Origin of the sequence: Longimycelium tulufanense (assembly GCF_014645795.1) — a bacterium.
GTDB classification, from domain to species: domain Bacteria; phylum Actinomycetota; class Actinomycetes; order Mycobacteriales; family Pseudonocardiaceae; genus Longimycelium; species Longimycelium tulufanense.
Genome location: NZ_BMMK01000007.1, coordinates 1 through 115,343, shown reverse-complemented (window position 1 = coordinate 115,343; position 115,343 = coordinate 1). Strand labels below are relative to the sequence as shown.

At 68.7% G+C, this 115,343-nt stretch carries 89 protein-coding genes and 2 pseudogenes (1 of these 91 running past the window's edge); 60 read left to right on the top strand and 31 right to left on the bottom strand.

The genetic code is table 11. The features are described 5' to 3' along the window. From IEY55_RS09900 to IEY55_RS09865, 8 genes are all read left to right on the top strand, one after another. Window positions 1-520, top strand: partial view of a TetR/AcrR family transcriptional regulator gene (locus IEY55_RS09900; RefSeq protein ID WP_189056303.1) — the 3' portion only. Its footprint begins 50 nt before the window's first position; only the last 520 of its 570 coding nucleotides appear in the window; its start codon lies beyond the left edge, outside the window; it ends in the stop codon at window positions 518-520. A 135-nt stretch (window positions 521-655) separates the two neighbouring features. Then, on the top strand, window positions 656-1,933 hold the full coding sequence (locus tag IEY55_RS09895) for an NADH:flavin oxidoreductase/NADH oxidase family protein (RefSeq protein WP_189056301.1): 1,278 nt from the start codon (window positions 656-658) through the stop codon (window positions 1,931-1,933). 85 nt (window positions 1,934-2,018) lie between these two features. Beyond that, complete coding sequence (locus tag IEY55_RS09890; RefSeq protein WP_189056299.1) at window positions 2,019-2,552, top strand: MFS transporter; 534 nt, start codon at window positions 2,019-2,021, stop codon at window positions 2,550-2,552. Between the two features lie 10 nt (window positions 2,553-2,562). Then, the gene (locus tag IEY55_RS09885; protein WP_189056297.1) at window positions 2,563-3,720 is read left to right on the top strand and encodes a M24 family metallopeptidase; all 1,158 of its coding nucleotides are present in this window, start codon (window positions 2,563-2,565) and stop codon (window positions 3,718-3,720) included. 26 nt (window positions 3,721-3,746) lie between these two features. After that, entirely contained in the window at window positions 3,747-4,196 is a 450-nt protein-coding gene (locus tag IEY55_RS09880) for an Lrp/AsnC family transcriptional regulator (RefSeq protein ID WP_189056295.1), read from the top strand. 219 nt (window positions 4,197-4,415) lie between these two features. Beyond that, window positions 4,416-4,823 (top strand): PPOX class F420-dependent oxidoreductase, encoded by a 408-nt coding sequence (locus IEY55_RS09875; RefSeq protein ID WP_189056293.1) that lies wholly within the window; start codon window positions 4,416-4,418, stop codon window positions 4,821-4,823. A 791-nt stretch (window positions 4,824-5,614) separates the two neighbouring features. Beyond that, on the top strand, window positions 5,615-6,691 hold the full coding sequence (locus IEY55_RS09870; protein ID WP_189056291.1) for a GDSL-type esterase/lipase family protein: 1,077 nt from the start codon (window positions 5,615-5,617) through the stop codon (window positions 6,689-6,691). Window positions 6,692-7,205: 514 nt separating this feature from the next. Further along, on the top strand, window positions 7,206-7,745 hold the full coding sequence (locus IEY55_RS09865; protein WP_189056289.1) for a CAP domain-containing protein: 540 nt from the start codon (window positions 7,206-7,208) through the stop codon (window positions 7,743-7,745). Between the two features lie 285 nt (window positions 7,746-8,030). On the opposite strand, the gene IEY55_RS09860 is transcribed toward IEY55_RS09865, so the two are convergent. Continuing rightward, window positions 8,031-8,312: a hypothetical protein gene (locus IEY55_RS09860; RefSeq protein WP_189056287.1), complete on the bottom strand. Its 282-nt coding sequence runs from the start codon at window positions 8,310-8,312 to the stop codon at window positions 8,031-8,033. 1,153 nt (window positions 8,313-9,465) lie between these two features. On the opposite strand from IEY55_RS09860, the gene IEY55_RS09855 reads away from it, so the two are divergent. Continuing rightward, window positions 9,466-10,767 carry an EamA family transporter gene (locus IEY55_RS09855; protein ID WP_189056286.1) on the top strand — a complete coding sequence of 434 codons (1,302 nt, stop codon included), beginning with the start codon at window positions 9,466-9,468 and terminating at the stop codon, window positions 10,765-10,767. Window positions 10,768-10,851: 84 nt separating this feature from the next. Here IEY55_RS09855 and IEY55_RS09850 read toward each other — a convergent pair whose 3' ends face one another. Together IEY55_RS09850 and IEY55_RS09845 are read right to left on the bottom strand one after the other, a co-directional pair. After that, window positions 10,852-12,306 (bottom strand): amidase, encoded by a 1,455-nt coding sequence (locus tag IEY55_RS09850; protein ID WP_229686224.1) that lies wholly within the window; start codon window positions 12,304-12,306, stop codon window positions 10,852-10,854. Next, a complete protein-coding gene (locus IEY55_RS09845) occupies window positions 12,303-13,307 on the bottom strand; it encodes a D-2-hydroxyacid dehydrogenase (RefSeq protein ID WP_189056284.1) in 1,005 nt (334 codons plus the stop codon). Before IEY55_RS09845 ends, IEY55_RS09850 begins: the two co-directional genes overlap by 4 nt. Window positions 13,308-13,556: 249 nt before the next feature. On the opposite strand from IEY55_RS09845, the gene IEY55_RS09840 reads away from it, so the two are divergent. The 4 genes from IEY55_RS09840 to IEY55_RS09825 are packed head-to-tail and all read left to right on the top strand — an operon-like array spanning window position 13,557 to window position 16,355. Next, entirely contained in the window at window positions 13,557-14,051 is a 495-nt protein-coding gene (locus tag IEY55_RS09840) for a DUF3830 family protein (protein ID WP_189056282.1), read from the top strand. A gap of 17 nt (window positions 14,052-14,068) precedes the next feature. After that, window positions 14,069-14,833 (top strand): maleate cis-trans isomerase family protein, encoded by a 765-nt coding sequence (locus IEY55_RS09835; protein ID WP_189056280.1) that lies wholly within the window; start codon window positions 14,069-14,071, stop codon window positions 14,831-14,833. Window positions 14,834-14,889: 56 nt separating this feature from the next. After that, window positions 14,890-15,657 (top strand): maleate cis-trans isomerase family protein, encoded by a 768-nt coding sequence (locus IEY55_RS09830; protein ID WP_189056278.1) that lies wholly within the window; start codon window positions 14,890-14,892, stop codon window positions 15,655-15,657. 2 nt (window positions 15,658-15,659) lie between these two features. Further along, a complete protein-coding gene (locus tag IEY55_RS09825; protein WP_189056277.1) occupies window positions 15,660-16,355 on the top strand; it encodes a GntR family transcriptional regulator in 696 nt (231 codons plus the stop codon). A 36-nt stretch (window positions 16,356-16,391) separates the two neighbouring features. On the opposite strand, the gene IEY55_RS09820 is transcribed toward IEY55_RS09825, so the two are convergent. Then, window positions 16,392-17,858: an NAD-dependent succinate-semialdehyde dehydrogenase gene (locus IEY55_RS09820; RefSeq protein ID WP_229686223.1), complete on the bottom strand. Its 1,467-nt coding sequence runs from the start codon at window positions 17,856-17,858 to the stop codon at window positions 16,392-16,394. An 81-nt stretch (window positions 17,859-17,939) separates the two neighbouring features. On the opposite strand from IEY55_RS09820, the gene IEY55_RS09815 reads away from it, so the two are divergent. Beyond that, complete coding sequence (locus tag IEY55_RS09815; protein ID WP_189056273.1) at window positions 17,940-19,196, top strand: aspartate aminotransferase family protein; 1,257 nt, start codon at window positions 17,940-17,942, stop codon at window positions 19,194-19,196. A 1,877-nt stretch (window positions 19,197-21,073) separates the two neighbouring features. Here IEY55_RS09815 and IEY55_RS09805 read toward each other — a convergent pair. Next, complete coding sequence (locus tag IEY55_RS09805; RefSeq protein WP_189056271.1) at window positions 21,074-21,763, bottom strand: TetR/AcrR family transcriptional regulator; 690 nt, start codon at window positions 21,761-21,763, stop codon at window positions 21,074-21,076. 142 nt (window positions 21,764-21,905) lie between these two features. Here IEY55_RS09805 and IEY55_RS09800 point away from each other — a divergent pair, with 142 nt between their 5' ends. The 20 genes and pseudogenes from IEY55_RS09800 (at window position 21,906) to IEY55_RS09710 (ending at window position 49,782) form a co-directional block, all read left to right on the top strand. Then, complete coding sequence (locus IEY55_RS09800) at window positions 21,906-23,381, top strand: MFS transporter (RefSeq protein WP_189056269.1); 1,476 nt, start codon at window positions 21,906-21,908, stop codon at window positions 23,379-23,381. 387 nt (window positions 23,382-23,768) lie between these two features. Beyond that, complete coding sequence (locus IEY55_RS09795; protein ID WP_229686222.1) at window positions 23,769-24,833, top strand: 3-deoxy-7-phosphoheptulonate synthase; 1,065 nt, start codon at window positions 23,769-23,771, stop codon at window positions 24,831-24,833. Between the two features lie 427 nt (window positions 24,834-25,260). After that, window positions 25,261-26,451: an isochorismate synthase gene (locus IEY55_RS09790; protein ID WP_189056435.1), complete on the top strand. Its 1,191-nt coding sequence runs from the start codon at window positions 25,261-25,263 to the stop codon at window positions 26,449-26,451. Window positions 26,452-26,481: 30 nt separating this feature from the next. After that, window positions 26,482-28,128, top strand: a complete 1,647-nt coding sequence (locus IEY55_RS09785) for a (2,3-dihydroxybenzoyl)adenylate synthase (protein WP_189056265.1) — start codon at window positions 26,482-26,484, stop codon at window positions 28,126-28,128. Window positions 28,129-28,139: 11 nt separating this feature from the next. Further along, entirely contained in the window at window positions 28,140-28,379 is a 240-nt protein-coding gene (locus IEY55_RS09780; protein ID WP_189056263.1) for a phosphopantetheine-binding protein, read from the top strand. 57 nt (window positions 28,380-28,436) lie between these two features. After that, complete coding sequence (locus IEY55_RS09775; protein ID WP_189056261.1) at window positions 28,437-28,646, top strand: MbtH family protein; 210 nt, start codon at window positions 28,437-28,439, stop codon at window positions 28,644-28,646. Continuing rightward, entirely contained in the window at window positions 28,643-30,001 is a 1,359-nt protein-coding gene (locus tag IEY55_RS09770) for a lysine N(6)-hydroxylase/L-ornithine N(5)-oxygenase family protein (protein ID WP_189056259.1), read from the top strand. The genes IEY55_RS09775 and IEY55_RS09770 overlap by 4 nt, the downstream gene beginning before the upstream one ends. A gap of 41 nt (window positions 30,002-30,042) precedes the next feature. Continuing rightward, window positions 30,043-30,813, top strand: a complete 771-nt coding sequence (locus tag IEY55_RS09765) for a thioesterase II family protein (protein ID WP_189056257.1) — start codon at window positions 30,043-30,045, stop codon at window positions 30,811-30,813. A 99-nt stretch (window positions 30,814-30,912) separates the two neighbouring features. Further along, window positions 30,913-32,958 (top strand): AMP-binding protein, encoded by a 2,046-nt coding sequence (locus tag IEY55_RS09760; RefSeq protein ID WP_189056256.1) that lies wholly within the window; start codon window positions 30,913-30,915, stop codon window positions 32,956-32,958. After that, entirely contained in the window at window positions 32,898-33,461 is a 564-nt protein-coding gene (locus IEY55_RS09755) for a phosphopantetheine-binding protein (RefSeq protein ID WP_189056254.1), read from the top strand. Before IEY55_RS09760 ends, IEY55_RS09755 begins: the two co-directional genes overlap by 61 nt. A 46-nt stretch (window positions 33,462-33,507) precedes the next feature. Continuing rightward, complete coding sequence (locus IEY55_RS09750; RefSeq protein ID WP_189056252.1) at window positions 33,508-38,166, top strand: non-ribosomal peptide synthetase; 4,659 nt, start codon at window positions 33,508-33,510, stop codon at window positions 38,164-38,166. Beyond that, a complete protein-coding gene (locus IEY55_RS09745) occupies window positions 38,163-39,554 on the top strand; it encodes an aldehyde dehydrogenase family protein (RefSeq protein WP_189056250.1) in 1,392 nt (463 codons plus the stop codon). Before IEY55_RS09750 ends, IEY55_RS09745 begins: the two co-directional genes overlap by 4 nt. 75 nt (window positions 39,555-39,629) lie before the next feature. After that, window positions 39,630-43,007, top strand: a complete 3,378-nt coding sequence (locus tag IEY55_RS09740) for a non-ribosomal peptide synthetase (RefSeq protein WP_189056249.1) — start codon at window positions 39,630-39,632, stop codon at window positions 43,005-43,007. A gap of 20 nt (window positions 43,008-43,027) precedes the next feature. Beyond that, window positions 43,028-44,368 carry an aspartate aminotransferase family protein gene (locus tag IEY55_RS09735; RefSeq protein WP_189056247.1) on the top strand — a complete coding sequence of 447 codons (1,341 nt, stop codon included), beginning with the start codon at window positions 43,028-43,030 and terminating at the stop codon, window positions 44,366-44,368. Between the two features lie 36 nt (window positions 44,369-44,404). Next, window positions 44,405-44,494: pseudogene (locus IEY55_RS32765) on the top strand (FAD-dependent monooxygenase); the annotation flags it as partial. A gap of 95 nt (window positions 44,495-44,589) precedes the next feature. Next, entirely contained in the window at window positions 44,590-45,870 is a 1,281-nt protein-coding gene (locus IEY55_RS09730; protein WP_308424743.1) for a phytoene desaturase family protein, read from the top strand. Window positions 45,871-46,036: 166 nt separating this feature from the next. Beyond that, a complete protein-coding gene (locus IEY55_RS09725; protein ID WP_189056245.1) occupies window positions 46,037-46,894 on the top strand; it encodes a siderophore-interacting protein in 858 nt (285 codons plus the stop codon). Window positions 46,895-46,913: 19 nt separating this feature from the next. Then, complete coding sequence (locus IEY55_RS09720; protein ID WP_189056243.1) at window positions 46,914-47,909, top strand: FecCD family ABC transporter permease; 996 nt, start codon at window positions 46,914-46,916, stop codon at window positions 47,907-47,909. Window positions 47,910-47,938: 29 nt separating this feature from the next. Then, a complete protein-coding gene (locus tag IEY55_RS09715; protein ID WP_229686221.1) occupies window positions 47,939-48,958 on the top strand; it encodes a FecCD family ABC transporter permease in 1,020 nt (339 codons plus the stop codon). Then, the gene (locus IEY55_RS09710) at window positions 48,955-49,782 is read left to right on the top strand and encodes an ABC transporter ATP-binding protein (RefSeq protein ID WP_229686220.1); all 828 of its coding nucleotides are present in this window, start codon (window positions 48,955-48,957) and stop codon (window positions 49,780-49,782) included. Before IEY55_RS09715 ends, IEY55_RS09710 begins: the two co-directional genes overlap by 4 nt. Here the strand turns inward: IEY55_RS09710 and IEY55_RS09705 are convergent. Both IEY55_RS09705 and IEY55_RS09700 read right to left on the bottom strand, forming a co-directional pair. After that, window positions 49,744-50,766, bottom strand: a complete 1,023-nt coding sequence (locus IEY55_RS09705; protein WP_189056237.1) for an HTTM domain-containing protein — start codon at window positions 50,764-50,766, stop codon at window positions 49,744-49,746. The two genes, IEY55_RS09710 and IEY55_RS09705, sit on opposite strands and share 39 nt — an antisense overlap. After that, window positions 50,763-51,485 (bottom strand): DUF5819 family protein, encoded by a 723-nt coding sequence (locus IEY55_RS09700; protein WP_189056235.1) that lies wholly within the window; start codon window positions 51,483-51,485, stop codon window positions 50,763-50,765. The genes IEY55_RS09705 and IEY55_RS09700 overlap by 4 nt, the downstream gene beginning before the upstream one ends. A gap of 259 nt (window positions 51,486-51,744) precedes the next feature. Between IEY55_RS09700 and IEY55_RS09695 the strand changes: the two genes are divergently transcribed. From IEY55_RS09695 to IEY55_RS09680, 4 genes are all read left to right on the top strand, one after another. Beyond that, complete coding sequence (locus tag IEY55_RS09695; protein ID WP_189056233.1) at window positions 51,745-52,716, top strand: iron-siderophore ABC transporter substrate-binding protein; 972 nt, start codon at window positions 51,745-51,747, stop codon at window positions 52,714-52,716. Window positions 52,717-52,736: 20 nt separating this feature from the next. Beyond that, window positions 52,737-53,021: a YciI family protein gene (locus tag IEY55_RS09690; RefSeq protein ID WP_189056231.1), complete on the top strand. Its 285-nt coding sequence runs from the start codon at window positions 52,737-52,739 to the stop codon at window positions 53,019-53,021. A gap of 208 nt (window positions 53,022-53,229) precedes the next feature. Then, complete coding sequence (locus IEY55_RS09685; protein ID WP_189056230.1) at window positions 53,230-54,006, top strand: 2,3-dihydro-2,3-dihydroxybenzoate dehydrogenase; 777 nt, start codon at window positions 53,230-53,232, stop codon at window positions 54,004-54,006. A 25-nt stretch (window positions 54,007-54,031) separates the two neighbouring features. After that, on the top strand, window positions 54,032-54,688 hold the full coding sequence (locus IEY55_RS09680) for an isochorismatase family protein (protein ID WP_189056228.1): 657 nt from the start codon (window positions 54,032-54,034) through the stop codon (window positions 54,686-54,688). Window positions 54,689-54,847: 159 nt separating this feature from the next. On the opposite strand, the gene IEY55_RS09675 is transcribed toward IEY55_RS09680, so the two are convergent. Beyond that, window positions 54,848-56,299: a M1 family metallopeptidase gene (locus tag IEY55_RS09675; RefSeq protein WP_189056227.1), complete on the bottom strand. Its 1,452-nt coding sequence runs from the start codon at window positions 56,297-56,299 to the stop codon at window positions 54,848-54,850. 529 nt (window positions 56,300-56,828) lie between these two features. On the opposite strand from IEY55_RS09675, the gene IEY55_RS09670 reads away from it, so the two are divergent. The 6 genes from IEY55_RS09670 (at window position 56,829) to IEY55_RS09645 (ending at window position 68,590) form a co-directional block, all read left to right on the top strand. Beyond that, window positions 56,829-59,651 carry a helix-turn-helix transcriptional regulator gene (locus IEY55_RS09670; protein ID WP_189056225.1) on the top strand — a complete coding sequence of 941 codons (2,823 nt, stop codon included), beginning with the start codon at window positions 56,829-56,831 and terminating at the stop codon, window positions 59,649-59,651. A gap of 741 nt (window positions 59,652-60,392) precedes the next feature. Continuing rightward, window positions 60,393-60,620 (top strand): hypothetical protein, encoded by a 228-nt coding sequence (locus IEY55_RS09665; RefSeq protein ID WP_189056223.1) that lies wholly within the window; start codon window positions 60,393-60,395, stop codon window positions 60,618-60,620. Next, on the top strand, window positions 60,599-63,013 hold the full coding sequence (locus IEY55_RS09660; protein ID WP_189056221.1) for a lantibiotic dehydratase: 2,415 nt from the start codon (window positions 60,599-60,601) through the stop codon (window positions 63,011-63,013). The genes IEY55_RS09665 and IEY55_RS09660 overlap by 22 nt, the downstream gene beginning before the upstream one ends. A 189-nt stretch (window positions 63,014-63,202) precedes the next feature. Further along, a complete protein-coding gene (locus tag IEY55_RS09655) occupies window positions 63,203-64,507 on the top strand; it encodes a GNAT family N-acetyltransferase (RefSeq protein WP_229686219.1) in 1,305 nt (434 codons plus the stop codon). 80 nt (window positions 64,508-64,587) lie between these two features. Continuing rightward, a complete protein-coding gene (locus tag IEY55_RS09650; RefSeq protein ID WP_189056217.1) occupies window positions 64,588-66,663 on the top strand; it encodes a hypothetical protein in 2,076 nt (691 codons plus the stop codon). Next, window positions 66,656-68,590, top strand: a complete 1,935-nt coding sequence (locus IEY55_RS09645; protein WP_189056215.1) for a TOMM precursor leader peptide-binding protein — start codon at window positions 66,656-66,658, stop codon at window positions 68,588-68,590. The genes IEY55_RS09650 and IEY55_RS09645 overlap by 8 nt, the downstream gene beginning before the upstream one ends. A 167-nt stretch (window positions 68,591-68,757) precedes the next feature. On the opposite strand, the gene IEY55_RS09640 is transcribed toward IEY55_RS09645, so the two are convergent. Next, window positions 68,758-69,138, bottom strand: a complete 381-nt coding sequence (locus tag IEY55_RS09640) for a peptidase inhibitor family I36 protein (protein ID WP_229686238.1) — start codon at window positions 69,136-69,138, stop codon at window positions 68,758-68,760. Window positions 69,139-69,712: 574 nt separating this feature from the next. Here IEY55_RS09640 and IEY55_RS09635 point away from each other — a divergent pair. From IEY55_RS09635 to IEY55_RS09620, 4 genes are read left to right on the top strand one after another with little or no spacing between them, the layout of a single operon-like run. Beyond that, window positions 69,713-70,852: a PLP-dependent cysteine synthase family protein gene (locus IEY55_RS09635; protein WP_189056211.1), complete on the top strand. Its 1,140-nt coding sequence runs from the start codon at window positions 69,713-69,715 to the stop codon at window positions 70,850-70,852. Beyond that, window positions 70,849-72,168, top strand: coding sequence for an MFS transporter (locus tag IEY55_RS09630; RefSeq protein ID WP_189056210.1), 1,320 nt, complete (start codon window positions 70,849-70,851; stop codon window positions 72,166-72,168). Before IEY55_RS09635 ends, IEY55_RS09630 begins: the two co-directional genes overlap by 4 nt. Before the next feature lie 26 nt (window positions 72,169-72,194). Then, complete coding sequence (locus IEY55_RS09625; RefSeq protein WP_189056208.1) at window positions 72,195-72,563, top strand: BlaI/MecI/CopY family transcriptional regulator; 369 nt, start codon at window positions 72,195-72,197, stop codon at window positions 72,561-72,563. Further along, window positions 72,560-73,522: a M56 family metallopeptidase gene (locus tag IEY55_RS09620; protein ID WP_189056206.1), complete on the top strand. Its 963-nt coding sequence runs from the start codon at window positions 72,560-72,562 to the stop codon at window positions 73,520-73,522. The genes IEY55_RS09625 and IEY55_RS09620 overlap by 4 nt, the downstream gene beginning before the upstream one ends. Before the next feature lie 4 nt (window positions 73,523-73,526). On the opposite strand, the gene IEY55_RS09615 is transcribed toward IEY55_RS09620, so the two are convergent. The 7 genes from IEY55_RS09615 to ntaA form a co-directional block, all read right to left on the bottom strand. Continuing rightward, the gene (locus IEY55_RS09615) at window positions 73,527-74,393 is read right to left on the bottom strand and encodes a thiopeptide-type bacteriocin biosynthesis protein (protein WP_189056204.1); all 867 of its coding nucleotides are present in this window, start codon (window positions 74,391-74,393) and stop codon (window positions 73,527-73,529) included. A 1-nt stretch (window position 74,394) separates the two neighbouring features. Next, complete coding sequence (locus IEY55_RS09610) at window positions 74,395-76,923, bottom strand: lantibiotic dehydratase (RefSeq protein ID WP_189056202.1); 2,529 nt, start codon at window positions 76,921-76,923, stop codon at window positions 74,395-74,397. Further along, window positions 76,917-78,491: a SagB/ThcOx family dehydrogenase gene (locus tag IEY55_RS09605; protein WP_189056200.1), complete on the bottom strand. Its 1,575-nt coding sequence runs from the start codon at window positions 78,489-78,491 to the stop codon at window positions 76,917-76,919. Before IEY55_RS09605 ends, IEY55_RS09610 begins: the two co-directional genes overlap by 7 nt. Continuing rightward, complete coding sequence (locus IEY55_RS09600; RefSeq protein ID WP_189056198.1) at window positions 78,488-79,069, bottom strand: dienelactone hydrolase family protein; 582 nt, start codon at window positions 79,067-79,069, stop codon at window positions 78,488-78,490. The genes IEY55_RS09605 and IEY55_RS09600 overlap by 4 nt, the downstream gene beginning before the upstream one ends. Before the next feature lie 91 nt (window positions 79,070-79,160). Further along, a complete protein-coding gene (locus tag IEY55_RS09595; protein ID WP_189056196.1) occupies window positions 79,161-80,309 on the bottom strand; it encodes a protein-L-isoaspartate O-methyltransferase family protein in 1,149 nt (382 codons plus the stop codon). 52 nt (window positions 80,310-80,361) lie between these two features. Next, window positions 80,362-81,639, bottom strand: a complete 1,278-nt coding sequence (locus IEY55_RS09590) for a lanthionine synthetase LanC family protein (protein ID WP_189056194.1) — start codon at window positions 81,637-81,639, stop codon at window positions 80,362-80,364. A gap of 182 nt (window positions 81,640-81,821) precedes the next feature. Then, window positions 81,822-81,980: a nocathioamide family RiPP precursor gene (gene ntaA / locus IEY55_RS09585; RefSeq protein ID WP_189056192.1), complete on the bottom strand. Its 159-nt coding sequence runs from the start codon at window positions 81,978-81,980 to the stop codon at window positions 81,822-81,824. 745 nt (window positions 81,981-82,725) lie between these two features. Between ntaA and IEY55_RS09580 the strand changes: the two genes are divergently transcribed. The 3 genes from IEY55_RS09580 to IEY55_RS09570 all read left to right on the top strand — a co-directional run bounded on the left by IEY55_RS09580 (window position 82,726) and on the right by IEY55_RS09570 (window position 86,572). After that, window positions 82,726-84,132 (top strand): TfuA-like protein, encoded by a 1,407-nt coding sequence (locus IEY55_RS09580; protein WP_189056190.1) that lies wholly within the window; start codon window positions 82,726-82,728, stop codon window positions 84,130-84,132. Next, window positions 84,125-85,318: a YcaO-like family protein gene (locus IEY55_RS09575; protein WP_189056188.1), complete on the top strand. Its 1,194-nt coding sequence runs from the start codon at window positions 84,125-84,127 to the stop codon at window positions 85,316-85,318. The genes IEY55_RS09580 and IEY55_RS09575 overlap by 8 nt, the downstream gene beginning before the upstream one ends. A gap of 69 nt (window positions 85,319-85,387) precedes the next feature. After that, window positions 85,388-86,572, top strand: coding sequence for a cytochrome P450 (locus tag IEY55_RS09570; RefSeq protein ID WP_189056186.1), 1,185 nt, complete (start codon window positions 85,388-85,390; stop codon window positions 86,570-86,572). Between the two features lie 185 nt (window positions 86,573-86,757). Here IEY55_RS09570 and IEY55_RS09565 read toward each other — a convergent pair whose 3' ends face one another. The 12 genes from IEY55_RS09565 to IEY55_RS09510 form a co-directional block, all read right to left on the bottom strand. Continuing rightward, entirely contained in the window at window positions 86,758-87,336 is a 579-nt protein-coding gene (locus IEY55_RS09565; protein ID WP_189056185.1) for a GrpB family protein, read from the bottom strand. Window positions 87,337-87,385: 49 nt separating this feature from the next. After that, window positions 87,386-88,408 carry a GNAT family N-acetyltransferase gene (locus IEY55_RS09560; protein ID WP_189056183.1) on the bottom strand — a complete coding sequence of 341 codons (1,023 nt, stop codon included), beginning with the start codon at window positions 88,406-88,408 and terminating at the stop codon, window positions 87,386-87,388. Window positions 88,409-88,488: 80 nt separating this feature from the next. Then, window positions 88,489-89,109, bottom strand: a complete 621-nt coding sequence (locus tag IEY55_RS09555; RefSeq protein WP_189056181.1) for a 2OG-Fe(II) oxygenase — start codon at window positions 89,107-89,109, stop codon at window positions 88,489-88,491. 40 nt (window positions 89,110-89,149) lie between these two features. Then, a complete protein-coding gene (locus IEY55_RS09550; protein ID WP_189056179.1) occupies window positions 89,150-89,896 on the bottom strand; it encodes an SDR family oxidoreductase in 747 nt (248 codons plus the stop codon). A gap of 271 nt (window positions 89,897-90,167) precedes the next feature. Further along, window positions 90,168-91,487, bottom strand: a complete 1,320-nt coding sequence (locus IEY55_RS09545) for an ATP-grasp domain-containing protein (RefSeq protein WP_189056177.1) — start codon at window positions 91,485-91,487, stop codon at window positions 90,168-90,170. A gap of 323 nt (window positions 91,488-91,810) precedes the next feature. After that, window positions 91,811-93,097: an MFS transporter gene (locus tag IEY55_RS09540; protein ID WP_189056175.1), complete on the bottom strand. Its 1,287-nt coding sequence runs from the start codon at window positions 93,095-93,097 to the stop codon at window positions 91,811-91,813. Between the two features lie 93 nt (window positions 93,098-93,190). After that, window positions 93,191-94,657: an aminobutyraldehyde dehydrogenase gene (locus IEY55_RS09535; RefSeq protein ID WP_444543289.1), complete on the bottom strand. Its 1,467-nt coding sequence runs from the start codon at window positions 94,655-94,657 to the stop codon at window positions 93,191-93,193. A gap of 158 nt (window positions 94,658-94,815) precedes the next feature. After that, window positions 94,816-95,430, bottom strand: a complete 615-nt coding sequence (locus IEY55_RS09530; protein WP_229686217.1) for a 2OG-Fe(II) oxygenase — start codon at window positions 95,428-95,430, stop codon at window positions 94,816-94,818. 17 nt (window positions 95,431-95,447) lie between these two features. Then, complete coding sequence (locus IEY55_RS09525; RefSeq protein ID WP_189056173.1) at window positions 95,448-96,230, bottom strand: tyrosine-protein phosphatase; 783 nt, start codon at window positions 96,228-96,230, stop codon at window positions 95,448-95,450. Between the two features lie 79 nt (window positions 96,231-96,309). Further along, a complete protein-coding gene (locus tag IEY55_RS09520; protein ID WP_189056171.1) occupies window positions 96,310-96,975 on the bottom strand; it encodes a P-loop NTPase family protein in 666 nt (221 codons plus the stop codon). Further along, window positions 96,965-98,080 (bottom strand): aminotransferase class I/II-fold pyridoxal phosphate-dependent enzyme, encoded by a 1,116-nt coding sequence (locus IEY55_RS09515; RefSeq protein WP_189056169.1) that lies wholly within the window; start codon window positions 98,078-98,080, stop codon window positions 96,965-96,967. The genes IEY55_RS09520 and IEY55_RS09515 overlap by 11 nt, the downstream gene beginning before the upstream one ends. Before the next feature lie 13 nt (window positions 98,081-98,093). Then, complete coding sequence (locus tag IEY55_RS09510) at window positions 98,094-99,419, bottom strand: B12-binding domain-containing radical SAM protein (protein ID WP_189056167.1); 1,326 nt, start codon at window positions 99,417-99,419, stop codon at window positions 98,094-98,096. A 573-nt stretch (window positions 99,420-99,992) separates the two neighbouring features. Here IEY55_RS09510 and IEY55_RS09505 point away from each other — a divergent pair. From IEY55_RS09505 to IEY55_RS09485, 5 genes are all read left to right on the top strand, one after another. Next, the gene (locus IEY55_RS09505) at window positions 99,993-101,204 is read left to right on the top strand and encodes a cysteine desulfurase-like protein (RefSeq protein WP_189056166.1); all 1,212 of its coding nucleotides are present in this window, start codon (window positions 99,993-99,995) and stop codon (window positions 101,202-101,204) included. 80 nt (window positions 101,205-101,284) lie between these two features. Beyond that, window positions 101,285-102,334: a guanitoxin biosynthesis L-enduracididine beta-hydroxylase GntD gene (gene gntD / locus IEY55_RS09500; protein WP_189056164.1), complete on the top strand. Its 1,050-nt coding sequence runs from the start codon at window positions 101,285-101,287 to the stop codon at window positions 102,332-102,334. 38 nt (window positions 102,335-102,372) lie between these two features. After that, window positions 102,373-103,449 carry a tRNA pseudouridine(13) synthase TruD gene (gene truD, locus IEY55_RS09495; RefSeq protein ID WP_189056161.1) on the top strand — a complete coding sequence of 359 codons (1,077 nt, stop codon included), beginning with the start codon at window positions 102,373-102,375 and terminating at the stop codon, window positions 103,447-103,449. Next, window positions 103,446-104,843, top strand: a complete 1,398-nt coding sequence (locus IEY55_RS09490) for a carboxyvinyltransferase (RefSeq protein WP_189056160.1) — start codon at window positions 103,446-103,448, stop codon at window positions 104,841-104,843. The genes truD and IEY55_RS09490 overlap by 4 nt, the downstream gene beginning before the upstream one ends. Window positions 104,844-104,901: 58 nt before the next feature. Next, entirely contained in the window at window positions 104,902-105,573 is a 672-nt protein-coding gene (locus IEY55_RS09485) for a 2OG-Fe(II) oxygenase (RefSeq protein WP_189056158.1), read from the top strand. A 126-nt stretch (window positions 105,574-105,699) separates the two neighbouring features. Here the strand turns inward: IEY55_RS09485 and IEY55_RS09480 are convergent, their stop codons facing one another. Continuing rightward, a complete protein-coding gene (locus tag IEY55_RS09480) occupies window positions 105,700-106,488 on the bottom strand; it encodes an IclR family transcriptional regulator (RefSeq protein ID WP_189056156.1) in 789 nt (262 codons plus the stop codon). 616 nt (window positions 106,489-107,104) lie between these two features. Between IEY55_RS09480 and IEY55_RS09475 the strand changes: the two genes are divergently transcribed. The 3 genes from IEY55_RS09475 to IEY55_RS09465 all read left to right on the top strand — a co-directional run bounded on the left by IEY55_RS09475 (window position 107,105) and on the right by IEY55_RS09465 (window position 108,697). After that, window positions 107,105-107,377, top strand: a complete 273-nt coding sequence (locus tag IEY55_RS09475) for a hypothetical protein (RefSeq protein WP_189056154.1) — start codon at window positions 107,105-107,107, stop codon at window positions 107,375-107,377. A gap of 64 nt (window positions 107,378-107,441) precedes the next feature. After that, window positions 107,442-107,858, top strand: a complete 417-nt coding sequence (locus IEY55_RS09470) for a helix-turn-helix domain-containing protein (RefSeq protein ID WP_189056152.1) — start codon at window positions 107,442-107,444, stop codon at window positions 107,856-107,858. After that, window positions 107,855-108,697 carry an alpha/beta fold hydrolase gene (locus tag IEY55_RS09465; RefSeq protein WP_189056150.1) on the top strand — a complete coding sequence of 281 codons (843 nt, stop codon included), beginning with the start codon at window positions 107,855-107,857 and terminating at the stop codon, window positions 108,695-108,697. Before IEY55_RS09470 ends, IEY55_RS09465 begins: the two co-directional genes overlap by 4 nt. A gap of 273 nt (window positions 108,698-108,970) precedes the next feature. Here the strand turns inward: IEY55_RS09465 and car are convergent, their stop codons facing one another. Both car and IEY55_RS09455 read right to left on the bottom strand, forming a co-directional pair. After that, window positions 108,971-112,525 carry a carboxylic acid reductase gene (car, locus tag IEY55_RS32760; protein ID WP_189056148.1) on the bottom strand — a complete coding sequence of 1,185 codons (3,555 nt, stop codon included), beginning with the start codon at window positions 112,523-112,525 and terminating at the stop codon, window positions 108,971-108,973. Window positions 112,526-113,373: 848 nt separating this feature from the next. Then, window positions 113,374-113,808: pseudogene (locus IEY55_RS09455) on the bottom strand (methyltransferase domain-containing protein); the annotation flags it as partial. A gap of 303 nt (window positions 113,809-114,111) precedes the next feature. Between IEY55_RS09455 and IEY55_RS09450 the strand changes: the two are divergent. Continuing rightward, window positions 114,112-114,990: an alpha/beta hydrolase family protein gene (locus tag IEY55_RS09450; protein WP_229686216.1), complete on the top strand. Its 879-nt coding sequence runs from the start codon at window positions 114,112-114,114 to the stop codon at window positions 114,988-114,990. The last annotated feature ends 353 nt before the right edge of the window (window positions 114,991-115,343 follow it).

Below are 115,343 nucleotides of genomic sequence, written 5' to 3'. Positions count from 1 at the left end.
CCAGATCCACGGGTTGTCGGCGACGGCGTTCGCCGACGTGATCCGGGACAGTGAGACGCCGCGTGGCTCGATCTATCACTACTTCCCGGACGGCAAGGCACAGTTGGCCGAGGACGCGACCCGGCACGCGGGCGAGTGGATGACGGCCGCCATTCGGGCTTGCACGGATTCCGATGATCCGCTCGAGGCGCTTCGCGGGATGATCGAGCTGTGGCGCTCCATGCTGGGGCGGAGTGACTGCGCCGCAGGGTGCCCGATCGTGGCGGCCGGGGTCGCCGGGGTGGAGTATCCCAAGGCCCGGCAGGCGGCGTCCGATGCCTTCGATGCCTGGCGGGAGCTGCTCACCGACTATCTGGTGGCGCAGGACGTGGTGCCGCGCCGGGCGCGGTCGCTGGCGACCTTCGTGGTCGCCGCGATCGAGGGTGCGATCACGATGTGCCAGACGCAGCGCAGCATGAATCCCCTCGACGAGGTGGAGTCGGAACTCACCCTGCTGCTGCGGCAGACCCTCGGCGTCTGAACCCGGTGGCTCCTGCGCCGGCCGCTGAATGGAAGGCCCGGCGCCGAACGGCTCCCGACCCCATTGACTGTTACTCGTGGTCGCAGGTAGCGTCGCCAGCCTCAGGTTATGCAACTCGACATAACGGGGGCCGCGATGGCATCACCCGAGGGTCAGGAGTGCCCAGTAGCCGCACTGAGTGACCCGTTGCCGCTCCGCTGCGGGCAGGTTCTGCCCAACCGGTTGATGAAGTCGGCGCTGAGCGAGGCGCTCGCCGACGGCCATGGCCCGGGCGTGCGGCTGGAGCGTCTCTACCGGCGCTGGGGCACCGGCGGGTACGGGCTCGTGATCACCGGCAATGTTATGGTTGATCGCGACTATCTCGGCGAACCGGGCAACGTCGTCATCGAGGACGACCGCGACCTCGACGGGCTGGCCCGCTGGGCCAAGGCCGCCCAGGACGGCGGGAGCCCGATCTGGGTGCAGCTGAACCACCCGGGCCGGCAGGCCAACCCGCTGGTGACCCGGCGCCGCCCCGTCGCGCCTTCAGCGATCGCGCCAAGGATCCCCGGCATGGTCACGCCCCGGGCGCTGACCGAAGCCGAGATCGAAGACATCATCGACCGCTTCGCCACAGCCGCGACCATTGCCGAGGCCGCCGGGTTCAACGGGGTCCAGATCCACGGCGCCCATGGCTACCTGGTGTCCCAGTTCCTCTCACCGCTGGCCAACCAGCGCACCGACCGCTGGGGAGGAGACCCCGAGCGGCGTCGGCGGTTCATGCTGGAGATCGTGCGTCGCATCCGCACCCGCGTCACGCCCAGCTTCGCCGTCGGCATCAAACTCAACTCCGCGGACTTCCAACGCGGCGGATTCACCGAGGCCGAGTCCCGGTCCGTGCTCGAGAACCTCTCGGGCGAGGGCGTCGACCTGATCGAGATCAGCGGCGGCAGTTACGAGTCCCCGGCGATGATGGGCCGCGGCCGAATCCGGGCGGCCAGCACCCGCGCTCGTGAAGCCTATTTCCTCGAGTACGCGCAGACGGTCCGGGAGACCGCGACCGACGTTCCCCTTGCGGTCACCGGGGGTTTCCGGTCCCGCGCGGCGATGGCGGAGGCGATCGGCTCGGGAGCCTGCGATGTGGTCGGGCTCGGTCGGCCGACGTGCCTCACTACCGACGCGGCGGCGGGCGTTCTCGCCGAGCGCAACGACCGCCTGCCCGCGGGGACCATCTCGTTCAGCAGGCGGGGACCGCTGTCGAGGATCGGCAATTTTCGGGTGCTCGACGGGGCGTTGGACCTGCAGTGGCACACCGACCAGCTGCAGCGCCTCGGCGACGGCGCGGATCCCGACCCGGCGCGGCCGTGGTGGAAAACCCTGGTCACCATGTTGCGTCGCAACGGCATCGACGCCTTCCGCCGCAAGCGAAGCTGACATCGCGACGCAGGACCGCATCGATCACCCTCCCCCGAAGCCCGCGGCCAGACACGCTGGAGCGAGGCTGGCCATCCTCATTCCCTTGTATGGCAGGGAGGTCCTCGGCGGGAGTGGCTGCGTTGGCCTGCTTTTCGGCGGGGGCGGCGCCGGGGCGGTGCTCGGCAGCATCGGCTACGGCTGTCTCGGCCACCGGATGTCCCGGTGGGCCGTCTACACCGTCTGCTTCTTCATTTTCTTCATTGGGGGCGCACCACGCACCGCGGTATTCCTCCTGGGCCCGGGGCTGTGGTGGCTCGCGCTCGCGATGTTCGTGGCCGGGATGTTCGGCGGAACGCTGAACCCGCTGTCGGGTGTCGTCGTGTTGGATCGGGTGCCCGAGGAGTTCCGCAGTCGTGTGATGGGCATGCTGAACGCGGGTGCGCTGTCGGCCACGCCGCTGGGTGCACTCGGGGCGGACGTGGCGGTTGCGACGTGGGGCCTGCCTGGCGGGTTTGTGTCCGCCGGTGTGGTGTATCTGCTGGTCACGCTGTGCCCACTGGTGTTCCCTGACTGGCGGACGCTGGACACCACGGTCGTGCGCCCCCGGGCGAACGTGCCCGTCACCTCCGCACATTAGGCTCAGGTCCATGTCGACCACGACCACTCCCGCACTGGACCCCTCGGTGCTGCGGGCCCGCCTGGAGCGGGCCGGCACCGCCGCCGCCAAGGCCGACCTGGACGCGTTGCTCGTCTCGCCCGGTTCGGACCTGCGGTACCTGCTCGGGGTCGGCGGTGAGTCGTTCGAGCGGCTGTCCTGCCTGGTCCTGCCGGCCGCCGGGAGCACGGCCGCACCCGCCCTGCTGCTGCCCAAGCTGGAGGAGCCCGGCTATGCGGGCGTGCCCACCGGCGAGCTGGGCGTCGAGGTCGTGACCTGGGTGGACGGGGAGGACCCGTACCAGCTCGTGGCCGAGCTGCTGCGCGGCGCGGCCGGCCGGCCGGCTCGGTTGGCCGTGGCCGACGTGATGCCGGCCCTGCACGCGCTGCGGCTGCGCGACACACTGCCCGACACCCACCAGGTCCTGGCCGGGCCGGTGCTGCGCGACCTGCGGATGCGCAAGGACACCGCCGAGATCGAGGCGTTGCGGCGGGCCGGTGCGGCGATCGACCGGGTGCACGCCCGGGTGGGCGAGTGGTTGCGTCCGGGTCGCACCGAGGCCGAGGTGGGCGCCGACATCGCGGCCGCGATCGTGGCCGAGGGGCACACGTCGGCAGAGTTCGTGATCGTGGGTTCCGGCCCCAACGGGGCCAGCCCGCACCACGACCTGTCCGACCGGGTCGTCCAGGCCGGGGACGTGGTGGTCGTGGACATCGGCGGCCCGGTACCCGAGGGCTACAACTCCGACTGCACCCGCACCTACGTGGTGGGGGAGCCGGGGCATCCGGACGTGGCCGAGACCTACGCGGTGCTGCAGCGGGCCCAGGCGGCGGCCGTGGCCGCGGTGCGGCCGGGGGCCACCGCGGAGTCGATCGACGTGGCGGCCCGTTCGGTCATCGCCGAGGCCGGGTTCGGCGAGTTCTTCGTGCACCGCACCGGGCACGGCATCGGCCTGGACGTGCACGAGGAGCCCTACATCGTGGGCGGTAACGACCTGGTGCTGGAGGCCGGGATGGCGTTCAGCGTGGAGCCGGGGATCTACCTGCCGGGCCGGTGGGGCGCCCGGATCGAGGACATCGTGGTGGTCACCGAGGACGGTGCGGAGACGGTGAACAACCGCCCACGCGAGCTGGTGTCGGTGCCGGCCTGACCGGTCGGGGCGTGAAGGAGGACCCGGTGGCTCAGTTGGAACCGATCGACAGGGCCATCCTGCGGGAGCTGGCTTCGGAGGGCCGGTGCAGCTACACCGACCTGGCCGAACGGGTCGGGCTGAGCGTGTCCGCCGTGCACCAGCGGGTGCGCCGGCTGGAGCAGCGTGGCGTGGTGAAGGGCTATGCGGCGAAGCTGGACGGCGAGCTGGTCGGGTTGGGGTTGACGGCGTTCATCTCGCTGACGCCGATCGACCCGGCCGCGCCTGACGACTACCCGCAGCGGTTGGAACACCTGCCGCAGATCGAGGCGTGTTACTCGGTGGCCGGCGACGAGTCCTACATCCTGCGGGTGCGGGTGGCCTCGCCGTTGGCGTTGGAGGAGCTGCTGCGGCAGATCCGGGAGTCGGCCAACGTCTCCACCCGCACGACGGTGGTGCTGTCCACTCCCTACGAGGATCGACCACCGGCGGTCTAGTTCGGATTCAGGGGGTGCTCGGCCATGGGTGATGCCCGAGCACCGTACTTTCCGATGTGGACAGTCGCGTGCGGGGGCTCGGGGATTGCGCTGTGGTGGCCAGTGTGCTGGCCCTAACACCGGTTCTCGTTCGTGTTGTTCGTATCGTTGACGTGCGGTGAGGGCACTGGGGCTCCCTATCATGGCCCCAGAGTCGCCGCGAGCGGTTGGGGATGTGCGATGACCGAGCAGCAGGTTCCGCCGGTGTTGCAGCGTTTCGTGACCGAGAAGGTCGTGCTTCTGCGGACGCGCAAGCGGGACGGGAGCTGGGTCGACACTCCGATGAACATCGTGGTGCGGGGTGACCGGGCCTTCTTCCGCACGCCGGCGAAGGCGTCGAAGAACAAGCGGCTGCGCAACTTCCCCGAGGTACGGTTCCAGCCCTGTACCTGGACGGGAAAACCCACCGGTGGGGCGTCGGTGCAGGCCACCGCCCGGCTGCTGTCGGGGGAGGAGTCAGCCGCGGCGGGTGAGCTGATCAGGCGCAAGTATCCGCTCCTGCACGGGGTCATCGTGCCGCTGACGCATAAGCTCATGCGCACGCAGACTCTGCATTACGAGCTGACCGACGTACGCGAACTCCACTGAGCTCCCGTAACGGGATTCCCGGGCGTCGTTGACAGCACCCCGGAACCGGCGAGTGCTCGGGCTGTTCAGACCGGCTGCAATGGTTGATGCGGCTCCGGTGGCAGCTCGACGCGGATGCTTCGTCCAGTCTCTGTTCTCGCCAATCCTGCCTGGCCGGGAGAACCTTGGCCGCTGGGACGCTCTCCGTCGGGAACGTCCCCGGACCAGTGGAGTTGCCGCGGGGTAGGGGAGCGGCGTCGGGACGGAGGCGGCGACACCGCGACCGCAGCAGCCAACGCCGCGGTCTTTACTGTTTCCAGAATTATTTCAGTGTTGACTAAATTAATTCCCCTTTACCACACCAAACCGCCGAACCTCAGCCAGCGCGCCTCCAGCACACCAGCAACGACAGGAACACCGCGACGCAGACGGGTTCCACCGCTGGAGACGGGCTCCGCCTTCGGCTCGGTAGACGGTTGTGGATGGTTACCGCATCGCACGGTGGGACCACGAGCTGCGCGACATCGACCTGGAGCCGGATGAAACCGCGGCCGAACAGGCTGTGACCGCGGGCGTTGGGTGAGGCCCTGTTTGGGGTTGTGGAGCGTCGAGTAACTACCCTGAGTGACGTCTCGGTGATGACATGTGGTCGCCGGCTCAGCCTGGTTGAGGGCGTCGACCGGCCCGTGCCAGGGCGCGCGGGCTCCGGCACGGTGGTCGGGGTGGGTTCGGACCGGGTCGGGCGGGTGGTCCGGTTGACTTCGCCCCGCCGGCCGACGCTGTGTCCCCCGAATCCACCTACACTGACCTTGATGCGGCCCCTGCGACACCGGCTGCTCGTCCTCCTGCTGCTGCCGGTTTTCTTCCTTCTCATCCTCGTCAGCGACCGGCAGGTGCCGACACCGCCGGCGCCGCCCGAGGACAAGCCGCATGCCCTGGTCTCCCTCGGCGACAGCACCATCTCCGGTGAGGCGGCCGGTGACTACGAGCCCGGCACGAACGGGGAGAACGGCAACTGGTGCCACCGCTCACCCAACTCCCTCATCCACCGCACGGCGCTCCCGGGTATCGACGCCACCGTCAACCTCGCCTGCTCCGGGGCCAACAGCGCCGATGTCGCGCTCGGCGAGGCCACCCAGTACACCGAGACCAGCCAGGCCGCCCGCCTGACTACGGTGGCCCGCGAGTACCGCATCCAAGGCATCGTCGTCGGAATCGGCGCCAACGACGACCCGCGGTTCGGCGACGTCGTCTCCCGCTGCCTGCGCCCCTCCGAGCGTCGTGGCGGTGACTGCCACCCGGAGCTGGAGTCCGAGTGGCTGGACCGGATCGACCGCATGGTGCCGAAAGTCGTCCGTGCCCTCACCGATATCCGCCACGTGATGCGTGCGGCCGGCTACCCCGATGACAGCTATGCGCTGGTGCTGCTGTCCTACGCCGCGCCGGTCGGGCCGCGGATCCCTGTCGAGCTGCAGAACCTCAACGGTTGTCCGTTCCGCAAGGACGACCTGCACTGGGTGGAGAGCAACGCGGTCATCCAGTTGGCCGCGGGCCTTCGGCGTGCGGCCGATCAGTCCGGGGTCCGCTTCCTCGACCTGTCCCGTGCCGGTCGTGGCCATGAGGCGTGCGCCGGTGGCTCCGACCTGAGCAAGGAATGGTTCTCCCGGCTGATCGTGGACTGGCACGCGCTGACCGATGACCAGCGGTCCAACCACGCCACCCAGGAGTCCTTCCACCCCAACGCCCGCGGGCACAGCCAGTTCGGCCGCTGCCTCGGCGAGTTCCTCGCCACCGATGACCGGGCCGCCGCTTGTCTGCCCGGCCGGGACGGTTACCTGCACCCGGCCGTCGGGCAGGCCGTTCACGGTGACGTGCGCGCGGTCCGCTGACCGGGATGCGGTGCGGTCATCTCGCGCAAGAGTCCGTACGTTTCGTGGTACATCACGTCACACCCCTGGGCAATGGGTGATGGCCCGGCGCCGCCACCTGCGGTGACCGGGCCATCACCCATTCAAGGGCCGAGCTTTGCCTCGATATCCCAGCGTGACCGGTTCATTGCTGTGTGTTCGCGGGTCAACGGCATTCGTCGGGTGATAGATGCTGTAGTCGCAGCAGTTCCGAGATAATAGAAACAAACAATACTAGACGCCCCTGTTTCGTATCCTTCTGATGGCCGTCGAATCTCCTCGCGTCGTCTGCCGCCCGAAGGTTGCGTGACCTGGTCTTCATGTGCGGGGACGTTCGAAAATCGGTACCACCATGATTCGTGCAGATGATTACGGTGAGATAAAGGCCATACGAACGAAGGGTTGATCGAGTGCGCAGGGAAGATCACGATGACCGGCGTTTGAGTTCCGACTGACCCCGATCCCACGGAATGTGGTGGCGAGGAGGAATACGGCCATGAGGAAAATCGCCGGCGCGAGCGCGGTGGTCGGCTGCGTGGGTGCCCTGCTGTTGGCGGTGACGGTGCCCGCGCTGGCCGGGCCGTCGCCCGCCGCACCCGGCGCGGGCGCCGTGGCCTCGGCGCGGCCCCTGGCGGACCCGGCGGCCGTCGAGCGCAAGGTCATTGACCTGACGAACCAGCAGCGGAAGCGGAACGGCTGCAAGGCGCTGCGGGCCAACGCGGCGTTGGGCCGGGCGGCCCGCAAACACAGCACGGACATGGCGGCCAAGAACTACTTCTCGCACACCAGTAGGAACGGCCGCACGTTCACCCAGCGGATTCGGGCGGAGGGATACCGGTACCAGCGTGCTGCCGAGAACATCGCGGCCGGGTATGGCACGCCGGAGAAGGTCGTGGCCGGGTGGATGAAGAGCTCCGGCCACCGGGCGAACATCCTGAACTGCGCGTTGACCGAGGTGGGTGTCGGGTTCGCGGAAAACCCCCGCGGTAGCTTCCGGGTCTACTGGACGCAGAACTTCGGTACCCCGGCCCGATAAGCGGTCGATGAGGGCTCGGCGGGTTGTTGCCGATGTCGCCGAGCGGTGGTTTCTGATCGAGCCCGGCGGTGAGCTGGCATCGGGCCCGGCTTCCGGCCGGCCGCCGTCATGAGGACACGCGCGGAGGGTGCCGCGCGGGCGATGCCCGCCGGACCATCGGCTTGTCGCCGGCCTGGGCCGGCCGGTGGGCACGGTGCCCAGCCCGGTTCTCCGCCCCGACGCCGTCAGGGGCGGGGAACCCGGCCGCCGGGCGTGGGCGAGGTGCCCGGCGACGACGTGGCGGGCCTATCGCCCCAGCGCACGGCGCAGGTGCTCGGGGTAGTCGTCGTAGGTGGCCACGAAGTCGCGGAGGTCAACCAGCTCCGGGAAGGCGATGAGGGGTTGTTGCTCGGAGAGGAACCGGGCGCTGTACTCGACCACCTGCTGCTCGTCGGCGTCGGCGATGCCCAGCTCCTGCAGCACGTCCGGGTCGACGTGGAACCGCGACTCCAGGGGCTGCCCGTCGGCGTCGACCCGGATCAGGTACTCGTGCTCGGCGACCGGTTCGACCTGAAACTGCTCGGCCATGGTGCCAACCTAGGAGTGTGTCGGGGTGAACGCTTGGTGACACTTCGCACTCGATGCGTGGGGCGGGCCAGGATGCCGGGGACTCCGCGTGGCGGAACTGCCGCCCGTGGGGCCGTCGGATTCAGCGGCTGACGGAAAAACACCAGGCGTGGCGGCGAGATGGGGCCGAGCGGGCCCCGCGACGTGGACGCCTTGCGGACACGAGGAGGCGGTCCCCGCGCGAGACGGAGATCACCTTCTGGTGGCGGAAATCGTCCTGCTGGACGGGAAGGCGGCCGGCACTGTTGTCCGCCAGCTCCGCCAGCGCTCCGATCCCGGCGGCGACCGGGGCGGCTCGTGGGCTGAAGGGATGATCTGGGCCCCGTGCTCGCGCGCCGACGGAGTCGCGGTGTTGCTGGCGGGCCCGACCGGGCGGGCAGGCGCACTACGGTTCGACGACGCCACGCTCCACAAGGTCACCGACGCTGCTGTGCGGCACACCGGCGACGAGGCGGCCCCGGTTCCGCCGCGCCCGCGGCTGGGACGGGGCGTCTGTGTCGTCCGGGGTTGTGCGGGAGGTGCGTGGCCCGGCGTACCCAGCCATCCCGGTGCGGGCGGTAATGCGTATCGGTCGGGTGTGCCGCACTTGCGCCATTGCGGTTCACTTTTCATCTGTACGTCACCCCGTCGGGCCAGAAAAGGCAGTATAAGAGTGAGCGGGACCGCGGTGATCCGCACCCGGTGAGACGAGCCCGCCACCCGTCCGCGACAACCCTTCCGGCGCGTACCACGATGCGTTCATCGTCCGAGTAAGACGATAAAGATTTGGACAAGATCATCGACGCTTGGTCGAGCAATTGCCAAATCCGTCGACACCGTCGCCACTCCCGCGGCGCCAGCCACCCGGTATCCTCCGCACGCCACGGTCAGCGCAGCTCACGTGCGGTCCCCCCGGGCCGCTGCCCACCGCGTGCGCCGAACGGCAACCCGGCGTTGCCCAGTGCCGCGCAAACTGCACTGATCCCATCCATTCCCCGACTGTTCCCCGCCACTCAACGGAATCGCCCGAATGCCGGCTGGTGGGGTGGGTCGGGTGCGAGGACCCTTTCGCACCCCGCCGCCGCTTGTCTCACCCTGCGTTTTTTGTGTTGCTTCTGCCCGAAGGGGGCCTCCGATGTCGACGGTGGGCCTGCTGATCCGAACCGGTATGGGACCTGCCCTGATGGGCACCGCGTTCCTGGTGGCGGCGACAACCCTGCCACCCACGCCACTGTGGAACGCCGTGTATCGCGTGGCACCGGCCGGCGTGCTGCTGTGGGCGTTGCGCCCGAGGATGCCGCACGGCAGCTGGTGGTGGCGGTCACTGGTGTTGGGTGGACTGAACTTCTCGGCGTTCTACTCGTTGCAGTTCGTTGCGGTGCATCGGATCCCGGGCGGGATGGTGGGTTCGTTGAGCGCGGCCCAGGCCCTGCTCGTGCCGTTCCTGGCCTTGGCCTTGCTGCGGGAGCAGGTCCGTGCGCTGCAGTTTGTGGTGGCCGCCGGTGGGGTTAGTGGGGTGGCGCTGCTGGTGTTACGTGGCGTGGAGGCGATGGACGCGGTGGGTGTCCTCGCTGGGGCGGGCACCGCCGTGGCGGCCGCGACCGGGTTCGTGCTCACCCGGCGCTGGGGTGTTCCTTCGGGGGTAGGCCCCACCACGGCGCTGGCCTGGCAGATGCTGGCCGGTGCCGCGCTTCTCGGCCCACTGGCCCTGGCCGTGGAAGGCGGGCCGCCCGCGCTGGACGCCTGGGGTGGCGTCGGGGTGGTGTGGTTGTCGGCAGCGGCGACCGCGTTGGCGTTCACGCTGCTGTTCGGGGGGCTGCACGCGGGGACGTCGGCGGTCGCGATGTCGCTGTTGACGTTGCTCAATCCCTTGGTGGCCACGGGGTTGGGGTGGCTGGTGGTCGGTGAGTCACTGACACCCGTCCAGCTGCTGGGGGTCGGGTTGCTCTGCGCGGCGGTGGTCGGTGGGCAGCTGCTGGTCAACACCGGACCGACACGCACCGCCCGTACCCGGGCCAGGCCGAAGGAGACGCCGGCCGCGGCGGCCGGCGATCGCCCGCGCCAGCCCATCCCGTTGCGGAACCGGGTGAATCCGAGCTGGCCGGTGCACACGACACCGTCCGGGGACCTGCGGCCGGCCCGCGAGCACACCGGCTCGACAAGGGTGGTCGCCCGTGCGGCATCACACCTGGGTGTCGCCGTGTCCGCCCACCACGGGGGAGAGTCTTCCTTGCACGGGCGCGGGAAACGAGCGTGTCGGCTGGACCACGGCACCTTGCGAACACTGGTGGCGCGGCCCGGCCGAGGCTGGGTCTGCCGCGCGCGAGCCCGGGTCCGCAAACCCGAGGCAGCAGCCCGGGACATCGAGCCCCGGATACGCCGACAGGGCGGGTTGTGGGCGGCGTGCCCGCGCCCCGCATCCCCCGAAGCGGGCTGACGGCCACGCTGATCCACCAGTGCGGCCATGCCGTCACACCACGGAATCGGTGGCCTCGGCGGGACAGGCTGCGCCTCGGCGGTGCTAGGTGGCGGGTGTGAGCGGGGTGTCCTGAGCCGGCCACGTGCCTGTCTGCGGGCGGGGCTCGGGTCGGTGGTCGTGCCAGGGACGGGCCTGTTCGAACGCGGCACAGGCGGCCAGCACCCGGTCGTCGGCATGCCGTGGCCCGACGACCTGCAGCCCCACCGGAAGCCCTTCGGCGGTGAACCCGCACGGCAGGCTCGCCGCCGGCTGCTGGGTCATGTTGAACGGGTAGCTGAACGGGGCCCAGCTCGTCCAGCGTCGCCGTGGCCACCCCGGTGGCACCTCCCGCCCGGCCTCGAAAGCGGGGATCGGCAGGGTTGGGGTGACCAGCAGGTCGTAGTCGGCATGGAAGCGCCCCATCTGCCGCCCCAGTTCCATCCGTCGCGTCACCGCATCCAGGTACTCCACCGCGGAGTACCGCTCGCCCTGCGCGCAGATCTCGGCCAGGCCCGGGTCCATGCTGGCACGCTGGTCGGCGTTGACGGCGGCCACCGACTTGGCGGCCCCGGCGAACCACAGCACGTGGAAGTCGGCCACCGGGTCGGTGAAGCCCGGGTCCACTTCGGTGACGTGGGCGCCCAGCTCGGCGAACACCGCGACCGCCTGTGCCACCACGGCGGCGACTTCCGGGTCCACGGCGGCGAAGCCGAGGGTGGGGCTGAAGGCGATCCGCAGGCCCGCCACCGTCGGGCGCAGGGTCTCGGCGTAGGCGACGCCGGGGGGCGGCAGGGTCGCCCAGCCGCGGTGGTCGGGCCCGGAGATGACGTCGAGCAGCAGCGCGGAATCGGCCACGCTCCAGGTCATGGGGCCGACGTGGGCCAGGGTGCCGAAGGGGCTGGCCGGGTAGTGCGGGACCCGGCCGTAGGTGGGCTTGTGCGCGAAGATCCCGGTGAAGCCGGCCGGGATCCGGACCGATCCGCCGCCGTCGGTGCCCAGGGCCAGCGGGGCCATGCCGGTGGCCACGGCCGCGGCGGCGCCCCCGCTGGAGCCGCCCGGTGTGCGGGCGGGATCCCAGGGATTGCGGGTGATTCCGGTCAGGGGGCTGTCGGTGACGCCTTTCCAGGCGAGTTCCGGGGTGGTGGTCTTGCCGATGAGCACCGCGCCGTGCTCGCGCAGGCGCGCGACCGCCGGGGAGTCCTCCTCCCACGGCTGGTGGGGATCGATGGTGCGGGAGCCGCGCAGGGTCGGCCATCCGCGGGTGAGCAGGACGTCCTTGATCGACACCGGGACGCCGTCGAGCAGGCCGCGGGGTTCGCCGCGGGCCCACCGTTGTTCGGAGGCGCGGGCCTGGGCGAGGGCGCGGTCGGCGTCGACGAGGGTGAAGGCGCTCAGCAGCGGGTCGACGGCGGCGATGCGGGCCAGGACGGCTTCGGTGGCCTGGACGGGGGAGAGTTGCCGGCTGCGGTAGGCCGACAGCAGTTGGTGTGCGGTCAGGTGCGCGATGTCGGTCGTCACCGGGACCCCCTGGTGTGCTCGAGCGGAGCGGATGTCACGTAGCCGAGCCGTTTGTCGACGACGTTGCGCAGGGGGCTGCCCTGTCGGTAGCGGCGGAGGTTGTCGGTGAACAGCTCCACCAGTTCCTCGCGCCAGCCGACGACGTCGCCGGACATGTGGGGGGAGACCAGGACGTTGGGCAGCCGCCACAGGGGAGAGGAGTCGGGCAGGGGTTCGTCGGCGAAGACGTCCAGGGCGGCGCCGGCGATCTGGTGCGCGCGGAGTGCGGCCACGAGGTCGTCTTGGGCGACCAGGGGCCCGCGGGCGACGTTGATCAGGCGGGCGGTGGGTTTCATCCGGGCCAGGGCGGCGCGGTCGATCATGCCGCGGGTGGCCTCGGTCAGTGGTGCGGCGAGCACGACGTAGTCGGCCTGGGCGAGTGCGTCGTGCAGGTGGTCCTGGGGGCGCACGGTGCCCAGGTCGGGATCGTCGGGGCGGGCGGTGCGACCCAGGCCGCTGACGGTCAGGCCGGCCGCGGCCAGTCGGCGCCCGATCGCCCGGCCGATGGGGCCGGTGCCCACCACCAGAACGTGCGCTCCGGTCACCCGCTCGGTTTCCCGGTGCTGCCAGCGTCGTTGCTGCTGGAGGCGGGCGGTGGTGTGCAGGTCCTTGGCCAGGCACAGCACCAGGCCGAGCACGTACTCGGCCATCGGTTCGTCGAAGACGCCGCGGGAGTTGGTGACGGTGACGTCGCTGTCGCGCAGGGCGGGGAACAGCAGGGTGTCCACGCCGGCGCTGGCGACGTGGACCCAGCGCAGGGCATCGGCCTGCGGCCAGGCATCGGCCAGGGCGTCGGAGAAGAAGTCCCAGACGAACAGCACCTCGGCGCCGGGCAGGGCGGCGGCCAGTTCGGGTGCGCGGGCATAGCGAATCTGGGCGAGTCCTTCGGCCGGTGCCATCCGTGGTGGAGCGTCCTCGCCCTGGAGAACCACCACGGTGGGAGGCGGGTTCCGGGTGGTCATCCGTGGGTACCCCCGAGTTCACACGGGTTCACAAGAACGTCAACCGTTACGCCTTGACGGGGCATTGACACGCTATGCGTGCTTCGTATGATTGTCAACAATCAACTACGGCAGTTGGCGACTGATCCACGATCACTGACAAGACCGTCGCAACCGGACCAGGCCAGGACGGTTCCCACAACGCCCCAAGGGAAAAGTTCGCTCGGGAGTGGCGCCCAGCGTCACCCCTGTCCAGATGGGAGGTCCGGCATGCCGAGGCACGTCACGATCACGCTGGAACACCGCGGCGTGTCCTGCGTGGCGGAACTCCTGGACAAGGACGCTCCGCGAACCTGCACGGCGGTCTGGGAGGCGCTCCCGCTGGCCGGGGACGCCTTCCACGCCAAGTACGCCCGGCACGAGGTCTACACGATGGTGCCCGGCTTCGGCGAGTACGAGGTGGGGCTGGAGAACTCCACGGTGACCCCGATCCCGGGCGACGTCGTGTACTTCTCGTTCCCCGACGGAACCCTCGACCGGCGTTTCAAGGAGGAACGGGGCATTGCTGCCCTGCCCGGTGTCGTCGACCTGGCCATCTTCTACGGCCGCAACAACCTGCTGCTCAACGGAGATGTCGGCTGGGTGCCGGGCAACGTGTTCGCCACCGTCGTCGACGGGCTTTCGCGGATGGCCGAGGCGTGCCACGACGTCTGGCGATCCGGCAGCGTCGGGGAGCGGCTGGTCTTCCAACGGTTCGAGTCCTGACAAGCGGCGGGCCGGAAATGGCACTCAACGTCGTGGAGTTCGGCAGCGGGCCGGAACTTCCCACCCAGCACGGGGTCGGTGTGGTGGCCCCGTTCGACTTCGCCCTGGACCGCGAGCTGTGGCGGTGGGCGCCCGACGAGGTCTCGCTGTACCTGACCCGGCTGCCGTTCGTCCCGGTGCCGGTGACGGTGGAGATGGCCGAGGCACTGTCGGACCCGGGGAACGTGCGCCGGGCCACCCGCGACCTGCTCGCGCCCGAGCCGTTGGTGGTGGCCTACGCCTGCGCCTCGGGCAGCTTCGTGGACGGCGTGGCCGGGGAGCGCACGCTCATCGAGAGCATCCTGGCCGCCGGCGCGCCCGCGGCCACCACCACCTCCGGGGCGCTCATCGAGGCCCTGGGGCTGCTGGAGGTGCGGCGCCTGGCCGTGGTCACCCCCTACATCGACAGCGTGACCGAGCGGCTGCTGGCCTTCCTGGCCGCGCACGGGATCGAGGTGGTGGCCAGCGTCGGGCTGGGGCTGCTCAGCCACATCTGGAAGGTCGGCTACGCCGAGGTCGTGGGCGCGGTCAGCGTCGTGGACCGGGTCGAGGCCGACGCGGTGTTCGTCAGCTGCACCAACGTCCCCACCTACGACATCATCGCGCCGCTGGAACGCAAGCTGGGCAAGCCAGTGCTCACCGCCAACCAGGTGATGATGTGCTCGGCGCTGCGCGCGATCGGGGTGCCGGCGGCCGGGGCCGACCAGTGGCTGGTGCAGGTGGCGCGGTCGCTGGCCGCGTGATCCCGTGATCGCATACCGGTAGGATTGTGAACAATCTTCTCCTCGGGAGGATGTCGATGGCGTGCACGGTGGGGGTCCTCTACCCGGGCTTCAGCGCCGAGGACGACTACCCGCGGCTGGAACAGCGGTTGCCCGGGGTGCACCTGCCGGTCGTGCACACCGCGATGCCCGAGGACGCCCACCGGGTGGACGCGCTGCTGGCGATCGGCAGCGACGGCATCCTGGCCGAGGGGGCGCGCGCACTGGGTGCGCGGGGTGTGGACGCGGTGGTGTGGGGCTGCACCAGCGGCAGCTTCGTCTTCGGCTGGGACGGCGCGGCCGCGCAGGTGGCCGCGGTGCGCGCGGCCGCCGGCGCACCGGCCTCCAGCACCTCCTTCGCCTTCGTCCACGCCGCCGCGCAGTTGGGCGTGCGGCGGGTGGCCGTGGCCGCCACCTACCCGGCCGAGGTGGCCGAGCACTTCGTCGCCTTCCTCGCCCACGCCGGGATCGAGGTGGTCGCGATCTCCTGCCGGGGCATCATCACCGCCGCCGAGGTGGGCACCCTGACCCGGCAGGAGGTGCTGGACTTCGTGGCCGCCCATGACCACCCCGCCGCCGAGGCCGTGCTCGTGCCCGACACCGCCCTGCACACCGTGGCCTGGCTGGCGGAGCTGGAGGCCACGGTGGGCAAGCCGGTGCTCACCGCCAACCAGGTCACCGCCTGGGAGGGCCTGCGCCTGACCGGCACGCACACCCCCCGCCGCGGGCTCGGCACCCTGTTCGCCACCGCCGGCCCGACCGGGCACCCCCCACCGCGGACGACACCGCAGGCGACAATGAGGTAGCCATGGGTCGATTGGGTGAGCTGGAACCGGTACCCCGACGCTCGACCGTCGAGATCATCTCCGACGAGCTGCGCTCGGCGATCCTCTACGGGTCGCTACCACCCGGCGGCCAGCTCGGCGAGGCCGACCTGGCCGCGCGACTCGGGGTGAGCCGCGGGCCACTACGCGAAGCCATGCAACGCCTGGTGCAGGAAGGACTGCTGCGCAGCGAACCCCACCGCGGCCTGTTCGTCATCGAACTCGACGAGGACGACGTCCGCGACATCTATTACGCGCGGCTGGCCGTCGAGCGCGCCGCCTGTCAACAGATCATGCAGCGCAACCGGGGCGAGGCGCTGGTGACGCTCAACGAGGCCCTGCAGGGCCTGGTCGCGGCCGCCCGGCGCCGCGACCGGGTCGCCATGAGCGATGCCGACCAAGCCTTCCACCAGGCCCTGGTGCAGGCCTCCGGCAGCGTGCGCCTGGAACGCATGGCCCAGACGCTGCTGGTGGAGACCCGCATGTGCCTCAACGCGTTGCAGGAGACCTACCCCGAGCCCGGCGACCTCGTCGAGGAACACCGCAAGCTGGTCGAGGCCATCGCCGACGGGGACGAGGAACGGCTCCTGCGGCTGATCGAGGAACACATGACCGACACCATCGAGCGGCTGCGCCCGGCCGAGCGATCGGCGGCCGACCCCGCCCCCGCCGCCCAGTAACCCCCGGGCACCCTTCACGACAGGGTGCGCGTGGGGTCAGGTCGGGACGGCGACGTACTTGGTCTCCAGGAACTCCTCGATGCCCACCCGGCCGCCCTCCCGACCCAGCCCGGAGTGCTTGACCCCGCCGAAGGGCGCGGCCGGGTTGGACACCAGGCCCTGGTTCCACCCGACCATGCCGCTCTCCAGGGCCGTACACACCCGCAAGCCCCGGGCCAGATCGCGGGTGTAGACGTAGCTGACCAGGCCGTAGGGGGTGTCGTTGGCCCAGCGCACGGCCTGCTCCTCGGTGTCGAAAACGGTCACCGGGGCCACCGGTCCGAAAATCTCCTCGTGCCGCATCCGCGCGGTCCCGGGGACGTCGGCCAGGACCGTGGGGGCATAGAAGTAGCCCGGCCCCTCCAGCGCATAGCCACCGGTGACGACCCGGGCCCCGCGCGCCACCGCGTCGGACACCAGGGCCGACACCTTCTGTCGGGCTGCCTCGTCGACCAGCGGCCCGACCTGCACACCCTCCTCCAGGCCGGGCCCCACGGTGAGGGAGCCCATCCGCTCGGCCAGGCGGGCGGTGAACTCCTCGGCGATCTCGGCGTGCACGGAGAAGCGGTTGGCCGCGGTGCAGGCCTCCCCGATGTTGCGCATCTTCGCCACCAGGGCGCCCTCCACCGCCGCCGGGACGTCGGCGTCGGCGAACACCAGGAACGGCGCGTTGCCACCCAGCTCCAGCGACACCCGCAGCACCTGGTCGGCACTCTGGCCCAGCAGCAGCCGCCCGACCTCGGTGGAGCCGGTGAACGACAGCTTGCGGATCCGGCCGTCGGCCAGCAGCGGCGCGACCAGCCCGCCGGGATCGGAGGTCGGCACGACGTTGAGCACCCCGTCGGGCAGCCCCGCCTCGGCCAGGATCGCCGCCAGGGCCAGCATCGACAGTGGGGTCTGCTCGGCGGGCTTGACCACCATCGTGCAGCCGGCCGCCACCGCCGGACCGATCTTGCGGGTGCCCATGGCCATCGGGAAGTTCCACGGGGTGACCAGCAGGCTCGGGCCCACCGGCTGGCGCATCACCAGAAACCGGCTGCGTCCATCCGGCGCCAGGGCGCAGTCACCGTGCACCCGCACGGCCTCCTCGGCGAACCAGCGGAAGAACTCCGCGGCGTAGGCGACCTCGCCCCGGGACTCGGCCAGCGGCTTGCCCATCTCCAGGGTCATCAGTACCGCCAGCTCCTCGCGCCGCGCCGTGATCAGCTCGAAGGCGCGCCGCAGGATCTCCCCGCGCTCCCGTGGCGGGTGGGCCGCCCAGGCCGGCTGGGCGGCCACCGCCGCATCCAGCGCCGCCAGTCCGTCGGCGGGGGTGGCGTCGGCGACCGCGCACAGCGGCTTGCCCGTCGCCGGGTCGCTCACCTCGAAGGTGCGTTCCGGGCGCGACGGGCGCCAGCGGCCGTCGATGAGCAGGTGTTTGGGTGTGGCGCCCAGCAGTGCATCCACCTGGTCGGGCTGGCTCACGTGCTGTCCCCCATCTCGACATCGGGCGTGGGAGCATGGTTGCATGCCAGTAGATTGTTGACAATCCTGCGGGAGGGCCTCATGTCACACCTGTCACCGGTGCTCAAGCAGGCCACCCCGGTGCTGGCCAGCCGGGGCGAGGGGGTCTACCTCTACGACGAGGCCGGCCGCCGCTACCTGGACTTCACCGCCGGGATCGGGGTCACCAGCACCGGCCACTGCCACCCGCGCGTCGTGCGCGCCGCCCAGGAGCAGGTCGCCACCCTCATCCACGCCCAGTACACGACCGTGCTCCACCGGCCGCTGCTGCGCCTGAGCGAGCGGCTCGGCGAGGTCCTGCCCGCGACCCTGGACAGCCTGTTCTACGTCAACTCCGGCAGCGAGGCCGTGGAGGCGGCCATCCGGCTGGCCCGTCACGCCACCGGCCGGCAGAACATCGTCGTCTTCCACGGCTCCTTCCACGGCCGCACCATGGGTGCGGCCGCCCTGACCACGGCCGGACCCAAGTTCCGCGCCGGCATCGGCCCGCTGATGCCCGGCGTGGCCGTGGCCCCCTTCCCGCAGGCCTACCGCTACGGCTGGGACGAGGCCGAGGCCACCCGGTTCGCGCTGCGCGAGCTGGACTACGTGCTGGCCACCATCTGCCCACCGGCCGACACCGCCGCCTTCGTGGTCGAGCCGATGCTCGGCGAGGGCGGCTACATCCCGGCCACCCCGGAGTTCCTGGCCGGGCTGCGCGAGCGCGCCGACCGCCACGACGTCCTGCTCGTCGTCGACGAGGTGCAGACCGGGTTCGGCCGCACCGGCCGGTTCTGGGGGCACGAGCACTTCGACGTCCGCCCCGACGTGCTCATCACCGCCAAAGGGCTGGCCAGCGGATTCCCCCTCTCGGCCATCGCCGCGCCCACCGAGCTGATGCGCCGGGCCTGGCCCGGCTCGCAAGGCGGCACCTACGGCGGCAACGCGGTGGCGTGCGCGGCCGCCCTGGCCACCCTTGAGGTGATCCAGGACGAGGGCCTGGTCGACAACGCCGCCGAGATGGGCCAGCGCCTGCAGAACGGGCTGCGCAAGGTCGCCGCCGACCACCCGATGGTCGGCGACGTGCGCGGCCTGGGCCTGATGGTGGGCAACGAGTTCTCCACACCCGAGGGCGAGCCCGACCCGCAGCGGGCGCAACGCGCCCAGCAGGCGGCCTGCGAACGGGGGCTGCTGCTGCTCACCTGTGGGGCACACGGCCAGGTGGTGCGCATGATCCCGCCGCTGGTCGTCAACGTCGACCAGATCGACGAAGCCCTGGCCCTGTGGGCCGACGCCGTCGCCACGGTCGACCTCGGCTGAGCCACGGTTAAGCCGCCTCCCCAGGCGACACCGGACAGGGCAACCGCACCGGCGTCGGTCCCGCCCGCGGGAAGCGGGGCCGACGCCGGTGCGTTCCCTGGCGCCCTTGCTTACGCTCATGTGTCCCGAAACGCTCGCGGGGTCCTGCGCTAGTCACCAACGTGGTGGCGAACCACGCGTTCCACACGCATCGGGGTACGCGAACGCGACCCGCCACCCCACGAGACAACGTCCCTTCGGCCCGGCAGGCACATATCCGGTGGCACGGACACCGACCTGCCGCCGACGCGGCCATGACAACGCACGGGCCGGTCGCGCGGAAAACACCGAGCAAGACCCAGGACGTCATGTTGATAGTTCCTCGGTGATCACGCCGCCCCAGCCCTACGCTTGTACGCGTAAGGTTTCTGTCTCGTCGTGACTGGGGTGCTCTCGGCTGGCCGGGGAACGAAGATCGCCAACCCACCACGGCCACTCGTCCTGCCGTAGCCACGCGCACTGACGATCAGAACTTTCCTCAGGGGGATCGACGACAGTGCGGACACCACGACCTCGTGCACGCCTGCTCCGCGCGAAGAAGAGCGCGATGTAAAGCAAAAATCCCACCTCTCGCGGTGTCAGCCGTGCCCGGTGGGTGTCGTCCCACCGCCACCCCAGGCTCGACGCCGACACCACCTGCCGGGGCGGCACCACCATCCTTCGCCTCAGGGCGGGTGACGCTTTTCCGCCGCACCGGCCCGAAGCGGTTTTCCATCGTTGAACGCTGAGTGCCGCGCGGTGTTCCCGAACGAGTACGCCGCTGCCTCATTTCCTGTGATGTCACGGCGTACCGACGACGCCACCAGCATGGGATTTTGATGAGAAGATATCTCTTATCGGGATGTGCTGCCCTGGCCATGTCAGTCCTGACGGTCCTGGGGACCGCGATACCCGCTGCCGCCACTCCGGCCAGAACCGGTCGGCCCACCACAGCGCCAGCAGGGTCGATCTCGTGGTAGCCATGCCCGGAACGGGCGGAGTTCGACTGCGGCACGGTCGAGGTTCCCCTCGACTGGACGCATCCCGACGGTGCCACGGTCACGCTCACCCTCGCCCGTCTTTAAGCCAAGCACCCCCACCAACGCATCGGTTCCCTGTTCCTCAACCCCGGAGGCCCCGGCATCTCCGGCGTCGACTTCGCCTTCACCGCCGACCCGTACTTCTCCTCCACACTCCGCGAACGGTTCGACATCATCGGCTTCGACACCCGGGGCACGGCACGCAGTCAGCCGGTGCGCTGCGCACGGGACCTCGCCGAGGCGGTGCATCCCCTTCGTCTACCCCTCCAGCCAGGCCGAACTGGAGCAACTCAACACAGCAGTCGAACGGCTGGGCAAGAGCTGCCGGGAGAACACCGGCAGCGTCCTCGACGACCTGGACACCGTCAGCCAGGCACACGACATGGATGCCATCCGAGCCGCCCTGGGCGAGGACACCATCAGCTTCTACGGCAGCCCGTGCGCACGGGCGACGATCGACGACTACCTTCTCACGGCCCGCACCCCTGCGCCAGACACGCACTGCCCGGTGGGCCGTCTCCCTAGACATGTCGAGGACCGTGTCCCCGCGGTAGTCCCACCTGGTGTTCAGGCCAAGGATGTTCTCGGCCTGAACACCAGCACCGGTGTGCCCACCGTGATGTTGGGCACGAGTACGTGGACATCCGGTGGGACAACGCTGGGTCCAAATCCTTCAGCGGCACGCCACGGCAGGTGATCACACAGTCCTGTGTGGAGGATTGGTGCCGGAAAGGGCGACCATCGTGGACAACGACTCGACAGACCAGCGAGCCATGACAGGCATGCCCGCCCGACGCCGTCAGTCCCGTGGCGTGCAGACTATCGAGCAGGATGGCTGTCGGGATCGAGAGCACCGTCGAGAATGTGGTGCAGGCCCCGCTGATAGCTGTAGCCCGCCTCCAAGTCCCGCCAGACTCCGGCAAGCCTGCTCAGGTAGGGCATCGTCTCGGCACTGCGTTGCTCACCCTGCTCGGCCACGATCGTCTCCAAATAGTGCGGGCCAGCGGGTTTCTGGCCCGCCTCGCCCGCCTGCCGCACCGCAGCGGCAACCTGACCGGCGGTGTAGTACCAGATCGTCTGGTTGACGTCGAACGCCTGCTCCACGCTCAAGCCACACCCGACCAGCGCGGCAATGATCTCCTCGGTCATCCACACAGCCGACGGAGCAACCATCTCACCACGGGCCACCAGCGGCACCACCCACGGGTTCTCCACGAACGCCTGGCGCATCAGGCCACAGACCAGGACCAGACGCTCCCGGGGATCGGCCGGCAGCACCGGATGCGGCAGCCTCGCGGCAACATCCTCCAGCACATGCAGCAGCAGGTCGTCCTTGCTCTGGAAGTGGTGGTACAACGCCATCGCGGTACAGCCGATCTCCCTGGCCAGCCGCCGCATCGTCAGCTGCTCCGCACCCTCGTCGGCGATGATGTCGCGCGCCGCGGCGACGATGTCCTCTTTGGACAGCCGGGGTGGGCGTCCCTTCGCCCGGCCGCTCGATGTCTTCATCAGGGCTCTCGCTCCTCGTTGCCGGCCAGTGTGCCAGGTCACAGCCGGCCCGTGCTTGAGCCGGCGCTATCTATTACACGTAAGGTAAATGCCCGGTGGAACCCTCCATCACCTCGCGACGACCGGCAGGGAACGGACAACGATGCGGGACAAGAATACGGTCGCCAACCCCCCGGTCCGGCTGGGTTGGGTGCTGGCCGTGGTGGTGACCGTCCAGTTCATCGTCACGCTGGACACCTCGGTGGTGGTCGTGGCGTTGCCCGCCATCCGCGCGGCGCTGGGGTTCACCGAGTCCGGCCTGCAGTGGGTGGTCAACGCCTACGTCATCGTGTTCGGCGGCTTCCTGCTCCTGGGTGGCCGGACCGCCGACCTCTACGGCCGGCGCCGGATGCTGTGGTGGGGGCTGGGTCTGTTCGGGGCGGCCAGCCTGGCCGGCGGCCTGGCCCAGACCGACTGGGAGCTGGTGTCGGCTCGAGCCGTCCAGGGCCTGGGCGCGGCGATCCTCGCCCCGGTGGCCCTGACCATCCTCACCGCCACCTTTCCCGTCGGGCACCTGCGCGCCCGTGCACTGGGCCTGTGGAGTGCCGCCGGTGCCGCCGGTGGCGCCGCGGGGGTGCTGGTCGGCGGCGTGCTCACCGAGTACCTGAACTGGCGGTCGGTGCTGCTGATCAACGTTCCGGTCATGATCGCCGCGATGGTGGCCGGCAAGGAGGTGCCCGGCGGCCGGCCCGAACACCGGGTCCGCCTGGACGTCCTGGGCGCCCTCCTGGTCACCGCCGGCATGGCGACCCTGGTCTTCGCGGTGGTCAGCACCGACGGCGGCTCCTGGACCGCACCGGGCACCCTGCTGACCTTCCTGCTGGCGATCGCGCTGCTGGCCGGCTTCGTGATGGTGGAAAGCCGCATCGCCGCCCAACCCCTGGTGCGGTTGGGGCTGTTCACCACCAGGGCAGCGAGCGGGTCCAACCTGACGATGCTGCTGCTGGCCTGTGGCCAGTTCGCCGGCTTCTACTTCGTTTCCCTGTATCTGCAACAGGTCCTGCACTTCGGGGCCGCCGTGACCGGACTGGCCTTCCTGCCCTTCAGCCTCGGGTTCACCCTCAGCTCGTTGGCCGGCAGCCGGGTGCTGGACCGCACCGGGCCGCGGCCCCTGGCCGCCACCGGGTTGGCCGTGGGCGCGCTCGGGTTGTTCTGGTTCAGCAAGATTAGCGTCTCCGGCGACTTTCTCGGCACCGTCCTGGGGCCCTCCCTGGTCACCAGTCTCGGGCTGGGCGCGGCCTATGTCGCCCTGGCCAACGCGGCCACCAGCAGTGTTGCCCCGCACGAAGCCGGCATGGCCTCCGGTGTGTTCAACAGCGCGACCCAGATCGGCGGCTCCCTCGGCCTGGCCATCACGGTGAGCGTCGGAGCCAGCCACACCGCCGCCCTGCTGCCGCAGGGCGCCAGCACGGTGGAGGCGCTCAACGCCGGCTACGCCACCTCGCTGCTGACCGGAGCCTGCATCGTGCTCGTCGCCGCCCTCGTCGCACTCATCCTGCCCGGACGCAAGGGCGCGGCGCCCGCAAACGCCCCCACTCCCGAGCCGGTCGCGGACCCGGCCGCCGAAACCCTGCGCTAGACAGCACGACTTCCTACGGTGCCCGTGTGCGAGAACCTCGATCGCGGCAACCGCACGATCCCGCCGGACGCCCAACAGACAGCTGAACAGGCAACGACTTCGGGCTCGACCGAATGCGTACAGCAGTCGACATCGCACTAATAACACATTTCTGAAAGATTTTTCTTACATGTAAGTTGAGATAGTCGCAGGTGGTGTCAACCAAACCTGACAGAATGTTGATCGGCGAGTGGGCCGTTGCTAGCGTTGCCCCGACCATGGTGCGAGCCACCAATGTGGACAACTGGTCGAAGAGGGGGCACGACTTTGTTCAGGGAAGCAGGAAACAGCTTCCTTCACGGCAAATCGCCGAACAACTGTACGGGTGGGCGCGTCACCGTTTCCGCGGTGCCCTCGGCCACCAGCCTTGCTGACCAGCTCGCCGTGTCCGGGCCACTGGCCCGGACGGTCCTGCACGCCCGGCACGCCGTCACCAGGGTGCTCACCGGCCTCGACGACCGGCTGCTGGCGGTGGTCGGCCCGTGCTCCATCCACGACGCCGACGCCGCCCTCGCCTACGCGTTGCGGCTGCGGGGCATGGCCGAGGAACTGGCCGACGATTTGCTCGTCGTCATGCGCGCCTACGTCGAGAAACCGCGCTCGGCACTGGGCTGGCCGGGCCTGGCCACCGACCCGGGCCTGGACGGCACCTTCCGGCTCGGCGACGGGCTGGCCCTGGCCCGCAAGATCATGCTCGACATCACCACGTTGGGCCTGCCGCTGGCCTGCGAGTGGCTCAACCCGGCCCTGGCCGAGTACTTCGCCGACCTGGTGACCTGGGGAGCCATCGGCGCCAGGACCGTGGAAAGCCAGGTACACCGGCAGCTGGCCAGCGGGCTGCCGATGCCGGTGGGAATGAAGAACACCACCACCGGATCGGTCGGCCCCGCCATCGACGCCGTCCGGGTGGCCGCGGCCGGTCACGGCTACGCCGGCACCGGTCGGGACGGCACCCTCACCCTGCTGCGCACCAGCGGGAACCCGCACTGCCACGTGGTGCTGCGGGGCGGGATCGCGGGTCCCAACCACACCGCCCCCAAGGTGGCCGAAGCCCTCTCCGCCCTGCGCGCGGCCGGGCTGGCCGAACGGGTCGTGGTCGATGCCAGCCACGGCAACAGCGGCAAGGACCACGAGCGGCAACGCCTGGTCGCCGGCGAGATCGCCGACCAGGTCGCGGCCGGGGCGTGGGGCATCCGCGGTGTCCTGCTGGAAAGCTTCCTGCGCCCGGGACGACAGGACCCCGACCTCGGCTCACCGCTGGTGTTCGGACAAAGCGTCACCGACCCGTGCCTGGGCTGGGAGACCACGGTCGAGGCGTTGTGGCAGCTGGCCGAGGCCACCCGGGCGCGCCGCGAGTCCCTCGCCGCCAACGCCACCGGCCACCTGGACGTGGTTGGCAGCGCCAGTACCTGAGGCCGACGCGGCACAGTGGTCCGGAGGTGTTGTGGCCCAGAGATTGCATTTGGTGGTTGTCCGACGGGCCGAATGCTCGAGGCGTCATCAATCTGCGGACCCTCGGATCGGCCACATCGATCCCGCGTGCTTTTGTCGTTGACGAGTGTGCTCAAGCTTTCTTGGTGACCGGAAGATCGGCGGAAAACTGGGGGTGTTGGATGGCGGCATGTCACACGGTGCGGAGCCGGGGGAGTTGACCCCACTGATGTCCCGCACATAACACGCGCCTCCCGGCACGGCTGGGAGTGTTCCGTGATACCGCAACGGACCCGGTGGTCGGTCACCGGCGACGGACGAGCCCGATCCACGACACGAACGTCACTCTTTTCATGCCGCGATCGGAGTGACCCTCCGAGGCAACCGGAGATGCCTGGTGCGCAACGACATGATCACGCAACCCACAGCCGCCGCGACCCACGCGGATGACCTGCTCGCCGCCTACCAGCACGACGACTTCTTCCTGGCTTCCCCGAAGGGCACCCTGCTCTGCCGGGGCCGGCGTGCCACCGTGTCCCTGCAGGACGGTTCCGCCCCCTTCGGTGAGCAACTGCGCGCCGCGGTGGACACCTCCGACGATCCCGCCACGCAACCGGCGATCGCGGTCGGCGCGCTGCCCTTCGACACCTACCGTCCTGCCGAACTCGTCGTCCCCCACACCGTGCACCGTGGCGGCCCGCTCCCCGCGCGAAGCGACGAACCCGACCAGGGCATCGGAATCCCGCAGTGGAACACCGAGACCATCCCCGACGCCGCAGCGCACCAACACGCCGTTGCCCAGGCAGTCCAACAGATCCGCTCCGGCGCGATCGACAAGGTGGTTCTCGCGCGCGTGATCCGGCTGACCACCGCGCAACCCCTGGGCGGTCGCGTGCGCCGCATCCTGCGCAACCTGGCCGCTCGTGACCCCCGCTGCTACACCTTCGCCGCCGCACTCCCCAGCACGGCCGGCACCCGCACCCTGGTGGGGGCAAGCCCGGAGCTTCTGCTGTCCCGCTCAGGCACCACGGTGATGACCAACCCACTGGCCGGTTCGGCCGCGCGCAGCCCCGACCCCGCCGAGGACCGCCGCCGCGCCGAAGCGTTGCTGGCCTCGGCCAAGGACCGCCGCGAGCACACCGTCGTGGTCGAGGCGGTGGTGGAGAACCTCCGGCCACTGCTGCGTGACCTCCGGGTGCCCAGCCACCCCTCGCTCGTCTGCACCGCCACGATGTGGCACCTGTCCACCGTGATCACCGGACAGGTCGCCGATGCCGACATCGCCGCGGTGGATCTGGCACGCGCACTACATCCGACACCGGCGGTGTGCGGGACCCCCACCGATCGTGCCCGGGCCACCATCGGTGAGCTGGAGCCCTTCGACCGTGGGTTCTACGCCGGAACGCTCGGATGGTGCGACGCCACCGGAGACGGGGAGTGGGTGGTCACGATCCGGTGCGCGGAGGTGGGCGACCACGAGCTGCGCCTGTTCGCCGGGGGCGGGATCGTCGGCGACTCCGATCCCGCCGCCGAGGTCGCCGAGACCTCGGCCAAGCTGCGGACCCTGCTTCGGGCCATGGGCGTCCACCAGGAGCTGTAGCCGACACCCACCCGCAAAAGAGGTCAACACATGCTGTTCGGATGCACCGCGTGGCCCGCGGAGTTCGCGGCCCGCTACCGGCAGGCCGGCTACTGGTCGGGACAGACCCTCGGTGACATGCTGCGCGAGCGCGCCGTCACGGTCACCGAGCGCATCGCCGTGGTCGATGACGAGCACCGCCTCAGCTACGGCGAGTTCGATGCACGGGTGGACGGTCTGGTCGCCGGTTTCCGCGAGTTGGGCGTGCTCCCACGCGACCGGGTCGTCGTCCAGCTGCCCAACATCGCGGCGTTTCTGGAGGTCCTCTTCGCCCTGTTCCGGCTCGGTGCCGTGCCGGTGCTCGCACTGCCGTCCCACCGCAGCAGCGAGATCCGGTACTTCTGCGAGCACAGCGCGGCCAGTGCCTATGTCATCGCCGACACCGACCTGGGTTTCGACTACCGAACCCTGGCCGCCGAGGTCACCGCGGCGGTGCCCAGTCTTCGCCACGTCATCGTGTGCGGCGAACCCGATCGGTTCACCGCCCTGGAGGAGCTGCGTCGCCCCCCTGGGACGGCGCCCGGCCCCGCACCCGGCGACGTCGCCCTGCTGTTGCTGTCCGGCGGCAGCACCGGACTGCCCAAGCTCATCCCCCGCACCCACGACGACTACCTCTACAACGTGCGGGCCAGCGCCCAGGTCTGCCGGCTCGGACCACACAGCACCTACCTGGCCGCGTTGCCGGTGGCACACAACTTTCCCCTGTCCTCACCGGGGATCCTGGGCACACTCGACGCCGGTGGCAAGGTCGTGCTCGCCCGCCGGCCCGCACCCGACACCGTCTTGCCCCTCATCCACGCCGAACAGGTGACGATCACCGCCGCGGTGCCGCCGCTGGCCGGGGTGTGGCTGGGGGCCGCGGCCGCCAGCGGCCACGACCTGTCCAGCCTAAAGATCCTCCAGGTGGGCGGGGCGACACTGTCGACCAGCCTGGCGCAGCGCATCGAACCCACCTTCGGCTGCACCCTGCAACAGGTTTTCGGCATGGCCGAGGGACTGCTGTGCTACACGCGCCTGGACGACCCCGACGAGCTCCGGCTGGCCACCCAGGGCCGACCGGTGTCCCCGGACGACGAGATCCGCATCGTCGACGACGCCGACCAACCGGTCGCGCCGGGCACGCCCGGACACCTGCTGGCCCGCGGGCCCTACACCATCCGCGGCTACTACAAGGCCGAGCAGCACAACGTAACCGCGTTCACCACCGACGGCTTCTACCGCACCGGCGACATCGTCCGGCTCACCCCCGAGGGCTACCTGGTGGTCGAGGGACGGGCCAAGGACCAGATCAACCGGGGTGGCGACAAGATCCCGGCCCAGGAAGTGGAAAACCACCTCTTGGCCCACCCGGCGGTCGCCGAGGCCGCCGTGGTGGCCATCCCCGACGAATACCTGGGGGAGCGGTCCTGCGCCTTCATCGTGCCCCGCGGACCGGCCCCCACCCCCGCCGAGCTCCTGCGCTTCGTCCGGCAACGCGGCCTGGCCGCCTTCAAGGTGCCCGACCGCGTGGAGATCGTCGAGGCCCTGCCCAAGACCGGGGTGGGCAAGGTCAGCAAGAACGACCTCAGAGCAGCCGTCCGCCAGGACATTCCGACAGACACGCAGAACGCCAGCCCACAGCACCAGGACGCACGATAGGACCAACACCGATGCCCGACAGTCACGACAGCCTGACGTGGGAGAGCCTACGCGGCGCGGTCGCCGAGATCCTGAACCAGCCGAGCACGAGCCTGGCCGAGGACGACAACCTGCTGGAGGCAGGGCTGGACTCGATCCGCATGATGAGCCTCGTCGAGCAGTGGAGGCACCACGGCATCGAGGTCACCTTCGTCGAGCTGGCCGAGCACCCCACGCTACGCAGCTGGGCGACGTTGCTGGGCGTGTCCTGACACCGGGCGGCAGCACACTCCCGGACAGCCCACCTGACGTGTCGACTGGAGACAACCGTGACCAATCCGTTCGCCGACGACGACGCCCGCTACCTGGTTCTGGTGAACCACGAAGGACAGCACTCGCCGTGGCCGGTGTTCGTCGACGTACCCGAGGGATGGTGGACCGTGTTCGGCCCCGCATCCCGGCAGGCCGCCGTGGACTACGTCGACACCACCTGGACCACCATGCGACCCCAACTCCTGACCGAGGGACGACGAGCATGAGTGCAGCACGCGTGGACGAGCCTGGCGTGTACGACGTTGTCGGCATCGGTTTCGGGCCGTCCAACCTCGCGCTCGCGGTCGCCCTGGAGGAGCACAACGCCCAGGTGGGGTCGCGCCAGGCGTTGCGTGGCCTGTTCGCCGAAAAGCAACGCCGCTTCGGATGGCACCGGGGCATGCTGATCGACGATGCGACGATGCAGGTGTCCTTTCTCAAGGATCTCGTCACCATGCGCAACCCCACCAGCCCGTTCAGCTTCCTGGCCTACCTGCGGCACCACGGGCGGCTGGCCGACTTCATCAACCACAAGACCCTGTATCCGTCCAGGGTGGAGTTCCACGACTACCTGGAGTGGGTGGCCACCAGCTTCGACCCGATGGTGGAGTATGGCTGCGAGGTGGTCGACATCCGACCGGTGGAACGCGACGGCGACATCGTGCTGTTCGACGTCGAGTCCCGGCCGGTGGACGACCCCGACGCCGTCCTGGTGCGGCGCACCCGCAACATCGTGCTGGCCCGGGGCCTGCAGCCGCACCTTCCCCCCGGCGTGACACCGGGGAACCGCGTGTGGCACAACGAAGAACTGCTCCACCGGCTGCAGTCCCTGCCGGACGCACCGCCCCGCAGCTTCCTGGTCGTCGGAGCGGGCCAGAGCGCCGCCGAGACGGTGGAGTACCTGCACCGCCGCTTCCCCGACAGCACCGTCTACGCGGTGTTCTCGCGGTTCGGCTACGCCCCCGCCGACGACAGTGCGTTCGTCAACCGCATCTTCGACCCCGAGGCGGTCGACCAGTTCTTCGACGCCCCCGACGACGTCAAGCAGATGATCATGAGTCACCACCGCAACACCAACTACTCGGTGGTGGACCTTGAACTGATCGACGAACTGTACCGTCGGGTCTACCAGGAGAAGGTGCGCGGTGAACAACGCCTGACCGTGCTGAACCTGTCCCAGATCGTCGATCTGCAGGTGAACGGTTCCGCGGTCCGGGCCACAGTGGAGTTCCTGCCGCGCGGCGAGCTGAGCGTGATCGACGCCGACTACGTGATCTATGCGACCGGCTACCGGCCGGCCGGGCTCGACGTGCTCGGCACGATGGCCGGCTACTGCCGCACCGACGATCACGGACGGGTTCGGGTGAGCCGGGACTACCGGGTGGAGACCACCGGGTCGGTGCGGGCCGGGATCTACCTGCAGGGTCCGACCGAACACACCCACGGCATCAGCTCGACCCTGCTGTCCAACACGGCGGTGCGGGTCGGCGAGCTGGTGCAGTCCCTGGCCGCCTCCGCCGAGGCCGCGGCGCGGACCGGCCAGCGGGACGAAGAACGGCAGGTGCTCAGCGCGGGACGGTGACCGCGCGCATGTCAGGTTCAACTGGGGGACGGTGCGAGACGATGACGCTGTCGACGGCCGTGCTGGGATCCAGCCGGTGGATCGTGGCCCACGGAGCACGGCAACCGGTTCGGCGACGACTGGTGTGTTTTCCGCACGCCGGTGGGGGAGCCAGCTTCTTCCGGGAGTGGCCGGCACTGCTCCCACCCACGGTCGAGCTGTGGGTCATCCAGTATCCGGGGCGGGAAAGCCGGCTGCGCGAGCCCTTCGTCGACACCATGTCCGCGCTGGCCGGCACCATCGCCGGTGAGCTCGAACCACACCGGACGGTGCCGCTGGTGTTCTTCGGACACAGCATGGGTTCCTCGGTGGCCTACGAGGTGGCCCGCCGGCTGGAGGCGCGCCGGCCCGGGCTCGTGCGTCACCTCGTGGTCTCCGGACGCATGGCACCGCACCGGCAGCCGGTCATTCCCACCGAGAAGATGACCCACCGCAAAGACGATGACGGTCTGGTGGCCACCCTGAAGCGACTCGGCGCGCACAACGTCGACCTGCTCGAGCAGCAGGACGTGCGGTCGCTGATCCTTCCCGCGGTCCGCAACGACTACCGGCTGATCGAGAGCTACCGGCCAGGGCCGTGCCGGCCCCTGCAGATGGATGTCACCGCCTGCCTGGGGGTCCAGGACCACGCGATCGACGAGGACGACATGCACGCGTGGGCCGAGGTCACCCGGGGACGGTTCCGGCTCCACCGGTTCCCCGGAGACCACTTCTATCTGGTGCCCCACCGAGCCGAGGTCCTCGCAACCCTCGCGGACCTGCTCGCGCCCTAGCTCGAGCCCGTGCCGAGGGGGCAGGCAAACCCACCCCCGCACTGATCGAACAGTAGTCGTCACCCATCCCGTGGTGCAGCAAGCGAAAGGCAACCTGGCGTGAGCAACGACCTGCCCGTGTTGGTGCCGAATCAGGACGAGCGGTTCGACCCCTTCCCGCTCACCGACACCCAACACGCCTACCTCCTGGGCCGTACCGACCTGTTCGAGCTGGGCAACGTCTCCACCCATGCCTACTACGAGTTCGAAGGTGAGCTCGACATTCCCCGGTTCGTCGCGGCCTGGCAGCGCCTGGTGGAACGCCACGACGTGCTGCGCGTCGTGATCGATGTCGAGCGCCTGGAGCAACGGGTTTTGCCCGAAGTTCCCCCGGTGCCCATCGAGGTCGTCGATCTGAGGAAGGCCGATGAAGACACGGTACGTCGCCGCGTCGAGGAGATTCGTGCCCGACTGTCCCACGAGGTCGTCCCGGCCGACCGGTGGCCCTTGTTCACCATCGCCCTGTGCCGGTTGACCGACACCCGGGTGCGGGCACACATCAGCTTCGACGCGCTGATTCTGGACTATTTGAGCTGGAAACTGCTGCTGGCCGACCTGTCCCGCTACTACCTCGACCCAGCAGTGCCGCTGCCGGAGCTGGAGGCGACCTTCCGGGACTACGTGCTGGCCGAGACCCGGCTCCGTGACACCGAGCTGTACCAGCAGTCCGAGGACTACTGGGTGCGGCGGCTGCCGACGTTGCCCCCGGCGCCACAGCTCCCGAGGGCCCAGGATCCCGCCACGATCACGCACCCACGTTTCGTGGGTCGCCGCGTCCGGCTCGAGGCATCCCGGTGGTCCCGGCTCAAGGCCCGTGCCGCCAAGGCCGGACTCACCCCCACCGGGCTGGCTCTCGCGGCCTTCGCCGAGGTCCTCGGCGTCTTCAGCCGCGGCTCGCACTTCTGCATCAACGTGCCGCGGATGAACCGCCTACCGCTGCATCCGCAGGCCGACCGCATCCTCGGCGAGTTCGCCTCCTTCACCCTGCTGGAGGTGGACAACCGGGGGCGGGACAGCTTCGCCGAGCGGGCCCGCCGGATCCAGCGCCAGATCTGGCACGACCTGACCCACCAGTACGTCAGCGGTGTCCGGCTGCTGCGCGAGCTGGCCCGCGTCCAGGGCGGCGCCGACCGCGCCCTGATGCCGGTCGTGCTGACCAGCACCATCGGGCTGCGTGGTGGCGACAAGCCGCTGCTCGGCGGCCAGTTGGAGGAGATCTACACCATCTCCCAGACGCCGCAGGTCTTCCTCGACGTCCAGATCGACGAGCACGACGGTGCGCTGTTCGTCAACTGGGACGCCGTCGACGAGGTCTTCCCACCCGGACTGATGGACACCATGTTCGAGGCGTTCCACACGCTGCTGCAGCTGTTGGAGGCCGACGAGGACAGCTGGTCGGCCGTGGACCTCGGGACCACCTCGGGCACCCCCACCGCCCGGGCCGGGGTCAGCGGGCCGGACCAGCCCCTACCCGGCATCCTGGTCCAGGACCTGTTCCTGGACCAGGCCCGGCGGCGACCGGCCGACACCGCGGTGATCAGCAGCGGACGCAGCCTGTCCTATGCGGAGCTGCACGCCGAAGCCCACCGGGTGGCGCACTGGCTGCGCGCCCGGGGAGCCCAGCCCAACCACCCCGTGGCCATCGTCATGGACAAGGGCTGGGAACAGATCGTGGCCGCCTACGGCGTGTTGTTCGCCGGCGCCCCCTACCTCCCGATCGACCCGACCCAGCCGGCCCCGCGGATCCGTCGCATCCTCGAGCGCGCCGGCACCGCGCTGGTGCTGACCCAGTCCGCGCTCGCCGCAGGGTCGGAGTGGTCGCACGGACGGCAGCTTCTGTGCGTCGACACCGAGGTGGACAGCACGCTGAGCAGCGACCCGCCGCCCGTGCTGCAGCAACCCGACGACCTGGCCTACGTGCTGTTCACCTCCGGCTCCACCGGTGAACCCAAGGGAGCCATGCTCAAGCACGACGGCATGGTCAACGCATCGAACTGGGTGAGGTCGAGTCCGCCCTGGCCCAGCATCCCGGGGTTGCCGCCGCAGTGGTCGTGCCCCTCCCGCGGCCGGACGGCACCGGCTATTGCGGCCTGGCCGGATACCTGACCCCGCAGCCGGGACAGCAGCCCTGTGCCCAGGAGGTGGTGGACTTCCTGCGGACCCGACTGCCCGAGCACATGGTGCCGGCCTCCCTGCAGATCCTCGACCAGTTCCCGCTGACCGCCAACGGGAAGGTGGACCGGCGCGCCCTGCCCGCACCCGATGAGTCCTCCCGCGACGGCGAGTTCGCCGCCCCGACCACGGCGCTGCAGAAGGTCATCGCCGGGGTGTGGCGGGACGTGCTGGGGGTCGAGAGGGTCGGACTGCACGACGACTTCTTCGCCCTCGGCGGGGATTCGTTGCAGGCGACCAAGATCGTCACCGCGCTGCGCGAAGCGCTGGACTTTCCCGAGGTGACCCTGCGGTCGATCTTCGCCTACCCGACGACGCAGGCGCTGGCCGCCGACCTGCTCGCCCAGGAGCCCGACCACGAACGGCTCGAGCAGGTCGCCGAGATCTACCTGGAGGTCGAGGGCCTGTCCCTCGACGAGATCACCTCACAGCTCTAGGCGCCCCGCACGCCCACCGGCCACGAGGAGAAGTGGGGAAGAGACCATGGCCGAACGGCCAGGCATCGAGGATGTACTACCGCTGTCGCCGCTGCAGGAAAGCTTCCTGTTCCAAGCGTTGTACGACGAGCAGGCGGCCGACGTCTACACCATGCAGCTCATCCTCGCGCTGCACGGTCCGCTGGACACCGCCGCGCTGCGATCGGCCGCCGCCAACCTCCTGCAACGGCACGCCAACCTGCGTGCGGCGTTCTGGACCGAGGGCGTGCCGCACCCGGTCCAGGTCATCCCACGCACGGTCGACCTGCCCTGGCACGAGGTGGACCTCACCGAGGTGGCGGCGGGCCGCCGGGAGGAGGAACTGGACCGCCTGCTGCGGGCCGACCGCCGGGTCCGGTTCGACCTCACCGAGCCGCCCCTGCTGCGGTTCCTGCTCGCCCGCCTGGACAACGCCGAACACCGGCTGGTCCTGCACAGCCACCACATCCTGCTGGACGGCTGGTCGATCCCGCTGCTCGTGCGCGAGCTGTTCGCGATGTACGCGCAGGACGGACGGGCCGACGGGCTGGCCCCGGTGCGGCCGTACCGCGACTACCTCGCCTGGCTGGCCACGCAGGAGCCGGACCCGGCTGAGGCCGCCTGGCGCACGGCGATGCAGGGGCTCACCGAACCGACCCTGCTGGTGGGCTCGACCCGCCGCCGCGCACCGCAACTGCCCGAGACCGTGACCGTCGAGCTGGACCAGGACCTCACCGGCCGGCTCGTCGACCGGGCACGTCAGCAGCGGCTGACGCTCAACACCGTCGTGCAGGGGCTCTGGGCGGTGCTGCTCGCGCGGCTGACCGGCCGGCAGGACGTCGTGTTCGGCGCCTCGGTGTCAGGCCGCCCCTCCGAGCTGGCCGGGGTCGAGAGCATGGTCGGCCTGTTCATCAACACCCTCCCGGTGCGGGTCCGGCTGCGCCCTGCCGAGCCGCTGGCCGACCTGCTGCGGCGGATGCAGGACGACCAGGCCCGCCTGCTGCCGTACCACCACATCAAGCTCACCGACGTGCAGCGCCTGGCGGGGATGGGCGAGCTGTTCGACACGCTGATCGTCTTCGAGAACGCCCCGATGGTTTCGGCCAGTCTGGAACGGACACAGACGGCCGAGCGCCTGCAGGTGCAGGGACTGGCCAACCGGGACGCCACGCACTACCCGCTGACCGTGATGGCGGTGATGGTGCACGGCCGGTTGCAGCTGACCTTCGAGTACCAGCCCGATCTGCTCGACCGTGCGGCCACGACGAGAATCAGCGAACGGTTCCGGCGGCTGCTGCACGTGCTGCTGGCACAACCCGGCCAGCCGGTTGGCCAGGTGGACGTGCTCGAAGAGCAGGAGCGGCAGACCATCCTGCGGGACTGGAACGACACGGCGATGCCGGTGCGACCGCAGACGTTGCCGGCGCTGTTCGCCGAGCAGGTGGCCGCCGCCCCCGACGCCCCAGCACTGGCCTTCGAGGGCACCGAGCTCAGCTTCACCGAACTCGACGCCAGGGCCAACCGACTGGCGCATTGGTTGATCGGGCAGGGAATCGGGCCCGAGGACCTGGTCGCCCTGGCGCTGCCACGCTCGCTGGACATCGTCGTGGCGTTGCTGGCGGTGCAGAAGGCCGGAGGGGCCTACGTCCCGATCGATCCGGCCTATCCCGCCCGCCGCATCGACTACATGATCGCCGACGCCCGGCCGAAACTGCTCATCAGCACGGGGGACACCCTCGCCAGGCTCCCCGAGCCCACCGCGCACGCGGTGCGCACCGTGGCACTGGACAGCAGTGAGCTGGCCGTCGAGCTCGACGGGATGCCTGAGACCGACCCCACCGACACCGACCGGTTGCACCCCCTGCTGCCGCAGCATCCGGCCTACGTCATCTACACCTCGGGGTCCACCGGAGACCCCAAAGGCGTGGTCACCACCCACAGCAACGTCGTCAACCTGTTCACCAACCACCGCGACACGGTCTACGGCCCGGCCGCCACCGCACTGGGACGCCGGCTGCGCGTCGGCCATGGCTGGTCCTTCTCCTTCGACGCCTCCTGGCAGCCCCTCGTGGCGTTGTTCGCCGGACACCAGGTGGACGTGCTCGGCGAGGACACCCGACGCGACCCCGCACAGCAGGTGGCCCTGCTGGCCGAGCGCGGCATCGACTTCATCGAGGTCTCACCGTCGATGTACGGCCAACTGTCCCTGGCCGGCCTGGTGCGGGGCCGCCGCTGCCCGCTGGCCGGGCTCGGGGTGGGTGGCGAAGCCGTCCCGGAGTCGCAGTGGCAGGAGCTGCGCGAGCTGGAGGGCACCCGGGCCGCCAACTTCTACGGGCCCACCGAATGCACCGTGGACGCGGTGGTGGCCGCCGTCGGGGACAGCCCCCGACCGGTGATCGGCACCCCGATCGGCAACACCCGGGTCTACGTGCTCGACACCCACCTCAACCCGGTACCGGTCGGGGTCTCCGGTGAGCTCTACATCGCCGGCCGCGGCCTTGCCCGCGGCTACCTGCACCGCCCGGGAATGACGGCGGGACGCTTCGTCGCCGACCCGTTTGGCGAGCCGGGATCGCGGATGTACCGGACCGGCGACGTGGTGCGCTGGACCCCCGACGGGCAGCTGGAGTTCGGCGGCCGCGCCGACGACCAGGTGAAGATCCGGGGCTACCGGATCGAGCTCGGCGAGGTCGAGTCCGCCATGGGTCGTCACCCCGAGCTCTCCCAGGTCGCGGTGGTGGTCCGGGAGGACCGGCCCGGCGTGCGCAGGCTGGTCTGCTACGTCGTGGCCACACCCGGGGCGCAGGTGGAACCCGCGCAGCTGCGGGAGTTCGCGGCCGCCACGTTGCCGGAACACATGGTGCCCACCGCCTACGTGGTGCTGCCCGCGTTGCCCCTGACCTCGCACGGCAAGCTGGACCGTAGCGCGCTGCCCACCCCGGACCACGCCGCCCGCGCCGGCTCGCGGGCACCGCGCACCCGGGCCGAGAAGGAGCTGTGCGGGATCGTCGCCGACCTGCTGGGGGTGCGCGAGGTCGGCATCGACGACAACTTCTTCGAACTCGGCGGCGACAGCATCATCTCCATCCAGCTGGCCGGCCGCGCGCGCCAGGCCGGACTGGCGATCTCCCCCCGGGACGTCTTCGAACGAGCCTCGATCGGCGAGCTCGCCGTCGCCGCCAGCCGGGCGGACCGCGCCGACCAGACGGCCACCGCCACCGACGACGGGGTCGGCGAGGTGCCGCTCACCCCGATGATGCGGCGACTGTGCGAGGCCGGCTCACCCGACGACGCCTACGCCCAGTCCCTCCTGCTCCTCCCGCCCGAGGGAACGACCTGGGAACACGTCGTGGCCGCCGTGCAGGCCGTGGTGGACCGACACGACATGCTGCGCAGCCGGCTCACATGGTCACCGGCACGGCAGGACTGGGTGCTCGAGGTCGTGCCCACCGAAGCCATCCGCGTCAGCGACCTCGTGCACCACGTCGACCTGGCCGAGCACCCCGGACACGCCTGGCCCGAGGTCCTCCGCACGCACGTCCGCGCCGCAACGAACCGGCTGGATCCGACCACCGGGGTGACCCTGCAGGCGGTTCACCTCGACGTCGACCACGGGGCAGCGGGTCGGCTGCTCGTCACCGCGCACCACCTCGCGGTGGACGGCGTGTCCTGGCGGATCCTGCTGGGCGACCTGGCGGCCGCCTGCCGCGCCGCCGCACGGGGTGCCCGCCCCGCACTGGAACCGGTGCCGACCTCCTTCCGCCGGTGGGCCCAGGCACTGCAGGACCACGCCCGCTCCCCACAGCGGATGGCCGAGCTCGAGACATGGACCGCGGCACTGGGGGAGGGCGCGGTGCCGGCAACCCGGGCCCCCGGCACCGCACGGGACGCCACAGGCAGCACACGGCAGATCAGCCGAACGCTGCCCACCGACCACACCGAGCCACTGCTGACGACCGTGCCGCAGGCCCTGGACGCCACGACCCACGAACTCCTGTTGGCAGCCTTGGCGATGGCCGTGGCCGGCGGGCGACACCGGGACGCCCACCCCGGGGCCGGGGACGCCGTGATCGTCACGGTCCAGGGACACGGCCGCGAACAGCAGCTGCTCGCCTCGGCCGACCTCGCCCGCACCGTGGGCTGGTTCACCACCGCCTATCCGGTCCGGCTCGAAATCGGACCGATCGACTGGGCCGGTGCCGCAGCCGGTGGGGGCGAGATCGCCGAGGCGGTCAAGCGCGTCCGGGAGACGCTGCGGACCGTGCCGGACCACGGCATCGGCTACGGGTTGTTGCGGTACCTCAATCCCACGACCGCCCCGGTGCTGGCCACCCTGCCCGCGCCCCACCTGGAGTTCGACTACGTCGGACGGTTCACCACCGGTGAGACCACCGACACCGAGTTCCAGCTCGCCCCGGAGGCCGAGGACCTCAGCGACGTCCTGGAACAGGAGCCCGCCCACCCGAACAGCCTGCGCATCAAGGCCCACGTTCGCCACCACGCCGACGGGCCAGTGCTCGCGGTGCGGTGGACGTGGCCGGAGTCGCTGTTCGACCCCCACACCGTCGTCGCGATCGCCGACGGCTGGCTACAGGCGCTACGCGCCCTCACGGCCTACGCCGCCGGAGCGCGGCCCGACTCCCGCCACCCCGCACCGTGCGCGAACACGACAGGGGAGAACCCGTGATCAGCGAATCTGTTCAGCAGTCGCTCCGCCGTGCCCGCGCAGCCCACGCCGAAGTCGCGACCTGGTCACAACGCGATGTGGACGAGATGGTGGCCGCGGTGGGCTGGCAGTGCTACCGCGAGGACAACGCGCGTCATCTCGCCCAACTCGGCCACGCCGAGACCGCCCTGGGCAATCCCGAGGACCTGTTCCTCCTGCAACGCAGACGGATTCTGGGGGTGCTGCGCGACCTGCACGACGTGGTCACCGTCGGCGTCGTCGAGAACAGCCCCGCACTGGGCATCCAGCGGATCGCCAAACCCGTGGGAGTGATCGCGGTCGCCAGCCCGGCAACCGCACCCAGCCCGGGCATCATCTGCAACGCCCTGCCCATGCTCAAGACGCGCAACGCCGCGATCTTCAGCCCCAACCCCCGCGCGCACCGCACCGCCATGACAACGGTCGACCTGATGCGCGCTGCCCTGGCGAAAGTGGGCGCGCCACCGGATCTCCTGCAGTGCCTGGAGGTCCCCGGCCGGGAGGCGGTCGAGACCCTGATGCGTGCCGCGGACCTGGTGGTCGCGGTCGGGGGCGCCGGCACGGTGCGCCGCGCCTACTCCAGTGGCACCCCCGCCATCGGCGCCGGAGTTGGCAACCCCACCGTCATCGTGGACGAGACCGCCGACGTGGCCGATGCCGCCGACAAGATTCACAGCGGAGCCGGCTTCAACAACGGCACCTCGTGCTCCTCGGAGAGCAACGTGCTCGTGCAGGAGTCGGTGGCCGAGCAGTTCTGCGGCGAGCTCCGCCGCCGGGGCGCGCACCTGTGCAGCGCCGAGGAGACCGCGCGGCTGCAAGCCCTGCTCTGGCCCGACGGGCGCACGCTGAACCGGGACTGGATCGGCCGAGGAGCCGCGGACCTGGCGATCGCGGCGCGCATCGCCGTGGACACCCCCGACAAGGTCAACGTGCTGGTGCTGGCCTGCGCCGACCCCGAGACGGACCGCGCCGTCCTGGGGGAGAAGATCTCGCCGCTGCTGACGATGGCCACCTACACCGAGTTCGACGAGGCCGTACGACTGGTGCGGCTGTGGTCCGACCGCTGCGGCCGCGGCCACAGCTGCGGCATCCACACCACCCGGCCCGACCGGGTCTGCCTGCTGGCTGCCCACGTCACCACCTGCCGTGTCGTGGTCAACCAGTCCACCATGACCAACACCGGCAGCTTCGCGGCCGGGGTGCCCTTCACCACCACGCTCTCCAGCGGCACCTGGGGCGGCTGCAGCGTGGCCGGCAACATCACCTGGCGGCACTTTCTCAACTACACCACCATTTCCCGACCCATCCCCCCGTCCATCCCAGACGAACGGCTGATCTTTGGACGGCACTGGGAAAAGGTTCCGCAGTGACAGCACGATCCGGCACCGCTGTCCGTACGCACCGACGCCGACCGTGCAAGGTCGTCCAGGAAGGCGTGATCCACCGTGGCTGACCGAAACGCCCCCGAGCAGGCGCTGCTGGCCTCCCACAAGCGGGAGCTGCTCCGCCGCAGGCTCGCCGAGAAAGGGCTGACCAGCCGGCGCGGGGGAGCCCGGCGGATCCCCCCGCGACCGCGGGACGAACAGCCCGTGCTCTCCGCGGCACAGCAACGCCTGTGGGCACTGCAGAACCTTGACCCCACCAGCGCCGCCTACAACCTGAACATCGCCTTCCGGTTGACCGGCGCGCTGGACATCGAGGCCCTCCATCGCAGCCTGGCCGCAGTGGTGCAGCGACACGAGGTGCTGCGCACGACGTATCGCACCGCGGACGGCGGCACGGTCGTCCCGGAACTCCTCGACCACGCCGACCTCGCCCTGCCCGTGCACGACCTCCGGGACGTCCCCGCCGAATCGCGGGAACAGGACATCGATCGGCGCGCGACCGAGCTGGGACACCAACCGTTCGACCTGACCACCGACCTGCCCCTGCGCGCCACCCTGCTGCGCCTGGCCGGTGAGGAACACGTGCTCGTGCTCGTCGCCCACCACATCGCCGTGGACGAGGACTGCTGGCAGATCCTGCTGGGCGACCTGGCCCGCTCCTACCAGCAGCTGACGACCGGGGACGGCGAACCGCTCCCCGCGCTGGCCATCCAGTACACCGACTTCGCCAGCTGGGAACGCCGGCAGCTCACCGCCGAGCGGACCGACACCGAGCGGCAACACTGGCGTACACAGCTCACACCCTGGCCCGACCCGATCGGTCTGCCGACCGACTTCCCCCGCCCTCCGGTCGCCACCGACGCGGGGGAACGGCGGTTCCGCGCCCTCCGCCCCGAACTCAGTGCCGCGGTCCGCGGCTTCGCCCGCCAGTGCGGGGTGACCCCGTTCATGGTGCTTCTCGGCGCGTTCTCGGTCCTTCTGCACCGCTACACCGGCCACACCGACATCGCGGTCGGCTCACCGGCGATGAACCGCGACCGCACCGAGTACGAGGGGTTGATCGGTAACTTCGACAACACCCTGGTGCTGCGGACCGACCTCACCGGCGACCCGACCTTCCACGAGGTCATGCAGCGCGTGCGCGCCACCTGCTCGGTGGCCTACGCCCACCAGCGCGTGCCCTTCGAGAAGATCCTCGAAGACCTCAAGCCCCCACGGACGGCAAGCCGCCCCACGCCGTTCGACGTGATGTTCCTGCTGCGTACCGAGACCTTCGCCGAGTTCGGACTGGCCGGCCTGCGGGTGCGGCCGCGTCCGGTGTTCAACGCCACCAGCCAGTTCGAGCTCACCATGGCGGCGGTGGTCAGCGGCCAGGATATGGGGGTGGAGGCGGTCTACCGCTCCGACCTGTTCCGGGGCGAGACGATCGTGCGGCTGCTCGGTCACCTGGTCACCCTGCTCGAGGGCCTGCTCGCCGACCCGGACCAACCGGTGCGCGCAGCGCCGCTGCTCGGCGCCCGCGAGCGACAGCAGGTACTTGTGGACTGGAACGACACCGACCATCCGATCCCCGAGGCCAGCGTGCCGGAGTTGTTCGAGAACCAGGTCGCACGCACTCCGCGGACGACCGCCGTGGTCTTCGACGGCCGGGCACTGTCCTACGCCGAACTCAACGCGGAAGCCAACCGGCTGGCTCACCTGCTCCTCCGGAACGGGGCCGGACCGGAGGTCGTGGTGGGCGTGGCGGTACCGCGCGGCATCGACATGCTGACCGCGGTGCTCGCCGTGCTCAAGACGGGGGCGGCCTACCTGCCACTGGACCCCCAGTACCCCGCCGAACGCATCGCGTTGGTCCGACACAACGCACGGGCCACCCTGCTGGTCACCACCACCGAGGTCGTGCCCACCCTGACCGAGGACCTCGACCAGGAGATCCGGATCGTGCTCGACGACGCGGCGGTCCGGGCCGAACTGGCCCGCTGCCCGGAGCACAACCTCGCCGAGACGGCCCGGATCCGCCCGGCCGATCCGGCCTACGTCGTCTACACCTCCGGCTCCACCGGAACCCCGAAAGGCGTGGTCGGCACCCACCTCGGCCTCGTCAACCGGCTTGCCTGGTTCCACGAGCTGTACCCGTGGCGCCCCGAGGAGCCGATCTGTGCCAAGAGCTCACTGAGCTTCGTCGACGGCACCAGCGAGCTGCTCGGACCGTTGCTGCACGGTGGTTCGGTCGTGCTGGCCGGCCCGGTGGCCGCCAAGAGCCTTCCGGAGTTGACGGAGCTGATGCACCGGCACGAGGTGCGGCGCCTCACCGTGGTCCCCAGCCTGTTGTCGGCCCTGCTGTCCTCCCCCGACCGTGAGCGGGCCGCCGGATGCCGGCTGTGGATCACCAGTGGCGAGGCACTCACCGCCCCGGTCGCCGCGCGGTTCGCCGACACCTTCCCCACCGCCCGGCTGCTCAACCTCTACGGGGCGTCCGAAGGCGGACCGGACAGCGTCTTCGTCGACGTCGCAGGGGACGATGTCGCCATCGGTCGACCGATCTGGAACACCCGGGTGTATGTCCTGGACCGTGGGATGCAGCCGGTGCCGATCGGCGGTGTGGGGGAGCTGTACCTGGCCGGGTTCGGCCTGGCCCGTGGCTACCTGCACCGCCCGGGGCTGACCGCGGAACGCTTCGTGGCCAACCCCTTCGGTCCGCCCGGATCCCGCCTGTACCGCACCGGTGACCTGGCCCGCTGGCGCAGCGACGGCAATCTGGAATACCTGGGCCGGGCGGACAACCAGGTCAAGATCCGTGGCTTCCGCATCGAACTCGGGGAGATCGAGTCCACGCTGTCCCGGCACGCGCAGGTCCACCACGCCGCGGTGGTGGTGCGCGAGGACGCCAACGGGCGGCGGAACCTGGTCGCCTACGTAGTGCCGTCGACGCCGGAACTCACCACCACGGCGCTGCGGGAGCACACCGCGTCCGTGCTCCCGGACTACATGGTTCCGGCCGCCATCGTGTTCCTGGACGCCCTGCCCCTGACCCCCAACGGCAAGGTGGACCGGCGGGCCCTGCCCGCCCCCGACTTCGCCAGCGCCGCTGGCGGCGACCGCCCCACCACGCCGCAGGAGGAACTGCTGTGCCGGCTGTTCGCCGAGGTACTCGGGTTGGCCACGGTCGGCGTCCGGGACAGCTTCTTCGCGCTGGGTGGGGACAGCATCGTGGCCATCCAACTGGCCAGCCGCGCCCAGGAGGCCGGAATCCCGATCTCTCCCTGGGACGTGTTCCAGCACCAGACGGTATCCAAGTTGGCGACCCTGGCCACCGAACCCGATCCCGCCCCTGACACCGCCGCGGGCCCGGCCCGCGCGGTCTCGGGCTTCGACCTGGTGAACCTGGATCCGACGGCCCTTGCGGCACTGGAGGCGAAATGGGGACGAGCGCGTTGACCACGACGGGGAAACAGACCATGAGCGACGTGCACCAGGTGCTGACGGACGACCGGGACCACGTGTTCCACTCCTGGTCGGCACAGGCCGAGATCACCCCGCTGCCGGTGGCCGGCGCCGAAGGCTGCTGGTTCTGGGACTACGACGACAACCGCTACCTCGACCTGGCCTCCCAGGTCGTCAACCTCAACCTCGGCCACGCCCACCCCCGCCTGGTGGCGGCGATCACGCAGCAGGCAGAGCGGCTGTGCACCATCGCGCCCTCGTTCGCCAACGACGTCCGGGGACGACTGGCACGGCTCATTGCCGAACGCGCTCCCGGTGATCTCGACAAGGTCTTCTTCACCAACGGGGGCACCGAGGCCATCGAGCACGCCGTCCGCATGGCCCGGCAGCACACCGGGCGCCTGAAGGTGCTGTCGGCCTACCGCTCCTACCACGGGGCCACCTCGGGCTCGATCACGCTCACCGGCGAGCCCCGACGGTGGCCCAACGAACCCGGAATCCCCGGTGTCGTCCACTTCTTCGGCCCCTACCTGTACCGGTCACCGTTCCATTCCTCCAGTGAAGCCGAGGAATGCCAGCGCGCCTTGGCGCACCTGGACGACGTGGTGCGCATGGAGGGCCCGCAGACGGTGGCGGCCATCCTGCTGGAGACCGTGGTCGGCGGCAACGGCGTGCTGATCCCGCCGGACGGCTATCTCGCCGGCGTCCGCGAGATCTGCGACCGCCACGGCATCCTGCTGATCTGCGACGAGGTGCTGGCCGGTTTCGGTCGCACGGGGGAGTGGTTCGCCGTCAATGCCTGGCAGGTGGTTCCGGACCTGATCACCTTCGCCAAGGGGGTCAACTCCGGCTACGTCCCGCTCGGCGGTGTGGTGCTCTCCCAGCGCGTTGCCGCCACCTTCGCCCACCGGCCCTACCCCGGTGGCCTGACCTACTCGGGCCATCCGCTGGCCTGCGCCGCCGGGGTGGCCTCGATCGAGGTCTTCGAGGAGACCAACCTGCTGGAGCGGGTGCGCCGGCTGGGCCAGGAGGTGGTCCGGCCCGCCCTGACCGAACTGGCCGAGCGCCATCCCGTCGTGGGCGAGGTGCGGGGCCGTGGTTTGATGTGGGCGATCGAGCTGGTGCGGGACAGGCAGACCCGGCAACCCCTGGTCCCGTTCGCCGCCACCGGCGCCCAGGCCGAACCGATGACCCGGTTGACCGCGGCGTGCAGGGCCAACGGCGTGTGGCCGTTCACCGCGATGAACCGGCTGCACCTGCTGCCACCGTTGGTGATCGGTGACGACGAGCTCGCCCTTGGCATCAAGGCCATCGACGACGCACTGTCGACAGTGGACACCGAGGTCGCCGCGTGAACCCGCGGTTGTGACGTTGTGCGCGGAGGGGCGGCGATGGCGACGGTCGACGTGTCCGTGGTGGGGTCGGGCCCGAACGGGCTGGCGGCAGCGGTCATCCTGGCCCGAGCAGGCTTACAGGTCGAGGTGCACGAGGCCGCGTCCACACCGGGCGGTGGGGCGCGCACCACGGAGCTGACCGGACCGGCTTTCGGTACGACCTGTGTTCCGCCGTGCATCCCATGGGCGTGGCCTCCCCGTTCTTCCGGGCGTTCGACCTCGCCCGCCACGGCGTGGAGATGCTGCAGCCCGACGTCGCCTACGCCCATCCCCTCGACGGCGGGCAGGCCGGACTGGCCTGGCGCGACCTGGACCGCACCGCGGACGGGCTCGGCCGGGACGGCCGGGCGTGGCGTGCCCTGCTCGGTCCCCTGGTGCGCCGCTGGCAGGAACTCGCCGGACTCGCGATGTCGGACTTCCGGCATCTGACGCTGCCCCCGACCGCGATGGCGCGGCTCGGGCTGCGGGTCCTCGAACAAGGATCCGCACTGTGGGACGCCCGTTTCCGTGACGTTGTCGCACCGGCACTGCTGACCGGCGTGGCCGCCCATGCCCTTGCCCCACCCCGGGCGTTGGTGCCGGCGGGGGTGGGGCTGGTGCTGGCAACGCTGGGCCACGCCGTCGGCTGGCCACTGCCACGAGGCGGGAGCCAGACCATCACCGACGCGCTCGCCCGTGACCTCGAACGCCACGGGGGACGGATCGTGACCGGCCACCGGGTTCAGCATCTGGCCGAACTTCCGCCCGCCCGCGCGATCGTGCTCAACATCGGCCCACGGGAGCTGCTGCGGATCGCCGGTGACAGGGTGCCCGCGCGCTACGCCCGTTGGCTTCGCGCCTTCCGCTACGGCAGCGGGGCATGCAAGGTGGACTTCGCGTTGTCCGAGCCGGTGCCGTGGACCGCTGCGGGCTGCACCCTGGCCGGCACCGTCCACCTCGGCGGGGCACGCGAGGAGATCGTGGCCGCCGAACGAGCGGTCGCCGCCGGGCGGCACGCCGAACGTCCCTTCGTCCTTGCTGTCCAGCCCGGAGTCGTCGATCCGGGGCGCGCGCCACGCGGCCACCACACCTTGTCGGTGTACGCCCATGTCCCGCACAACTCTTCGCTCGACTGCAGTGCGGCAGTGATCGCGCAGATCGAACGGTTCGCTCCCGGTTTTGGCGACACCGTTGTTGCGCACCACGTCATCACCGCGGCCCAACAGCAGGTGCACAACCCCAACTACATCGGTGGCAACATCGTCACGGGCGCACTCACCCCCTGGCGCACTCTGATGCGGCCGGTGCCGCGCTGGGATCCCTACACCACGCCCATCCCGGGTGCGTACCTCTGCTCGGCGGCCACCCCGCCCGGACCCGGTGTGCACGGCATGGCCGGGGTGCATGTGGCCCGGCGGGTCCTTCGGGACCGGTTCGGCATCCACGGGGATCCCCTCGAGTTCGTCCGGCATTCCGCGCGGTAACCGCGTCCTCGTGGTCACTCAGGGAACGCGCCCACGACACACCTGCCGCTCGCCGGCGTCCACAGTGGATGCTGGAGCGCTGTTCCGCCGCGTACGGCAAACCTCCGATTGTGAACTGGAACACTAAGGTTCACCTCACCTTACTTTACTCGTATAATATATCCGTATGGCGTGGATCGTTGACGAGCTGAGGTCCCGTAACCGAGCCCGGAAACGGGCCGGTGTTTGGCAGTGTGTGGTCGTGGCGACCGCCGACCTCACCCCGCGAATGCGTCGGGTCGTCATCGCGGGGGAGGAGCTGCGGGGCTTCGAGAACGGGCAGCTCCCGGCCGACGCGGTCAAGCTCGCGCTGCCCGCCGCGGCCGCGAAGACGGCGCCCCAACTCCAGCCGGAATTGACCGAGGGCGACACCGCACCGCTCTACCGCGCCTACACGGTGCGCGATTACGACCCCACCACCACCCACATGACACTCGACGTCCTGCTGCACGGCGACAGCCCCGGCTCGCGATGGGCACGCGAGGCCGAGCCCGGTGACCGCATCTCCTGGTACGGCCCGAGGTCGGACTTCTACGCCTCACCGGAGGCAAGCTGGCACCTCATCCTCGGCGACGAAAGCGCCTTACCGGCGATCGCCGCAATCCTGGAGTCCCTTCCTCGCTCCACCGTCGCCCGGGTGTTCGTCGAGGTCGCCGACGAGACCGACGAGCTCTCGCTGACCAGTCCGGCGCGAGCCGAAATCACCTGGCTGCACCGGAAAGGCGTGCCCGCGGGGAACTCCGACCTGCTCGAGCGCGCGGTGCGGGAGATGGGTCCACTGCGCGGGACCCCGCAGACCTGGGTCGCCGGCGAGGCTGGAGTCGTACGCACCCTGCGCCGATACCTGCTTCGGGAGCAGGGCCTGCGCCGGGAAACCGTCCAGGCCAGCGGCTACTGGCGCGCCGGGCTGGATGCGTCACAGACCGACGAGGCCGTGCTCGAGCTCGCGCGGGCCGCGACCGACGACACCTCGGCCGCCCACTGATCCGGACCGGGTGACCGACATGTGCCGTGCCCCACGGGCGTTGGGCGTGGCCGTCGCGGCCGTGGCGCTCCTGGCAGCGCTGGCGGCCAGCCTGGCGGTCGGAGCCAAGGACGTGCCACTGGACACCGTCGTGACCGCGCTCCTGCACCAGGCGACCTCCACCGACCACGAGATCGTTCGCGCCCGCATCCCGCGGACCCTGCTGGGACTCGCGGTGGGCATCGCGCTGGGCCTGGCCGGGGTCCTGATGCACGCCCTGACCCGCAACCCCCTGGCAGACCCGGGAATCCTGGGTGTCAACGCCGGCGCGGCCGCCGCCCTGGTCACCGCCGTCGGGCTCCTCGGCCTCCAGCACCTGCTGGCCTACCTGTGGCTGTCCTTCCTCGGCGCCGCGGCCGCCGCCGTGACCGTCTACCTGCTCGGCACCCGGGGACACGGCCGGGCGAGCCCGGCCCGTCTCGCGCTCGCCGGCGCGGCGGTCACCGCCGCCCTGACCGCCTACACCAGCGGGTTCAGCCTGCTGGACACCCAGGCGTTCGACCGCTACCGCTTCTGGACGGTGGGCAGCCTGGCCGGGCGCGACCCCTCGCTGCTCTGGCAGGCCGCCCCGTTCTTCGCCCTCGGCGTGGTGGCCGCACTCGGCGTCGCCCGCCCCCTCAACGCCATCGCCCTCGGCGACGTGACCGCACAGGCACTGGGCGTCCGGGTGGGCCGCACGCGAGCGGTCGCCGCGGTAGCGATCACGGTGCTCTGTGGCACGGCCACCGCCGTCGCCGGACCCATCGCGTTCGTCGGGCTCGCCATCTCCCACGCCGTCCGCGCCCTGGCGGGGCCCGACCACCGATGGTCGCTGCCCTACGCCCTGGTACTCGCCCCCACCCTGGTGCTGGCCACCGACATCGTCGGCCGGGTTATGGCCCGACCGGGCGAGATCGAAGTCGGTCTCACCGCCGCCATGGTGGGCGCTCCGCTCTTCATCGCCCTGGTCTGCCGCCGAAGGATCCCACAGCTTTGACCAGAACCGGACCACGACCAACCCGGACCGTGCGCGTCGCGGGCCAGCTGGTGTCGCTGCGCACCAGACCCCGTGCCCTGCTGGTCGTCACCGTCCTGGCCACGACGCTGGCCGCGCTGGGTGTGCTGGCGTTGAGCACGGGCCGCTACCCCATTCCGGTGGCCACGCTCGTGGAGGCCGTCACCGGCCAGGCACCCCGGGCCATCGAGTTCGTGGTCTTCGGGATGCGCCTCCCGCGGATGCTCGCCGCGATCCTCGTCGGGCTCGCCCTCGGCATCAGCGGTGCCCTCTTCCAAAGCTTGACCCGGAACCCACTGGGCAGCCCGGACCTGATCGGCCTCAACAGCGGAGCCGCAACCGGAGCCATCCTGGCGCTGCTGGTCGGCGGTGGTGCCCTGGTGACCTCGACGGCGGCCATCACCGGTGGCTTGGCCACCGCGGTCGTGGTCTACCTCCTGGCCTCCATCGGCGGCCTGCACACCCCGCGCATCGTGCTCGTGGGAATCGGCCTGAGCGCGCTCCTCACCGCCGTGAACCACTACCTGCTCACGCGTGCCCGGCTGGCCGAAGCCCAGCATGCCGCGGCCTGGCTGGCGGGCGGGCTCAACGGACGCGGATGGGGCCACGTGGCCTCGGTGGCCGTGGCCATCGCCGTTCTGGCGCCCGTCGCACTGTTGCTGGCGGCACGGCTCCGCATCATGGCACTCGGCGACGACCTCGCCCTGGCTCTCGGCGTGTCGCTCTCCCGTTCCCGGCTGATGCTCCTGGTGCTCGCGGTGACGTTGTCCGCCGTGGCCACGGCCACGGCCGGGCCCGTCCCGTTCGTGGCCCTGGCCGCGCCGCAACTGGTCGCGCGACTCGTCGGTGGTGCGGGTCCGCACCTGGTGTCCGCCGGCCTTATGGGCGCCGTGCTCCTGGTCGCCGCCGACATCGCGGCACAACAGGCCGTGCCCGGTGTCCAGCTGCCGACCGGCGTGCTGACCGGCCTGCTCGGCGGGATCTATCTCGCCTGGCTGCTCACCCGCGAATGGAGGACCTCCGCACAATGAGCACGACCGTGACCAAGACCGGTTCATCGGACCTGCGCGCACACGACCTCACCCTCGCCTATCAGCGGCGGGTCGTGGTGGAGGGCCTGACCCTCCAGATCCCACGGCACTCGTTCACCGCGGTCATCGGTCCGAACGCCGGTGGCAAGTCCACCTTGCTGCGCGCCCTGGCCCGGGTGCTCAAGCCCCGTTCCGGGGCGGTCTATCTCGATGCCCAGCTCATCGACTCGATGCCCACCAAGGAGGTCGCCCGGCGCCTGGGGTTGCTTCCCCAGACCTCCACGGCCCCCGAGGGGATCACCGTCTTCGACCTGGTGTCCCGGGGTCGCCATCCGCACCAGCGGTTGCTCCGGCAATGGTCGACGGAGGACGAGGCTGCGGTGACCGACGCCATGCGTGCCACCAAGGTTGCCGAGTTGGCGGAGCGTCCGGTCGACGAGCTGTCCGGAGGCCAACGGCAACGGGTCTGGCTGGCGATGGCCCTCGCCCAACAGACACCACTGCTGCTTCTCGACGAGCCCACCACGTTCCTGGACATCACCCACCAGGTCGAAACGCTCGATCTGTGCGCGGAGCTGCACCAGCAGCACGGCCGGACTCTCGTGGCGGTCCTGCACGACCTCAACCTGGCCTGCCGGTACGCCACGCACCTGATCGCGATGGCCGACGGAGAAATCGTGGCCGAGGGGCCACCCGCCGACATCGTCACCGCGGACCTGGTCTACCGGACCTTCCAGCTCCCGTGCCGGGTCATCACCGACCCGGAGAGCGGTACCCCGCTGGTGCTACCGCTGGCCCGCCGTCCGCTCGACCCGACGCGCTGACCACGCTCCTGCCCGGGCCAGCACGCCCCGAACCCCGGCGACGATCGTGCGGTAGTGGTCATCACCCATGACGACCAGCTCCGCCGCGATCATGACCAGGGAGAAGGGGAGCAGCCCCGACATCAACACGCCGATCCCCAGGTGGAACAGGATGCTCGTGGCCACCAGTGGCAGCCGCAGTGGCCGATGAACCAGCAGGAAAGGAAACGCCAGCTGGAAGAACACCGTCGCATAGGTGATCAGCGCGACCAGGAACGCGTGCTGGTACACGAGCGAACTGACACCGGGCCAGGCGAACTCGTCCAGCCGCAGCACGTAGTAGAGCGCGCTGCCGTCCTGCCATTGCGGGCCCTGGACCTTGTACATTCCCGACACCAGATACACGATGCAGATCTGGGCGATCACGGCAAAAAGACCCGCGTGGTGCAGGAGCGAGCCCAACCGGTGCCGTAACGACTCCGGGTTCGGTGCGGGTTTCGTTTTTCGTGACCGAAACCAGTTGTCCAGCGACAACCGGCGGCCCGAGTCCACGAAGACCAGATAGATGAGGAGCAGGTGCGCCAGGTTGTCCCCACCGTCGAGGATGGCGGGATTACGTTGTTGTAGCGAGAAGATGAAGAGCCCGTGCAGAACCGTCATCAATCGGGTTCGCCAGCCCAACGTGAACAGGATCGCAAACAGGGCACCGAGATGGAAGACCAGCTCGAACCACCATTCGGATCGGCTGACCGCATAGAGCGAGTAGGCCCCGTAGGACCCGGTGCGCACGCTCTCCATCAGGTTGTCCCAGGGCCAGACACCGTCGGGCCCCCACAGGTAGCCACGATGACCGTATTCGCGCAGGTAGCAGTACACGCCGACGGCACCCAGACAGATTCGGGTCAAGGCCGCCCCGAGCAGGGCACGGCGGTGCTCGGTCAGCGCGGACAGCCCACGCCACAACGGGGTTGACAGCCGCGGGGATCGCACCGACCTCTCGTTCATCGCGGCTCCTCGGTCACCGGTTGCCACTCCCACTCCTGGTACTTCGGGAACTCTGTCGCCGCCGTCGGCCCAGAGCCGGGGAAGGGCGGGAGCGGCCTGGCGACGACGCGAACCTGCACGGCCTGCACGGCGTCTCCCCACCGCGTGGTGGCTTCCGCGCTGGCCAACCGGCGGAGGAACCGGGCCACCCGGGCACGGCCGGCCGCCTGTTCCTCGGTGCTGCGCGGTCGCTGCGTGCCGAGTGCCTGCTTTCTCCCGGCCCCGCCCGCCTCCGGGTCCCGCAACTCCGTGAGGACCGGGTCACGCCAGTCCTCGGACTGCCGGGCCGCACTGGCCGGCAGGCGGGACACCCGGGACGGCCACCACCGCTGCGCGTACAGGTCGCGCAGGGCCGGCCCGGTGATGTCCTGCCATGCGGTCGTGCCTGCCGGACCCTCGGCCGTGCGCAACCTCGCCCGGACCTCGATGGCGTGGTTGTCCACGATCGGATCCGGTGCGAAGAGCAGCCAGTTCTGCTCGAACACCGGAACCATGTAGGCGCGAACGGCGGGATCGAAAGTTTTCTTGACCGGGTTGGTGGGCGTGTTGTAGAGGACCGTCATTCCGAAGTGGATGAGGAGAATGCCCGCTGTCGCAAGTGCGGCGAGCAGCAGCACGAAGTTCTGGGCACGTGCTGCAGGACCGTGGGTGGCGGGCCCTGTCGTTTCCGTTTCGGACATCGGTCGAACCTTTCGTGGGTCTTTCCGGCACGTACCGGTCGTCGACCACGGATCAGGCGATGAGTGTGGATCGAAGTGGCCGGAAGAAGAGCGTTGGACGGGGCTACACCGACCGCAACTATACGTGTACAATATCTGCTGTCGCAGCGATGCGACGTAGGTCGGCAAGGTGTCTGTTGTGACCGTCGATGTCCAGTGTCGTCAATGACGCGCCCCGGGTGATGTGGTGAAAAGAATTCTGTGGCGGAGAGTGGCAACGTTGGCAAGCTGCGCCCTCGCGCTGGTGGTGGCCGCATGCGGACCCGCGGGGATCCCGCAACAGGAGGAGTCCGGTGATTTCGTGCCGGTGACGATCAAGCACCGGCTCGGCACCGCCGAGATCACGTCGACGCCGCAGCGCGTGGTGACACTGGGGTTCGGCGACCTGGATGTGGTGACCTCACTGGGCATGACACCGGTCGCCGCGCCCGCCGACCCCTGGAACGACACCGGCGTGTGGCCCTGGCTGGAGGGCAGGCTCGACGCGAACAACGTGACCTGGCTGCGCGGCGACCCCGCATCGCTGGACTACGAGGCGATCGCCGCGCTCGGACCGGACCTCATCCTGGCCCAGTCGGTCCCCAGCATCGACGAGATCTACCCCAGGTTGTCCCAGATCGCGCCCACCGTGGCCGACCAGCACGGCGTGCTCAGCGACTCCTGGCAGGACCAGGCACTCGTCGCCGGCCGGGCACTGGGAATGCAGGACAAGGTCCATCACCTCATCACGGTGACCGAACGCAAGATCACCGAGAGCGCGCAGGCTCACCCCGGGCTCAAGGGCAAGACCTATGCCATCGCCATGGCCTACGCCCCCGGAACCGCGATCGTGATGGCCGACCCGGAGGACGTCTCCGGGAGGATCTTCGCCCAGCTCGGCCTGAGCCTGCCGGACAAGATCCGCAACCTCCCGCGCAACCCTGGCTCGGCGTACGGCGCCAACGGCGCGAACATCAGCTTCGAACAGCTCGACGTTCTCGACAGCACAACACTGCTGTTCGCCTACCAGGCGCCCGACCTGAAGAGGTCGGTGGAGCCCAACGCCGTGTTCAAGGGACTTCCCGCGGTGCGCGAGGGCACCTACCTCGCCATTGACATGGAGACCACCGCGGCCCTGCGTGCACCCACGCTCTCCAACATTCCCTGGGTCCTGGAACGGCTGGAGCCGTTGCTGGCCAAGGTCGCGGGCTGACGGACGACCGGGAGTTCACCATGGCCAGGTTCGCTGTTCAGTGGGTTTTCAACGACAACACCGAGGTTCGACTGAAGGTGCGGCCGACGCATCGGGAGTACCTGCGTCAGCTGGCGGACCGAGGTCTCCTGCTGGGTGCCGGCCCGTGGGACACCGACGACGGCGCGCTGCTGATCTACGAGGTCACCGACCGGGCTCAGCTGGGCGAACTGCTCGCCGCCGACCCCTACACCGCCGCCGAGGTCATCGCCGAGACCCGGGTGCGGGAGTGGAACCTCGTCCTGGGTCCCTGGGCGGAGTCGTGACGGCTCCCGGCGGTCTCGCACACCCGGGGCCCTAGCCCCCGAAACGACGCCACTGGTCGAGGGCGCCAGGCGCAGCCGCCGGGCAGCGCAACCACCGGCACGAGCCGGCGCACTGTGCTGCCCGGCGGCGGAGAGCACGGTCGCGCCCGCGCTGATACACGCATTGACATCACCCGGTGAACTCACTGTTGACAAGCTGGAGGCGCACTTGTCCGTACCCGAGAGGATCACCGTGGTCACCGGGGCCGCCGGCGGCATTGGCTCAGCGGTGGCCCGCAGGTTGTGCCTGGAGGACCACACCGTTGTCGCGGTGGACAGCTCCGGGGCCACCCTGGAACGTCTGCAACACGAGCTGGGGGAGTCCGGCCATCGTCTCATCGCGTACCTGGTTGATGCGACCGACTCGTCCGCGGTCGAGGAGGTGATCGACCGGACCGAGCGCGAGGTAGGCCCCGTCGAGCATCTGGTGAACGTGGCCGGCGTGCTCCGTCCCGGCTCCACGGTGGAGCTGGACGACGCGGCATGGCGGGACACCTTCGCGGTCAACACAGACGCGGTCTTCTACTTCAGCCGTTCGGTCGCCACGCGTCTGCTCCGCCGCAACCGCGGCAGCATCGTTACCGTGGCCTCGAACGCGTCTCGAGTGCCGAGGACGATGATGTCCGCATACGCGGCGTCCAAGGCCGCGGCAGCCATGTTCACCCGGTGTCTGGGCCTCGAACTCGCGCGGCACGGGATCCGCTGCAACGTCGTGTCGCCCGGCTCCACCGACACCCCCATGCTGGACCTGCTGGGGTCTTCGGCGCAGGATCGCAGGCCCGCCATCGGCGGCGATCCCGACAGCTTCCGGGTCGGCATACCGCTCGGGCGAATCGCAAGCCCGAACGACATCGCCGACGTGGTGCATTTCCTGCTGTCCGACCGAGCACGGCACATCACGATGGAAAACATCTGCGTCGACGGTGGCGCAGCGTTGGGTTGCTGACCCATACCCGGCAAGGGAGACAACCATGCCCATCCCCTCCATCCGCCCCTACCCGCTGCCTTCGCACGGCGAACTGCCGGAAAGCAAGGTGAGGTGGACACCGTCGTCGGATCGTGCCGTTCTGCTGATCCACGACATGCAGTCCTACTTCGTCACCACCTTCGCCGTCGACCAGTCGCCCGTACCGGAACTCGTCGACAACGTAGCCACGTTGAAGAGGACCTGCGCCGATCGTGGCGTTCCCGTCGTCTACACCGCGCAACCAGGATCCATGTCCAAAGAGGACAGAGGTCTACTGCTCGACATGTGGGGACCCGGGATGGAGCGTACCGAGGGGAACACCTCAGTCATCCCCGAACTCGCCCCGAGCGACGAGGATACCGTGCTGACCAAGTGGCGTTACAGCGCCTTCTTCCGGTCGGGCCTGGAGGACCTGTTGCGGGATCAGGGGCGTGACCAGCTCATCGTGAGCGGGGTCTATGCCCACATCGGGTGCCTGATGACCGCATTGGACGCCTTCAGCAGGGACATCGAGGTCTTCTTCGTGGCCGACGCCGTCGCGGCCTTCTCCCGCCCCGACCACGACCAGGCGTTGTCCTACGTGGCCCGCAACTGCGGTGTCGTGCTCACCACGGAGGCGCTGCGTGACGTCCTGTCTCCGATGCGGGTCGGGGCGAACTAACGCGTCGGGTCACTGCCTGCCGGCGGTCATCGGCACCGCGTCCGTACGAGGGTGAGCCGCGGCTCTACGAAGGCACAGCAACCCACCCGTGTGCCGAATCTTGTGCAACCCCACGTTGGGCCGGACAGACCCGGCGGCGCCCGTACCGGGCGGGGACGGCTAGTGTGACACAGCGACGTGCGCACCGATCCGGTGCTCTCGGGCACTTGGCTTTGCCTTACGAAACAGCCAGTCCTCGAACAGGCCCCCGAGCCGTTGCCCGGACACGCGCTCCGCGACGGCGATGAACTCCTCGATTGTGGCGTTCTGGTAGATCTTCTCGGCCACCCACGTCCGCAGGATCGCGAAGAACGTGTCATCGCCGACCGTGGTCCGCAACTGGTGCAGGGCCATGGCACCGCGGATGTAGACGGCGTCGTGGAACAGGTTGTCCTTGCCCGGATCCCCGGGCGCAACCTGCCAGAACGGGTCACTGTCCGGGCGGCTGGCGTACTCCTCGTCGAAGAGCTGCTGGGCGCTGTTCTGGCCCTGGGCCTCCGACCACAGCCACTCGGCGTAGTTGGCAAACCCCTCGTTCAGCCAGATGTTGCGCCAGTTCTGGACCGAGACCGCGTTGCCGAACCACTGGTGGACGTTCTCGTGCAGCACGATGTCGGAATCTTCCTCCTCCGCGAAGTACTCCTTGCGGTAAGTGGGTCGTGTCTGGTTCTCCAGGGAATCCTCAATGCCTTCGGCCGGAACGACTCCACCGGCGGCCTCGAAGGGGTACGGGCCAAATCGTTCACTGAGGAAACTGAGGATCTCCGGGGTCCGCTCGACGCTTGCCTTCGCGCGGTCCGCAAGCTCGCCCAACCGAGTGCTGTAGGCGGTGACGAACGGTTTTCCGTCCGGGAGAACGGTGCTGTTGATCTCGTAATTGCCGATCGCGAGAAACACCAGATAGGTCGTCATCGGAAAGCTGCTGCGCCAGTGCCATCGCGCCCAGCCGTCCTCCTGGTGATCGGTACTTGCCAACACGCCGTTGGACAGCACCTGCGTGCCCTCGGGAACCGTGACCGCGATATCGAAGGTCGCTTTGTTCGAGGGGTGGTCATTGCTGGGAAACCACCAGGTGGCGATGTGGGGTTGGCCCACCGCGAGCGCTCCGTCGGGGGTGTGCAGCCACGCTGTCTGGCCGTCCACCACGACCTGGGAGGGGGTATCGGCATAGGCGACGGCGACGGTGAAGTGATCACCCTTGGCCAGGGCGGTCGGCAGGACGGCGGTGAGCTTGTGGTCCTGCTGCCGGAAGAACTTGACCGCCGAGCCGTTCACCTGGACCGAGCTGGCTTGCAGTGCGAAGTCGAGGCTGAACTCGGGCAGCTCCTGGGTGGAGACCGCCGTGATCACGGTGGTGCCGTCGAGCCGGTCGCTGGAGGGCTGGTAGCGCAGCCGGATGTCGTAATGCTGGACCTCGTAGCCGACGTTGCCGTCGTCGGGCAGATAGGGATCGCCCAGGCCGGACGGTGTAGGGCTGGCCGGAGCGGCGGCGCCGGTGGTGGCCACCAGGGCCAAGGCCGCGACGAGCACGGCAAGAAGACGCAGGGCATGATTCGTGGTACGTGCCAACATCGATGGTCCTTATCAGCTGGGCCGATGATCGGCCGCTCGGGTTCGGCGGCACCGGACGCATCGCTGCGGCCGCATCAGGGGCTACTTCGGTGCTCAAGAAGAACAGGTGTCGTTGAGAGGTCACCGGGATGACGTGATCGTGAACTCTCGACGTGCGGAGCCGACAACGATGGCGAGCTCGTTCATCTCTAGCCGGGGCCTTGCTCGGGGGACGCAACATCGATATACGGCCGATGAACATGTTTCGTGACCGGGCGGTCAGTCCGGTATTGATAGACTGGTGGCCGATTTCCCGTCGCGCGACGAGACGCGCAGGTGCGAGGTTGGTTGGCATGGCTTGGGAGTGGTATCAGAGTTTCGCTGCCTGGGTTTCTTGTACCAGGTTCTCTGGTGTGAATCTATCAGATTTTCAAATAGGTGCACTCACTTATCAGGAGTTCATATTGTTCCCGCCCGAGTCGGTGCGGCCCGGCCCGCGAAGCGAAGTCGGCGATCCGTTCCACTCCATTCCCACCCCGCCGGTGACGCCATGACCCGCCTCACCCCCGCCCCGCTACTCGGTCGGACCACCGAGCTGCAGCACCTGCGCCAGCTACTCAGTACCGCCGCCGCAGGCACCGGGCATGCCGTGCTGGTGGAAGGAGAACCCGGCATCGGCAAGACCATGCTGTTGGAGGTCCTCGCCGACGACGCCGACCACCAGGGCCTGCAGGTGTTCTCCGGTGCCGCCGAAGAGATGGAACGCGACCTGCCCTTCGCCGCCGCAGCGTCCTGCCTCGACCTGACACCGACCTCGACCGACGCGCGGCGCGCCGCCCTGGCCCACCAGATGCGGAAAGAACTGAGCACCGCCGGCCTCGCCGGGCCCGGTCACCTGCACCTCATCGAGCCGATCCTGGCGCTGGTGAACACGCTGTGCACCAACCACGCCGCGCTGATGATCGTCGACAACCTGCACTGGGTCGACCAGGCGACCATGCAGGTCCTCCACCACCTGGGCAAGACCCTGCACCGGCTGCCCCTCCTGCTGGTCACCGCGTCCCGCCCGACAACGCGTTCCAGCCTGCTGGGACCGTTGCGCCGCAGCGTCCTCGACCACGGCGCCACCGTGCTGTCCCTGCCGCCCCTGGACGGCACCGCGACCCGGGAACTGGCCGCGCAGTTGTTGGAAACCCGGCCGGGCCCACGACTGTCCGGCCTGCTGGAGGCGTGCGGCGGCAACCCGCGGCACATTCGCGAGCTGATCGACCAACTCCGCCACGACGGTCTCCAGCTCACCGACGAGGTCGCCGACGTGGCCTCCGAACACCTCCCGGAATTAGTGCGGGAAACCGTCCTGCGCCGGCTGGACCTGCTGCCGGTCGACACCCTCCAGGTGCTGCGCGCTGCGGCCCTGCTGGGATCCAACGCCACGGCCGAGGACCTCGCCGCCCTCACCGGCCGTACCCCCACCGACGTCGTCCGCACCATGTTCGGCGCCATCGACGCCGGCGTTCTCACCGAGCGCGACGGCCGGCTGACTTTCACCCTCGACCTTGTCCGGCAGGGCCTCTACCAGGGACTGCCCGCGGAGATCCGGGCGGCGATGCACCTGGAGGCCGGGCTCGCCCTCGGAGCGGCCGGCGCCCCCTTGGAGCGCGTGGTCGAGCACTTGGTCGCGGGCACCCCCTCGGGCAGCCCCCGACTGCTGGCCTGGCTGTACGACCACGCCACCGCGCTGATCGCCCGCCTGCCCGACACGGCGATCACGCTGCTGGAGCGGGCGGTCCGGCTGGCCACCCCCACCGATGCCCGGCTCGGGTCCCTGCGGGTCCACCTGGCCGACGCCCTGCTGCAGGCCGGTCGGGCCGACGAGGCCGAACACCACGCCCAACAGGCCCTGGCCCGCCACCCAGACCCAGCCACCCAGATCAGCGCGCGCTGGGTCCTGGCCGGCGCCTGCTTTGCACGCGGCCGTCCCGATCTGGCGGCCGGGACCGCGATGCACGCGCTCGAGCACCTCGCGCTCGCACCCGGTGACACCGCCCGGTTCGAAGCCTTCGGATCAATGGCCCTGTTCACCATGGGCGAGATGACAGACGCCGAGAACCTGGCCCGCCAGGCCATGGCCTCGGCCGCCCCGCTCGGCGAGGTCGATGCGCTGATGACCGCCCACACGACACTGGCGGCCATCCACCACCATCGGGGAGACCCGGCCACCGCGCTCGACCTCGTCGAGCGTGCCTTCCACTACGTCCAAGGCGCCGACGTCGCCGGGGACAAGCTCATCGCGCTCCACCTCGTCCGCGCCTACTGCCTGCTGGATCTGCTCCAACCCAACGAGGCCGAACAGGCGATCGCGCAGGCCCACACGATCGCGGAGGACCGTTGGCCGAGCCGACTACCGGACTGCCGCTTCGCCCGGGCCTTCCTGCTGTTCGCCACCGGACACTGGGACGCCGCCCGCGACGAGATCCAGGTCGGGCTCGACCTGCCTACCAGCTGGATGACCCGTGCTTTGCACGGACTGGCGGCCGTCATCGCCATTCACCGCCAGGACAGCACGACCGCGAGGACGCACCTCACCGCGGCCGAGCACGCGGTCCCCACATCCTCGGCCGCGACGTTCTTCGAGTTCCTCCTCCCCTGGGCACAACGCCTTTACGACCAGGCGAACCACAAGCCCGGCCAAGGCATCCAGCGCTACATCGACTGGCTCCGGACACAACCACCGGCCCTGCGCCGGCAACAGGTGTGGCTGGCACCCGGCGCGGTGGGCCTGGCTCTGGCCGCCGGACGTCGCGACCTGGCCGAGGAGCTCACCCTGGAGGTGGAGGCGCGCATGGCGGACGGCGGCGCAGCACCGGGCACACTCGCCGCCGCGCGGCACTGCCGCGGGCTCCTCGAGCAGGCACCGGATCTGTTGCGCAGCGCCGCCCATGCCTACGAGCGGATCCCCTGGGTGCTGTTCCGCGCGCACTACCAGGAGGATCTAGCCGCCGTGCTGGCCGCGGCCGGCCGCCACACCGAGGCCAAGCAGGCACTGGACACCGCCATGGACAGCTACGCCCGGCTCGGCGCCTCCTGGAACACCGTTCGCGCCGCGGCCAGGTTGCGCACCCTGGGCGTCCATCGCGGTGCACGCGAGGGGCGACGACGTGCCGCAACCGGCTGGGACAGTCTCACCCCAGCCGAGTCACAGGTGGCCGACCTGGTGGCCCAGGGACTGTCCAACCCGGCCGTCGCCGCCCGGCTGTTCGTCTCCCGCCGCACCGTGCAGACCCACGTCTCCAACATCCTGGCCAAGCTCGGCCTGAAATCCCGCGTCGAGTTGGCCGCTGCCTTCACCCAACGCCGCCGGCGTCGCACCTGACCCGCCGGAGTCGCCGTGCCGCAAGCAACTGCGGGCCACGGTTGCCGGTCGCGTGGGAGCGCCGCACCACGGGAGGGCCGGTAGTACGCCCGGTCCTTCTGGGACAGCAGCGAGTCCCTTCTCGGCTCATGGCCCGGGTTCGCGGTCCTGCGCGGCAACCAGAGTTGCCCGCCGGTGTTGGACAAAGGTCACGGAGGCGGGCGAGCGCATACGCCGTGTGGCGACCAGTCGACGACACCCAACAATTGTTGTCGGCCAATCGGCTCATGGCATCCGATACCGCCCGGATAACGGCAGCTCATCCGGACAACGGCAGCTCATGTCGATTATTCACCTGCCCAGGTGGCACAACGTCCCACGGGAGGCCACCACGGAACAGTAGCTGAGGCAATGCTTACCAGCAAGGAGGCGGCATCGTCCGCAACGGGTGGGGAAGCGCCCGGTGTCGCCTGGTACATCCCGTCTGACCTGTACAGATGTCTCGGCAAATGGCCTTGTCGCTGCCAATTCCTACCGGCAGGTAATCCGCCACGTGACGGAGGTGGGTACCCGGGACACCATTCGCGATGGTCATATCAGAGGCATTCTCGTGACCTCTCGATCTTCGACTCCTGTCGATATCCCGTGAAGAACGTCACCGATAGTCGGAAGGCCTTGTCGAAAAGCATTCGCCGCTCTAGCGTCGATGCGGATTCGGTCGGTCAGGCCGTGGAGAAAGCCAGGCTGAGGAGAAACCCCATCATGCGAGCTCGCGCCCGCGAGGCGGCCCCGGCCGGCGCCGGCCGTATCACCCTGCCCGCGCCGGGCGCCAGGTTCACGCACACCCACGCCGTTGACCCGGAACGCTTCGTCAAACGCTCCCCGGAGTCCGCTTGCGGGTGGCCATACCGGATTTCCCTGCTCGTCTCCCACCTCGCAGCCACCGATGTGATCTCGGAGGACGAAGCGTGGACGTGGCGCCTGCGATGACCACGACGGCATCTGCACCTTCCCGTGACACCACGACGAGGCACCTGGCCTCCTCCGTGGCCATCGTGCGCTGCTGCGGCCTGCCCGTTCGTGCGCTCGACTCCCTGGCTGCCAGCCAGACCCTGCGGCACGTGCGGAGCGCCCTGGACCACCTCCACACCGCGCAACAACTGGCCGCGGACGCCAGCCAGGACCTCCATGACCGGTTGCGCCGGGACCTCGACGACGCGGCCGGGCTGCGCCTGCAGCGGTGGAGCGACGCGATGCAGGACTACCAGGACCACCTCGGTGAGGCCCGGCGCGTGGCCGAGACCGAGCTCCGTAGCGCAGCGAGGACGATGCTGGACCGGCTACGCCAACCCCGAATCGCCCTCGGCTTGGCCCTGGCCAGCCCCACGTTCACGACCCTCCTACTGGACCATGACCCCGGCCAGCCACTTCGGTGGGGCACTCGCCTGGCCCACACGGCTGCCGGCTACCTCGCACGTATCGCGCGGAAGACCAGCCCGTTCAGTTCCTTGACCACCCTCGGGGTTGCGGCCTTGCCCGCATCGTCAGACGCCTCGGTACCTCCACCGTACGGTGCCGACAGGACGGTGTCCTCGGCACGGCCCGCGGCGATGGAACTGCTGCGGGTGTGGGCCGAACATTCCGACGGGCCGACAACACTGCTGGTGCGGCGGAACCCGAGCTTGCGGGCCAAGGGGAACCGGCTTCGTGGCGTTGTGGGGCGGTATGGGTTCGCCCACACGGAATTCTTCCGCGAGGACGAGCTGATCGACTGCAGCCTTGCCAAGTGGGTGCTCCAGGTTCTGCCCGCCGATCCGTTCCCCCTGTCCCGGGCGGTGGATCTCGGGCTGAGCTGGCGGAGTGCCCGGCGACTGCTCAGTGAGGGCTTGGTACTCCCTGTCACTCCGTGGGCACTGGCCGACGAGACACACTTCCCAGCCTTCCGCGACCACGCGTCCAGCGACCAGGGGGCGAGTAACGACAGTCCGTCAACCGTGAAGGACACCGTGGAGGCCCTGGCCGATCTCGAGGCCGGTATCGGCGGTGCAACCGACCCGCGGCGACGTGCTGCCGACGTCGAGTTGTTCCGTGCCACCCTCGCGCGTGGTTTCCGTGCGCTGGGGCATCGTCCCCCGGACTGGCTGACCGGTGTACCACTGTTCGACGAGGTCGTTGCGCATGGCGCCGATCGCACCCCGCAGCTGCCCACCTCCGTGCACGCCGAGCTGCGCAACGTCTCGACGGAGTTGACCAGCAAGACACGTCGACGTGCCCTGTATGACAGGCTCGTCGACCACTTCGTCGCATTGCACGGGCGCGGTGGTCGCGCTCCCGATCTTCTCGATTTCTGCTACAGCTTCCTGGAGAACACCGATCCACAGGCCATGCGGCGGGAGTTCTCCCGTCCTGCCACCTCCGTGCCGAGCGTCGAGGCCCTGCGTGGACACCGGACGGTCGGCCCCGCCGCGAGCACCGTGTCCTTCCAGATCGCCGCGGAAACCCCGGACTCCCTGCAACAGGGGAAGTATCTCCTGGTCCTCAACGACATCCGGGACGGGCTGGTTGGCCCGATGGCACGCTGGGCCGCCGTCCCGGCACTGCACGACCACCTCGCCACCTCGATCGAACGGTGGCTGGCGGACCAACACCCCGGATGCCGGGTGTACCAGGTGTCCGCACAGGCCGACTGGGTGACGGTCCAGCGTCCTACCCTGCGGTCGCTGCCTCGCGCGGCGTGGGGCCCCGGGCTCTGTGACGCCGCCACGGACACGGTCGACCTCCGACACTTCTCCCTCATCCACGACCCGCACAGCGGCACACTGCAGGTGCACGATTCCACCGGGTCCGCCGCGTTCGCCTACACCGGCTCCGTCGCACCGCATCTCCTGGGCGGCATCGACCAGCTCCTGTGCCTGTTGTCAGCGCCGTGGATGACCCTCCCGGCACGGTGGAGTGCCGATCTCGCGCCGCCGCGGGGCGAAATGACGTACCAGCCGCGAGTTCAGCGCGGGCGGGTCGTGTGGCGCAGAGCCCGGTGGGAGCTGTGCCGGGGCCTGGTTCCGCAGCCGGGCACAAGACCCGACCCGGTTGGCTTTCTTGCCGAGGCTGAGCAGTGGCGTCGGGACCATGGCCTCCCCAGGGAATTCTTCCTCGAGGAGGTGTGTCCGGCGGCGGACAGGACGATCACACCCCAGTGGGTCAGTATCGATCACCCGCATGTCCTGCATTCGGCACTGCGACAGATCGATCCGGCAGCGCCACACGTCGAGATCGTGGAGGCGCTCCCGGCACGGCACGAGTACTGGTTCTGCGACGCCAACGGAGATGCGCTGGCCACCGAGTTCACCGTTCTCCTCCGTCATGGTGAGGAACACCTGCGATGACTGGATGGGGCCACCGCGACCGGCGCGCCTGTACCACCGGGTCCAGGTGGCAAGTCTTGAGGAGATCGCGGATCTGCTTCAACGCGTGGTTCGCCCTGCCGTTACCCGCTTCCAGACCACTACGTCCCCACGGACGTGGTTTTCCGTGCCGTATCGAGATGCGGCCGTCGGTGAAGCCCGAGGAGACGAATGATGGAGCTCAACCTGATCGACAACACAGAGATCACGCTCCCCGATCTCACCGACATCCGGATACGCCGCGCGGTCCGCGACGACTTCCCCGCACTGTTCGAGTTGAATGTGCGCGCGTTCGGTCAGGAGTTCCCGGACTACGTCCGGGCGGTGGCCGCCACACTCTTCGCGCCTGACCGCGTGCTGGTGGTCGACGTCAGGCAAGGCCCAGAGTGGGTGCTGGCCGGCAAGATCGAGACGTACTCGCTTCGACTGTCCCTTCCCGGGGGAAACACTCTCCCCGCGGCCGGGCTGACGTGGGTTGCCGTCGCGCCCGAACACCGTGGCCGTGGACTGTTCACGATGCTCCTGCAGCGGCACCTCGCCGACCTGCACCAGCAATGGCACGAGCCCGTGGGATCAGCGGGTGGGGAAGCAGTCTCCATTCTGTACTCGAAGAAGCCCACTGCCTACCGGCGTTTCGGCTACGGACTAGCCACACGACACCTGCACATGAGGATCCCGCCGGATGCGGTCCTGTCCGAAGCGGTGCACGATCCCGCACTGCGGTGCCGGGAGGGCACGGCTGCCCAACTTTGGGAGCCGGCCGAGCAACTTTACGCACAGTTGGTACCGAGCCGGCCCGGGATGCTGGTGCGCCCAGGCGCCCTTTCCGCGCTGGCGGTGCCCGAGGCACCCGGCACCGCATCCGACAGCGTGATCCGCTGCTTGTTGATTGACGACAGCCAGAAGACGCGCGCCTTCGCCCGCTACCGAATGGAAACCGGCCACAACGGCGGCAGCGCTCCCGGCGGCATGACCGTTCTCGAGACGCACGCCGCCGACCCGGCCGCTGCTCTCGCCCTGTGGCGCCATCTTCTGGGCCACGGCAGGGAGGCCACGGTGTGCACCCTCCCGATGGACGACCCACTATTGCACTTCCTGGCCGATCCCAGGACGCCGCAACCCACCATCGTCGATGGTCTTCATCTTCGGCTGGTCGACGTTGGTCGTGCGCTGGCGGCACGCGGGTATCGGACCGGCATCGACCTGGTCCTCGACGTCACCGACTCCACATGTCCGTGGAACACCGGCCGGTGGCGGTTGTCCGGCGGGCCCACCGACGCAATCTGCCACCGCACTTCGGCACCGGTCGACCTCTCGCTGTCCGCAGCCGACCTGGGTGCGCTCTATCTGGGCGGAACCTCCGCCGAGGAACTCCTCGGCGCCGGCCGGGTTCGGGAACACCGTAGGGGAGCAGCCGCGGTGGCCGGTATCGCGTTCAGCTCGCCGGTCTCTCCCTGGTGCTCGTTCCACTTCTGACCCAACAAGCGGACGGACGGGACGTGGACACCGGGGACTCGGTGCCGCTCCGAGGCCGGGTACATCGCCGGGAGGAAGCCATGGCAGCACCACCGGACCAGCTGCGCTTGATGGTGCGACCTGGCGTGCAGCTCATACGCACACCCGAGGGCGTGGTCCTCACGGGAGGCGGCGGCCAGCGGGTCACGGTACGTGGCGAGTCCGCCTACCGCGCCATCACCTGGCTGTCCTCCCAGCTGGACGGCAGGCGAACCCTCGCCGAGTTGCTGGAAGACATCGACCAGGACCACCACAGCCAGGTCATCAAGCTCATCACGGTCCTGGGCAAACACGGCCTGCTGAGCGGACTCGAGACAGCCGGGCCACATTCACTGACCAGGGCGGAGCTGTCCCAGTTCGCCAGCGAAATCACGTTGATCGCCGCCTGCCGGGACTCCGCCGAACGTCGTTTTCAGCAGTACCGGCACTCGTTGCTTGTGGTGATCGGTCACGCACCTGCTGTCGCCACAATGGTGCGACTCGCCGTTGCCAGCGGGGTGTTGCGGGTCCGTGCCGTTGTGCTTCCCCCGGTCGCCACGCACCATGATGCGTTCGTCACCCAGGGACTCGAGGAACTGCCGCCGGAAGTCGCTTCTTCGGTGCAGGTGACGCATCTGGCCGAGTACGCCGGCGGTGCCCTGCACGACCTGATCGCAGACGCCTCCATGGTGTTGCACCTGTCGGAACCTCGCGGGGAAGACCTCATGCGCGCACTGGACCAGCTCTGCGATCAGGTGAAGATCCCACTCATCCCCGCCCTGGTGACCGACCGCGACGCCTGGATCGGGCCGGTGGGCACTCCGGGCAGACCCGAGACCCGCTGGGAGGCGTTCTGGACACGTTATCGAAGCACACGACACCGGAAACCCCCGCATCCTGACGAGATGACGCACCCAGCGGCGACACGGAACGCGGTGGCCGCGCACCTGATGTTCCGCGGTTTTCGGTACCTCACCGGAATCGAGGACCACGAGCGACCGGCCGTGCAACAGCTTCACCTCGACACCCTGCAGCTCCGTGGACGTGTTGCCGTGCCACATCCCCATGCGCTTCCCGTCACTCCCGATACCGCAGCAGGGATCGTTCTTCACTGCCGCGCCTTGAGGTCTCGCGACACAATCGATGAGCGGCAGATCTATGAGCGACTGCGCCCCTCCATCGATGAGGAGCTGGGTTTACTTCGTGCGGTGCACCCGGCCGAGGGGCCACAGCTTCCGATCGACGTCGCCGAGGTGGTCGTGTCGGATCCGTTGGGTGGTTTCCGGCGCCGGTCACTACCTCTGGTGGTGCAAGCCGGGGGAGCGGACTTTCCCCAGGCGCGCACCAGTGCCGTACGCGCCGCCTGCCGCATCTACAGCTCCCTTGCGGTGGATCCGCGGCGGCTTCGTCCTGGGCAGAGCTGGTCTTGGCATGCGGGTTCACGACCGAAGGACTGGGCGGACGGACGGTTGTGGGCGCTCTCCCTTCTTGTGGAGCAGCCCCTCTCGATAAGTGCCGGTGCGGTCTTCCCACAGCTGCTCTCGCACGACCTCGGTGTGATCCCGGCAGGGGTCGCATCAGGACACAACTTTGCCGCCGCGGTGGAACAGGGACTCCTTGACCAGTGTGCGTTGCAGACGCTCCGCTCGGACGCCACCGTTGCGGTACCATTGAGTTTTGGTGAGATCGATCTCGATGAGGTCGGGCGTTACTATTGCAGGCTGCTGGAGATCACCGGGGAGGAAGTCGAGATCTTTCAGCTCGCCGGATCGCTCCCGGTTCCCGCAGTCGTTGTCGCGACCCCCACGGTCGGTGCTGTTCCCGCAGCGGCGCGCTCGCTGCAGGCGGCCCTTCGCGAGGGGATCGAGAGGACCCTGCTGCGCCTGCAGCTCAGTGACCATCCCCGCGCGGGGGTGGAGTTGGTCGAGGACGAGTTTTCCGCCTATGGAGCCGGGTGGTTGCGCGACCGGATTGCCGGTCGGGGAGAGAAGCACCTGACCTCGGTGACCTCCACGGGGGAGATGCTCGAGGCGTTGCGTCGGCGACGGATGCACCCGGTGGTCGTTCCCCTCGACCACGATCCCTTCCTTGCCCGGATCCATCCGTTCCTCGTCAGGGTGGTATTGGTCGATGAGTGAGGGTCGCAGACACGTGCAGCTCATCGACCCCGAGCGGCTGTTGGTCGGTGCGCTCCGGCACCTCGAAGACCGGTGGGAGACGCACCTCCGGCGATCGATCAACGAGATCGACGCGGAGCCTGGCTGCGGCGATGTGGTGGTCGCCCAACCCAGGTGGGACGGTGATCAGCTGCGGCAGCTTCAACAGCGGTTGCACACCACACCGGTGCGGTGGCTGCCGGTGTGTTTCGACCGCGGCATCACGCTCGGACCTGTCATGACGGCGAGCGCACAGGGCTGTCCCTGGTGTGCCCGGTCCCGCAGAAGGCCCGCCCTGCCCCTGGGAAGGGCGTACACCACGCCACCTGAGGCCACCTTCTCACCTCCCTATCTCGATGCAGTCCTGGGCCATGTCCTGCCCCGCGCCCTGGACATCGTTGCCGGCGGAGGGTACGAGCAGCGATCGATCATCGAGCTCAACGAGCAGACACTCCAGGTCCACGAGCGCGGCTTCCTTCCCCTGCCCACCTGTCCGCTCTGTGGCCCGGCACCTCCCGACCACCCCGAACCACGACGAATCGAGCTGCATCCGCGACGGAAGCCTGACGCCCGCGAGTTCCGCTCGACGGGCGGCAGAGCCCTGGACACGCTCGTGGAGCAGCCTTACGTGGAGACGGAGATCGGCATCGTCTCCAGGCTTAGCTCCCATACCACCGGCCTGTTCCCCGCGGCGTCGGCCGTCAGCATTCTCCCGGGCACCGCGACGTCCATCCCCAGTTACGGGCAGGCCAGTGACCATCGGACCGCCAGAGCACTGGCAGTGCTGGAGATGTTGGAGCGCCTCGCGGGTGCGCAGACACGGCAGGGACAACCCACGGTGCAGGGGTGCTACCGCGAGCTGGGCGACGACGCGCTGGATCCGCGGCGCCTCGGGCTCTACTCCGAGGACCAGTATGGCAGGGAAGGCTTTTCCTACCCGTGGTTCGACGAGGACCTCCCCCTCGGCTGGGTGTGGGGATACTCGTTGGGCGAGCAGCGGCCCCTTCTCGTGCCGGAGTGCATCGCCTACCAGCAGCCGAGCACCGGCGTATCCCTCGTGCGCGAGACGTCGAACGGCTGCGCGGTCGGGAGTTGCCTGGAGGAGGCCATCTTCCACGGCCTGGTGGAGGTCGCTGAGCGGGACGCGTTCCTGCTGACCTGGTACGCCCGGGCGCGCGCGGAGCGCCTGGCGCTGCAGGCGATCCCGGACCAGGAGGTCCGGTTCATGACCGAACGGATGCTGTGGCGCTCCGGCTATCGGATCCAGCTGTTCGACATCACGACCGAGATCGGCGTGCCCTCGTTCTGGGCGCTGGCGGTGGACGAGACATCGCACCCGGTTCACCCGGCGACGCTGTCGTCCGCCGGAGCACACCCGTGTCCCCGCAAGGCGGTGAAGAGCGCTCTTCGTGAGCTAGCGGGGTTGATCGACTGGACCGGGGGATGGGACAGCAGTAGGACCCGGTCCCGCGCGGCGCGGATGATCGAGGATCCCTTCCTGGTGGCAGAGCTGGAGGACCACCTCACGCTCTACGCCCATCCCGAGACCGTCGACCGCTTCGCCTTCGTCCTGGGCCAGGAGGAAGCGGGAGACTGGCCGGCGCGCACCGAGGCGTGGACGTGGCCGCAACACACGGATCTGCGTGCGGACCTGGACGAGCTGCTCGGCCGGTTCCTGCGGCACGACCTCGATGTCATCGTGGTTGAGCAGACCACGCCCGAGCTGCGCTGGGCCGGACTCGTCTGCGTCAAGGTGATCGTTCCCGGCGCGCTACCGATGACCTTCGGGCACGCTTACCGTCGAACCGGGGGCCTTCCGCGACTGTATTCGGTCCCGTTCTGGCTCGGCCGGTGCGACCGCATGCTGGGTCCCGACGATCTCAACCCTCATCCCCATCCGTTCGGCTGACCGAGGGCAGTCTGGCGTAGCGGGAACCCCGTTTCAACGGCGGCGAGAAGCCGCAGACCGACACGTTCCGGGCGACGCGCTGCCGTCAGGGGCCAACTCAGCGGGGCCGACACCCTGACGGCAGGCAGGATCTTCGGTGTGGCTCGCCGCCGAGGGGACGGCGGGCACTAGTGGACGTGTCGGAAGCTTCCTACCGAGGGCTTGACCTTGGCGATCTGACTGTAGGGATGAACGTCCCCGTACGGCGGGTGGTACACCGGTCGCCGGCAGTGGTGGTCCACGTACATCCTGATCGCGTGGCGGGAGTTGTTCCAGACGGAACGGGCGTGAAGATCCACCGACTGGCACCGGCCCACCCGGCCCGGGTGCAGTTCCACGCTTCGACCCCGGAAGTCCGGGTACTTCCAGAAACAGATGTGCTCCCTGGTGCATTCGTGTGGTGCCGATGTCGGGCCGGTGGTGTCGGCCTGCGCTCCGGTGCCGACGGTGAGGGGTGCGAGCGCGAGGGCCGCAACCACCACCGTTTTCCACTTCTTGGCGAAGTGCATCGAGGTCACCTCATCGTATCGTGGCAAAATGATCATCGAGGATAAAATGGGCGTGCAGCCGGATCAGGTTACTGCCGATGATGCGGCGCCCACAAGAGTTAATTTTGGCGATGGGTCACGAGTGTCGATTCCGTTCGAGAGGCATTGATCTTCGGGTTTTATTGCGTTGTTGATGTTCGCCTACTTGTCGCCGGTGACTGTTTCTCTTGCCGATTCACCGGTGTCGCGAAACGGTGAACCGGTTGGGATGCGCGCTCGCGCCCAAGAGCTGGTCCCGCTGCGGCGATCGGCGGGATCCCGCCTGGGAGCTGGGGAGACTCTTGGGGCGTAGACGTCCCGGCGGGGTTCCCGCGCGAGCCGAGCGGTACTGGCCGAATGGAGGGAACGACTGCCCTGAGCGGAGAAGCTGCACTGCTCCTGTTCTCCCCATATGAGGACGTCATAAGCATGCCATGTGGTTACGACGAGGCGTGAACCAGGGATCGAAGTGACGACGAAGATCCCTCGTACTAAGCAGGTTCGTACTATCCTGCCGCGCAGGTCGCCGCTCCAGTTGCACACGGTTGGAGCTCGTATGAATGACCGACAGAGCCCTCGTCCCGGTACCAACTCTCGTCATATTCTGGACACCATCGGCACGTCGCCCATGGTCCGTCTACAACGGCTGACCGGGGCGCATGACGCGCCCGTTCTGGTCAAACTTGAACGAAGCAACCCCGGCGGAAGCATCAAGGACCGTCCCGCCTGGCACATCGTGCGGCAGGCGGAGGAGGACGGCCGGTTGGGCCCCGGGGGAACGATCATCGAGTCCTCGTCGGGGAACTTCGGAATATCGCTGGCCATGATCGGCGCCGCCCGGGGATACCGGGTGATCATCATCGTCGATCCCAAGACGACGGCGACGAACCTGGCAATGCTGCGGACGTTCGGCGCGGAGGTGATCGTGGTCGACGAGCAGGACGACACCGGCTCCTACCACAAGACCCGCATCGCCCTGGCCAACAAGCTGCACCGGGAGATCGAGGGATCCTTCCGACCGGACCAGTGCTTCAACCCCCTCAACGCGCGCGCCCACTACCGCGGTACGGCCGTCGAGCTGGTCGACCAGGCCGGCCCCGAGCTGGCCGCCGTGGTCCTGACGGTGAGCACGGGCGGCCAGCTCGGTGGGGTCTCCCGCTACCTGCGCGAGCACGCACCACAGGTGCACGTGGTGGGGGTCGACGCCATCGGGTCGACCATCTTCGGCGGAACTTCGGGCCCCTACCTGATCCCGGGCGTCGGCCTGGGCTGGACCCCCATCAACCTCGATGACCTGGCGCGCCTGGACTCGGTGTACAAGGTCGCCGACGAGGATGCGTTCCTGGGCTGCCGGGTCCTGGCACGACACGAAGGCATCCTGGTCGGGGGCTCGACCGGGGCGGCGCTGTGCGTGGCCCTGCGACTGGCCCGGCACTACGGTCCGGACCACTGCGTTGCCCTGGTCGCCGCCGACAGCGGCGAACGGTACCTGCAGACGATCTACGACGACGGCTGGCTGACCTCACACGGGCTGAGCGTGACGACGTCCACGGTCGAACTACACCGGCGAGTGGATCGCCTGCGGCCCTACAGCAACCACCCCGTGGACACGGCGAATTACCGCCCCGAACTGGCCGCGGAGCTTGGCTCACCCAACGGGCGGTGCGCCACTGCCGCCGGCCGTCCGCGGTGGTGAGGACCGGCCAGCCACGGGGGCGCGAAGCCCGGTCCGGCGCCTGGTCGGTCCCGGGCTTCGGCCCGCTGTGGCTGTCACACACCGCGGATGCCTGGGCGGTGTCGCTGCTGCCCGCCGCGGTGACGTTGGCGTTGGTGCACCGTGGGGAAGGGGCGGGCGCGCTCGGCGTGGTGCTGGCCGCCAAGACCCTGGGGTTCGTGGTCGCCACCGTCCCGGGCGGCATGATCGCCGACCGGTGGTCCCGCCCCGGCGCGATGACGCTGGCCTGCCTGGTGCGAGCGGCTGCCGCCGCGATGCTGCCGATTGCGCTCCTCGGACCTGGATGGGCGGCCGCGGGCTGTGTGTTGTTGGCTGGCGCGGGGGAGGGGGTGTTCCGCCCCTCCTACCAAGCCATGGTCGGCGACGTGGTACCCGAGCCACAGCGACAGTCGGCCAATGCGTTGTCCACGATCAGCTTCCGGCTCGCTCTCGTCCTCGCCCCGGGCATGGCCACCACGATGACGCTGTGGACCGGTTCGTGGACGGTGCTCCTGTTGACCACGGTGTTGTGGGGTCTGGCCGCCCTCGCCGTGCTGCGACTCCCCAGCCGCCGGGCCCATCCCCACGACACGGAGTCGATCCTGGGCCAGTTCCGGTCCGGCGTGCGCGAGGCTCGTCGCCACCGCTGGTTCGTCGCGGGCCTGCTGATGCTGGTCGTCGTGCTCAGCGCCGGGGAGGCATCCCAGCTCGTGCTGCTCCCGGTGATCAGCCGCGACCGGTTCGGCACCGAGGTGGTCTACGCCGCCGCGCTGACCACCTACTCGATCGGAGCCTTGACCGGCGGCGCGGTCATGACACGCTGGATCCCGAGGCGCCCGGGGCTCGTCGCCGTCATCGGTCTGGCGCTGTATGCCGGGATTCCGCTCGCCCTCGCGTTCTCCTGGGTGGTGTGGCCGGTGCTGGTCGCCTACTTCGTGGCCGGGGTGGGGATGGAGCTGTTCAACGTCCCGTGGTTCGGTGCGGTCCAACGCGAGGTCGATCCGGCGTTGCGTGCCAGGGTCTCCTCGCTGGACTTCCTGGTGTCCTACTCGATGAGCCCGCTGGGCCTGGTGTTGCTCCCGATCGCGGTCTCGTCGTGGGGCATGCAGAGCGTGCTGGTCGGCACCACGGTCGTGGTGCTGGTGGCCGGCGCGGCCAGCCTGACCGTCCCTGGCATGCCCCGGTTCCACACCCCGCCAAACCGTCGCGGCCCGCACCACCGGTCCGACCGAACACCTCGGCCCATCCCCGGTGATGCCGCTCGGCAGGCGAGCGGTGGACGCGCCTCACCCACCTGAACACGCCGAGGCCACGGGAGGTTGGTATGCGACGGTTCGGCGAGCTCGAAGCGGTGATCATGGATTGCCTGTGGACCTGGCGTCGACCGGTCACCGCGCGCGAGGTCGAACGGCACCTGCGTACCCGGCGCGAGATCGCCTACACGACGGTGACCACCGTGATGGAGAACCTGCACCGCAAGGGTTGGTTACGGCGGCACCGGGAGGGGAGAGCCTATGTCTACCAACCCGTTCACAGCCGTGAGGACTACGCCGCCCGCCTGATGCACGAGGCCCTGGTGCTGAGCACGGACCACGGCACGACCTTCGCGCACTTCCTGCACCGCATCAGCGCCGAAGAGTCCCGGGCACTGACCAGGGCCTTGAACCAGCTTCGCCGGGAGCACGGCCGGTGATCATCGCGCTGGTGCTCCTGGGGTGCGGCTTGGCCCTGGCCTCCTGCGGGCAACATCTCATCCAACCGGTCACGGCGCCGGCGCGGCCACCGCTGTGGGGGATGGTGACGTGGCTGGTAGCCGAGGTGTCCGCGGTGTCGTGCTGGATGCTGGGCGGGCTGCTCCTGGCCTGGCCCGAGCTGCTCATCCCCGACGAGCTCAGGGAGTTCTTCGCCGCCTGCATTCCGTTCCTACGGCAGACGGTGTCCAGTCCGTACTGGACGATGCACGTAATCGGCGTGGGGGTGACCTGCGCGGCGGCCACCCGTCTCCTCTGGTGCCTGACGACGACGCTGGTCGACACGGGCCGGCGGCGGAGCCGTCACGCCGAGGCCGTCAGGTTGGTGGGCCGCACCAACCCGAGCTTGGCGTGCGTGGTCGTCGACGAGGGTCCCGCGATCGCCTACACCGTGCCCGGACGGCCACCGTTGGTAGTGCTCACGCGGGCCACCCTGCGCCTGCTGCCACCCGAACAGCTGGCCGCGGTCCTGGTGCACGAGCGCACCCATCTCGCCGAGTACCACCACATTCCCACCGACCTCGCCAGGGGGCTGGCGCGCGCGTTCCGGCTGCCGCTGTTCGCGGTGGGCGCGGCCACCGTGCCAGCCCTGCTGGAAATGCGTGCGGACGAGGCCGCGGCACGACAACACGGGCGCCGCACCGTGGCCGCCGCGCTGCTGTCCCTGGCGGGCGAACGCACTACCCAACCGGCTGCATTCCCCGGCGGCGCCCCGATCACCACTCGCCTGCACCGGCTGCTCACGGCCCCCAAACCGTGGTCGACCTGGCTACGGACCCACGGCCAGCCCTTGCTGTACTCGCTCACGGTCGGTCTCGGTCCTTACTGCACGGCCGCCGTCTTCCTGATCCTGGCCGCCGGGATACACCTGGTGGTCTGCCCAGATCCGGGCACGGCATAGCCGACTACGAATCGGAAGTCAGGGCCGCGATCCACAGCAGGCGTGCGATTTGCGCCTCCTCCGCCGGGAACACACCAAGCCGGTTGTTCGTCAAATGGATGTGATGAAAAACCAGGAGATAGTCGGTCCGCCGGACCTTCCTCCTGTCCGGCGAGCGCATGAGCGCCCAGAAATCGTTGGCGTAGTTGGTCAGGACATGTCGGGTGTGATCGTCGGCCATGACCACGTCGACCTGTTCCCGCAACCGGTGCGCCCGGGTTCGCGCTGCGACGTCGTCGGGGGACAGGCGCCCCTTCGACGTTTGCCATGTGCGGCTCGACGTCGCATAACCGGACCAGCTCCACGCGTATTGGTGAAGGAAGGGGACCTGGTGTGCGCTGGGCAGTCCCTGCACCATGAGTGCGGTGTGCGCGGCCCCGTAGAGCGGGCGTGCAGCGCGATGTCGCGGCCCGGCGCAGGACACGGCGACCTCGCTTCCCAGCTGCAGCAGACGTTCCGCGAAGGCCACCCCGGCCGGGCCTCCGAACTTGGCGTACTCCGGCTCGTAGAGGCGCTTGACGAACCACCGTTCCGCGGATCCCTCGGGCACCGGGCCGGTTCTGTCGTATGCGTCGAGTGCGGTGGCGAATTCGTGGTCCAGATACTCCTCGCAGTCGTCGAGGTCGCGCTCCCTCGTCCCCAGTCGCAGGCGCAGGTGTAGGCCGGCAGAGTCCATGTACTGCAGGAAGAACCACCGGAGGTCGGGGACCGAGCCGCGCAGGGAACGGATGGCGGGCTTGACCACCCGCTCGATGAGGTCGCTGATCTCATCCAGCCCGGCCACGTAGACGCGGTAGTAAAGCCAGCTGGGTTGACGCAGGGGCACCGTCATCTCAACCTGCCTCGGTGTGGCGCACGAGGGTGATGAACTCGGTGGCGATCGCGTCTCCGGCGCTGTTCCGCCACCAGTGCTCGTGGCGGGACGGCAAGGCTTCGACGAACTCCACCGAGCAGGATCCGGGATCGATCTGTCGCAAGGCCGAGCAGACGACGGAGGCGTGGTCGAAGTCGACCCACTGCGGCTTCTGCCGAATCGTGCCCAGTGCGTCCGAGATCGCCTGGTCGAGAAACGTCTCGCGGGGGATCCCTTGCCTGCAGCGCCATTGCTCGACCTCGGCGAGGAACTCGACGGGGGACATCTGGGACCGGGGCCTGGGCAACTCGCCGGGGTGCAACCGCCACCTCGCGCGCCGCCACACCACCCGACCATGTTGCACCCGAGGATAGTGGGTGACCTCACCCACCGGCGGTGCAAGATCTCGCCGTGGGAGAGGGGGCGGGTCGTCGGGCAGGGCCGGCGTGAACACCCAGGGGTCCGACAGCAGGCACAGCAGCTGGTCGACTCCCCGCAATGCCTGAGGCGGAATGGACCCGACGTATGCGAAGGATGCCGGCCCCGACGCATCGCGAACCTGCAAGGTGTCGGTGTGCTGGTCGTAGGACAGCGAGAAGCCCCGAAGGTCGACGACACCGGGCTCACCGGTGGCCAGTCCGGGTCCCCAGGCGAGGGAGGGAAGGGAGTCCAGCGCAGGACGTTGGAAGGTCACCCAGTCCCCCTGTGCGGACAGCTGGTACACGCGGCACCCCGGATACTGTTCCGCCAGCCATGATCCGATCGGCGCAGCGAGCTGGTCGTGCAGGACGGGCAAGCAGGACCATCGCGCCAGGAGGCCGGCGAAGCCGTTCCAGATCCCGTTGATGACGACGGTATAGTTCCCGCGCTCCACCGCGGCGAGGTCCTCGGCGGCCAGTTGGAAGAACACGGTGCTGGCGGCGTGCCCGACCGTTCCGTGTCCTCGCATGGCCGCCGGAGACGGCAGGGTGTCGCTCGGCCGTTGGAACTCGCGTTGCAGGTTCTCGATGCCCGCCCGGCCGTCGGCTTGGGCGTGGTTCAGGAAGTCGTACAGAAACCCGAGTAGGTCCGGCGCAGTTCCTCCCGCGCCGTGTCGTAGGACGAAGTGGTCGATGAGCCTGTCGTAGAGGGCACTGCGACGGGTGCGGTGAGCCTGCCGGGAGGCGATTTCCCGAAGGTCGGCACGAATCGGGTCGGGCAGCGGTGGATTCCGATCCGCATCGTGTGCGACCAGCTCATGGAAGAGAGGAGCCGTGGCCGTCCACCGTGGCGGACGACGCCCCAGTACACGGAAGCCCTGAGAGAGCGTGCGTCGAGTACGTTCGGCGGCGGTGGCACGCACTCGGGGGTCCTGGGTCTGGGCGATGCGTTCCTCCAGACGGGCGAGCTCGGTGACGGTCTCGTCGAGCAGACCTCCGCCGATCCGCTCGAGCAGCCACCTGTGGAACGCGCGGAAGTGGCGGCCGTCGCGTAGTCCCCACGGCGTAATGGGAAGCAACAGACCCTCACTGATGAGGCGGCGCACACGCCGCCAACTCATCCCTTGCGCAACAGGTGTCCGCAGGGGGAACCGTTGCGGAGGTAGATGCGCAACGAGCTGGTCCGCTGTCCCACAGGCGGTCTGCTCGTCCGCACGCAGGAAGGCTCCGTGGGAGAAGAGATATAGCGGGAGCAGTCCCTGGAGCGTGTCGCCCACACGCCGAAGGCTCGGGTTACGGATGACCTCGATGTCGGACGGTCCTTCGGGATGTTGTGCCCACGAGCGGAACAGCTCCAGTGCCGCCGAGCGCGAGGAGGACAGGGAGCGCCGCTCGCGGTGATCGCGGGCCGGCATCCTGCCCTCTGCCGCCCAGCCCGTCACGCCCAGGGTTGTGAGGAAGCTGAAGGGGCTCGTCTTCACCGCGGCCCGGGTCAGGTACGCCGTGGCGGTCCTGGCAAGCCGTGAGTCCCATGCCGGGGCCGGGCGGGCAGCCCCGTCCAGCAGCCGGAGGGTGAACGGCGGGCTGGCGAGTGCCAGGCCAAGAGCGATCTCGGGATCACGGAGCCAGTCCCGGGTCACCGTCCAGACCGAGCTCAGTTCCGCCTCCGCGGCACGCTCGGCGGCGACCATGTTCTCGACATGCTGCTGCAGGGCAACGAACCACTGGTGTAGGCGGCGTTGTGCTGGTTCGGCCAGGTGGTCGCCGACGGCCTCGATGTCCCGGGCCTGGCCGCGTCGGTGCCGCAGGTTGTGAACGTCGCGCCGGAGTCGCAGCGCGGCGCGCCGAACGTCAGGAGAGCCGTCCAGTTGGGGCACGAGGTCGTAGAGATCCGCACCGACTTCCTCGGAGAGCCGCTGCGCGGACACACGGCGCGTCAGCGCCGATCGAAGGCACTCCATGGTTCGAGGTGTCGCCGTCGCGTCGAGGGCACGGACCGGAAGGCCGCACGATCGGACGATGACGGCCGGCAACACGGGCTGGGCGGCGACGAGCGTCTCCCTCTGCTGCTCGGGGTTGCGGGTCAACATGAGGGCGTTCCCTCCACGGCAGATTCGGAACGGCCGACCTGGCGAAGGAGTCGCTGTGCTTCGTCGGACCAGTGTGGATCGTTGACAGGCCACCATCCGACGGCCGATCCCTGGTCGGTGGTCGACCCCAGTTTCTCGGTTGGCAGGCTGCCCAGTAGGAAGGCGCCGACCACAGGCTCACACAGACGACGCAGGCCAAGTGCGCCGCTCACCAGATCGGCGCTGCTGTCTCCGATTGCGCAGGGCGCGAGACCCATGGCAGTGGCGACCAGGTACATGTTCTGGTACAGCACTCCGACATGCTGGGTGGTGAGTCGGTAGGCAATCGAGGGATACTTCCACGCCACGCGGTGGAAGCGGGACGTGACCGCGATCAGAATGTCGGGTGGAGTGTCTGCTGCCATGGATCTGCGTGCCGCGTCGAGGAGTTCGTCACGGCAGGACTGGTCATCGTTGACCAGGTGCAGACGGTGCCCGACCGGATCGTAGAAGTAGATTGCCTCGGCGATTCCCCGACAACGACCGATGACCAGGTACAGCTCCAGGTCGTAGCACGATCCTCCGGAAGGGTAGGGCCGGCTCGACCCTTCGTAGGGAAGGCCGACGGTCCGGTCGGGCCCGTAGGTGGCACGGACGCGCGCCACCCGGTACAGGAACTCGCCGACCTGTGGGGCGGTGATCGGTTGCTGCCCGTAGCTTCGTACCGAACGGCGGCCCTCCAAGGCTGTGGTCAGTGCCGGGTCTGTCGCCAGGAGTTCGGCCAGGGTCGGATGGTGCAACTCGACGACCGGGGCGTCGGTCATGGACCTGGCTACCGGCTGCGGCGCGATCAGGTCGAGGAACGGAAACGGCTCGTCGTGTGCGCGGCTGGGGTGGCCCACCCTGCTCCGCTCGTGAAAGAGCAGGTCGTGGAACTCCCACTGGGCCAGGACGTCATCGTCATCGGCTGCGAACCGAACCTGATCATCGATCATTTCACCGAGATCGACGAAACCCAGTTCGGCCAGTGCGCGTACCAGTGAGGTGCTGGCCGTGTTGGGGAGGTCCGGGGCGGGCAGCTGAGCGATGGGGACAGGTTCGGCGAGTGTCGTGACCAGAGCGGTGGCAGCGGGATCTGTGAGCAGGCACTGGTGCTCGGTTCGAGCGGACTCCAGTGCCAGGTGGTGACCGGTTGCCCGAAGGAGGGTGAAGCGGGACAGTCGCACAAGGGTCTGTGGCGTGACGGTGACTGGCGCCAGTGCGAAGTCGACGGTTGGCGTCTGGATTCGCAGGAGCTCGCGCGTGTCGTGCATGACGCTGCGGTGCAGGAGCCCGCGGAGCCGTAGGACAATGGAGACAAGCTGCTCCTGCAGTGCCGCATCGAGGTCAACCATCAGCTCCGACAGGAGTAGCGGCCGCGCGGTGATCCGCTCCAATGCCGAATGCAGCTGCGGGTGGAGGCGACGCAGAAGGCATACTGGTCGGTTCTTGGAGAGGACCACGGTACCCTCGGTGCGCCGCTCGAGGTCGATTCCGCCGCGGAAACCAAGACCGTAGTGCCCGGGCAGTGTGGAGGGAGGCGCCGTCATGGAGACGCCTCCACCGAGTCGCAGGTGAGAAGGAAATTATCGACGCGACGCCAGGCGAGGGCGCACGCCGTCGCGTCGTACTCCGTGAGATCCTCGTCCATATAGAGGTGACCCTGTGTCTCGTACACGAAGGTCTGCAGGTCGTTGCCTTGGGCCCGCATGAGTGGGACCCACGAGTTCACGGGAAGTTCCTGGCGGTCGAGGTCTCCTTGCGACACGTGAACCTGAACGGGACACGACAACTGGCCGCCGGGGATGCCGAGCCCCTGCAGCAACACCAGGCCCCGGGCGAGACGGTTCCGGGCGGCAAGTTCCTGCGCCAACCATGCACCGAGGGAGAAGCCGAGATAGACGGTTTCGGCGGGCAGCCGCGACGCCGCAGCCGACGCCCGCCGAAGGAGCTCCTCGGCGCCGATGGAGTCGCGCACGTCGAGCCCGCGCCTCGGCGGCTCGATCGCCCCGCAACCGTACAGGTCCGGTGTCTCCACTCGGTGTCCTTGCTCGCGAAGCCGGCTGGCGGCGCGATGAACGGAGGGTCGCAAGCCGTAGGCCGAGTGGAGCATCAACACAGTCGCCATGACCCGGGGCCACCTCTCCATCTCATCACCGGTCGAGAACGAGAACACGAACCGGTCTCCTCTGGGGAGCGGTCAGCGGTGGGTCGGCGGGTCACCGGGTGACCTGCCAACCGGCAGGGACAAGGAGCGCACCGTCAGGCTCCAACCCACACCCCCAGTCCGACACCCGCGGCCTGCCCAACTCCACCCACTCCGTGACCAGACTCGCCAGGAGATCGACGAGTTCGCCGTCGCCACCGCTCCAGAGACCGTCCGGGGTCAGGAAGACCCGTTCCCCACGATCCACCAGGCCCATCCCGTCCAACGGACCCTGCGGAGAGAGCAACGTGACCTGTTGCACCTGCCCTGGTGCCAGGACACCGAGTGCGAACCACAGGTCCTGGAACCGGGACTCGTCCAGGGCGGTCAACGGGCCGGGCAGCGAGCTGCCCGACAGGGGCTCAGGTCCCTGCTCAACAGACCACTGGTTCCAGGGACGTGGGTGAGGATGGAGCCTGCCGGCCGCGGGCACGAAGCCGGAGCACGCGAGAGGACGGCCGACAAGCCGGTTCGATCCGGTATCCCGGAACGTCATCAGTGGGTACAGACCACCGTGCAGGACAGGGGCCAGGACCAGTCCGCCAGCGCGGAGCTGGCTGGTCCACTGTGGTGGAATCCCGCTGACGCCCACCGTGGCGACGATCCGGTCGTAGGGTGCCGCAGGGGGGTGCCCGAGGAAACCATCCGCGATCACCACCTCGGCGTTGCCTGCACCAAGACGGAGGAGTGCGGCACTGGCTGCCTCGCCGATTTCCTGGTCCACCTCGACACTGGTCACGGTGCCGGCGGGGCCCACGATGCGACCGAGAAGTGCGGCGTTGTAGCCGGTGCCCGCGCCAATCTCGAGCACGGACATGCGGCTGCCCAGGAGCAACTCCTCCAGCATCATCGCCATGACACTTGGCCGGGAGGAGGAACTCACCGGAAGATGGTCCTCAGCCGAGACGTGGGTGACGAGAACAGTGTCCTCGTAGACGGTACGGAGCAGGTCCTCGGAGGCTGGAGAGCTTCGGGGCACTGCGACCAGCGAGACGGAATGGTCGGGTGTGACCTGGAGGAACCGGCTCAACGCCAAGTGACGCGGAACCGACCGGAACGCCGACTCCACCTCCGGAGAACGGATGGCACCGAGGGCCCGCAACCTATGTACCAGCTCCTCCTGGTAGCGGTGCCCGTGAACATCCGAGGTGGAGTGATCCATGATGTCTCCTGTGGGAAAACCCGATTCATCCGCTGCTGCTGGTGGGACGCCGTCATGACAGCAGCAGGGCGGAGTCCCAGGCAGGTTGGTCCGGTTCGGGGAGCCCGATGGCATAGCTGATCAGCGCGAGCGCGGTCCCCACGGCCCCGTCGATGAACCCGGGCCCCTCAGGCACGAGGCTCTGGTTTGCGCCGGGCCGATGGAAAGCAAATGGTGCCGACGGGTCGTGGAACTCCAGAATACGTTCAATCAACAGACGTATCGTGGCATCGAAGCTGTGGCACCCAGTAAGTTGTGCCAGGCGCAGCAGCAACTGGAGTGCGCCGGAATAGCCATGACAGAGCCCGATCGTGCTCATTCGCCATGTGTGGGGCTCTTGTCGACAGATGACCTCGGCCGCTTCAACGGCGCAGCCGGTCCACCGCTCGACGTTCAACGCCCGTCCGGCATGCGCGAGCGCGGTGATGACGCCCGATGCGCCGTTGCACCATGCCGGCCTCGTCGAGGGTAGTTTCGGAACATACGTGGCGGTCTCGGGGTGCCATTGCATCGAGTACGGCCAGCACAGTGTCGTGTCGTCTGGGCATCGCCACGACACGAGTGTGTCGGCGATCCTCCGGATCGCCGTGTCGTGGTCGGGGACGACCACGCCGGCCCGGTGGGCCAACGCGAGAAGAGACAGTATTCCTGCGAGGCCATGCGCGGCCCCGACAAGCACCTCGTCCCGCTCCTTGTCCCGTGGGTCAATGGGCGCGTCAAGGAGGTCGACCGCGTACCGGGCAAGGCGGGTGACGACCGCTGCGGCTACCTCGGCGTGTTTGTCCAACCGGAGCAGGAGGTAGCGACCAAGTCCCGAGAGGCCGAAAATCAAGTCGTGGGTGGGGTCCGGTCGTGTTCCGGACAAGGGGTCGTCCCGGTCTCCCTGCGCGTCGGTCCGAAGAAGGTCGCGGGTCACCTCCGACACACGCTCGTCGAGCTGGGCGAGGAGTGACGCGTAGTTGGCAGTGCCCGCGGCCGCGAGATGGGTTGCGAACGCCAGGGCGGGCAGCCCGTAGAACAGGCACGGACGTTCCGTCGCCTGCTGGAGGGCAGACGTCGCGGCGGACAGATGGCGATGTGTCGCGTGGAGCCGTTCGCTGCTGTCGTGCGCGTCGAGGTGGGCGAGGAGGAGAACGATGCCCGGGTGTCCATCGACAAGCGATACCGGAGAGTGCGGGACACCGGTGTCGCGGACCGTCGACGGGTAGGTGGCCGCGAACTCCGCGACTCGTTGCGGGGAGGTGATCCGATCGGCGACCACCAGGGCCACGTCACGAGCGAGCTCACGCATTCAGAAGCCTCCCGTTTTTGTGGCGTGTCGTCCACCTGGAACACAGTTGGGTCGTTCTCGCCCGCCACGGAGCCGGGCACCGGGTGGACATTGGGCAATGGCGAGTAGCCGGCCGCGCCAGCGGGTGCGTCCCGAGAAGGGCTCGGGACGCACCCGTGGTGCTCTGGCGTTGGTCCAGAACGTCAGTTAGCGCAGCAGGGCAGGCTGGAGAGCGTGTGGCAGGCCGGGGCCGGCGGGCGCGACTGCTCGCCATCGAACAGGGTCGCGTCGATGATCTCCAGGTCGAAGTCCCCGTAGCTCGGGTTGGGCATGTTGGCCGACGCCGCACCCATGTTGTTCATCTTCGTTCTCCCTTTCCTCTTGCTTTCCTCTTGCGGTATGTCTTCGGCCCCGATTGGTGAGCAGGGTTCATCGCGGGATCTCGGCAAATCGGGACGAAGACAGAAATGATCGGCTCGCGAGCCGCGTCCGACGCTAGACGGACCTTGTTGGCCTGGCAAGAAGGACACCGGTGGGGAGCGAGAGTGCCGGATCTTCGTGGGCGCTTCGTTGGTCGGCCTCACCTGGGAAAGTAAGTGGTTCTTGAATGGCTCATTACCTCCCGGTAGTCCGCCAGATGGCGGATATTGGTGGCACGATCTGGAGATCTGGATCGGGAATGCGGGGTGGTCGTGATTGGGGGACCCGGTGGTTATCTCCGCCAGGTCGCTGACTACCCGGTGGTAGCGATCTTCCCGAGCGGTGGTGAGGAAAGTTTCGTTTTCCCAGGTGGGACGTTATCTGTGGATGGGGAAGCGATGAGGGGCGGCATGGGATCTCCAGATATGTCCCCTTGCCGTCGCCGATCGTCCAACTTATCGTCGGTGTGGCGTCTCGCATGCCATGTGTTGCTGGCTTCCTCTTCTTCTCCGTCGAGGGTCCGGCACAGAATGTGGTGAGGGAGCGGTCTGGGTCGGTTAACGGTGGGGGAGTATCGGCGTCAGCTCCGGGGTCCTGACGTGTCGCAAAGACCGGGTCGGTTGCTCGTCGTCATCGCCACACCACTGTCGAGGTTGCCCAGCTACAACGGAAACGAGGAGGTTCGTGGTGTCGATCCACATCTTCACTGGACCGACACTGAGTCGCGTGGACGTGTTGCGGGAGATCGACACGGCGCACGTCCATGGTCCGGTCAGTCATGGCGACCTGTTGCGGCTCAACCTCGGAACGGGGGACCTGGCGCTCCTGATCGACGGGCTCTACCACCATCACGCGCCGGTGCGGCACAAGGAGATTCTCGAGGTCATGGCGAACGGCGCCACAGTGGTGGGCGCGGCCAGCATGGGTGCGCTGCGCGCCGCGGAGCTGCACCAGTACGGCATGATCGGGATCGGACGAGTCTTCGAGATGTACCGCGATGGTGTCATCGACTCCGACGACGAGGTCGCGGTGGTCCACACGCCCCTGCCGGAGTGCAGGCGTCTCAGCGAAGCACTGGTCAACATCCGCCACGGCGTGTCGGTCTGTGTTGAGGACGAAGTACTGACCGGCCCCGAAGCCGAGGAAATTTTCCGCGTGGCCAAGGAACTGCCGTACTCAACACGGCGCTGGGCCGTGGTCGAGCATGTCGTGTCAGGCCGGCACCCCACACTTCGGCGAGCTGTGCAGGCAGCACGGGCCTTCCTCGCGGATCACCCGGAACACGCGAACCTCAAGCTGCGGGACGCCGCGTTGGCCATCCAGCGTGTGCGCAGCGGCACCCTCTCCTCATCGCGTCCATCCTCCGAGGACTGGAGGCGATCCGCGGACTGGCGCACGGTGTACCTCCGAGACTGGATCGGTGAGTTCACCGGCGTGGAGGTGGCCGGCGCTCACGTCGGACATGCAGCCGTCCTCCGCTACCAGCAAATCTACGACCGCGACTTTCCACAACGGTGGGAACGGTACGTCCTGGAGCGCATTGCCCGGTCAGCCGAGGACACGTCGGGAACTCACAACCATACCCGTGATCGAGCGCTGGCGGTCGCACGCTCCAAGAACGTGGTCGTTCACCGCATGTCTGCCGAACAGCGAAGCGAGTGGCTCACACCGAACGAGGAGGAGAAGTACTCCGAGGACGAGGCGATGATCCGTGTCCTGGTGCGCGCCTCGCGGTTCAGCCTCGACTTCTCCCGGCCGGAGGTCGTCGACGGTGCACTGCTGAGGAGGACACAGGACACCCGGTCGCGCATAGCGGAGGTCTCCGCACTGAACCACGAGCTCGCGAGCAGGAACCCCGCCATGCACATCGACAACCTCCGGTTCGACAAGCTTCGGGAGCACCTCGCGGAGGTCTGGGGCCTGGACCCCCACGACGGTGATCGAGATCTGACTGCGGCCGCACGGGACCGGGGTTTGTCGTCCCTGACGGAGGCGGTTGCGGCAGCACGTCCCTTCTTCCTACTGAGCCACACCCGGACGAGGGCACGGTATCACTCCGGAACAGTCTCAGCGGAAAGGGAGATACATGCCTGAGCAGGTCAACTCGGCCTCGGCAAAGGTCTACTTCCACGGGACCCACCGGGTACGGTCACCGGAAGAGACATGGGAGACCATCGAGCCAATCCTGTCGACGTTCGGCATCACGCGGATCGCTGATGTGACCGGACTCGACATTGTCGGCATCCCTGTGTACACGGCCTACCGCCCGCTCGCCCGGACCCTGAGCGTCTCACAGGGGAAGGGGTCGACGTCGCTGTCGGCCAGGATCTCGGCTGCGATGGAGGCCATCGAGTTGTGGCACGCCGAGTACGCGTGGACTCGGCCAGATATCCGGAGCGCACCGGCCGCGGATCTGAACCTGCCGTACCAGTTGGACCAGTTGGGCAACCTGGCGCAGAGCCTCCTCAACGACCACGTTCCACTGGACTGGTCGGTCGCCCGTGGCGTGCGCAGTGGAACAGAGGTCCCGGTCCCATTCTCGTTGGTGCACCTGGCGTTGACTCCGTCTCCTACCTGGACCCCGTCCGGCCTGGCAAGTAGCAGCAACGGCCTCGCGTCGGGCAACTCCTACCAGGAGGCGGTGGCCCATGCGTTCTACGAGGTGATCGAACGCGATGCGATCGCCCAGCTGACCAGTTCGGGCCGGGACGGCCGGATCACCGTCGATCCGGCCACGGTGAGCGACCCGACCTGTGCCGAGTTGATCGCCAAGATCCTGTCGAACGGGATGTTCTTTGAGATCGCGCTGGTGCCCAACCGCTGGCGGATCCCCTGTTTCGTCGCCCACCTCTGGAGCCAGGACTTCCCCACGCTGGCCGCTGGAGCCGGTGCGCACTCGGCACCGGGTGTCGCGTTGTCCCGGGCGGTCACCGAGGCGGCACAGAGCCGGCTCACCGCGATCAGTGGGAGCCGGGAGGACCTGGCCCCGATGTACTCGCACGTTCGCAGGGGAGAGGTCACCGAGCCGGCGCCGGCACCCGACCTCGTGCCTTTTGCGGAGGTGACGGGGTCGTTCACCGTGGGTTTCGACGACGTGGGGGCCGAGGTCGCGTGGCTGGGATCGACGGTGGAGGCCCAGGCCGGGACCGAGCCCGTCGTGCTGGACCTCAGTACCCGCCGCGACTTCGCGGTGGTGAAGCTGATCTGCCCGGGTCTGAGCGCCCCACCGGGGCACGACATCCCGTTCGCGGTCCGCCGGGCCTTACCGCGAACGTCCTGACCGCGGTCATACCGGACCGAAGACCGGGATCGTGCTCATCGCCAGCTGACCACGGAAGGGTTTGTAGACATGACGCAGCAGGAAGAACGGGCCGTGCCGCACGCCGGTCCCGCGGACGTGCCGGGGCTGCTGGCCTGGGCCCGACAGATGCGTGACCACAGCCCCGTGTTCTTCGACCAGAAGATCAAGAGTTGGCAGGTGCTACGGCACGAGGACGTCCTGCGTGTGCAGTCCGAGTCGAAGACCTTCTCCGCCCAGCTGCATCGCGCGATGCCCCTGGGCGACCCCGGCCGCGGCAACCTCGCGTTGCTGGATCCCCCACAACACCGGCAGGTTCGGACGCTGGTGAGTCGCGCGTTCACGATGCAGAGCGTCGAGCGACTGGCACCACGCATCACCGAGCTGGCGACGGAACTGCTCGACACCGCAGCCGAACAGGACGAGGTCGATCTGGTGGCCGCGTTCTGCTATCCTTTGCCCGTCACGGTGATCAGTGAGCTGCTCGGAGTTCCGCCCAGCGATCATCAGCTGTTCCGTGACTGGGTCGACACTCGGTTGTCGGTGCCGTTCGACCGGACGACCGACGAGCCCATGGAGCCTGCCCTCCGGGAATCCGCGGACGAGCTGAACGGCTACCTGGCCGGCCACGTCCGCGACAGGCGACGTCGTCCCCGCGAGGATCTCATCAGCCGGCTGACCACCGCCGAGGTAGCGGGGGACCGGCTCACCGACGAGGAGATCGTCAGTTTCGCGGGGCTCCTCCTGCTCGCCGGCCACGCGACGACCAGCCTGGTGCTGGCCAATGCCGTGCTGTGCCTGGATGAGCACCCGGAGGCGGCGGTAGCGCTGCGGAACGATCCCACGCTTCTGCCCAGCGCACTCGAGGAAGTCCTGCGGTGTCGGCCGCCGGCACCGTACAACATGCGGGTCACGACGCGGGACGTCGAGTTGCGCGGCTGCCTCGTCCCCGAGGGTAGCCTGGTGACCGCCTGGTTGCTGTCGGCGAACCACGACGAACGTCGTTTCCCCGATCCCCACCGGTTCGACATTCGGCGTAACCCCAACCCGCACCTGAGTTTCGGACACGGTGTGCACTTCTGTCTGGGTGCTCCGCTGGCACGGTTGGAGGTCCAGATTGCGGTGGGCCTTCTGCTCAGCCGGTTTCCGCGCCTCACAGTTCAGCCTGAGGTCAGCATGTATGAGGGCTCCGGGCTGGCTCAGGTGCGCCGCCTGCCGGTGGCCTTGCGAGGCTGATGCCACGGGACGGTGGTCGAGTTCGACGTGAGTGCGGTAGTTCTTGGTCCAGTAGGAGATCCCGCGCGTTCCCGGTCATGCTCGGGGACCTGCCGGTCGAACTCCACGCTGGGTCACGCGTCGACGGGGCAGGCGAGGTCTCGGGCGGTCGGGCAAGGTCGGTTCGCCGGTGCGGTGCCGTTCGGCTAGCTCGTGCTGCCGGGGTTGGTCCTGGCGGCTGCCGCGCGAGCGATGATGGCTTCGACGACGTCCGTCTTGGCGTCGGCATAGTGCTGCATCGTTGGCCACGTGCGCCTGGCCAGTTCCCGCTTGGTTCGCGCATACAATGCGCGCTCGTCCTCCCGATCCCGGAGCCGGTCACGCAGGAGCAGGTAACGGTCGATTTCCGGAGAACCGGGCGAGAAGACGTGGACGTGCACGTCCTGGGCCGGTGTCCGCAGCATCCGGTGCTCGTAGAAGTCCGGCTCGCGGACGTGCATCTCGTACCCCGCCGCCTCCAGGGCGGGTACGTAGGTGGTCTCGTCGCCCGAGTCTGCCACGACGAGCAGGATGTCGATGATGGGCTTGGCGGCCAGGCCCGGGACCGAGGTGGAGCCGATGTGTTCGATCCGCAGCGCGCGAGAACCGAGCGCGGTGCGGATCCGCTTCTCCTCCGCCGCGAAGCGGTCCACCCAGTGAGGGTCATAGTCCACCACGACGATGGTGCACGGCTGCGCGTCACCCTTCGAGGGCTGCGCCCGCTGCTGGGCCGAATCGTGCTCCATCACTGTAGCCTTTCGACAAGCCTGGACGACCGTGCGACGTGTCCGGCCGCTAGCTGCTGCCGTTCCTCGAACGCGTCGGTGGCAACCAGTACCCCGCGCTGTGGTAGTCGACGGGACCGAAGGACGACTTGAACCGGGTCACGCCCGTACCAGGATAGGTGTCACCGAGATGGAAGTAGTCCCGGCCCTCGGCGCAGGCTTGTTCGATGGCCAGGGCGTGCAGGTAGGTCTGGCCGTGGATAGGGCCGGAAAGCCGCTTGTCCATGGCGTTGGCCAAGGCGAAGGTGTAGCCACCATGTGACACGGTGATCAACGCGGTCGTGGTAACTCCCTCGTGCCAGAGCACCCATACCTGGCACGTCGCTCCCAGGTGCCGGACGACCGAGGTGAAGTAACGGGTGGAGTACTTGCGGTTCACCCGAAGACGCGTCAGCCAGGCTGGGGTGTCGCCCTGTGTCGCCCACCGCTCCACCGACTGCCGGTAGAGGCGGTCGAAAATCGGTAGCAGGCGACCGGTCGAATCACATTCCACGGTCAGCGCCGCCTGCCTCGCCTTGCGGATGTTCCTTCGCTTCGAGCTACTGAAGCGTTTCCAGACCGCCTCGACACCCGCACGCAGGTCGATCGTCTGCACCATGCGGGGCTTGCGCCGTGCTGCGGTCGGTATCACCGCCGACCACACGTCGTCGTGAACCGGATGCGGCCGGAAGTACGTGGCACGCACCGACTGGCCGGCCAGCCGCTCCACCACGGCCGCGGCCTGCTCCTTGCTGATCCGGCCCTGGTCGCACAGGGCTCCGCCGATATCCCAACCGATCGGCCAGGATCCGTTGGTCGCCAGCCGGGTGGGAAGGTATCGCTTACGCACCAGGGGTACGAGGATCCGGTGCCCGTCCGGCCATTCGTAGAGCTGGCTGACGTCGGTGTAGCGGCCACCGTCGCAGACCGCGTCGAGCCACTGGGGCGTCTGGGTGGGCAACGCGTAGGGATCGGAGTCCGCCAGGCTTCGCCAGACGGCCCTGGGCACCGGGCTGGTCACCCGGACCCCGTCGAGCGCTGCTCGAGTCGACACGCCTGTCCTCCTTCACCGTACCCCGCTGCCTGAATGAACCCGTCCGTGCGGCCGACCCGGCTCCCGGGGCAGGGAACGGGTCAGCGCCACATCTCGACCTGGATGGTGAACCGCGGATCTGGGGCGGAACTGGTCACCGGGGCGACGGCGTGCCAGGAGCGCTCGGACTGGGCGAACAGGACCGAACGGCCGCCGGCGGGGAGGATCGACTCATACGGCGGGGTGCTCAGGTCCACGCCCTCGCGGACCTCGAACGCGCCTCCGTGGTCCGGGGCCCAGGATTCGTTCAGGTACAGCACGTGCGTGGCGGACTTCTCGCTCTTGTCGGTGTGCGAGGACACCCAGTCGCCCGGGGCGAACACGAAGAGCCCGACGTCGAATGCCTCCGGTCGGATCGTGGCGCCGACGGTGCTCTCCACCCAGGACCGGTAGTCGTCGGTGTCGACCGCGGCGACGAAGTCGACCCAGGCCGGACCGAGCCGATCCAGAACAGGCAGCCGAACCCCCTTGTCGACCAGCGGGAGCACGTACATGCCGTAGATCTTGTCCCCGCCGTCGAGGCGTTGTTCCCGTTTGAACACCTCCAGCGGAGGGATGTCCTTGCGCAGCCGGGCGCGGTTGTCCGGGGTGATCAGGTCTTCCACCACCGCCCAGGAGTACGGGGTGAGGTGGGCTTGCACCGGTGCGGTGAGGTTCAACATGACAGGACACCTCTGGTTTGTGGGCTCGACAGTGCAGGGACTAGACGGGGAGTTCCGGGGTACGGGGACCGAAGGAGACCTGCGGTGTTCCTTCCCGACCGGGTGCACGGCTGCGCAGGATCTGTATCTCGGTGAAGGGCTCGCACTGCTCGGTGGCGGTTCGCCAGATGATGTCCGCGACCTCGCCAGGATCCATCATGGTGCCGTAGTCGAGGGCCAGGCCGGTATGGAACTCCGGAATCGCCAGGCCACCGGGATTGACGAGCGTGACCCGGCTGTCGGGGTGCCGGCGGAGCAACTCTGGTACGAGGTTCCTGGTGCAGTGCGCCTGGGCCGCCTTGAGCGCGCAGTAGAGAGCTTCGTCGGTACGGCGTCGCCAGCCGGACGAGGACGCGATGGTGACCAGATGGACGGGTCCCGGCACGGCATCGAGCAGCCGGCGCAGCAGAATCAGGGGACCGGTCAGGAGCAGGCTGGTCAGCCCGTCGATCTCCGCATCGGAGGTGTCGGCCAGCGGTTTCTTCAGAAACGCGCCGGCCACCCACAGGATGCGGGCCGGGCCGGGCAGGTGCACGTCGCAACGGTTGACGCTGTCGCGATCGCACAGGTCCACGTAGCGTTGCTCGGCTCCGGGAAGCTTCTTTTCGGGGATCTTCTCGGCCGAACGGCCGTACACCACGGTGTGCAGGTCTGCGCGGTGGGCCCGGAGGGCGAGCTGGAAGCCCAGACCGCGAGTTCCTCCGATGATTCCCGCCGCCTTGACGGGTGGGTAGTGCTCGCCGGTCATCGCGGGTACCTCGTTTGTCAAAGAAGATGACTATCCCGTGCACGAGTACGTCGAGTGCCTCGGTGGTGACGTGCGTGTTTCCTGCCCGAATCCGGCGCCTTGGCACCGTTGCCGGTGGAGCACAAATTCTCCCTCATGCTAATGCGCGACGGCGAAAGCGTGGATGTCACGTTTCGTGGCGTGAAATGCTGATTCTTGGTGAGGGCAGCCGTGATCCCGGTTGCGGCCGGTCCGGTGATCTGGGGCCCGGTGCCGTGTTCGGCGGCATCGTTCAGGCATCGCGCGGGGCGGTGAGGACGGGCAGGACGAGGCCGAGTTCGCGGCGGAGGAAGTCCAGGGCGGACACGACCAGGGGTGCGATCAGCCGGCCGCGGAGCTCGTCGGACACCGGTTCCCAGCCAAGGATGTCGCCGTGGGGTGAGGTTCTGGTGCGGACCACTGCGGTGGCGGTGCCGCCTGGCGGTGTCGCCCGCCAGGTGTCGGTGGGATCGAGGGTGAGCTCGATGGTGCGATGCTGCGGTGGGACGGGGTGCTCGAGCGGGAGCTCGACCCAGCCACCCCGGTAGGTCGCCAGCGTGGCGAGTGCCACCTCCTGGAACCAGCCGCTATCGATCGCGCCGTCGTCGCGTTCCTGGGCCAGCCGGTTGACCAGCGACAGGTGCAGTTCGGGACGGTGCTGTTCGATGGTTTCGAGCCCGCTGCCCAGTCGGGCGTTCACCTCGGTGGGGACGAACCGGGTCCCGGTCAGGATGCCGTCAACGGTGAACCCGCCGCGATAGTCCAGGACGTCGCGGAGGGCTTCGCCGACCTGGCGCGTGGTGGCCCGCAGGAGTCGCTCGGCGTCGGGGGAGCAGTCCCAGTAGGTGGCGGTTCCGGTGAAGACGAACTGGTGGTTGTGGTCGCGCAGGACCACCAGTTCCAGCGGCCGCAGGGCCACGAGGCCCGACGACATGACGAGCCCGTGGACCGTGCACGGCCAGCCCTCCACGAAGGACATGACCCGCACCTGGTCGCACCGGCGGGCGAACCCGGGCGCGCACCGGGCGGCGTCCGCCGAGTCGCGTACCCACCGGATTCCGGAAGCGCTGCCGTGAATCCCGGAGCGGGTGTCGGCCGCCCAGACCGTGCCGGCGCCGTGGTCCAGCTCCCGACTCGCGCGGGCGAGCGCGTCGGGTTCCGGGGGCACGATCAGGGAGGGCGCGGCCGGGATGCCCGCCCGCGCCCACACGTGATGGATCCAGGTTTTGTCCTCGGCTCGGGCCCAGGCGTGGCGGCGCCAGCCGTAGCGTCGTCGACCCGCGAACTGTCCGGTGGGTAGGTCGCGGGTGTCCAGCACCCACGCCTGACGGTCGGGGTCGAACCGGTCCAGCGCCGCACGCAGGTCGGTGGGGGGATCGGCCAGGAAGGTGTCGAACCGGGGGCCGAGCTCGCCATGGGTCCGCCCCGCCAGCCCGACGTTGTAGCAGGTGACGTCGTTGCCGAAGCGCACGTGGGGCTCGACCGTGCCGGCCACGGCGAACACCCCGGCCGCGCCCAGTTCGACCAGCTCCCGTGCCAGCCGAACCAGGCGCGAGCCGGAGGTGCTGAGCACGACATACCTCCGTCCCCGGAAATAACGACGGAGCAAAGTGACGTGCCCACCGGCCGGGCTACCGCTTCGAGGTATCTGGGCGTCGCAGGGTTCCTGGGCGTTCACTGAGTGGCGGCCAGCAACAAAGGGCGTCACGCCGTAACCTCTCTTGAAGGGTGGCCCGACCGGTGACTGTTAATTTATCGACCCCGTACTTGTGCAACAAGGTGGTGTTTCGCCGTATAGAACGGTATTGGTGAAACAGAGGGCACGACGTGGGTACGGGGGTAATGCGTGGGCAGGTCGTGCTTCACCTGTTTTCTGGTGTCGCGTTGGCGCGGGCTTCACTCGGCTTTCGACAGCGCCGTGGCCGGGAGTTTCCGGCTGGCGTGGCGGAGTACCGGGATACCCAGCAGGATGAGGCCGGTGAGCGTCAGCCACAGCACCGCGTTGCCGAGTCCGAGCAGGAGGGTGAACAGCGCCGGGGCGACGACGGAGGAGGCTCCCCAGGCGGTCTGGAACAGGGAGCTGTAGCGGCCCCGCAGGTGTTCGGGCCCGACGTGGTAGGCCGCCGCGGTGATGACCGGCATCGCCAGGACCTCGCCCAGCGCACCGATGACCGAGGCGACCAGCACCAGCCCGGCGGCCAGGTTGCTCCCCAGCAGCGTGCTCGGGGCCAACGTGAGGAAGGCCAGCGCGAAGACCAGGCACGCGAGGACCAGCATGCGCAGGCGGGAGGTGCGCGCACCGAGCCGGAGTACCGGCTTCTGGCTTGTCGCGAGTACGACGTTGCCCGACACGATGGCGGCGGCGGGCAGCCACGCCGGTCCGCCGAGCGCCTCCAGCACGACCAGCGGCACGGCGACGACCAGGCTGGACGCGGCCAGGGAGAACACCATTTGTACCAGGCAAAGCAGCAGGAAGGGCCGGTCGGCGAGGACTTGGCCCCAGTGCTGGCGAGCCGGCGTGCCGGGCGTGGGCGGGTCGCGGGTGAGCTGGGTCGACAGCCGCATCGTGGCGGCCACGAAACCGGCCGCCACGGCGAATGTCACCGCGTTCAGGTAGGCCACCAGGTGCAGACCACCGGGGATCTCCGCGACGAAACCGGCGACCCCGGCGCCGATTCCCAGGCCGATCACGCGGACCACGCTCTGTGTTCCGAGCAGGTGGTCCAGTTCCCGGCCACCGGCCATGCTGCCCAGCATCGGTGCGTTGGCCGACCAGAACATGCGGTCGGCCGAGGCGGTGACCGCGACCACCGCCGACACCTGCCAGGCGTGTCCGACCAGGGGGTAGAGCGCGAAGCTGACAACCCGCAGCAGATTGCTGGCCAGGATCACGGCCGCGGGGCCGTGCCGATCGACCAGCCCCCCGCTCAACGGCCCGACGATCAGGCCCACCACCGAGCCGGCGGTCACCGCCGGGCCCGCCTGGGTGAACGGGATCTCCTGTGCCCTGATGAAAAAGATCAGCCCGAAGGGGAGCCAGATCCCACTGCCCAACGTGTCGATCAACAGGGCGAGAAGGTAGAGACGACGGCGTCGCCCATGGTGTCGTCGGCCGGTGTCCTCATGCTCGGGGTGGGTAGCAGGCGCGTTGGTGCTCATCACGTCCGTCCGGTACGCGGGCATGCTGTGCCCGCACCGCCTTGGCGAGCCAGCCGTTCTGGTGTGTCGAAAAACCGGCCGGTCAACCCGGCATCCCGTGCGCGAGACCGCGGGGACTCAGGCGAAAGCGCTCATCACGTGCTTGATCCGGGTGTAGTCCTCCAGCGCGTAGCTGGAGAGATCCTTGCCGTAGCCGGAGTGCTTGAATCCGCCGTGGGGCATTTCGGCGACGAGGGTGAGATGGTTGTTGATCCACACGCAACCGGAGTCCAACTGGGGTACCAGGCGCATGGCTCGCGCGTGGTCGCGGGTCCACACGCTGGCCGCCAGGCCGTGCTCGACCCCGTTGGCCAGGCGCACGGCCTCGTCCTCGGAACCGAACTGCTGGACGGTGATCACTGGGCCGAAGATCTCCTGCTGCACGATCTCGTCCTCCTGGCGAACTCCCTCGATCACGGTGGGGGCGTAGAAGAATCCCTCGGTGCCGATCCGGCCCCCGCCGGCGACCACCGTCGCGTGTGCGGGAATCTCCTTGACCAGCCGGGAAACCCGGGTGAGCTGGTCGACATTGTTGAGCGGACCGCAGAACGCCTCGGTGTCCGACGGCGTCCCCACCCTGGTGGTCGCCGCCTGGGTGGCCAGCTCCCGCACCAGCGCCGGGTACACCGCCGGGGCGGCGATGACCCGTGTCGCGGCGATGCAGTCCTGCCCGGTGTTGAAGTAGGCGGCCGCGGCGATCCGCTGTGCCACCCACTCCACGTCGACGTCGTCGAAGACCAGGACCGCCGCGTTGCCGCCCAGCTCCAGGTGCAGTCGCTTGAGCCGCGGCCCGGCCGCGCCGGCGACCTCCCGGCCGCCCCGGATGCTTCCGGTGAAGGAGACCAGCGCCGGGGTCGGGTGGGTCACCAGCTCCCGCCCGGAGTCCCGGTCGCCGCAGACCACGTTCACGGTGCCGGAGGGCAGGAACCCCGCGGCGATCTCCGCCAGCAGCAGCGTGCTGCTGGGGGTGGTCTCGGCCGGCTTCAGCACCACCGTGTTCCCGGCGGCCAGCGCCGGAGCGAGCTTCCACACCGCCATCATCAGCGGGTAGTTCCAGGGCGTGACCTGTGCACAGACCCCCACGGGTTCCCTGCGCACCATCGAGGTGTGGTGGGGTAGATACTCCCCGCTCGCGCGGCCCTCCAGCATCCGCGCCGCTCCGGCGAAGAAGCGAAGCTGGTCCACGGTGGGTGCGACCTCCTCCTCGGCCACGATGTGGCGGGGCTTGCCCGTGTCCGTGCACTCCGCGTCGATCAGCTCCTCGGCACGCTCCTCGAGGGCGTCGGCCACGCGCAGTAGGGCACGACTACGGTCGCCCGGAGAGGTGCGACGCCAGGTGGTGAACGCCCGTTGCGCGGCGGCCACGGCGGTGGCGACGTCCGTTGCTCGCGACAGAGGTGCGCTGCCAATGGCGCGTCCAGTGCACGGGTCGATCAGGACGCTGCGCCTGCCCGCCCGGGAGTCGAGGTAGGCGCCGTCGATGAAGTTCTTGACCACATGGGGGTCGTTCCGCGGTTCCCGCGTTGGCAGGGCGTTCGAGACCACAGTCGTGGGGCCGGGCAGGTCCCTGTCGGTGATCTCGACCGCGGGACCATGATTCTCGTTCAAGGTGTTCGCTCCACATCCGGTAAGAGACAGCTACGGTGTCGCGACGCAACGGGTGGGAACCCCGCCTCGGCGCACCCGCGCAACAACGGCTACGGCTAGGCGTCGTGATAGAAGATGACTTGGGCGGACAGGCGCTCGCGCGCTCCCTCGGCTCGTTCGACCGCGTGCCAGGAGTTGCCGGCGCGCGGCAGGATGACGCCGGTGTTGCAGGCTGGCGTGACGCGCCGCACCACGTCCGAGGCGTCAGCGGACCCCAGCAGGACGAGATGGCCGCCGTCCTCGGGCAGCCAGTCCTCGTTGAAGTAGATGATGTGCGTGACAAGCTTCTCCGGCTTGTCGACATGGGGGTCCAGCCAACAGCCAGCCCCATACCGCCACAGGTTGACCTCCACGGGCGCAGAGCGCAGTGGGAAACCGGTCAGCGCCGACAACGCGTCCCGATACTGGTCACCGACGACATAGTCGACGAAGTCGCGCCAGAGTCCTGGAATGTCGGACGCGGTGCCGTCCGCCTCGGGATGCAGGGTACGGACCCACATGTCGTAGGACTTGTCGGGCGCGCTCCGGCTCACCCGGGCAAAGCCGTCGCGGGGAAACACGTCGCGGAGCTGCGTCGCCACCGCCGACGGGAACGGATCGGGAACGTCGTACCAGGGAAACGGAACGCTTTCCGGCTTGGCGTTCGCCAGCGATACGAATCCTGCGGTCATCGAATCCTCCTCGTAGTTCAGGGGATGGTCGGCGGCAGGGGATCGGCTATGGGCCGGTGGGGGCCGCTATCGGTATCGATCACCACCGAACCCGCATGATCACGGGCCGGATCGCCACCACCCGCGGACAGGTGCCCCGCCAGCAGGCCGAGTTCCTCCGGGTCGGCCCCGACACCGACGAGAACTCCCCGCACCCCGGCCGGATCCGAATGCAGCCTGGGCAACAGGCGCGACATCGTCTCGGGTGAGGTCCGCATCCGAGACAGGTAGTCCTGCCGGGAGTGGCCCTTCCGCAGCCACTTCTCCGCGAACCGGTCCACCTTGGCCAGCAGGTCGGCCGCACCATCGGCGTAGTCCGCGGCGATGTCCTCGTCCGGGACACCCACCAGGGCCAGCAGGCAGGCCACGACAATGCCCGTGCGGTCCTTGCCGAAATGGCAGGTGACCAGGATCGGATCCCGTGCCGCTGCGGCGAGAGCACGGATGAGCCGCGCCCAGCAGCCCGGCTCGGCTCGGGTGAGGATGCCCCACAGATAGTCGGCGCGCTGGGCGGCGGTCGGTCGGTGCGCCTGGATGACATCGCGGGGATACCCGCCGAGGGGACATCGGATCCATCTGACCCCGGCTCCCAGCAGGGCATGCGGCGGGCCGTAGCGCAGCACCTCGGCATCCGAGCGGAGATCGACCACGGCGCCAAGCCCGTACTGGGCGACGAGGTGCTCGGCCTCGTACGGTGTGAGGGCGGTGATGTCGCCGCTACGGAGCAGGTGTCCGGGTGCCAATCCGGCTGAGGACCGCACGGCTCTGAGATTGACTCCGGGCCGAACGTGCGGACGGCTGTCTTCGGTCGTGCTGGGAAGAAGTGTCATGGGCGCTCCATCACCGCGGCGGGGTCCGCCCGGCGGAGGGATCCGGGCAGGAGCAGGGGCTGAGCTCGGAGTCGATCTGCCACCGCGCGAGACCGGGTACGGGGGACGACGCGGTGACCACGTTGTGCAGGAGCCGTAGGAGTCGCGCGCAGTCCGCCTGGGACCGGCAGAACCGGACCTCTCCGGACACGGTCGACAACAGGTCCCGCATGACCGCCAGCTCCCGGTTCCGGAAGCCAAGGGCCTTGCGCACCAAGGCCGAGAGATCACGCACCGGAGGGTCCACGCCGTGCCGCAGCCGCCGCGGAAGGTACTCCGAGCCCGCGTTGGCCGCGCCACGACGCCGTAGCCGCATACTGCGCCCCACCAACCGGCTGACGCACCGCAGGGGGTGATGGTCCAGAACGACAACCAGGTCGGCGCGGCGGACCCGGTGCGGCACCGTGTCCAGGTAGTTCCCGTCGATGATCCACGCTGGTTGCGCGGCCAACCGGACGTTGACGGACTCCCACTCCTGGTCGGGCGTGCGTTGCCAGCCGGGATACCAGTACAGGTCATCGAGGTGGAACAGGGGAAGGCCCGTGGCGTGTGCCAGCAGGTGACAGAAGCGCGACTTGCCGCTACCGGGGCTGCCGAGTACCGCAATCCGCTCGGGATGGCCCGTGCTACCGGTCATCGTCGGCTACCTGGGCGAGCAGATCGGCAACCCGATCCATCGTCGACGCGTCGGCAAGGGCGATCCGCACACATCCCTCCAGGCCGTGGAGCGCGTCGAGGGACCGGATGCGGTAACCCCGGCGGTACACCGCGTCGGCCAACCTGGCGGGCAACCCCGGTATCCCGGTGTCGAAGGTGGCGAAATTCGCGCCCGGGTCGAGACTGCGCCAGGTCGGGTGTGCATGCTGGACAGCGGTGACGAACCGCTGCCGGATTCCTCGGACGTCCCGCCAGATCGCGGCGAACTCCGCCTCCCGCGTCACGAGCCGGAGCAGGAGCTGCACCGCGCACCCGGACACCGTGCTGTCCGGACGGAATCGGCTCAGATAGTCCACGACGGGAGGCCGCGCGTACAGTGCGGCGATCCTGCTGCCGGCCACCGCGAACGCCTTGGAGTAGGAGCGCAGGACGACCAGCCGCGGAAAGCGGGCCAGCAAGGGAACGTGGTTGATGTCGGCAAAGGCGCCGTAGCACTCGTCGACCACGAGCAGGTGACCGTGTTGGTCGGCGAGGACCGCGAGCGCCGCGACGTCCTCCGTGGACAGGGTGAGTCCCGACGGGCTTGCCGGATTCGTCACCGCCACCAGCGATGGTGGAGCCGTTCGCAGAGCGGTACGCAGAGCGCCGGTGTCGATCCGCCAGGGAGATCGGACAAGGTGCTGGCAGCTCATCACGGGCAACCCCCGCAGCCGGGCATAGTGCCGCCATGCCTCGTAGGTTGGTTCGGGAAGCACCAACCGACCCGCGGGCACGCCGAAGGCGTCGATGAGGAGACTGACGGCGGTGTCCGAGCCCGCGGTCACCAGGACCGATGCCGGATCCAGACCCTCCCGCTCGGCCAGGGCGGCGACCAGCTCCTGCTGCACGGGATAGGAGCGGACCGCCTCGACCGTCAGGCCACGCGAGGCCTCGGCCACCAACCGATCGGCCGCCGGGTGGCGGAGCTCGCAGCTCTTGAGGTTGAGGACACCGGGGTGATGTGACCGCGGTTCCCATGTTGCCCCGTACGCGTCGGGGTGGGTGGGGAACCCGAGGTCGGCACTGGTCGTGGCCGCCATGGACATCGGGCCGGTACCCTCACGCGACGGGCTGCGCCAGCAGCTGGGGAATCTTGTGGTAGACCTCGGTGAGGCGGTCCTCCGTACCGAACAGGAACTGGTACAGGTCGGTGCGGGGCTCACCCTCGGGTTGGGAGATGATCTGTCGGTTGTAGCGGCTGATCTCCAGCGCCCGCATCGTGGGCTTCATGTCGTAGTACGGCGCGTACATCGTGGGCCGGATCCGTGCGCCGACGTCCTTGGCGACCTCCATCGTCCTGGCGACCCCCGCCGCGGTCGTTCCCGGCAGGCCGACGATCACGAAGGCGTTGAGCTCGATGCCGGCCCGCTGGCACCACCCGGCGACCTCCCGGAACCGCTGCTCCTCGATCCGCTTGGTCTTGGGGAGCTCGTCATGCCCGCCCTGTTCCAGGGTCTCCAGGCCCACCGAGATCCGTACGCATCCCGAGCGGCCCATCAACGTCACCAGCTCCTCGGTGAGGTGGTGCAGGGTCGTGGCGCACTTCCAGCGCACCGACAGCGGGCCGGTGAGGAAGCGTTCACACAGTTCGCGAACCCAGCGCCGGTTCAAGGTGAAGGTGGGCGCGTAGAAGGCGACGTACTCGAAGGGTGAGAGTGCCATGCTCTCGGTGAGGTAGGAGATCACCCGGTCCACGCTCAGCCGGCGCTCCCGCAGCCCGAAGATGTCGTGCACCTCGCAGAACGAGCAGCCCACCGGGCACCCGCGTGCGGCGGGGACGACCAGTTCCCGGCGGAAGGGGATGCCGCAGAACTTGTGCTCGTCCTGCCGGTACAGCCGGTCGTAGGCGGCGTACGGGATCTCCCGCACATCGGGCAGCACCCAGTCCTCGGCCGGCAGCGTGTCGCCCTTGGCGGTCGGGCTCAGCCACGCACCGTCGACCCGGGTGGCGGTGCCGGGCAGCGGCCCCACCCAGTCATCCTTGGCGACCGCCGTGACCACGTGGGCGACGCCGCACTCGTAATCGCCGGACTGCACCACGGCGTCGAGGTCGTACTGCATGAAAAAGCCCGGATTGATGCTGCTGAGCCGCCCGAAGGTGACCAGTCGGCTCTGCGGCGACAGCTCCCTGGCGTACATCACGAACCGATCGAGACCGTCGACGGCGTCGAAGTCGTTCATGATGGCGATGACCGAGTAGTCATTCTGGAAAAGCAGGTCGCCGACCGCTTTCCAGTTCATGTTCAGCACGCCCGCCTCGCACACGTCGACCTGGCTCACGCCGGGCAGCCGACGGAGGTGGCCGGCCACCATGTAGAGCGGGGTGTGATGCCCGGCGTTGAAGTAGCTGGGGACGTGGGGCGGCCAGATGACTAGTACCTTCACCAGAAGGCTCCTTCGGGTTCTCTTTCTACCGCCTGCGTTGTCGCGTCTGGCGACGGAAACGGTGGTTCCAACCGAGCCTGTCTGCCACAGCACGGAAGTAGGTACCGTCCGTCTCTCGGAGCGGAACGGCCAATGCGGTGGACCGCTCTCCTGCCGGGCGCACCGTCCGGTGATGGTTGACCCCCAAGGGAAACGTCGACCGCACGACGGTTCCGGTGGAGCTCAGCTTGTGTTCCGTGTAACGAGACGTCCTCTTAGTACCGCGGACATTCGGCCAATAGCGTCCTCGTTGGGCTGCAACCGGAACGTTGATGTCGAGGTCACCCATCACCGGATTTGGCTCCTGCACACCACACACGAACGTTCGATGAACATGCACCGCGATGGTCGCGAGTGTGGGCGAAACAGGGTCGCCCCGGTGATGACCGCGCTCGAATCATCACACGCGGTGGGTGCACACCACCGAGGCAGGTGTGCGCGCTCGCGGTGGCCCGTCAGGACATCCCCGGGCATCGGCCCCGACACCCGCCACGCCCACGCCCCGGCTTCGATCTCGTTCGGAGGTTCTTCACCATGCCGCATGCGGCATCGCATCCGTTCCTTGACACCTCCGCATCCTTCGGCAGCCCCCCGATACCCACGGAGCGGTTCCCGGGCCTGCACAGGGACTGGGTCCGGCTGGACGGACCCGCCGGCACCCAGACCCTCGACGTCGTGGCGGACGCCATGTTCGGGTACCTGGTCGACGGCAGAAACGCCAACACCGAAGGGTTCTTCGCGGCGAGCGAGTACACCGACGCGATGCTCGCCCGCACCAGGCAGGCCATCGGCCGGTTCTACGGCGCCGATCCCGAGGGCGTGGTGTTCGGCACGAACATGACGTCGCTGAACTTCGCCTTCACGCGGACAGTGGGGCGGACCCTGCGGCCGGGGGACGAGATCATCTGCACCACGCTGGACCACGAGGCGAACGTGGCACCGTGGTTGGCCATCGCCGAGGAGACCGGTGCCCAGGTCCGCTTCGCCACCTTCGAACCGGACACCGGCCGCCTCCCCACGGAGCAAGTGACCCGGCTGCTCACCGACCGAACCCGCTGGATCGCCGTCACCGGAGCATCGAACGTCCTGGGCACGATGCCGGACGTCGCCGCGATCACGACCGCCGCGCACGATGCCGGCGCACGCGTCCTGGTCGACGCCGTGCACCTGACACCACACCGGCCGATCGACGTTGCCGCCCTCGGCTGCGACGTCCTGCTCAGCTCCGCCTACAAGTGGTACGGCCCGCACATCGGCGTCCTGTGGGGGCGCCCGGAGCTGCTGGCCGACCTGCGGCCCTACCACGTCGGCGACCACGCCGACCCGGAGCCCGCACACTGGCAGGTCGGAACGCCACCGCTGGAGGCGATCGCCGGCCTCGCCGCCGCCGCGGAGTTCCTGCTCGAGGTGGGCATGGCCGACATCGTCCGGTACGAGCAGCGCGTCTTCGCCACGCTGCTGGCCGGCCTGCGCGACCTGCCCCGGGTCTCCGTCGTCGGACCGGACGACCACCTCGACCGGGCGCCCACGGTCACGTTCACGATCGCCGGCCAGAAACCCGACGATGTCGCGAGGTTCCTCGCTGACCGGCACATCGCGGTCTGGAGTGGAGACTTCTACGCACCACGGGCCATCTCCGCCCTGGGGTTGGGAGATGCCGGGGGAGCGGTGCGGGCCGGGGTCTCCTGTTACACCACCGAGGACGACGTCGCGACCTTCCTGACGGCCATCTCCACCCTGTGCTGACCACGTTCGAGCTCACCACCGCGAGTGTGCGGGTGGAAGGCGCGTGCCGTCGTCGCGATCGCCCGCAGAAAGAGAACGCCATGTTGCTGCAACGAACCACGCTCACCGACGATGAACGATTCGCTGTCACGGACCTGTTGACCGAACTGTCGAAGCGCTATCAGCAGTCCTCTGCAGTGGACTTCCTGCACGACGCGGCCGTGATTGCGCACGAGCTGCCGTTCGGGGTCCGTCGCGCGCTCACCGGCTTCCGCAACACCTCCACCACCGGAACCAGCACCGACGGAACGGCGGCACCGGCGGTGCTGGTGTTGTCCGGTCACACGGTGGACGACTCGACGCTCGGGCCGACCCCACCGCACTGGGCGCAGGGACTCGACACAACCCCGGCAACGCGCCAGATGGAGCTGCTGTTGATGCTCTACGGCACGCTGCTGGGGGAGGTGTTCGGCTGGGCCACGCAGCAGGACGGGCGGTTGGTCCACGATGTCGTTCCGACTCAGGGCCAGGAGAACGAGCAACTGGGATCGGGAAGCAGCGCCACCCTGATGTGGCACATCGAGGAGGCGTTCCACCCGCATCGGGCCGACTACGTCGGGCTGCTCTGCCTGCGCAACCCCGACGGTGTGGCCACCACCATCGGTGGCCTCGACCACCGCAAGCTGTCGGCCGAGGAAATCAGGTGCGCCCTGCAGCGGCGGTTCCACATCCGCCCGGACAACTCCCACCTTCCCTCGTACAACAGCACCACGGTGGCGCGCAATCCACAGTGGTTCGAGCAGGTGCACCGCATGGACACCCAGCCCGAGGCGGTGCCGATCCTGTTCGGCAACGCCGAGCAGCCGTTCCTGCGGATCGATCCCGCATACATGTATCCGGCGCCGGGTGACGCCGAGGCCGAAGCCGTGTTGCAACGGGTGATGGAGCTGATCGACCGCGATCTGGATTCGGTGACCCTGCGGGCGGGGGATTGCTGCTTCATCGACAACTACCGGGTCGTCCACGGCAGGAAGGCGTTCCGCGCCAAGTACAACGGCAGGGACCGATGGCTGAAACGTGTCAGCGTCACCCGAGACCTCCGCCGGTCGATCGAGGCACACGTCGACACAGCGTCCCGGATCATCGCCTGACCCAGGCGGATGTCGCTCACCCGCACAAGGAGATTGCGATGACCATCCCGGTCCTCAAAGCCGTTCCCGAAGACTTCGTTGTCACCGAGTGCCTTCCCCTCAGCGCCGAGCGGAACCGGGATGCCCCGTTCCAGTACCTGAAGATCCACAAGCGTGGCTACACCACGTTCCAAGCCCTGGACATGCTGGCCACCGGACTCTCGCTCCCGCCGACGGCAATCTCGGCGGCCGGCCTGAAGGACGAGGACGCGGTCACCGAACAGCTCGTCGCGGTGCGCGGCCGGGCCACCCCCGCGCAACTCGACCGGATCAACACCGAGGGCAGTGGCGGCGAGGACCGCTGGATCCAGGTGGCGCACGCGGGGTACGGCTCCCAGGACATCACGATCGGCGGGCTGCACGGCAACTCCTTCCAACTCGTGGTCCGCAACCTGGACGCCGACCTCGGCCAGACGCTGCGAACGGTTGCCAACAAGCGCATCAACATGTTCTTCGTCAACTACTACGACACGCAGCGCTTCGGGGTCGCCGGAGGACCCAAGCAGACCCACCTGATTGGACAGGCCCTGCTGTCCGACGACTACCCCCACGCCTTCGAGCTGCTCCGTGCCAGCGGCTCGGCCGAAGGGGCGCGTGCCCTGGAACACAACGGGGATCCCCGAAGCTTCTTCACCACGCTCGACCCGAGAACCACCGCGTTCTACCGCAGCGCGTACTCCTCCTATCACTGGAATCGGCGTGTGGGGGAACTGCTCGTCGAGGCCGCCCCCGCCGAGGCCGTCGAGCTCACCCGTGAGGACATCCCCTACGTGTTCCCCACCAGCACCGACGCCGCAATCGCGCTCCTCACCGTCCAGCGAGAGGTCGAGTACACCAAGTACCGCTGGAGGGACGGTGCGATCAGGCGAAGCACCTCCTCCCGTCCCACCGTGGTGCAGTCGCAGGTCAACGTCGAAAACGTGCAGCCGGACGACCTCTTTCCCGGCTCGGTCAAGGCGACCCTGTCCTTCTTCCTGCCCTCAGGCTGCTACGCGACGACCATGGTGTCCCAGCTTTTCCTGCGCCTGACCTGTCACACCAGTGATGCGCCCGAGCTGGCCGCGGTGGTCGTATGACCGTCACCGATCCCCTGCGCCCGCCGGGCAACGTGGACGCGCACCCCTTGGATGCCGGGCCGTACTGGGACATCCACGCCAACCCAGGGGACTCCCACGTCCGGCTCCGTCCCGGAGGCTTCAAGCACCTGCTCGTCCCGGCCTTGGCCGCGGCGTGCCTGGCCGACCAGCCATGGCGAATCACGAACGCGCCCGACATCGCCGACACCCGTGTGCTCAGCGCCATCGTCACGGAACTGGGCGCGAAGGTCACCGGCGCCGACGGCATGCTCACCGTCGACGCCGGCTCCCTCCACAGCCACACCATCCCCACCCAGTGGTCCAGCCAGATTCACGGTGGCGTCTACCTGCTGCCCACGCTACTGGCCACCCGTGGCCAGGTCGCTTCCGGAGCGCACGGCGGTTGCCGCATCGGTGGCGGGAGCAACGGGGCACGGCCCATGGCACACATGGCGACGGTGATGGAACGGTTCGGTGCTCGCTGCGCCGTCGCACCCGGCAACTTCCAGGCGTGGGCACCGCCCTCGGGACTGCGTGGCACCGTGATCGACCTCGCCGAGTTCGGCAGCCCGGACGCGGTGAGCGGCAAGCCCACCGGCCCGCACTACTCGGGCGCCACCAAGACGGCACTGCTGTTGGCCGCCACCGCCAACGGTACCACGGTGCTGCGCAACCCCTACCCCAAGCCCGACGTGACCGGCCTGGCGCACACCCTCGCCGCAGCCGGGGCGAGCATCCGGCTCAGCCCGACCGAGATCGTCATCGACGGTCGAGGGGGACCACTCGGCGCCACCCAGCTGACCCTGCCGTCGGACCTGATGGAGGTCATCACCTTCATCGCCGCCGCGGTCTGCCTGGACCGGCACGTCACACTCACGCTCGAGCAACCGGAGGTGGTGCGTGCCGGCCTGGCCCCGGAACTGCGGCACATGGACACCATGGGACTGTCCCTGTCCTGGAACGACCGGATGCTGGAGATCGAGCCGGTCCAACACCTCCGTCCCGCACACGTGGTGGCGGCATCGCATCTGGTCTACAGCGACGCGCAACCCCTTTTCGCGCTGATGATGCTCAAGGCGAGCGGCCCGTCCCGGTTGACCGAGACCGTGTGGCGCGGCCGGTTCGGCTACGTCAGCGGCCTGCGCGAGCTGGGAGCGCACCTGGAACAGGCCGGCGACGATCTCCTGGTGCGGCCCAGCAGGCTCCGACCCGCGCCCCGCCCGTTGCGGGCCGGCGACCTGCGTGCGGCGATGGCGCTGGTGATCGCCGCGCTGAGCACCGGGCAACCCCAGCGGCTGTACGGGGTCGAGCACCTTGCCCGTGGCTATGCCGAGGTGCGGGACAAGCTCGCCCGGTTCGGGGCACGGATCGACCTGCGGCCCAACCACGAGTGATCGTTCGTCATTCGCCACCGCTGGACCTGCCACGGGCAGGACGAGAGGAGTCACGACCATGGGGCAGACGATGTCGGGAACCGCGGCCCTGGAGATCGACTGGGATGCGTTTCGCCGGTCCTCCCTGGCGGAACACCCGTACCGGTGGGGACTGCTACGGGGGATGTTCCCCGCGCGGTTGCTGCCGGTTCTGGAGGTGGAGTTCCCCGGTGAGGGTTTTGTCGTGACGCAACGACGGTCCGGTGGCGACGCGGGCCAGAAGGGCTACCGGAGCGCGAACCTTTCGCTGGTGGCTGGGGGACATCCGGTTCGGGAGAACATCGATCTCCTCAGCTCGTTGTGGCGTCAACTGGTCGATGCGTTGTGTTCCCCCGAGTATCGTTCGGCCATCACGACCCTGAGCGGCCGGGACGTGTCGGAGTGCGCGCTGGAGCTGCGCGCGGTCCGTTACGGTCCCGGTTCGTGGATCGACCCGCACACCGACCGCGCTGACAAGATCGTGACACAGACCTGGTACTTCAACGACAACTGGCGTCCCGAGTGGCGCGGGCAGCTCGCCGTCCTGTCCTCCCCGGACAAGGCCGACGTCCACACCGAGGTGGCGCCGGCCCTGGGTGAGTCCGTCGTGCTCTGCCCCTCGGAGCATTCCTGGCACATGGTGCATCCGGTTGCGGAGAGCGCCGCAGGTGACCGGAGGACGCTGCTTGCCCACTTCGTCGCGCCCCGCTGAGTGCGGTGGCCTGCCGGGGTGGGTGGGGGGAGAACACCCGCTCGGCGGGGCCGACCGAACGGCGGGCTTGTCCGGAGAACCTGGGAGAGGTGAACGGGCCCTCGCGCGAGCGCCGCCGACACCACCTCAACGGAACTCCCGCATCGCGTCGAGCTTCCGCGACAATGCCGTGGTCGCGGTCAGCAGGTGGGGGAGCACGTCCTGCGGGCGGCAGTGCTCGGCCGGTGCGCCCACGGCGATGGCGGCGAGGGCCTGGTCGCCGGGATCGAGAAGGGGAACCGCCACGCTGAGGGCACCACCGGAGTGGTCACGGACCACCGAGTAGCCGCGGGTCCGGATCCGGGTGAGTTCGGGGTCATGGGTGCCGGTCCGGGAACGGTCTTGCGTCGGAATGGACGGTTGTGACCAGGAGCGGGTCCGCGGGGCCGGCCGTGAGGGACGGTAGGCAAGCAGCGCCCGGTAGGCGGCAGCGGTGATCACATGATCGTCGGGGTATCGGCAGCCGCCCGACTGGTACAGGGTGACCTGGTCAAGATGGACCGCGTCGTGGTGCTCGAGGACGGACAGGCAGACCTTGGTACGGGTGGCGCTGCCGACCCGGTGTAGGTACGGCATCGCTGCCTCGCGCAGCAGTCGTTGTCGCGGCGCCCGCGAGCCCAGCACGTAGAGCCGCTGCCCTAGGCGCAGGCCGGAACTGCCACGCTCGAGCATCCCCCAGCCCAGGAGCTCGGTCACCAACCGGTGTGTCGTCGGCTTGGCCAGCTTGGCTCGCCGAGAGATCTCGGACAGCGAAAGCTCGAAATCACCGGGTTGGAACGTCATGAGGACGGAGAGTCCCTTGGCGAGCATCGACAGCCTGCCCGCCGGGACGGATGGTGCGGATGTCGGGATGGAGGAATCACGGTCCGGTTGCATCAGTTGTCCCTGCTGTTGTCAGTCCGAGAATGTCGTGCTGGGGTTGACGAGTGCACGGGTAACGTCGGCGCCGGTGAGGTGATTCCGGAGGGAGAGACCGATACGGGCTCGCGGGTTCCTCGCGATGGGAAGTGCCCGATGTGCCGTGTGGCCGCGACCGAAACCCGAAGGCATACTGCTCCTCGTTTCCGCCACACATGACCGCCCGCGGTCCGGTAACCGCTCTTTCTCGGCATCCGCCAGAAACATCCGTGATGTGCCCGAGATTAGTGACGGAGTCACGCCTCCGCCACCATCGGCGATGGTGGCGGAGGTCTCCATGAGCACACGATATAGGTGCGTCGAAGAATCAGCGAAACTGATAAGTAACTTGACGCGCGAAGGCAACCTCGAGCCCGGCGGGACCCTGGCGCGGTCGGCCGGGGGGTCGGCGAACCGTCCCTCCTCGGCAGCCCGTGGGCACGGGACCAGGCCCGACGGCTCGAACGGCGGGGCGAAACGGCACGGAAGCGGTTACAAGGTACTGAATTCAACGATTCTCATGAGGTCCTCTGACCCTCAGTGGTGGGGACGTGTCTCGGGCACCACAAGGTGGCGCACAACCGGGGGACGCACCATGCACGATTCGACTCCGGTCAAGGAGTTGGCCGATATGCGTCCGATTCTGGCCGAGCGGCCGCTACCGCGCAGCTCGCACGGCCGCGGTGTGACGGACCTGCGCCTGCGGGCTGGATATTGCCGAGACCACGCAGTCCGCGTCGTCGAGACTGGCGACGGCGTGCGCGCGGCCTTGATGGTCGGGGAGAACACCGATGCGACCAGCGGGGAGCGGTCCGACGACGGGGTGGGCTGGCGGCGCGGGATGGACATGACGTTCACCAGGACCTGAGCTAGACCGTCCCTTAACTCCCTTATTACTCCCTATGGTAGGGTAAAATAAGGAGTGATTGAGGATGATGCAACAGTGGTACTCAGTGGAGCAGGTGGCCGACCTGCTCGGGCTGCACGTCAAGACCGTGCGCGGGTACGTCCGGGATGGGCGCTTGGCCGCGGTCCGCGTGGGCAAGCAGTACCGAATCTCCCGCGAAGACCTCGCGGAGTTCACCGGCGGGCAGCCCGAACCGGTTGCGCGGACCCGGCACGTCGAGGTGTCGAGCTTCGTGCAGATCGACGCGATCAGTCGCGAGTCGATGACCAGGCTGACCACCATGGTCATGGGCTCGCTCCGCGGCGAGCCGGACGGTGAGCCCCTGCGCGTGCAAACGATCTACGACGAGGAGCGCGCCAGCCTCAAGGTCATCGTGATCGGTGGGACGACCCGCACCGCCGAACTCCTCAGGCTCATCGACGCGATCGTGGGGCAGGTATGAAGGGCATATACAAATCGGCGTCGGGGGCCGGGATGCTGGCGCAGCGGTACCGCGAGGCGCTGGAATCGTGGCCGGTGCCGAGCGAGTACCGGCGCGTGCCGACGTCGCAGGGCGAGACGTTCGTGCTGGCCTGCGGGCCAGAAGGCGCGCCCCCGGTGCTGCTCCTGCACGGTTCCTCGGCGAACGCGCTGAACTGGTTCGCCGACGCGCCCACCTGGGCCGGTGAGTTCAGGCTGTACGCCGTGGACCTCATCGGCGAGCCCGGCCTGAGCGCGCCCTCCCGTCCGCCACTGGGTTCTGCGGACTACGCGCGCTGGCTCGACGAAGTGCTCGACGCGCTGGGCCTGGACAACGTGGCGGTCGTGGCGGAATCGCTTGGTGGGTGGCTGGCGGTGGACTACGCGACCAGGCGACCCGATCGGGTTTCGCAACTGGCACTGCTGTGCCCGGGCGGGATCGGCAGGCAGAAGTGGGGCCCGTTGTTGATCGCGCTCCTGCTGCTGCCGTTCGGCGCCTGGGGGCGGCGCAAGTCCATGGCGCTGTTGTGCGGAACCGCGGACATCCCCGAGTTCGCCTTGCTCATCCAGCGGCATTACCGCCCACGGATGGAGAAACTGCCGATCTTCGACGATTCCGCCCTGCGTCAGTTGACCATGCCCGTGCTGGTCGTCGTCGGTCGGCAGGACCGCATGTTCGATTCCGCGGGAACACAGCGCAGACTGGCTCGGGCGGTGCCGCACGCCGCCGTCATCGCGCTGTCCGGCGCGGGGCACCTCCTACCTCGCCAGACCAGGGCCGTCCTCGAATTCCTCCGTACGAAAGGAAGTTCGAATACCTGAGAGCCTGCGCCGTGTCCACGGCGAGAACGTGCCGGTGTGCGGCGAGAGGGTCCGCCGCAGGGCGAGCGGGAGGCGCTGGACCTCATGAGGCCGTTTTCCGCTGCGAGCGGGAAGACCGCGCCAACCAGGCGGTGATCCCGGTCGAGCCGATCGAGGACGGTTTCTTCCAGCTGAGCATGGGAGTCCCGGTGCGGCCTTGCCGCGGCGCGCCACGTACCGGCTCGGTGTCGCCGATGCAACAGGGGCCTTTCTCGTGCGGTTGGTCCCTATTGTTCACAGGAGGTTCAGCTGTTGCAGGTCGGTGGCGTATTTGCGGATGAGTGACGCCGACACGTGGGGAATGTCTTTGTCGGATCCGACTTTGGCGGCTTGCACGGCGGCGCGAAACCGGTCGGCCGGGATGGTGGAACCGTGGTTGGCCTCACCGGCTACGGCGAAAGCGTGCATCAAGGGCAGCGACGAGTGCTGCCGCTGCCATTCCGGCATGGCGCGCACGGCGGTGTCGAAGCGGGTGAACCACTCGTCGTAGCTGTCGATCCGCTGGATGGGGTAGCCGGCGTCGTTCAGCCAATCGACAAAGACGTCGAGGGAGATTCCGTCGTCATGCGGATTCACGACGTTGAAGGTCTGGAACCCGTCCGTGGCCTGCCCGCCGAGGGTGGCGATGGCCTCGGCGGTGAAGTCGACAGGCAGTCCGTCGTAGTGTGCCGACTGTCGGTTGCCTTGGGCGTCGAGCTGGTAGAAGGAACGCGGTGCGATTCCGGTGGCCATGAGGCTGAGCAGCAGGCGGGTGAAGCTGTCTGGCACGTTCAACTGGCCGACGTAGCGGCTGTGCGCGAGGATCATGTCGGACCGGAAGACGGCGACGGGGAGACCGCACAGGTCGTGCGCTTCCCGGAGTAGGACCTCGCCGGCCCATTTGCTGGTCGCGTAACCGTTGGCGTAGCTCTGGTCCAGCTGACGGACCGGGCTCGCGACACGGATGTCGGCATTTTCGTCGAGAGCTGAGGGCGTGGCTTGCGAGGCGGCCACGGCCACGGTCGAGACGTAGGTGACGGGCTTCATCCGTCGGGTGAGGGCCAGCTGGACCAGCTCGGCCGTGCCGACGACGTTGGGGCCGAACAGCTGGTGGTACGGAAGGACGTGATTGACCAGTGCCGCTGCGTGGACGATCAGGTCGACGCTGTCGGCCAGCCGGTGCCAGGTCTGTTCGTCCAAGCCCAGGTTCGGCTCACCGATATCACCGGCGAGGACTTCCAGATGTTTCGCGGCCAGCCTGCGAAAATGCTGGACCAGTTCGGCGTCACCACTGTCGAAAGCATCCTCGAGTCGCTTCCTCGCCGCAGCCGCGTTACTTCCCCGAACGATGCAGATCAGCGTTCCGCCGGTCTGCGCCAGCCGTTCCAGCCATTCCAGGCACAGGAAACGCCCGAGATATCCGTTTGCTCCCGTCAACACGACGGTTCGCGGAGGACCGCTCGGGCGAGGAAGTGTCTTGGCCCCGGCGAGCGTCTTGGCGTCGAGGAACTTGTCCAGCGTGAGATCACTGGCGCAAACTCTCGAGCTGTCGGTGCCGTGCACGGTCGCGAACGTGGGCCGTTTCGCCCCGGATTCGCGTGCCGTTTCGATGTAGTTCGCCAGCTGCTGCAAGTCGTTCGCCGGGCTGATGACGACGCCTACCGGAACCTCGACGCCGAAGATCTCGGTGAGCAGGTTGGAAAAGGACAACGCGGACAGCGAGTCGCCGCCCAGATCCGTGAAGTGCGCGTCAGCGCTCAGCTCGGCGGTCGAGCTCCCCAGCAGCGCATGAGCGGCTCGCACAACGGTGTCGAACACCGGCTGGTCACGACCGACGTGACGCAGCGCGCGCAGTTCGCTCGTCTCCCGTTCGGCCAGATCCGCGTACAGCTGCTCAAGGCGCTCGCCGTAACGCTCCTTGAGACGTGGTCGCAGCAGCTTGCGCGCATCCGAGAGCAGGCCGTTCTCAGTACTGAACGGCTCGGTCTCGATCAGGAAGTCGCGCGGAATCTCGTAGGAGTTCAGGCCAGTATCTTTCGCGATCTGCTGAAGCGACTCGCTGAGCAGCGGCCTGAGGTTCTCCACGACGTTCCCGACGCGCTTGATCGCGTCCGGGGTGGGAACGATCACCGCGAGTAGGTAGGCGCGTTCGCTGTTGCCGTAGACGAAGATCTGCCGGATCAACGGGCTGCTGGTGAAGATGGCCTCCAGGTGCGAGACGGTCACGAACTCACCCTGCGACAACTTCAGCACGTTGTTGCGGCGGTCGACATAGACGAGCTGGTCCGGCCCGATCTCGGCCATGATGTCGCCGGTCCGGTAATAGCCGTCCTCGTCGAACACCTCCGTGGTGACCTCGGGTCGTTTGTAGTACCCGGGGATGATCGTTTCCGTCTTGATTAGGAGCTCTCCCCGCGGGTGCGGCGAGTCAGTCCGGAAGTACCCCAGTTCAGGAACGTCGACGAGCTTGTAGTCGAGTACCGGCGGCCGCGCCACCCGATTGTCGATCATGATGTGACCGGCCTCTGTCGAGCCGTAGCCGTCGTGCAGTTCCAGATCCAGACAGGACTCGACGAACGCCGCCATGTCGGCGGACAGGGGCGCAGATCCACAGACCGCCCACACGACACGGCCACCGAGGACCTTGTCCCGCAGCTCCGACTTCACCTCCGCCTCGACCGTGTCCCGGTCACCGGCCTGGGACACCCGCCGGTCCAGTTCACTCTGGTACCACTGGAACAACATGTCACAGATCCGTGGCACCAGGAGCAGTTCCGTGGGCCGGACCAGAGCGATGTCGTCGAACAGCGTCGACAGGTCGCTCCTGGTCGCGAAGTAACTGGTGCCGCCGCAGGCGAGAGTTCCGATCAACGATACCCGTCCCGCGACGTGACTCAGCGGCAGGAAATTGATCCCGATGCTGGGAAGGTCGATCGACCTGAACCAGTGCATCCGCCACGTCCTGCTGACCAACCGCTCCGTGTACATGGCCCCCTTGGGGGTCCCCGTGCTTCCGGATGTGTAGAGGAGCGCGACCAGCCGATCGTCATCCGGGTCGGTGAACAAGGGCGCGGGAGACGACGCCTTTCCACGTTCGAGCACCGCGGCCAGCGAGTCGACAACCACCGGGCTGCCGGATTCTTCCAGACGCCGGCGCGCGGATTCCAGCTTGTCGCGCTGGTCGTCGACTTCCGGGCAGTAGTCGAACACGATCAGCCGCCGCAGCGACGTACTCGTCAACGCGCACTCGACAGCGGTGTCCAGAAACTCCATGCTCGCGGCCAGGATGCGCGGCCCGGTCTCCGCGATGATCGGTGTCAGTTGGGCCATCGACGCGCTGGACTGGAGCGGCACACAGACCGCTCCCAGATGGATGCAGGCCAGATCGAGCGTCGTGTAGTCACTGCTGGTGAAGCCGAGGAAGCAGACGAAGTCACCCGCGCCGAGCGGATGTTCGGGATCGTGATGCCATTCACTGGCAACCGCGCCGACACGGTCCCACAGTTCGCGATAGCTGATGGTGTCGAACCTGGGCAACAGACGAAGTGAGGTGCGGCCCGTCGCCGGGTCGGTGATCAGCTCCTTCGCGCGTTCTCCGAGAGCCGGCCGGTCCGCGTAGCCCTCCATGATCGTGGCCACGATTTGCGCGAGCCCCATCCCGGGCTGTCGTACCGCCGCACTGACCGCGTCAAGGGGTTGGGCCTCTCGACACTGCGGGTCGCTGGCGCACAACTCAGCGATGCGACGCTCCTGGCGAGCGTCAGTCAGCCCGCCGACGCCATTGATCTCGGCCCGCGAACTCGTCGCCATAGGTCTGTCCTCCGTCAGTCACCACCACGCACCGGCGAACGCCGCTGACCCCCCAGTTAGGTGCATTGCCAAACTAAGTATATGGCGGGTGCCCAGATCATCACAGCGATGACAGTGTGACTTGCAACTCTTTACAGAATGATCAACCCAGTGGGCCGGACGGTCCGTTGTGGATCACGTTCGGTCCTAACGAGGCTGAGTTGCCATCTCGCCGAGCACTTGTCGACGGAAGGTCCCGGGCGAGCCCATACGCGGGCCGTCACGCACCAGCAATCCACTCGTGGACGCCCACAGTCTCGGCGCTCGATAACCATTTCCAAGGCACGGTTGAGCCCGAGTCCTTTCCTCATCGGGTGAAATCACCAATACCTTCCTCGACGCGTGAACACTTGCTCACCGAGGTCCCGACCGGGGCGGAGGCCGTCCCGGGCGTCCTGCTCAAGCAGGTCGACGTCCTCCTGGCCGGGGCCGGGTCAGTGCCGGCTTCGAGATGGTGGTGGCCAACTTCAGCGCCGGCATCCTGGGTAGCGCGCCATGGCGCTGGTCGGGGGTGCTCGGCGTCGGCGGGCGGCGCGGATCTCGGAACGGTATGCGGTCATCGCGGAGATGCGGCGGCTCCACCCGCTACGCCACCGCCGCGCGGCAACTCCTGGAACTAGGGGTGAGCACTTTGAGTGTGTCTCGGATCCGGGAGCGGCCGAGATGGTGTCCTGGGGCTATGCGTTGCGCATGATCGTGTCGCACGTCCAACTTCCGCCGGGTGAATTGATCTTCTTCTCTCCTGCCGGCTGGGAAGGCTGCCCTCGTGGGACTCTGTGATTCGCGCCGGAGGCCGTGCCGCGCAGCGGTTAGGTGGCCTTCAGGACGAAGAAGAGGAAGCACAGGAAGGCTGGCTTGTCCGCGAGTTCGTCGGGGAACAGTTCGTGGGCGCCTGGTGCTGGGTGCGGTTCGCTGATGACGGCTGTGCGGAAGCCGGCTGTGGTGAAGGCGTCGGTCATCGCGTGCAGCGGTCGGTGCCAGTAGGTGAGCACGGCGTCCTGGCCGTTGAAGGTGTGCTCCGCGGACCACTTGCGGGTCGCGAAATAGTCGGCTTCGGGATGGAGCAGCTTGAAGACGATGGGGTGGTTGACGGACATGATCAGCCGGCCGCCGGGCCTCAGCACGCGCCGCAACTCGGCCAGCGGTGCGGTCCAGTCCTCCAGGTAGTGCAGCACCAGGGCCGCGATGACATCGTCGAACGCGCCGTCAGGAAACGGCAGCGGGCTGCCCGGGTCGGCAACCCGAGCCCAACATTGGTCCATGTCGACCGCCTCGCCCGGTCCGCCTCGCGATCAGCGACACGAACCATTCCGGACACGGCCCTTGCTGCCATGACCCGCACCGAGCTTGAATACGACACTGCGAGTTGAGCGCGAACCCAAGCATCCAGGCTGGTTCTGGTGGGCACGGACCCTTGGGTTCCCGGCGAGGAACCAAATGGCGTGATCTGCTGGCCGACCTGCACGACAACGCTCGGCCCGTCGCGCTGATTCCGCTGGTGGCGTAACCGATTCCCCGGCATGCGGCCGCAGACCTACCGTGGCCGCATGCACTCACCGATCACGGGCACGGCCGCCGGCGTGCCGTTCACCGCCCTACCACCGGCCGATGACGGCCCCGCGCCGCTGATCGTCACCTGGCACATGCTGGACGCGCCGAGGTCGAATGCCGCATTCGCTGCCGCGTTGCCGATGAACGACCTGCCCGCGTGGCGGGTGCATCTCGGCATGCCGATGTGCGGGGCGCGCATGGTCGACGGCAGCACCGACGCCATCGTGGAGCTGTTCCGCAAGGACGCCCTGATGTCCTTTCTGTACCCATTCGTCCGACAGGCGACCGAGGAGTTCCCGGCCGCACTGGCGTCGATCCGTGCGCAGCTGCCGGTCGATGACGGCCCGATCGGCGTCCTCGGCGGCTCGCTGGGCGGGGCCGTCGCGCTGCGGATCCTTGCCGACACCGAGATTCCGGTTGCCGCTGGCGCCGTCGTGAACGCCGCCATCCGAATGCGGTCCGTCGTCGGCCTGTTCCCGGGCGACTACCGGTATGACGCCGAGTCCGAGAAGGCCGTCGACAGCCTGGACTTCGTCGCCAAGGCGGGCGCCATCGCTGGTCGCGCGCCGCTGCTGGTCGTCAGCGGCGAGTTGGATCACCCGGCGCTGCGTGCCGACGCGTTGCACCTCGTCGACGCATTGGGGGAACGGTCCGAACTTCTGTCGATCCCTGGGTTGGCGCATCCGCTCGCCGACGAGCCCGGCATCGAACCCGCGCCACAGCTGCCGCTGGCCCGCGAGGTGGACGCCGGCCTGACCACGTGGTTCCAACGCCACCTCGGATGCAGGCCACGTCGGCGACCGGCTTCCTCGCGACGTTCAGCCGTGAGCTGTGCCCACACATCGCGCGGGCTGAGCCATCGGGGCAGAGCATGAAACGGCCGTCTTGGATGAGTACCCGTGGTTGTTCCTGCCGCTTTCCGGGTGCCAAGCAGAAGCTGGACGACTGGTGCGGTGCGCGGCAGCGGCGAGCCCTGTGGATCGTCCCCATGCTGGCACCATTCGCCGACATTCGATCACCAAAGATCACGAAGTGACACGGCGAAATCGGCGGAGAGACGACGCCAAATTTCGCTGCAGAGTCAACAGGACACGTGAAGGCGCGACCTATGTCCGTTCCGCTGGAACCTTGCGGATGTGGGTGAGCTGATCTGCAGCCCGCAGACTAACGACCTCGTGCATGGTTAGGGATGGGATGTGTTCCACCCTGGTTCGCTCGTGAGTTCACA

Bases quoted from the DNA above. Each gene is read 5' to 3' on its own strand.
- IEY55_RS09895 (WP_189056301.1), top strand. From the start codon at position 656: ATGGCATCACCCGAGGGTCAGGAGTGCCCAGTAGCCGCACTGAGTGAC.
- IEY55_RS09885 (WP_189056297.1), top strand. From the start codon at position 2,563: ATGTCGACCACGACCACTCCCGCACTGGACCCCTCGGTGCTGCGGGCC.
- IEY55_RS09875 (WP_189056293.1), top strand. From the start codon at position 4,416: ATGACCGAGCAGCAGGTTCCGCCGGTGTTGCAGCGTTTCGTGACCGAG.
- IEY55_RS09870 (WP_189056291.1), top strand. From the start codon at position 5,615: ATGCGGCCCCTGCGACACCGGCTGCTCGTCCTCCTGCTGCTGCCGGTT.
- IEY55_RS09865 (WP_189056289.1), top strand. From the start codon at position 7,206: ATGAGGAAAATCGCCGGCGCGAGCGCGGTGGTCGGCTGCGTGGGTGCC.
- IEY55_RS09860 (WP_189056287.1), bottom strand. From the start codon at position 8,312: ATGGCCGAGCAGTTTCAGGTCGAACCGGTCGCCGAGCACGAGTACCTG.
- IEY55_RS09855 (WP_189056286.1), top strand. From the start codon at position 9,466: ATGTCGACGGTGGGCCTGCTGATCCGAACCGGTATGGGACCTGCCCTG.
- IEY55_RS09845 (WP_189056284.1), bottom strand. From the start codon at position 13,307: ATGACCACCCGGAACCCGCCTCCCACCGTGGTGGTTCTCCAGGGCGAG.
- IEY55_RS09840 (WP_189056282.1), top strand. From the start codon at position 13,557: ATGCCGAGGCACGTCACGATCACGCTGGAACACCGCGGCGTGTCCTGC.
- IEY55_RS09835 (WP_189056280.1), top strand. From the start codon at position 14,069: ATGGCACTCAACGTCGTGGAGTTCGGCAGCGGGCCGGAACTTCCCACC.
- IEY55_RS09830 (WP_189056278.1), top strand. From the start codon at position 14,890: ATGGCGTGCACGGTGGGGGTCCTCTACCCGGGCTTCAGCGCCGAGGAC.
- IEY55_RS09825 (WP_189056277.1), top strand. From the start codon at position 15,660: ATGGGTCGATTGGGTGAGCTGGAACCGGTACCCCGACGCTCGACCGTC.
- IEY55_RS09815 (WP_189056273.1), top strand. From the start codon at position 17,940: ATGTCACACCTGTCACCGGTGCTCAAGCAGGCCACCCCGGTGCTGGCC.
- IEY55_RS09805 (WP_189056271.1), bottom strand. From the start codon at position 21,763: ATGAAGACATCGAGCGGCCGGGCGAAGGGACGCCCACCCCGGCTGTCC.
- IEY55_RS09800 (WP_189056269.1), top strand. From the start codon at position 21,906: ATGCGGGACAAGAATACGGTCGCCAACCCCCCGGTCCGGCTGGGTTGG.
- IEY55_RS09790 (WP_189056435.1), top strand. From the start codon at position 25,261: ATGATCACGCAACCCACAGCCGCCGCGACCCACGCGGATGACCTGCTC.
- IEY55_RS09785 (WP_189056265.1), top strand. From the start codon at position 26,482: ATGCTGTTCGGATGCACCGCGTGGCCCGCGGAGTTCGCGGCCCGCTAC.
- IEY55_RS09780 (WP_189056263.1), top strand. From the start codon at position 28,140: ATGCCCGACAGTCACGACAGCCTGACGTGGGAGAGCCTACGCGGCGCG.
- IEY55_RS09770 (WP_189056259.1), top strand. From the start codon at position 28,643: ATGAGTGCAGCACGCGTGGACGAGCCTGGCGTGTACGACGTTGTCGGC.
- IEY55_RS09765 (WP_189056257.1), top strand. From the start codon at position 30,043: ATGACGCTGTCGACGGCCGTGCTGGGATCCAGCCGGTGGATCGTGGCC.
- IEY55_RS09750 (WP_189056252.1), top strand. From the start codon at position 33,508: ATGGCCGAACGGCCAGGCATCGAGGATGTACTACCGCTGTCGCCGCTG.
- IEY55_RS09735 (WP_189056247.1), top strand. From the start codon at position 43,028: ATGAGCGACGTGCACCAGGTGCTGACGGACGACCGGGACCACGTGTTC.
- IEY55_RS09730 (WP_308424743.1), top strand. From the start codon at position 44,590: ATGGGCGTGGCCTCCCCGTTCTTCCGGGCGTTCGACCTCGCCCGCCAC.
- IEY55_RS09725 (WP_189056245.1), top strand. From the start codon at position 46,037: ATGGCGTGGATCGTTGACGAGCTGAGGTCCCGTAACCGAGCCCGGAAA.
- IEY55_RS09720 (WP_189056243.1), top strand. From the start codon at position 46,914: ATGTGCCGTGCCCCACGGGCGTTGGGCGTGGCCGTCGCGGCCGTGGCG.
- IEY55_RS09710 (WP_229686220.1), top strand. From the start codon at position 48,955: ATGAGCACGACCGTGACCAAGACCGGTTCATCGGACCTGCGCGCACAC.
- IEY55_RS09705 (WP_189056237.1), bottom strand. From the start codon at position 50,766: ATGAACGAGAGGTCGGTGCGATCCCCGCGGCTGTCAACCCCGTTGTGG.
- IEY55_RS09700 (WP_189056235.1), bottom strand. From the start codon at position 51,485: ATGTCCGAAACGGAAACGACAGGGCCCGCCACCCACGGTCCTGCAGCA.
- IEY55_RS09690 (WP_189056231.1), top strand. From the start codon at position 52,737: ATGGCCAGGTTCGCTGTTCAGTGGGTTTTCAACGACAACACCGAGGTT.
- IEY55_RS09680 (WP_189056228.1), top strand. From the start codon at position 54,032: ATGCCCATCCCCTCCATCCGCCCCTACCCGCTGCCTTCGCACGGCGAA.
- IEY55_RS09675 (WP_189056227.1), bottom strand. From the start codon at position 56,299: ATGTTGGCACGTACCACGAATCATGCCCTGCGTCTTCTTGCCGTGCTC.
- IEY55_RS09670 (WP_189056225.1), top strand. From the start codon at position 56,829: ATGACCCGCCTCACCCCCGCCCCGCTACTCGGTCGGACCACCGAGCTG.
- IEY55_RS09665 (WP_189056223.1), top strand. From the start codon at position 60,393: ATGCGAGCTCGCGCCCGCGAGGCGGCCCCGGCCGGCGCCGGCCGTATC.
- IEY55_RS09655 (WP_229686219.1), top strand. From the start codon at position 63,203: ATGATGGAGCTCAACCTGATCGACAACACAGAGATCACGCTCCCCGAT.
- IEY55_RS09650 (WP_189056217.1), top strand. From the start codon at position 64,588: ATGGCAGCACCACCGGACCAGCTGCGCTTGATGGTGCGACCTGGCGTG.
- IEY55_RS09645 (WP_189056215.1), top strand. From the start codon at position 66,656: ATGAGTGAGGGTCGCAGACACGTGCAGCTCATCGACCCCGAGCGGCTG.
- IEY55_RS09640 (WP_229686238.1), bottom strand. From the start codon at position 69,138: ATGCACTTCGCCAAGAAGTGGAAAACGGTGGTGGTTGCGGCCCTCGCG.
- IEY55_RS09635 (WP_189056211.1), top strand. From the start codon at position 69,713: ATGAATGACCGACAGAGCCCTCGTCCCGGTACCAACTCTCGTCATATT.
- IEY55_RS09625 (WP_189056208.1), top strand. From the start codon at position 72,195: ATGCGACGGTTCGGCGAGCTCGAAGCGGTGATCATGGATTGCCTGTGG.
- IEY55_RS09615 (WP_189056204.1), bottom strand. From the start codon at position 74,393: ATGACGGTGCCCCTGCGTCAACCCAGCTGGCTTTACTACCGCGTCTAC.
- IEY55_RS09610 (WP_189056202.1), bottom strand. From the start codon at position 76,923: ATGTTGACCCGCAACCCCGAGCAGCAGAGGGAGACGCTCGTCGCCGCC.
- IEY55_RS09605 (WP_189056200.1), bottom strand. From the start codon at position 78,491: ATGACGGCGCCTCCCTCCACACTGCCCGGGCACTACGGTCTTGGTTTC.
- IEY55_RS09600 (WP_189056198.1), bottom strand. From the start codon at position 79,069: ATGGCGACTGTGTTGATGCTCCACTCGGCCTACGGCTTGCGACCCTCC.
- IEY55_RS09595 (WP_189056196.1), bottom strand. From the start codon at position 80,309: ATGGATCACTCCACCTCGGATGTTCACGGGCACCGCTACCAGGAGGAG.
- IEY55_RS09590 (WP_189056194.1), bottom strand. From the start codon at position 81,639: ATGCGTGAGCTCGCTCGTGACGTGGCCCTGGTGGTCGCCGATCGGATC.
- ntaA (WP_189056192.1), bottom strand. From the start codon at position 81,980: ATGAACAACATGGGTGCGGCGTCGGCCAACATGCCCAACCCGAGCTAC.
- IEY55_RS09575 (WP_189056188.1), top strand. From the start codon at position 84,125: ATGCCTGAGCAGGTCAACTCGGCCTCGGCAAAGGTCTACTTCCACGGG.
- IEY55_RS09570 (WP_189056186.1), top strand. From the start codon at position 85,388: ATGACGCAGCAGGAAGAACGGGCCGTGCCGCACGCCGGTCCCGCGGAC.
- IEY55_RS09565 (WP_189056185.1), bottom strand. From the start codon at position 87,336: ATGGAGCACGATTCGGCCCAGCAGCGGGCGCAGCCCTCGAAGGGTGAC.
- IEY55_RS09555 (WP_189056181.1), bottom strand. From the start codon at position 89,109: ATGTTGAACCTCACCGCACCGGTGCAAGCCCACCTCACCCCGTACTCC.
- IEY55_RS09550 (WP_189056179.1), bottom strand. From the start codon at position 89,896: ATGACCGGCGAGCACTACCCACCCGTCAAGGCGGCGGGAATCATCGGA.
- IEY55_RS09540 (WP_189056175.1), bottom strand. From the start codon at position 93,097: ATGCCCGCGTACCGGACGGACGTGATGAGCACCAACGCGCCTGCTACC.
- IEY55_RS09530 (WP_229686217.1), bottom strand. From the start codon at position 95,430: ATGACCGCAGGATTCGTATCGCTGGCGAACGCCAAGCCGGAAAGCGTT.
- IEY55_RS09520 (WP_189056171.1), bottom strand. From the start codon at position 96,975: ATGACCGGTAGCACGGGCCATCCCGAGCGGATTGCGGTACTCGGCAGC.
- IEY55_RS09515 (WP_189056169.1), bottom strand. From the start codon at position 98,080: ATGTCCATGGCGGCCACGACCAGTGCCGACCTCGGGTTCCCCACCCAC.
- IEY55_RS09505 (WP_189056166.1), top strand. From the start codon at position 99,993: ATGCCGCATGCGGCATCGCATCCGTTCCTTGACACCTCCGCATCCTTC.
- gntD (WP_189056164.1), top strand. From the start codon at position 101,285: ATGTTGCTGCAACGAACCACGCTCACCGACGATGAACGATTCGCTGTC.
- truD (WP_189056161.1), top strand. From the start codon at position 102,373: ATGACCATCCCGGTCCTCAAAGCCGTTCCCGAAGACTTCGTTGTCACC.
- IEY55_RS09490 (WP_189056160.1), top strand. From the start codon at position 103,446: ATGACCGTCACCGATCCCCTGCGCCCGCCGGGCAACGTGGACGCGCAC.
- IEY55_RS09485 (WP_189056158.1), top strand. From the start codon at position 104,902: ATGGGGCAGACGATGTCGGGAACCGCGGCCCTGGAGATCGACTGGGAT.
- IEY55_RS09480 (WP_189056156.1), bottom strand. From the start codon at position 106,488: ATGCAACCGGACCGTGATTCCTCCATCCCGACATCCGCACCATCCGTC.
- IEY55_RS09475 (WP_189056154.1), top strand. From the start codon at position 107,105: ATGCACGATTCGACTCCGGTCAAGGAGTTGGCCGATATGCGTCCGATT.
- IEY55_RS09470 (WP_189056152.1), top strand. From the start codon at position 107,442: ATGATGCAACAGTGGTACTCAGTGGAGCAGGTGGCCGACCTGCTCGGG.
- IEY55_RS09465 (WP_189056150.1), top strand. From the start codon at position 107,855: ATGAAGGGCATATACAAATCGGCGTCGGGGGCCGGGATGCTGGCGCAG.
- car (WP_189056148.1), bottom strand. From the start codon at position 112,525: ATGGCGACGAGTTCGCGGGCCGAGATCAATGGCGTCGGCGGGCTGACT.
- IEY55_RS09450 (WP_229686216.1), top strand. From the start codon at position 114,112: ATGCACTCACCGATCACGGGCACGGCCGCCGGCGTGCCGTTCACCGCC.